Genomic DNA, 115,343 nt, shown 5'->3' on the forward strand with positions numbered 1-115,343 from the left:
GAAATTCAAATCCAGCCTGGTCTAGTTGCATGGCCATGCTTTCCACAACGTGGAAAGGACTGGCTCCATCATAAATAAAATCAATCAGTTCATTGGCCAATTTATGCGCTCTGTCCATAATAATTTCTCTTTATTTTATCCAAAAATAGCATTAATGCCTCGATTTTTCAATGATAGATGATTGATTGGGACGCTTTCTTTCTTTTTTTTTGAAAAAGAAAGAAAAATCAGTACCTAAGTTTAATGCCAATCTCTCGATTTTTTATTAAATTTGTTTTTTGATATGCAATCAGAAAAAAACATCGGAAAAGTTCACTTTTTACAGAGCACCTTAATGAATAACGAGGGTGTTTTTCTACATTATTTTCCTATATTTATTACTAAATTCATTATTCACGATATTTACCCAATCGTTTCGATTGGGTATTTTTTTGATGTTTCCCAATCGTCAACCTCATTAAGTAATCTTTCATGAAGAACAAAAGCTTAGTCTCCATCAGTGATTACACCAGAGACGAAATACTTCGGATTCTGGAATTGGCTGCATTTTATGAAGCCAATCCCAATCAGCCGGAATTAAAAGAAAAGGTGGTTGCCAGTCTCTTTTTTGAACCATCCACCCGAACCAGGCTGAGTTTTGAAACGGCTATAAACCGTTTGGGTGCCCGGGTTATTGGTTTTACCGACTCATCGTCATCATCCACCACCAAAGGAGAAACGCTTAAGGATACCATAAAAATGGTCAGCAATTATGCCGATTTAATTGTCATGCGTCATCCTCTTGAAGGAAGTGCACGTTATGCTTCGGAACAATCGCGGGTGCCAATCATTAATGCCGGTGATGGTGCCAATCAACATCCCACCCAAACGCTTTTGGATTTATATTCAATTCAAAAAACGCAGGGAACACTGGAAAATCTGACTGTATTCATGGTTGGAGATTTAAAGTATGGCCGTACGGTTCACTCTCTTTTGATGGCATTGTCGCATTTTAATCCTGTTTTTCATTTCGTGGCACCAAAGGAGCTTGAAATGCCTTGCGAATACAAGGCTTTTCTGCGCGAACGCGGAATCGAGTTTTACGAGCAAAAGGAGATGAACAATCTTGAGCAGGCTGATATTCTTTATATGACCCGTGTTCAAAAGGAGCGTTTTTCAGACCCCATGGAGTACGAACGTGTTAAGAATGCTTATGTGTTGCGTAATGCCATGCTTGAGAAAACCAAAGAAAATATGAAGGTGTTGCACCCCCTTCCGCGTGTAAACGAAATTCACACCGATGTTGACAGCAGTGAGAAGGCTTACTATTTTCAACAGGCCGAAAATGGGGTGTATACACGGATGGCAATTATTTCTGCCATTATGGGAATAAAGTAGATGATTAGAGGTTTAGATTGTTTTGGACAATCAGGAGATTGCGATAATAGAGAGTTGTGTATGGTGATAGCAATATGAGTAAGCATAGCTCTTGAGGCTACTCTAGTTGATGCGAAAGGAGCCCAAAATTCCTTGGGACTACCCAGATGACGTGCAATCCGTGATGGGCTGCCAAAATAATAATAGAACGAAAAAATATGACCTATAATCCGCCAAAGCATCATCGCCGCAGTATTCGCCTGAAAGGATATGATTATTCGCAGGCAGGATTGTATTTTATAACCATTTGTTGTCAGGATAGGATTTGCAGGTTTGGCCATATAGAAACCGGTAAAATGTATTTAAATGAATTGGGATTGGTGGCATATAATGAATGGGCAAAATTGCCCCAACGATTTCCCAGTTTCGAATTGGATGTGTTTCAAATTATGCCCAACCATATCCATGGTATTATTGTTTTGAATGAATTTCCCGTAGGGGCAGGGTTCACCCCTGCCCAGAATAACCACGTCACCCCTGCCCAGAATAACCACGTTACCCCTGCCCAGAATGCCATGGAAAATATGGCAATTCATATTAGGGCAACCGCAAGGGTTGTCCCTACGGTATCCGACATTGTGGGGGCATACAAATCGTTGGTGGCAAATGGATGTTTGAAATTATTTAAAAAAAATAATGATACCATGGGAAAATTATGGCAACGTAATTACCATGAACACATTATTCGCAATGAACAATCGTACATGAATATTTCGAATTATATTATAACCAATCCTGCAAATTGGGACAACGATTCATTAAAATAGGCGCAATAATTAATGAAATCATGATAAATATTCATGGATTGGAGATGTACAAAAAAATCGCATGTCTGAACTTGAAACAAATATGATAAGGTAAAAAACATCTATAAATTATTTGAACAAACGGAAGTGCGTTTTCTATAGACTGCCCGTCATCAAGCCGCCAAACGTTGACAATTACGCAGCTCTAATTGTGCCTAATTACAAACGTTGGGGGAGATGATGAAAGAACCATTGATGTTTAATTTATTGTTTTCATTATATTGTTTCAAAATTTCTATTAATTATAAAAATCATTACTTTAACATAAACAATTGACCAACAGTTAAAACAGTGAGTCATGTCAAAGCAAAAACAACTCCAGGTAAGTGCCATTGAAAATGGCACTGTAATAGACCATATACCGGCCGAATCTCTATTTGATGTCATTAACATCCTTGGCCTCGACCAAATCACTAATCTGATAACTTTCGGAACCAATCTCGACAGCGATAAATTAGGTAAAAAAGCCATCATTAAGGTCGAAGGTAAGTTTTTTGAGGACAATGAAATCAATAAGATTTCATTGGTTGCTCCACACGTAAAACTCAACATCATAAGAGATTACGAAGTGGTGGAAAAACGTGATGTGGAAATACCCGATGAAGTAGTCGGGATTGTGAAATGCTTTAATCCCAAATGTATTACCAATAATGAAGTCATTAAAACGCACTTTAAGGTGATGGACAAAACCGACCTGGCTCTTAAATGCCATTATTGTGAAAAAAATACCACCAGGGACGAGTTGAAAATGAATTAATTATGCCAAAAGTTGATTGGAAACCCGGAAATATGCTCTATCCGCTTCCGGCTGTCATGGTTTCGCTTGGCGAAACCCCGGAAGAATTCAATATCATCACCATTGCGTGGACAGGAACCATATGTTCTGACCCGCCGATGTGCTATATCTCGGTTCGTCCCGGTAGACATTCGTACGACATTTTAGCCCGAACCAGGGAGTTTGTTATCAATCTGACAACGCGAGACCTGGCTTACGCTACCGATTGGTGCGGTGTACGCTCCGGCAGGCATCACCAAAAGTTTGACAGCATGAACCTCACCCCCGGGAAAGCTTCGGTGGTAAATGCTCCGATTATTGAGGAATCGCCCGTTAATATTGAGTGTAAAGTGACTGAAATTTTGCCGCTGGGAACTCATCATATGTTTTTGGCTGAAGTGGTGAATGTCAAGGTCGAAGATAAGTATCTGGATTCAGAAACTGGTGCCTTCTCACTTAAGAAAGCACGTCCGATTGCTTATTCGCATGGCAACTATTTCGGATTGGGAAAAAAACTCGGGAAATTTGGGTTTTCGGTAGAGAAAAAGAAAACAAGACGTAAGCGTCACGAAAAACAAATGAAAAACAGAAAGGGTGGGGAAGAGGCTGTTTAAAACAGCCTTCCCTGTTGGTCGGTTTCATTTATTTCGTTTAAATGGGGATACCAGATATATCCTTTTACTTTCGAATATCCCATCTCTTTAACAAGTAAAATATAATCCTGAACCTGTTTTTGATGGGATGGATGTTTTCCTTGCCCAAATTTGTAATCCACAACAATCACTTCGTCGTCCTTTATCATCACCCGGTCGGGACGTTTTATTGTCCCGGATAAAATGGCGGCTTCGTTTTTAACCTGATATGTGCCATCAAACCAATGTTTTACTTTGGGATGAAGAAGCCATTTTTCCACCTGCTTTTTTAAGTTTTCAGACTCAGCCTCAGTAATGATTCCTTTAAAACGTAACGTTTTAAAGGCTTTTTCAACATCGTTTGTGGTTGAAATAAGCTCAAACAAACTATGCATCACTTTACCATAATTCACCTGAAGATTTTCGCCATCTTCGGTAAAATAGTTCTCACTTTCCAAGTGAATTTTTAGTCTATTTCCAGGTGAAATGTGGATAAATCCACTCAGATTAAGCGTTTCTTCTTCCCTTATTTTTGTCTCCTTCTTTACCGATTGGTTTCGCTCACTGTTATTGGCCCGGTTTAAAGAAAAGAGCCGGTCATTTTCCGTTTCTCCATTTTCAAAAACCTGATTATACAACCCGGTTGCAATCTGGCTATGAATTAATTGTCCAATGGTGCTGATGCTCTTGTAATCGGTTTGGTTGAGATGTGCAAAAACCGATAAACTGCGTCGGGCACGTGTAAATGCCACGTAAGTGATGTTGAGGTTGTCAACATACTGGTTCAGGACTTCCTGTAAATAGTCGGCCGCAAACCACGAATCTCCCAACAATTTTACCCCTTTAACCGGAACCAGCGGTATGGCGTTGAAAGGTTCTTTGTTTGGTTTAAACCATAGCAAATTCCCATGTCGCAGGGTATTTAATTCCCACGAGGCAAATGGTACTACCACCGCTTTAAATTCAAGGCCTTTTGATTTGTGGATGGTCATAACACGAATGGCTTCCTGATTTTCAGGAATTGAGAGTGAATGTTTACACCCTTTGTTGTACCAAAACTGTAAAAACCGATTTAAATCGGCCGACTCCTGATTTATATGACTCAGTAAAAGGCTCTGAAATGCTTCCACGTAAACAGAGTGTTGTTTTACCAACTCCTCAGGCAGAAGCTGAATAATGGCTTCTGTAAGCTCATAAAGCGGCTTTTTTTGAATATCGGTTATTTTTTCTTTGTGCGATTGCCACAATTTTCCTAACGAAAATTGATGAAATGCCTCCGTGGTATCAAATTCAATCTGTTCAGGCTTCAGATAGCTGTTTTTATATAAATATTGAAGTATGAACGATTCCGTTTGAAGGTTTTCGGGGTTTTGAATAAGCTCCAGATGCGCGATTATAAGCCGGATAAGCTCTGAATTGGCAATCACCAGTGATTCGTTGCTGATGACCGGCAATGGTTTTGATTCGGGGTGGAAGTGACCCGATAAAAGTGCATCGGTAATCAAAACGGCTTCGTTGTTGTTTCTTACTAGTACCGATATTTCCGATAGTTTAAACTCTTCACAAAGGGTGTGAATGTGTTTTATGCTTTGCTCAATGGCTGCCTGTTGGAAATCTTCTTTTTTTTCGCCTTCAATCAGTTCAAAATGGAGTCGTCCACCACTGTTCACAGCCGATTTAGAGGTGTTCTGTTTGATGTCGCTGTAGGCTTTTGTTATTTTTTCGGACAGATGCTGAAATATTTCACCCTGAGCCAAATCGTCGGGTATCATGCTGTTGAATTGCTGCTGAATGGATTCAGCAGCAGAACTGAAAAAGGCGTTGTTGAATTTAATTATCTCTTCATCGCTTCGCCAGTTGGTGTCGAGTGTTATGGCATTCATGCCATAACTATCAAAATCTCGCTCCACATGCTCGGCCAGCAAATTCCAGTCGGAATTGCGCCATCGGTAAATGGCCTGTTTTACATCACCAACCAGTAGGGATGTTTTTTCTGATGCCAGGGAATCTCTAATAAGCGGTAAAAAATTTGCGTACTGCAACGAAGAGGTGTCCTGAAACTCATCAATCATGTAATGAATGTAACGGGTTCCGGTTTTTTCGTAAATAAACGGGGTCTCGTTGTTTTCAATGATGCGGGTTAAGAGGTGGTTGGTTCCGGAAATAAGAAAAATGTTCTCTTCCCGGCACAATTCCATCAATTTGTTGTTCACATCATTGAGCATGCCCAAGGCATTGAGGTTGGGTAGTATAAGTTTTGCTGTGTGATAATCTCTTACATTTTTTGAGATGATTTCTACCGCCTGTGTAACCAATTCAAGCAATCCTCCATTATAAGCTGCCAGTACATCCAGATTGCGATTTTCCTGTTTTTCGTTTTTTGTCCACTCTTCACTGCCGGAAAGTAAAACGATGTATTTTTCCACCTCCAGATGGCCACTCAGATTGGCCATCTTTTCAAAACACTTTACCTTGGTTCTGGATTTTCCTTTAAAATCGTTATTGATGTCTAGGTTGTGTTGTTTTATGATTTCCAGCGCTTTTTTGCCAATGGTTTGGATTTGAGAGTCCAGATTATTGACAATCTCTTCCAATGCTTTTTTATAGGTATTCAGAAATTCCTTGTTGTTTATATGCTTGGCCAACGCCAACGCATTGGCCTGATACTTTTCTGAGAAAATCTCTTTGCTGATGGTCAGTATTTCGTTTGAAATGTTCCAGCCTTTATCTTCTTCCATCCGTTCACGTGCAAACTGAATCAACCACGATTTTAGCTCCTTGTGCTGTGGTGAGTCCATTTCAAGAATCAGCTGGTCAACTGCCATTTGTAAAATGCGTTCGGTTTCCATTTCCAGCCTGAAACCTACCGGAAGTCCCATCTCGCGTGCAAAGGAGCGTGTTACTTTCTGGAAAAAACTATCGATGGTGCTTACCGAAAAATTGGCATAGTCGTGCAGCAGTTGGCGAAGAAGTTTCAATGCAAGGCGGCGCACTTCATTTTCAGGTAAACTGCTTGCTTCTTCAAGGTCGCTCATATATTCGTGCCTTTTACCTGAGTGGCTTGCAATATCATACAGGGTGGACAAGATTCGCGAACGCATTTCGGTCGTGGCTTTGTTGGTAAAAGTAACAGCCAGTATCTGGCGGTAGTCGCCGGGATTTTTAAACAGCAGTTTTAAATACTCTTTGGTGAGAGTGTATGTTTTTCCTGAACCTGCTGAAGCACGGTAAACCTGTATTTTGGACATGCATTTCTTATTTCGGTTTCTAAAACTAATAAAAAACGGAGATATCTCAAAGGTTTAGTCTCTAACGGGACTGTGCAGTTAGGTGCAGAATATCGGTAGCGAAAAAATAAGTCTCATTTTTCCGTGTCCTTTAGGGACACTACAATTAGGAAGTAGTATAGCATCCTGCCTGGAAATTTTCCAGACAGTATTGAAAGCCTTTAAAAGTCCAAATTTCTATCCAAAAACTATCGGGTCTACGCTCTATGGTCTTTTATATATGGCAATAAAATAGTAGTTTTGTGTTTCGTTCAAAACACTTGTGGTGTAAGAGTTAAAATGAACTTGGCCTCACTGTTTTGAAATTCATCGCATAAGATTCAATAATGAAATATATCGTAGTTTTGGCCGATGGAATGGCCGATGAACCAATTGAAGCATTTAATGGATTAACCCCCGCCATGGCCGCACATAAGCCGGTTATGGATGCCATGTGCAAGCAAGCTGCCACCGGCTTGGTTCATACTGTACCTCAGGGATTTCACCCCGGAAGCGAAATTGCCAATATGAATATTCTCGGTTACCAGCCTTCAAAATATTTTGAGGGTAGGGGAGTGTTGGAAGCTGCTGCACTGGGAATTGAATCTGAGCCTGATGAACTGGTCTTCAGATGCAACCTTGTTTCTGTGGAGGAGAATATTCTCATCAATCATTCGGCCGGGCATATCTCAACAGCTGAAGCTGACGAAATAATTCAGACCCTGAATAGTGAGTTGGGAAGTGAAAAAATAAAATTTTACACAGGTACAAGTTACCGTCATATTCTGGTTATTAAGGGAGCCAATAAAAATGTGAAGTGCACACCGCCTCACGACCATCCCGGGAAACCTGCCCATCCGCTCTTTCCAACGGCAGAATCACCAGACGCCGACGATACCGCTAAGTTGTTGTCGGAACTCATGGATAAATCATTAAAAATTTTGGCCAACCATCCGGTAAATGTGAAACGACGTGCTGACGGAAAAAAATGTGCTGATTCCATCTGGCCATGGTCGCCTGGATACAGACCGGCATTTCCTTCTTTTAAGGAGCGGTTTGGCATGGATTCTGGAGCAGTTATATCTGCCGTGGATTTAATACATGGAATTGGAAAGCTGGCAGGATTGGAATCTGTATTTGTGGAAGGTGCCACTGGTTTACATGATACCAATTACGAAGGGAAGGCTGCAGGAGCCTTGGATGCTCTTCAAAAACATCCGTTTGTGTTTTTGCATGTGGAGGCCATGGACGAAGCCGGTCATGAAGGCGATTACCAACTAAAAAAGCGGGTCATTGAAGATTTTGACAGCAGATTGCTTAAACCCCTTTGGGATGGCTTGAATAAAATGGGTGAACCTTTCACCTTTCTGTTGTTACCCGACCATCCAACGCCTTGTAATTTGCGTACACATACAATGGAGCCTGTTCCGTTTTTTATGATAAAACCCGGTTTAGATGCTGACTCTGTTGATTCCTTTAACGAAGAAACGGTTAAAAATGGCAGTCTAGGTGAGATTTTAGGTGAGAATATTTTAGATATGTTTTTTAAATAGGTCATTCAAATGAAATATATAAGTTTAGGCAACCGCCAGGAGAAATATAACCTTAAAGAGGTATTGTTTAGAGGTTTGGCGCCTGATGGCAATCTTTTTATGCCGGAATCGATTCCTACGTTGGATGCTTCTTTTTTTAAAGAATTGCCACACATGGATTTACCGGAAATGGGTTTTCATGTTTTGTCGCAATTCATGAGCGAGGATTTAAGCGACGATGTATTAAAACAGATTACCAAAGAGACTTTTTCATTTGATATTCCATTGAAAAAAGTGGAGGAGGGGGTTTATGTTTTGGAACTGTTTCACGGGCCCACTCAGGCTTTTAAGGATGTTGGCGCCAGATGTTTGTCAAGATTGTTGGGGCATTTTAATAAGGGGGAAAGCAGAAAATTAATGGTGTTAACTGCCACCTCAGGTGATACCGGAGGTGCTGTGGCACACGGTTTTCACCGTGTACCTGGTGTTGAAGTAGTGGTTCTATATCCATACGGAAAGGTAAGCCCATACCAGGAGTATCAGATTACCGGACCAGGTGACAATGTTCACGCCATTGCTGTGGATGGCAGTTTCGACGATTGCCAGCGACTTGTTAAGGAGGCATTTAACGACCAGGTTTTGCGGGAGCAGATTTACATGACCTCGGCCAACTCCATAAATATTGGCAGGTTGGTTCCGCAATCGGTTTATTATTTTCAGGTAATTTCTCAGCTACGTCGCATGGGAATTGAAGATGCTCCGGTGATAACAGTTCCCAGTGGTAATTTCGGAAATATTACAGCAGCCATGTTGGCTACCAGAATGGGATTGCCGGTTAAGCGGTTCATAGCAGCTACCAATGCCAATGATGTAGTCCCTCGCTTTCTGAAATCAGGCAAGTACGATCCACAGGCCACCATTCCAACCGTTGCAAATGCAATGGATGTAGGTGATCCGAGTAATTTTAGCCGTATGTTCGATCTTTTCCGCAATGATATTGATGACCTTCGAAAAAACCTTATTTCCTCACCGGTTTCAGATGATGAGATAAAATCAACCATTGTGGAAGTGTACAAAAGCAAAGGGTATTTAATGGATCCGCATACCGCTTCGGCTTATGCCGTGGTTAAAAAGGAGCGAAAAGATGATGAAACAGCAGTTTTTGTTTCAACAGCTCATCCTTTTAAGTTCAACGAGGTGATAGATCAAATTTTACCCGGAGAATTGAATAAATCAGGTTACAGTATTGATTTTGAGATTGGAAAGAATGTTGGAAAGGATATTATGCCGGCTTTTTACAAGGAATTTAGGAGTAGGATAGAAAAAATGGCATGATCATTGAATGATTTTTTATAATTTTAATATTTAAAAATGTTTTTTCTGATTTTTAAAAAAATGTTATTTTTACGCATCCTAAAAAATCAGGCAATTTTGAACTTAATATAAAAGAAACAATAAAAACGAAGGATTATGAAGTATTTAGCAGTTGTAGGATTGATGTTTTTTTCACTGGTTGTTTTTGCGCAGGATGGAACTTCGCACATTGAATTACAGAATCAGGGAAATGATGCACTAAGAGAGAATAATTTCGCAGAAGCTCTTGAGTTGTATGAAGCCGCTTTAGCAGTATGGCCTGAAGATGAGGAGGTAAATTCAGCAATGATTTTTAACATGGCAACTTGCGCACGCCGCTCTGATAACCACGAAAAGGCTCTTGAATATTATCAAAAGTCTGTTGATCTTGGGTACCGTGCAGACTTCTCAACTTTTTATGTAGCAACAGCGCTAAACAATCTGGAGCGTCATGATGAAATGGAAGAGGTGTTGCTTCAGGCACTTGTAGATTTTCGCTCTAGTTCTGTTTTTGGACATATGCGTCGCCTTTTAACCAATTACTATTTGCGTCAGGGAGCCGAGCCATACAACAGGGCATCGCAAATACTTGCAACGGCTCAGGATGCAGATCCATCTGAATTCGATGAAATTACTGCTCGTGCAAATGTTGAGTTTGAAAAAGCCAAACCTTGGTTTGAGAAAGTAATTGAAATTGATCCAGACAATTCAAATGCTCAGGCATCATTGAGAGAGATCAATACTCGTCTTAACTAATTCAGGGTATATTAAGCACAAAAAAAGAGGACATCCAATGGATGTCCTCTTTTTTTGTGCTGTTTTAATAATTAATTATTAGACTCTTTGCCATGCTTGCTGGCTGCTTTCTTTGTTGCATCTTTATCACCCTCTAATGCCACAATTTTAGTAGTGATTTTTTCTTCTTTATCATCAAAATCAACCTCTATGGCATCTCCTTCCGATATGGAAGCCTGAATGATAACCTCGGCCATTTCATCTTCAAGATATTTCTGAATGGCTCGTTTTAACGGACGTGCACCATATTGAATATCAAATCCTTTAGATGCAATAAAATTCTTTGCTTTGTCGGTTAGTTGAAGTTTGTATCCCAAACTTTCTACCCTTGAAAAAAGACCTTTTAATTCGATATCGATGATACTGTAAATGTCTGCCTCCGTTAGGTTGTTAAAGATAATTACATCGTCAATCCTGTTGAGGAACTCAGGTGCGAAGGCTTTTTTTAGTGCTTTTTCAATTACCCCTTTGGCAAATTCATTATCGCTTTTTGCTCCGGATGGGACAAACCCGACACCCCTCCCAAAATCTTTAAGTTCACGCGTTCCTATGTTGGATGTCATGATGATGATGGTGTTTTTGAAATCAACCCTGCGTCCCAGGCTATCGGTCAGGCGTCCTTCGTCCAAAACCTGAAGCATCAGGTGAAATACATCGGGGTGAGCTTTCTCAATTTCATCCAGAAGGACCACTGAATATGGTCTTCTGCGTACTTTCTCAGTCAATTGTCCACCCTCTTCATAACCAATGTATCCCGGAGGTGCTCCAACCAAGCGCGACACACTGAATTTCTCCATATATTCACTCATGTCGATGCGAATGAGTGAATCGGTGGTGTCAAAAAGATATTGGGCAAGAATTTTAGCCAAATGTGTTTTTCCAACCCCTGTCGGCCCTAAAAATACAAATGAACCAATAGGCCGGTTTGGATCCTTTAATCCAGCTCTGTTGCGTTGAATGGCCTTTACAATCTTTTGAATGGCCTCTTCCTGTCCTATAACTTTACCTTTGAGCTGTTCTCCCATTTTCAGCAAACGGAAACCTTCTGCCTGTGCCACTCTTTGTACAGGAATTCCGGTCATCATGGCAACAACTTCGGCAACTTTCTCAGCGTCAACAACTTCTCTATGCTTTTGAAGCTCTTCTTCCCATTTGACCTTTGATTGCTCAAGCTCATCAAGCAGAGTCTTCTCCTTATCCCGGAAACTCGCAGCCAATTCAAAATTTTGAGCTTTTACAGCTTTGATTTTGTTCTCTTTGGTCTCTTCTATTTGGTTTTCCAGCTTAAGAATGGTTTCAGGAACCACAATGTTTGAAATATGCACCCTCGAACCTGCCTCATCCAGAGCATCAATGGCTTTATCAGGCAGATGGCGGTCAGATATGTACCTTTCGGTCAGTTTTACACAAGCATCAATGGCCTCAGGCGTATACTCAACGTTATGATGATCTTCATATTTAGGTTTGATATTATTGAGGATTTCAAAAGTCTCCTCAACACTGGTGGGCTCAATCATGATTTTTTGAAAACGACGCTCAAGAGCTCCGTCTTTTTCAATGTGCTGACGATACTCATCTAATGTGGTCGCTCCAATGCATTGAATCTCACCACGAGCCAAGGCAGGCTTGAGCATGTTGGCTGCATCCAGAGAGCCTGTAGCACCTCCTGCTCCTACAATGGTGTGAATTTCGTCAATAAAGAGTATGATTCCGGGATTTTTCGACAATTCATTAAGGATGGCCTTAATACGTTCTTCAAATTGTCCGCGATACTTTGTCCCTGCAACGATGGATGCAAGATCCAGTGTAACCACTCGTTTATCAAAGAGCACTCTGGAAACCTTTCTCTCTACAATTCGAAGAGCTAATCCTTCAGCAATGGCTGATTTTCCAACTCCGGGTTCCCCAATTAGTATGGGGTTATTCTTTTTTCGACGGCTTAATATTTGTGCCAGTCGTTCGATTTCCCTCTCACGGCCAACGATGGGATCCAATCGTCCTTCTTCTGCAGCCTTGGTAATATCAATGCCGAAATTATCCAGTACAGGCGTTTCACTGGCCGTTTTGGCTCCGGTTGGTTTAGACCCTTCAGGATTGCCTCCTCCTGACCCAAAAGGATTATCATGATCGTCATCATCCGGCATTTGAGAACGCATGTTTGCGCTACCTCTAGTCAGTTGATGTTTTAATTGGTTATATTTTACGTTGTATTCTTCCATGATTTCAGAAATTGTACCGTTAGAATCTCTTAATAGAGCCAACAAAAGGTGCAAGGTTGTGATTTTTTCACTTTTCAAAGATCTTGCTTCTAGGTGCACCAATTTTAAAATTTGCTCTGTTGACTTTAAAAGGGGTAAATGCTCCATTTTGTTCAATGGCTTATTCCCTTTTATTTTGTTTTCTATGGTTTCTCGTAGTTGACTAAAATCTACTTTAAGCCTTTCCAGTAATCTACATGCTTTTCCCTCCGGTTGTAACAAAATTCCCAGTAATAAATGTTCCGGAGCAATAAACAGATTGCCCAATCTTAATGCTTCTTCTTTGCTGGAAGTAATTACGTCCCGCACACGTGATGAATAATTCAAATCCATAGCTTACTCTCTCAATTCTTAATTATGGTTTGGTGAAAAAGGCTTGTCTGATGCCTGATCACGAAACCGGTTTCGGTTTAGGTTTCGGGGTAGGTTTTTCTTAATCAGAAAAAAATCCCCGTTTTCTTCAGTTCTGAGTATTTTTTTTACCTGTAATTAATTCTCAAAAATAGTATATTTTATGCAAATATCACACGTTGATTCAATGTTAATAAAAAGCGAGGCTACATATTTTCTTATTCCATGAATAATGTTTAATTTAGAGCGGTGAAAAAAAGGTCTTATAGACAGACCTTTTTTTGTGTTCCAGACTCATCTAAAGATAGATTTAAATGATTGAAGGAGATAGAATAATAAAGATTAACATTGAAGAGGAAATGAAGTCGGCTTACATCGATTATTCGATGTCGGTAATTGTTTCCAGGGCACTTCCCGACGTAAGGGATGGCCTTAAACCGGTACACCGCAGGGTTCTGTTCGGAATGAATGAACTGGGTGTTAATGCCGGAAAACCGTATAAGAAATCAGCTCGTATTGTGGGTGAAGTGTTGGGTAAATACCACCCGCATGGTGATTCATCGGTTTATTATGCCATGGTTCGTATGGCACAAACCTGGTCGATGCGATATCCATTGGTTGACGGACAAGGTAACTTTGGTTCTGTGGATGGTGATAGTCCGGCAGCCATGCGTTATACTGAAGCTCGTCTGAACAAGCTTTCTGAAGAGGCTTTAATGGATATTGATAAAAATACGGTTGATTTTCAGCTGAATTTTGATGACTCCTTAAAGGAGCCTACGGTCTTACCCACCCGGGCTCCATTGCTTCTTGTGAATGGAGCTTCGGGTATTGCTGTGGGGATGGCCACCAATATGGCACCACATAATTTGTCTGATACCATAGATGCAATTGTGGCATACGTGGACGATCCGGAAGTTGAGATCGACCGTTTGGTTGAAATTATTAAAGCCCCGGACTTTCCAACCGGTGGAACCATTTACGGTTATCAAGGTGTCAAAGATGGTTATGCCACAGGTCGCGGCAGGGTTGTTATAAGAGCAAAATCTGATGTGGAAACCACACCCAATGGCAGAGAAAAAATCATTATCTCGGAGATTCCTTATTTGGTTAATAAGGCAGAACTGATCATGAAAATTGCCGATCTGGTAAACGATAAAAAAATAGATGGCATTTCAAATGTAAATGATGAGTCAGACCGTGACGGAATGCGCATTGTTATCGATCTTAAGAAAGATGCAATCGCAAACGTGGTTCTGAATCATCTGTACAAATATACCGCGCTGCAATCTTCCTTTGGTATTAATAACATTGCCCTTGTTAAAGGACGTCCCAGACTACTTAATTTAAAAGAGATCATCAGTTGTTTTGTGGAGCATCGTCACGATGTTGTTACCCGTAGAACCCAGTTTGAACTGGATCAGGCAGAAAAACGTGCCCACATTCTTGAAGGGCTAATCATTGCCAGCGATAACATTGATGAGGTTATTAAAATTATCAGAGCAGCACAAACTCCTGATCAGGCTAGGGAAGACCTGATTAATCGCTTTGAGTTGACAGAAATACAGGCTCGTGCAATTGTTGAGATGCGATTGAGACAACTAACAGGTCTTGAGCAGGATAAGCTTCGTCAGGAATATGAAGATCTTCTGAAAGAAATTGCGAGTTTAAAGAATATTCTGGAGCATGTGCATTTAAGGATGGAAATTATTAGGAATGAACTGCTTGAAATCAAAGGGAAATATAAAGATGAACGACGTACAGATATTGTTTATTCATCTGAAGAATTTAACCCTGAAGATTTTTATGCCGATGATGAAATGATTATCACCATTTCGCATATGGGATATATTAAGCGAACTCCTTTGAGTGAGTTTAAAACTCAACACCGGGGAGGTGTTGGTTCAAAAGGAACAACCATGCGGGATGAGGATTTTATAGAGCACATTTATCCGGCATCTATGCACAATACCCTGATGTTTTTCACGAAAAAAGGAAAGTGTTTCTGGTTAAAGGTTTATGAAATTCCTGAAGGCCTTAAAAATACTAAAGGCCGCGCTATACAAAACCTACTTAACATTGATCCTGACGATACGGTGAAAGCTTTTATCAGGGTTAAAAGATTAAATGAGGATGTTGAGTTTACCAAATCACATTATATTGTGATGGGTACCAAAAAGGGTGTGATCAAGAAATCCTTACTGGCTGATTATTCAAGACCTCGCCAAAATGGTGTCAATGCGATTACTATTAAAGAGGATGATGAATTGATTCAGGCTCGTTTAACCAATGGCCGAAATGAAGTTTTAATGGCAACTCGATCAGGAAGAGCTATCCGATTTAACGAATCTGCGGTTCGTTGTATCGGTCGTACTGGTCAGGGCGTCAAGGGTATAACCCTTGCCTCTGCCAACGACGAGGTGGTTGGCATGGTTTGTGTGAAGAATATGGATGAGGATATCCTTGTTATGTCTGAAAAAGGTTTTGGAAAACGTTCCAAAATTGAAGATTATCGGGTAACCAATAGGGGAGGGAAAGGTGTTAAAACCATGAGAATCACCGATAAAACCGGAGATCTTATTACCATTAAAAGTGTGAGCGACGATAATGACCTGATGATTATTAATAAATCAGGAATCACTATCAGGGTTTCAGTTTCGAATGTGCGCATAACCGGTAGAGCCACTCAAGGTGTGAGGTTTATTAATCTTACAAAGAAGCAGGATGAAATTGCTTCTGTAACCAAGGTGCTTGCTGAACAGATTGAGGTTAGCATACTTGAAACAGGAACTGTAAATCCCGAAACGGAGATTAATGAAGACGATAATGCTCCGGAATAATTGATTTTTTCGAATTATTTGTTATAATTTTGATTGCAACAACAAACAAAAACAGACCACAATGAAAAGATTATTTTTAGTTTTAATTTCAATCTTAGCCGTATCAGCTATATATGCCCAAAGAGGTAGGGTTGCAGCTGCTTCTGCTTTTTTGGATAACGGCGATATAGAGTCTGCACGTTCAAGACTTCAAGATGCATTCGAGCACGACAGAACACGGGAATGGCCACGAACATACATCGTTGCTGCACGTCTTGCTACCGAAGAGTATAATAGAACGAATGACAAAGCTAAGATTTTACAAGCAGTCGAGCATTATAAATATGCGGCTGATCTTGATCAAAGAGATGAACAAGGTGGGAGACGAGCCAGACCTGGTAGGTTTGAGCGCGATCTTAAAGTGGCATTAACCTTTTTTGTACCTGAATTGCAAAATGCTGGTATTGACGCTTTCAATGAGGAAGATTTTACAACTGCGATGAAGATTTTTCGCAGTGTTGTGAATCTGAATAACCTACCAGTCTTTGAAGCGGATGACTTGCCAGCGGACTCTGTTTTTATTTATTACACAGGACTTGCAGCCAGCAGAAGCCAGAATTGGGATGTTGCTGAAGAATTCTTTAAAAAGACCCTGGATTTGAGATATGGGGAGGGAGATCCAATTCTTTTGCTTCATGAGGTTTATGAACAGACAGGCGATTCTGCTAAAATGGGACCAAATCTAAAAAGAGGTTTTGAACTGTTTCCTGATGATGATAGGATTTTGACGTCCTTAATTAATTTTTACTTGCTTTCAGAACAGAATGAGCAAGCTCTTGAATATTTGAATACTGCCATTGAGGGTGACCCTGATAACTTCTCTTTCTATAATGCACGTGGTGTATTATATGACATGAGCGGTGAATATGAACTTGCTGAAGTGGAATATAGAAAAGCCATTGAGCTTAACCCCGAGTTTTTCGATCCGTTACTGAACTTGGGTGTTATATATTTTAATCGTGCGATTGATATGATGAGGGAAGCCAATGAAATAGCAGATTTTGCTAAATTTGAAGTTGCCCGTAAAGAAGCTCTGGATGTTTTCCGTAAGTCATTACCTTATATGGAAAGAGCTCATGAGATTAGACCAGAAGAAAGGATGGTTTTAGAGACTTTGAGAAATCTCTATTATCGTTTTGAAATGATGGACAAATATGATGAAGTTGAGCAGAAACTTAAAGCTTTACAAGAGTAGATTAAAATACCGGGTAATACCCGGTATTTTAATATATATGCAAATTAACATAATGTCAATTATAAGACTCAGGTATTGGCTGATTTCCTTTGATCAATTCCAACCTGAAACATAAGGAATAATTAATGTTTTTTTCGTAAAGAAAACCGTGTTGATTGAGCGTATCGAGTTTACGGTTTTTAGAAACGAGTCATTATTACAACTTGAATCTTTAGTATGAAAATAGATTATGAAGAGTTCAACCGAATGCAATTTGTATCAATTGTGACAATAAGGTTAATCATGAAAACAATTACATGGAGATGAAATAAAAGACTAATTGTAAAAAGAGAAATGTTTAAGTCTGGCTTGAAATGCCCATGCTTAGCCAAGTTTATTAGCTTATTAATTATGCGAAGCAGTCTATATGTCTCTATATAGACGAGTCAATAGGTCAAAGCCAAGTCAAAACGGATATACAGTTAAAGATAACTAATTTGTTGATTGAGCGTATCGAGTTTACGGTTTTTAGAAACGAGTCATTATTACAACTTGAATCTTTAGTATGAAAATAGATTACGAAGAGTTCAACCGAATGCAATTTGTATCAATTGTGACAATAAGGTTAATCACGAAAACAATTACATGGAGATGAAATAAAAGACTAATTGTAAAAAGAGAAATGTTTAAGTCTGGCTTGAAATGCACATGCTTTAGCCAAGTTTATTAGCTTATTAATTATGCGAAGCAGTCTATATGTCTCTATATAGACGAGTCAATAGGACAAAGCGCAGTCCAAACGGATATACAGTTAAAGATAACTAATTTATGGAATTTGCAATTAAAGACTCGATATCGGAATTTGAAGCGATTTGAAACAGATCATATTCCGGCCATTCATCTACGCGGGAAATAACTCTATCCATTAATTGACGAATATCTGTTGCCAGCATTGGACCTTTCCAAGTGTTGCTATTAAATAATAAAACATAAGATATGCCATCATCTCTACGAACCATTAATGTGGATGTCCCTGATAATGTGCCTGTTCTGAACCATTGGCGACTATTGGCTCCTCTCCATCCAAGTGGTTGAAAACCAACAGATACAGGTGTTGTCATGATTTCAATGCTCTCTTTGGTTAAAATATCTTCAGGATAAGGCATCCCATCTATTACCAAAAGAAATTGCAGTATGTCGGTTGCAGATCCAATCCACCCTCCTGCTGCACCTAAAGTCTCGATGTCGTTTCCTCCATATGAACGTGGTACCTGGGTCTCAAACCCCATGAAATCGTCCACCAAAGGCGTGTTTTCAGGTTCATAATATTTCACCTCCAAATCCGCCCTTTCTTCTAGAAAACTGCCCCCAATTCGCATATCATAAACGCCTATTGGATATAATATGTTATGATTAATGAACGATTCGTAAGTTTCACCACTGACAGTTTCTATGACTTTACCAAGAATTGCATATCCCAGGTTTGAGTAAGCCGACATGGTGCCTGGCCGAAAATGCAATGGTCTTGCAAGCATAAATGTAATGATATCCTCATCATTCACAGGGAGATCTTTCCCCAATCTTCTGGCTACTACTTGTGGCATAAACATCGGGTCACCCCATCGGTTTGTCCAGCCTCCGGAATGATTTAACAGATGAATAACCTGTATTCTTTCTACATTTCTATCTCTGTATTGATCGTACGGTGCATAATTAAGAATTCCCTCTTCTCCAAAAACGTAATCATCTAAACTAATCACGCCTTCCTCTACCAGTTTCATGATTCCTGCTGCAGTAATTAATTTAGAAATGCTAGCTGTACGAAAAAGATGATAAGGTTCAACCGGAATTTCATTCTCAGCGTCTGAATAACCAAAACCCCTGGCATATACAACCTGTCCGTCCTTCGCAATGGCCACTGAAGCTCCCATTAATTCCCAACGATTCATGAATCTACTCATTTGCTGCTCTACGTGCATAAAAGCAGAATCGTTTGATAATGTATTCGGTATTCGAATAGAATTGATCATTGGTGAAGGTGGAATATGATCCGTACCAAAAGTTTTTATTGATGGCCCGGTTGTATATTTAATTCCAAAACCTGTGATGATTCCGATCAATAAATATAGTAGAGTTCTTTTAATATGCATTTCTTTGTTTTTGCTCGTGAAATCCTGTGCAAAATTACGTAATTTAAATGAAAAGGTTTTAAAAAAGCCTGTATAAAGTACGTTTTTGTACTTTATAAAGGCTTTTAATATTTTTGTTTCGGTAGCGAGATGCTTTATTGGTTATCTCATGCTCTCTTTTTTAACAGGCTGTCTTTTACTCTCTGAATTTAATTGTACAGCCAATGGCACGGGTTTCTGTAACCTTAGGTTTCTGACCTGCCAGAAGAGCATCAATGGCTTGTGCCACATACTTCTCTTTAACATCGGAAGCATCCTGAGGATTATCGTCAATGGCGCCAATGTATGCCACGGTAAAATGGTCACCTTCGTTTTTCAATAAATATACGTGTGGAGTTCTTGTTGCTCCAAATTTTTTGAATAGTTGCTTGTCATCTAACAAATATGGGAAGTTAAAACCTTTCTCTGCTGCATTGGTAATCATATAAGAGAAACCATCGGCAGGAACTATTGTGGAATCGTTTGGGTTAATGGCAATCAATGGAAATTTTTTGGGTTCATATTTTTTCTGCAACTCTATCATACGTGACTCATACAAAACCACATAAGGACAGTGGTTACAGGAGAATACAACAATTACCCCTTTTTGATCTTTATAATCGTCAAGCGATACCCATTGGTGATCTATGTTTTTTAATTTAAAACCAGGAGCTTTATCTCCAACTTTTAATTGTGCACCAGCTGTAAAGGTAACTAAAGCTAGTGTCATCATCATTACGTACTTGAATGTTTTCATAATTGTTAATGTTTTGGTGAAAAATGTAAATGGTTAAATCTGTTCTGATCTTATATTTGTTAGTTTTATTCTCCAGAAACTTCCCCTATCATCTCCATTAGCCGCTCATAGTTAATTTCTCCTTCATAGAAAGATCTTCTGTCCCGGTTAATAATAAGTGTAGCCGGTATGGCTCCTGTCCAGGCATTGTCAACCCTAGATATCCATTCTCCACCTCTGGGTGTTACTGTAAGAATGACATCATGTGTTACAGTGTGGTTTTCAAGAAATGGTAAAACGCGGCTCTCCTTTTGATTAGGGAAATCAAGACTTGCCATGATAACTTGAACAGGTTGCCCTTGGTATGATTTCTCTATTCGGTTGAATTCCGGAATTTCTTTTACGCAAGGTAAACACCATGTTGCCCAAAAGTTTACAACATAAATGGTGTCTGATGGAGTCTCTATTCTCTTTAATAATTGACTAATCTCAACATCAGGAACCTCTCTGGTTTCTCCCATTGCAGTTAAAGAGATGGATATTGCTAAGAGTGATAATAATATAATTCGCATAATAATACATTTTATACTGAAACAGCAGTATAGCAATAAATGTTCACTGTAATAGCATTTCACGTTCATTTTTCAGATTAGGTATTAATCATTCTTTTTAAGAGGACCTGGTTTTACCCTCGCTACCATCAGGAGTCTTATAATCAAAACCAGCCATACAGGAACAAGCGATGCAGGAATATATTGCGGAATAAATGAGAATCCGGTTAATAATACGACCAGCGCAACTAATACCAGGAGATTTATGTAACGATTGAATCTGTTGTTATACCAGGCAGCTCGTATTACGAACAGATGCAGGGGGTTTGCCCAAAGCAAATGCCAGTTTGGACCGGTAACCGAGTGTTCAGTAAAGAACCATAAAAAACAAATTAATAAACCAAGTATTGATGTAAAGCCGAAGATAACTACATTGACCCATTTTAAGAATATTTTTCGTTTATACTCCCACGCTGTGACAGCAATAATTATTAATGAAATAGTCCACAATACAAGCATTGGTGAAAGAAAAGGGTATTGGGCATCTTGTTGAAACTCCAACACGGTTTGGATTTCAAGTGCTACTGGTTGATTGTTGTCATTCCGGGTAGCAGTTTCAAACTGCCACATAAGATAGTCTGGTAAAAACTGTATGGATGATTTATCTACAAGATCATCAGTTGGTTGCCCCAACAGAATATCCAAGCCCAGTTTGGTCCACGGGCGATGCTGCAGATAATAAGCAATGGCATCTCTAAATGTCATATTCTCCAAATAATCAGGAATTTCAAAGTTTACACCTTGGGGAATAAACTCAATGGCCATGTCGCGTACTCTTGTTGCACAATTATCAAAGAAGAAGTGATACTGGTAATAGCGATTTTCGGGTTCTGCGTTAATGATTAATGCCCGGAAAAGTTGTTGTTTTTCGTTTTGGGTTAAGTCCAACGTTTGTTCCCAAACACTCCTTCCAGAAAACTGATATTCATAAAGAAAATGTTGGTAAGAGGTAACCGACAACATATAATTTAATTGCCCCCTCATGAACTTGAGGTAGAAATTAGGGGTATTAAAATTGAACGTGCCATAATTAAAAACATAATCGGTTTCAGTGGCAGGATCTTTTACTCTGATTGCTGTATGTCCGAATAAACTGTATAGCTCATCTCCTGGTGCACAGGTTAAAATACTAATAGAAGCGTCAGGTGAAAGTTGAGATTTTATTGGGATAAAACTATTTAACAGTATGAAAAAGATAAGAATCCAATATTTGAAAAGGCTTTTATCATATCTAGTTGTTTTTAAAAACTCCTTTGAGATATTGTTATGTCTCATATTGCAATGAATTGGCAATTTGCCTTCATATCCGCCGAAATTGCTGCTTTTTTCATTGCTTACATCCTTTATTATTTTACAATTAGCTTGCATCATTTTTAGCTCAATTTGAATTCTAATTAAATATTTTTTGGGTTAAAAAGGCATGGATGTGATGTTTTATTATTTTCCACTAATATAATTAAAAAAGAGAAACCATCATGAGAATGGATTATTTAGTACCCGTCGTGACATATACAGATGTAAACCATTTTTTCATCTAAACACTTACGATACTTATCTGAGAATACACATATGTAAACCCCTTTGTGATTACATATGTATCATCTCTTTTTATGTGAGAGAGCATTAATAAAATGAGAATACAATACAATACGGAGGAATTCTAATGCAACTGGATGTTCTCCCGCAATCAAAATGCTTAATAACTCACTTATCTATAAACAGAATCATAGAATTTCTAGTATCGTTTTATATTCATTCGAATTAAACACTTTATTTCCTATTTAAATATATTGTAGATTAGAACTTATAGATCTAAATAATTGTTTCTGGGGATGCGAATTAAGTACTTAAGTTGTCATTATGTGGCTTAAATGTTTGCTTAAGAATTAACTTAAGTATATTTTTACGGTAAATTAATACATAATAGTTCGTTAATCTTTTTTATTTAATTATCAAAATTATACTAACTGATAGTTGTATTATTCAATCATCTGATATTTAGAAGCTTACTCGCATCTAACATCTAACCCTGAATATCACGGGAAAAGTCTAACAATCAATTGAATACCAAATAATGATACAATTCACATCTATTCCGGAAAGACCTTTGAACTGTAGGGAGGCTCTCATGCAGGTATGGGCTGATATTTTTCCGGGAATAGATCGTGTAGTACTGTTATATAATCATCTCAATGGAGATTTAGGTGGAGAGGAACTCATTCTGGTCGACAAGCAATACCGACGCCGGAATGTGATCGGAAGTGATCGTTTGTTGCGAAAAGATGCTTTTTTCGATGCACAGCCAGGATACAACTGGATACACAAAGACCAACTTCCTTTTGAAGGGGAACAACAAATGCCTGGTCAATTGAAGATATTTTCAGAATTTCAGCATGTTGTACTGCACATTAAAATGCGTTTTGAAGATGGAATTGATCACTATTTCCTGTTTTTCCGTGAGGATCAAAGCAATTTTGGTATTCATCGCATTCAGGGAGCTTTAGATACAGGTAGAAAAGCCTTAATTGGCTCGATAGTTTACCGCTTTGTGAGAACGTTTTACCAGACAAAGAGTCGTGACATCCAATACATAAAGCAGTTTACAGATGTAGTCAAGTCAGTTTTGAATGGAAAAGACGATTGCAATGTGTCAAATGAGGACGAGAAAAGGTTGTGGGTCTCGCAATGGGCTGAAGATTTTTTGGTCTCTCTTTCTGATAAGCATTCTGTGAATCTTCAAATATCAAAGAGTGCTCTGGAAAAGTTAATCTCTTGCGGAAGTTTCAAAAAAGCTAAAGAGGCGTTGATTAAAGCTGCTGGATTGGTTATCATGCTTAATACATCTGCCAATGATGATAAAGATTATATCATTCATTCCCAATACCTAAATTTGGGCGAGCATCGGGAGCACACCCCTAATACTAGTAGTGAAAACTTCAAACCCAAAGGTCGGTTGGCACGGACTAAATCACTGCTGGACAACCTCGAACAGGCTGCTGCGGAGCTTTATAGCCGTGGTGATGATATCACCGGTGCATCCGTCGGACAAATGCTTAAACGACCGGTCTCCGCTCCTGCCATTACCGATGCGCTTCGAAAAAACAGTGAGCGAATTTTACGATTATTAAACAAATACCCTGATCAATGGCCATTAATCAGAGAACAATTCCGTCCGTTGGTGAATCTGGTGGAAAAGTCTGTTAATATGCGTGGTGTTGGGTAACTAAAGTAAATCAGCCTGTAATTAATGCGCCTGTGAGTTGTTTTACATCATCCATCTGATTTCTTTCCAAATACTCTCTGATCCCGTTAATGACTTTGATGGTGATGGTTGGATCGATAAAATTGGCGGTGCCAATTTGGATTGCAGAAGCACCAGCCAGTAAAAACTCTATGGCATCTTCCGCCGAGGCAATACCACCCATTCCAACAACTGGCACATTTACAGCTTGTGATACCTGCCATACCATGCGCAAAGCCACCGGTTTAACACACGGCCCGGATAGGCCGCCGGTTATGGTTGATAACACAGGTTTACGGCTGTTAACATCGATGGCCATACCCAAGAGTGTATTGATCAGTGATACTGAATCAGCACCTGACCCCTCTACTCCTTTAGCAATTTCAGTGATATCGGTTACATTTGGAGAGAGTTTAACCATGAGATGTTTTTTGTAAACCTTTCGTACTGCATTGGTAACTGCAATGGCAGATGGGCAGCTGGTTCCGAATGCCATGCCACCTTCTTTTACATTGGGGCAGGATATGTTGAGTTCAATGCCGGGAATGGCATCCAGTTCGTTTATCTTTTCAGCCGTTTCAACATACTCTTCAACAGTTGAACCAGAAACGTTTACAAGAATATTTGTCTTGAAGTTTTTAATTCTTGGATATATGTCATTGATAAAACCATCTACACCCTTGTTTTGAAGTCCAACGGCATTCAACATGCCTTTTGGTGTTTCAGCCATTCTTGGGTAAGCATTTCCTTCCCGGGCGTGCAGGGTTGTTCCTTTAACAACGATGCCGCCTAGGGCATTTATATCGATAAAATCGGCATATTCTTCACCATACCCGAAGGTACCTGAAGCTGTCATCACTGGGTTAGATAATGACAGTTCTCCCAATTGTACTTTTAAATTTCCCATTTTAAATATTTTGAGTCAAATACTGGTCCATCCACACAGGTACATTTATGTCCGTCAACTGTGGGGGTTACACAACACAAACAGGCACCAAAACCACATGCCATGTGATTTTCCAACGAAACCTGACATGTTATTCCCCGACTGCCGGCGTATTTGGCCAACACTTTCATCATGGCATCGGGGCCACAAGTGTATATGTGGTCAAATTCAGGCGTTTCTGTTTTCATTATTGGATGGTGTATTACAAATCCTTTATGACCGGCAGAACCATCTTCGGTGGTCACGTACACATCGCCCAACTGTTCGTAAGCATCAAGGCGAATGAGTGTGGCTGCTGTTCGGCCACCGATAAGAAATTTAGGTCTGATGCCATTCTCTACAAAATGCCGACCCAAAAAAAGCAACGGTGCAACGCCACATCCTCCACCTACCAACAAAACCCGATTGGATTTTGGAAGGGAGTATCCGGTTCCTAAGGGATAAACAAGATTTAACTGATCTCCGGATTTTAATTTGGCCAGCACGCGGGTTCCTTCTCCAACTTCCTGAATTAGAAGTTTAATGGTATTATTGCTATAATCCACATCATGTATCGACAAAGGACGACGAAGAAATGCATTTTCAGCTCCATCGACTCGCACTTCTGCAAACTGTCCCGGAACCATGGAAGGGAGTTCTCCGGGATGTTGCAGTGTTAATACAACAAATTCATCAGTCTCTCGCTGGTTGGTTATAATTGTAAAATCAGTGATGTGTTTCATTCGGTTATTATATTTTGATTTACATAGTTCAGTTCTCAATAGATGTAGAACATCTAAAATGTAAAGTTGGTTTGATCTATTTACATATGTAATTTAAACTGAATGTAATTTTTAATTCTCTGCAAAGATAGTTATTTCATTGAAATAAATTTGGGTTTTTAATCGCAGAATTGATAGCATAATGGTGTGATATGTATAAATCAAATGAAGACTTGAAGGCGATACCCATAACCTGATAGTTATGAATAGGCATTACCTTTGGTGATTTATATATGTTAGATTTAATTATCAGTTGGCTTATATTCCTTGAATGTTCCGTTGGCGTAAAAAACAACAATTCGTTCAACATTTTGATTGGTTTCAACAGATAAGTTCTCTTTCTTCTGCGATTGATTATCAGGCTTTTCATTTTCATCTTTTTCCGCACTACCCGCATTGGTTACATATGTAATCCCGGGCTCTTCTTTTATTGTGTCAAACAGACCCGTAGGTTTATTGGATGGTGGTTTAACCTTAACCTCCTGATCAGCACGATAGATTTCGCCATTACCGGTAATTAACCAATCGCTGGATATATGGGGGAAGTTTTTTAATATTTTCTGAATAACCTCCAGACTGGGATTGTTTCTTCCTGATAAAATATGGCTTACTGCTGACCGTTGTACGCCGACTATTTCAGAGAACTTCACTGGACTCAGGTTTTCTTTCTTTAAAAGTATCTGCAGGCGCTCTTTCATGTTGCTGGTTTTATTTCTCTTTTAACCTATGATGTTTTGGATTTTATAATCCTTTGGGTTTTGCTATTTAGCAAATAACTCTAAAACAATAATGATTACAAACGTAATCACTTTCGAATGAGATTCTATTTTAGTTACATGTTTACAAAATTAATAAATAGTTGGAATTTTCCAATTGATATTGTAATAATCATGACAAACGTAAACACCATTCCTGATCATTTCATTAATTTCAATAACTGCTCAATTACAATATTACCTAATAATTTAAATGGGTTTTGTAAGTTGTATTATGTCAGTAACATAAGAATAGAATCCTAACAGTTTAATCAGTTAAATATGTTGCCTTTTTCCTATTATTTCTCTCTGTGTTTTGATTGTCTCTATGGTTGTCTGTTCTGGAATTCAGTAGGTTGTCTTTTATGATTAAGTTTTAGTTCAGGAAGAATGTTTAAGTAACTGGTTATTAAAGATAAATGAGTTGATTTTATAGATGGTCAGCTACTTAATGAATAAATATGCGCAAACATGCTTGGTCGGATTTAATTAATGGTTTATATAGATGTCATAAGACTCTGGAAAAGTGATTAATAATAATTGAATATCCTGCTTTTGTATATCGCTAAACAACCATTTTTGTGCTGTTTACTTCTGTATTTAATGCTTTTCCCCTTCCCTACTCTTTTGTTTTTGATTTGAGAATTATAATTCACCATCATTATTATTGTGAATTGCGGTAAACTTAATAACTACATTATATGGTCATAAATATGTCTGAATTCAAAAGCTGCTAAATATATAATTCTATGGTATGTTTCTGTAGAATTTGAAGTATGTAACTTCTAATGAAGATCTGGAAGGTATAACCTGTGAGTAGTTGTTCTTTTCAATGGATAGATCCGTAGGTGTTCCCTGAATTTGAAATGGCCTGAAATGCTGAAGTTTGATGTTTTGGGAATAGTTTATTATAGGCACACAGCAGATTCTTGCGAAGTTAATTATGTTAATAACATTTTGAATGGATAAAAAAAAGGTGAATCCGGGAGGATTCACCTTTATAAGGAAAAACTCAATAAAACAGCTCTATTTTAAATCAAACTCTTTTTTAAGATCAGTACACCAGTTTTTGATGCGTTCATCCGTTAATGCAGCCTGATTTTCTATATCAATGGCCAAACCAACAAATTTGTCGCCTCGCTGTGCTCGTGATGACTCGTAAGTATATCCATCAGCGGAAGTGAATCCTACAACTTTGCCATTGCGCTCTTCAATAAACTCAGCCATAATACCAACTCCGTCGATGAAATTTTCGGGATAGTTCTTCTGGTCTCCCCCTCCAAAAATGGCAAATTTCTTTCCTTTAAAGGACTCATCTTCAATAGCCGGTAAATACTCGTCCCAATAATTGGGAAGCTCACCATCAAACCAGGTCGGTACAGCAAGAATATAATTTTTGTATTTCTTAAAGTCATCAAGGGTTGCAACATCTGCATCCACATCTTCACAATTCTTTTCTCCCAATGCCTTTTTGATTTTCTTTACCTGCTGCTGTGTTTTAACCGATCTGAAACTATAAAATATTCCAATCTTTTCCATATTCTTTTATTTGTTTCGGTCTGTTCTTTTAACTTGTTAAAAACTAGAACTCTAATAACTCCTTAACTGCTTTTATAACCTTATCTGTATTGGGCAAAATGGCAGCTTCCAGAGTACGGTTAAACCCTACAGGTGTAAACGTGGAGCCTACCCGTTTTATAGGAGCATCCAGATAATGGAATGCCAAATCCGAAATAGTTGCAGCCACTTCACCGCCAAACCCTGCAAACACTTTATCCTCGTGCACTATTAGTGCTTTAGATGTCTTTTTTACAGAGTTAATGATGGTTTCTTCATCCAATGGGAGCAGACTTCTTAAATCCACTACCTCCACTTCGCCGAAGCCTTCTTTAGAAAGTTTTTCAGCTGCCTCCAGACAAAAATGGGTGGTGTTTCCATAGGTGAAAATGGTCAAATCCTTACCTTCGCGGCGTATTCTTGCTTTACCAAAAGGTACTTCAAAATCATCGGGTACCGGTGTGGCAGCTTTGGGAGCATTATAAAGTGCCTTAGGCTCCATAAACACTGTCATCCCTTCCGAACGAATGGCTGTACGCAGTAAACCTGCTGCATCGTCGGCAAATGAAGGATAAACAACTCTGACACCCGGGAATGTTGTCAATGCTCCCTCAATGGTTTGCGAGTGATAAAGTCCTCCTCCGATATAGCCACCAGAGGCCAGTCTCACTGTGATATTGGGAGAATATTGTCCCTTGGTTCTCCAGTACTCATGTGTGGTCTCCACAAACTGCTCCATGGCAGGCCAAAAATAATCGGCAAACTCAGCACCCTCAACTACCACTCGCATCTCTTTTTTATATCGGGACATTCCATTGGCTGTACCCATGATGAAATCCTCGGCAATAGGCGCGTTAAAAACCCGGGTTTTACCAAATTCCTGCTGCATCCCTTTGGATACATTAAAAATTCCCCCTTTGTCTTTATTGGCTATGTCCTGACCCCACAAATAAGTATCCGGGTTATTTCGGAACTCAGCTTTTAATGTTTCATTTAATGCTGTAATCAACTTAATGGGTTCACCATTATGCTCATGAACCCCTTCGGGATATTTGGAAGCGGGATAAGCTTCCCCTATCACAAAATCATGCACCGATTCGGGTGTTGGATGCGGAGCAGCCAACCCTTTTTTATGCGCATCTTTAACTTCAGCAGCGACTGCATCTTCAATCTCCTTCAACTCCTCCTCAGTAGCTCTCTCGTATCTTAACAACAAGCGACGATACTTAGCAAGCGGATCATACTCCTTCACATAGCTGAGTTCATTTTCGTCGCGATACAGTTCATGTCGGTCACTGTTGCTGTGTGAGCCTATGCGAACACAGTTTGCATGTACTATTACCGGTTTCTGTTCTTTTTTAGCCCATTCAACCGCCTCGGTCATGGCATTCATCGAATCAAACACATCTTTTCCATTACAATAAATGATGCGCAGGTGCTTGAATCCTTCAAAATTTCGTGCCACTTTACGGTTGGCTGTCTGATCCTCTTTTGGAACCGAAATTCCATAACCATTATCCTGAAACACAAACACAACGGGCAACTGTTCATTGGAGGCACCATTGATGGCTTCATAAACATAACCTTCGGAAACAGAACTTTCACCCTGACTGCTGATTACAACAGCATCCTTCTCTTTATAGGTTTTAAGAGCCCGTCCCATTCCGGTGGCATGAAGTGTATGGTTACCGGTACAGCTGCTTGAGTTATGGATGTTCCATGCAGGTTTGGCAAAATGGTTCGACATGTGTCGGCCACCACCTGCCACATCAGCGTCTTTCGAAATCCCGTTATAGATGACCTCTTCAGCTGTTAAACCCGCTGATACACATGTTTGCAGGTCGCGGTAATAGGGAAAAAGATGATCTTTGTTTTTACGGAACACCTGTCCGATGGCCAGTTGAATGCCATCGTGACCCGCTGCGGGAGCGTGATACGACCATCCAATGGCCTGTTTCAGGTAATTCGGTGCACGCTCGTCGAGCGTGCGTCCCAAAAACAACAGATGGTACCACTTCAACAAGGTCTCCTTATCTGTTTTTTTTATACTGTAAATGGTTTTTACGTTACTCTTCATCGTATCTCTGTTTTTATTTTCCTTAGATGTGAAGGGTATCTAAGGGAAATCTCTTAAGTTATTGAGAAATAAGTTTATTCTTATTAATGTTGTTTGCTCTAAAAAGCGTATCGCTTAAAGGCGATACGCTTTTATTTAATGTATTAAATGGCCTCATCAATTTTCCATTCCTCCAGGTAATCTGCAACCCTGCGAAGGAAATATCCTCCCAAAGCGCCATCCACCACCCTGTGGTCGTAGGAAAGCGACAGGAACATTTTATGACGAATGGCAATTACATCGCCGGTTGGAGTTTCAATTACCGCGGGTTTCTTTTCAATGGTACCCGTTGCCAGAATGGCTACTTGCGGTTGATTGATGATGGGCGTTCCAATGGTATTTTTAAAAGAACCAAAGTTGGTGATGGTAAAGGTTCCCCCTTGAATATCATCGGAAGAAAGCTTGTTGTCACGCGCTTTGGCTGCAAGTGAGTTGATATCGGAAGCCAAACCAACCAGATTTTTCTGGTCAGCCTGCTTAATTACCGGAACAATCAGGTTGCCGGACGGCAAGGCCACGGCAATGCCAACGTTTACATTTTTACGTATTATAATGTTGGTTCCGCTGACTGATGCGTTAATTCCCGGATAATCGCGAAGTGCCTTGGCCACCGCATGGGTAAATACCGGCATAAAGGTCAGTTTTTCGCCATATTTTTTCTGGAATGCATCTTTATTGTTGTTCCGCCAAAGAACCAGGTTGGTAACATCCGCTTCCACCATGCTGGTAACGTGAGGCGATACCTGTTTAGACATCACCATGTGTTCAGCGATGATTTTCCTCATTCTGTCCATCTCCACAATCTCATCGCCTTCAGAAGCTTTTACTTCAGGAGCTTTGGCAGCGGCTTGTTTGGTTTCTGCGGATTGTGTTGCTTTAGCAGGCTCTTCTGCTTTGGCTGTCTGTTTAGCAGAACCGCTCCCCCTGTTTTCAAGGTAGCTGAGAATATCTGCTTTTGTCACTCGTCCCTCCTTGCCGGTGCCTTCAATTTTGTCTAACTCTTCAAGCGAGATGTTCTCCTCTTTGGCAATGCTTTTTACCAATGGCGAATAAAAACGATTGCTGTTGGAGTAATCCTCCTTGGATTCTAATTCCTTTGTTTCAGATTGGGAAGGTTTTTCTTCCTTATCTGTTGATTTCTTAGTTTTGCTTTCTGTTTCTTCCTTTTCTTCGTCAGGTGCTCCGGCTTCTTCCGAACCATCTGCATCCATATCAATGATGGCTACAACCTGACCAACCGGCACCAATGCATCGGTTTCAAATTTTATCTCTTTTATCACCCCGGCCACAGGCGATGGGATTTCAGAGTCCACTTTATCGGTGGCTATTTCCAATAATACCTGGTCTTCTTCCACTACATCACCTTGTTTTACAAACCATTTGGTAATGGTGGCTTCTTCAACGCTCTCACCCATTTTGGGCATTAGGATCTCAAATGTAGACATGTTAATCTGAGTTTATTAAACTTGTTATTATTGTTCATGATTTTAATCGCGCGGCGAATGTAAAAATTTTTCTTATTTAAAACAAGACTAAATAAGAATTGCCTGCAAAAGTGATCATGGCTATTTTTGTTATCTATCCTATTAACACCGATATTATATTTTTGTTTGTACTTGTGTATTGAATTTGCATAAACAGAATGGTTATAGTTTACTGAAACTGCTGAAAATATTGATGTTTGATGAGTTCTTTGTATTTTTCTCTTATTGAGATAAAAGTTAAAAAAAAGCCTGTTCAAAATCAATTTGAACAGGCAATTTTCAATTAAGCTAGATTTAGTAAATGACTAATAACTCATTAGATCATTGTGATTCGTCCCATCGTTTAGTATTACTTCTAAAGACTATCTCCGAAATCCTTTTTAAACTTAGCCACAAGTTTTTGCGGCCAATCAGATGTCGCAGCCAATCTTCCCATGAAGAAGCGGAGCACTTTTGGTTCTTCCACGAATTCGAGACCACCAATGAGTTCTCTGTTTTGGTACAACCAGTTAAGACGGTCAATAAGGAATTTCGTTTGCGAAAGCGTAAACACCCTGCGGGGGAACGCCAAACGTAAAAGTTCCATATCGGCCAATAGATCCTCTCCGTTGTCCAGACGCACGCTTGAGATGGTTCCTCTTTCCATGCCGCGGCATCCTGAAACAATAAACAGTGCAGCTGCCAAAGCTCCTGCAGGGTATTCCTTCTGCGGAACATGATCTAAAAATTGCATAGCATCAACATGGGCTCCCAAGGCTCCGGCAGGTGTTATCACCGGTATTCCTAATTTATCAAGTTCATTCACAGCGTATTCAATAAAACCGGGTGATTGACTTATAACGGTATCATCTGTGGTTTCCATTAATCCAACCGCCATGGCTTCAATCTCCCGAACCGACATACCTCCGTAGGTAAGGAATCCTTCATATAATGGCACCAGATCGCGCATTTTCATGAACAATTTTTTGTCATTGGTGCAAATACCGCCACCTCTGGTTGAACTTACTTTCCGGCTTGAGAAATAGATGATTTCACACAAATCGCACATGGTGCGTAAAATGTCGCGTATGCTGCTATTGGCAAATTCTTTCTCTCTTTGCTTTATAAACCAAGCATTTTCACCAATTAAACTGGCATCAAGTACCATCATGATGCCATGTTCATCGGCAACTTTGCGTACTTCCCGCATGTTTTCAATGGAAAACGGCTGACCACCTATTAGGTTGGTTGATGCTTCAAGACGAATGAATGGAACATTTTCTACTCCATATTTGGTAATCAGTTTCTTAAGCTTATCTATGTCAATATTTCCTTTAAATGGATGACTACTTTTAATCTTAAGCGCTTCATCGGTATATATTTCGTAAATTTTACCTCCATTGATCTCCATATGAGCCTTGGTGGTGGTAAAATGGTAGTTCATTGGAATAACATGTCCCGGACGAATAAATGTTTGGGAAATGATATTTTCTGCAGCCCTTCCCTGATGCACCGGTAATATAAGTTCCTTGCCAAAAACATCCTGAAGAGCTTTTTCCATGCGATAGAAACTTTGAGAACCTGCATAGGCGTCATCAGCCTGATGCATGGATGCCAACTGGTTATCGCTCATAGCGTTGGTTCCGCTATCGGTCAGCATATCGAGAAATACATCCTCAGTATTCAACAAGAATGTGTTATACCCTCCCTTTTCTATTGCCTTCAAACGGTCGTCTATCGGTTTTAGGTTTAATTTCTGTACAATTCTTACCTTATGCAACTCGACAGGAACCTGCTCTCCACTGAAAAAATTAATTTTCGTTGAATTTTTTGAACTCATTGTGATTTGATTAATTTAAAGTTATTAATAGCTTGATTAATTTTCATTTTTACGTTGCGTAAAATAGTTAAATTTCGTTGATAATTATCATGTATTGTTTAAAATCTGTCGCAGAATGGTGCTATTTGGTTTTAATTTAAATTAGGATGTATATTTTGTATTGCATGAACCAAATAAATGTTGTTTTTTTGCTCGTTAAAATATCAAATATGATGAGATTAGTTGCAGGGTACATATTTACCCCTGTTTATTACGCGGCATTTGGCCTTTTACTGGTTATTTTTCATCCGGTACAAATGATAGCGAGAAGATTAGGTGGATACGAAGCTCATCTCAAAAGCGTGATTGCGCTTAATGGGTTGATAATGATGTCGATGAGAATAATTGGAGCAAAGGTTCGTTACCACGGTTTGGAGAAGTTGCCTGATGATCGCCCGTTGATTGTTGCATCAAATCATCAGAGCATGTTCGACATTCCGGCATTTATTTATGGATTTCACAAATTTCATCCGAAGTTTGTTTCCAAGATTGAGTTGGCAAGCGGCATACCCAGTATCTCGTATAATCTCAAACACAGCGGATCAGCTTTAATAGACCGTAAAAGCGGAAGTCAGGCAATTAAAGAGATCATCAGGCTTGGAAGAATGATTGAAAAGAATAAATACGCGGTATGCATTTTTCCTGAAGGCACACGAAGCAGAACCGGAGAGTTGAGACCGTTTCAACCGGCAGGTGTTAAATCTTTGCTTAAAGCAGCACCTTCTTCCCTATTGATTCCTTTTGCTATAGATGGTCACTCAGAGTTGATGGAGAAGGGATATTTTCCATTAAAATATGGAGTTAAAATTAATTATTCGGTGCTTGACCCCATTGAGCCCGGAAACTTAGATGCTGAAGTATTGGTGGAAAAATGCAGGGAGGCCATTGAAGAATGCCTCAGTAAATCATGACTTTATTGACTTAGTGAAGTGAAGTTATTAAAAAACCACATAGTCACAAACTATTTACATTCGCTGTGACCCATGTGGTTTCTTTTTATGTGTATCCGCCCCCTATTTCGCCATTTTAATGTCTAAATGGGATTTAATGGCTGCCATAAATCCTTCGGTGGTCAGATAATGCTCATCTTTCAGATCTTTTCCGTGAATAGTCAGCGCAAGGTCTTTGGTCATTTGTCCACTTTCAACAGTCTCAACGCACACAGCTTCCAAAGTGTTTGCAAATTCAATAAGAGCTTGATTGTTATCCAGTTTGCCTCTGAAAGCTAAACCTCTTGTCCATGCAAAAATAGATGCAATTGGGTTGGTTGATGTGGGTTTTCCCTGTTGATGCATGCGGTAGTGACGTGTTACAGTACCATGAGCTGCTTCAGCTTCCATGGTTTTCCCATCGGGTGTTACCAATGTAGAGGTCATCAGCCCCAACGAACCAAATCCCTGTGCAAGCGTATCCGACTGAACATCACCATCATAGTTTTTACAAGCCCATACAAAATTACCGTTCCATTTAAGAGCTGCAGCCACCATATCGTCAATCAAGCGATGTTCGTATGTTATACCAAGTTCCTCAAACTTCTGCTTGTAATCATTGTCGTAAATCTCCTGAAAAATATCTTTGAATCTACCATCATATTTCTTCAGGATGGTATTTTTGGTGGAGAGATACAAAGGCCACTTTTTATTGATGGCCTGGTTGAAACAACTGTGAGCAAAACCTCTGATACTTTCGTCGGTATTATACATGGCTAAAGCTACGCCATCGCCTTCAAAGTCATAAACATCATAGGACTGAACCTCTCCGCCATCTTCGGGAGTGAAAGTGATGGTAAGTTTACCTTTCCCCTTCACCAGAAAATCTGTTGCACGGTACTGGTCTCCAAAGGCATGACGGCCAATGCAGATGGGATACTCCCACCCGGGAACCAGTCGTGGTAAATTTTTAATGATGATGGGTTCGCGGAAAACAGTCCCTCCCAAGATGTTACGAATGGTACCATTGGGTGACTTCCACATTTTCTTCAATCCAAACTCCTCTACACGGTTTTCGTCTGGTGTAATGGTGGCACATTTAATTCCCACATTGTATTTACGAATGGCATCGGCGGCATCTATTGTTATTTGATCATCAGTTGCGTCGCGGCTTTCCATTCCCAAGTCAAAATATTTAATATCAAGATCGAGATAAGGAAGAATCAGCTCTTCTTTAATCATTTTCCAAATGATGCGTGTCATTTCATCTCCATCCAGTTCAACCACCGGATTGATTACTTTTATTTTACTCATAGTTTAAATATTTATTAATTTCGGTTTAGAAATAAAATTAATTTTATACTGAAAATTCAACAAACAATCCATATGATTGTTTGTCGGAGCTCTATATATCTAATCCAAATCAAGGTTGAATTGTTGCTTTAGCATAGCCAAAGCAGGATTCTTCTCCATCATGACCTTCAACTTGTCAGCAGCTGTGAATACTTTTTCCTGAGGGGATGCCTGATCTTCTGCAACTTTCACCTTCAAACTTAACAAGCTGTTATGCAACTCCTTTTTTAAGAAAAGCATAATCGAATCTCTGTTCTTTTCAATTTCAACTTCCTGAACCGGACTTGATAATTCCAAATGAATGGTGTGATCCTTTTCTATTTGAGGTAAATGATTGTTCAGAATGGTAAACAAACGAACATTCTCTTTTTCAATTTCAGTGGCAAAACGCTTCCAGGCGTTTTGTAAATCCTGTATGGTGACAAGTTTGTTTAATTCTTCTGCAATAGACTCTTGTGCAATGTTATTTGATGTTTTAATTTCTGCATTTCCTGAGGATTGATTATTAGAAATAACCTTATTGATAGAAAAGGATGTGATTCCCGGAGCCTGTTTATTGATGCCTGAGCCTATATTTGCTGTCGATTGGTTGTTTGACTTAATCTGAGCGGGATTATTTTTTCGCTTTTTTGCTAATTCAACTGCTTTTTTTTTTCTGTCACAATGCGTGACAGGCTAATCAGCGCGAATTCGACGTGCAGTCGCTTATTGCGTGCAATTCTGTAATTTAGCTCACTGTTCGTTACAATTTTTAAAGCTTCAAACAGAAACTCTGCATCGCATTTTTGAGCCTGTTCCAAGTACCTTTGTTTAATGGATGCACCTACCTCCAGCAGGTTCACGGTTTGCGAGTCCTTACACATCAGAAGGTCACGAAGGTGACTGCTGAGTCCGTTCAGGAAGTGACTGCCATCAAATCCATGATTTAATATATCATTGAATATCAACAGGCTATTGGTGGTATCTTCAACTAAAAATGCATCTGTAATTCTAAAATAGTAGTCATAATCCAATACATTGAGATTGGCAATGACTTGCTGGTAAGTGATGTTTCGCCCGGAGAATGCCACAATCTGGTCGAAAATAGAAAGTGCATCACGCATTGCACCATCAGCTTTGGTGGCTATCACATTCAATGCTTCGTCTTCATAGGCAATCTGCTCTTTTTCGGCCACGTATTTCAGGTGCTGAACCGCTGTTTCAACCGTTATGCGGTTAAAATCAAAGGTCTGACAACGAGATAAAATGGTTGGCAGAATTTTGTGCTTTTCGGTGGTGGCAAGAATGAAAATGGCATGATTCGGTGGCTCTTCCAGTGTTTTAAGAAACGCGTTAAAAGCAGCCTGCGACAACATGTGTACCTCGTCGATGATGTATACGCTGTATTTTCCCATTTGAGGTGGTACACGAACCTTATCAATCAAGAGGCGGATGTCGTCTACCGAGTTGTTGCTGGCGGCATCCAATTCGTGAATGTTGTAAGAACGTTGCTCGTTAAAGGATTTACATGAAGCACATTCGTTACAGGCTTCAAAATCGCTTGTAATTGCCTGGCAATTTATTGTTTTTGCGAAAATACGAGCACAGGTTGTTTTTCCTACACCACGTGGACCACAAAACAGGTAGGCATGTGCCAATTGATTGTTTTTGATGGCATTTTTAAGGGTGGCGGTGATGTTCTCCTGCCCTTCAACTGTGGCAAATGTAGATGGACGATATTTTCGTGCCGAAACAATGTATTCCATAGTGTTGATAACCGCGTTTTTTTAGCAGCACTACAAAGATAAAAAAATCAAGCACTGATACAAACAGGTATGCGTTTTTGACCGAGGCATTTTTTCAATTTATCGCAGGTTGACAATAACATTGAATCAGTAAAATGTTTAAATTATTCCAATTCTTCGGACATGAAAACCAATCTTCCAAAGTTGGTGGCTCTGCTGTTGATGATGCGCAGCAGATTGAGCAATTCCATATGCATTTTACTGGATTCCAGTGATAAGGTATTTGGAGAAAGTAGTCGTTTGTAATGGCGTCTTTCCAGGTCAAATGCCATCAACGCATATTTGCGGTATTTTCGCTTCATTTTAAGCGCCTGGTTCTGATCCCAATTGTGCATTAATATCAAAGCTCTTTCAAGCTGTTTCAGGCATCGCTGATGGTAATTTTCAAGTTCTTTTTTTCCATCCGGGGAAAAATCTATGCGATTGTGCAGCCATTTTTCGCCTTGTCGAATAATATTTACCGAAACAATATCGGCAACCTGTTCCAGCTCATTTACTACGTGCATGAGCCGGAAAACCTCTTCAGACCAGGTTTCCATGGGCTTTGACTCATTTAGTTTCACCAGAAACTGATTGATCTCTTCACGATAAAAATCGGTTTTCTCTTCCCATGTTCGTATTTGTTTTATGGCTTTTTCATCACGATGAAAAAAAGGATCCATACAACGCTCTACCATTTTGTAAACCAAATTGCCCATATCTTCTATCTCTTTTTGTAAAAAGGGCATTGAGAGTTCAGGTGACGATAAGAGGTCTTTATTTAGATGTTGCAGAGCGTGAACCGGTTTCTCCTTGGGAACGGGAACAAGTTTCTCGGCCAGCTTTCCAATCAGACCGGTTGCCGGTAGCATAGTAAAAGCCATGAGGAAATTGAATATGGTATGCGCATTTGCCAATAGACGTGCGTTAGAAGCTGCTTGTCCGGAAATTGCAGCAGTTAAACTTGCCCAAGGTGTTAATAGCCAGATAAAGATCAGAGCACCAATTAAACGGAAAAGCGCATTGGCAACTGCCAGTTTTCTACCCGGGTAGGATGCCGTCATGGCGGCCAAAAGAGCAGTTACGGTTGTTCCGATGTTGGTACCTAGAATCAGAGGCAGTGATGCCTCAAATGAAAGAAGTCCGCTGTTGCAAAGTGTGATCAATATTCCGATAAAAGCGGCACTGCTCTGGATGAGTGCTGTAAACATCATTCCTGCAGCCATTCCGGCCAATGGATTTTCCAGATAAAGAAGTGCATTAATAAATTGATCATTGTCACGCAAAGGCTCCATGCCGTCCGACATCAGTTTCATACCAAAAAAGAGTACACCAAAACCCAGTATGATCTGTCCACCATGCTTCCATCCTCCTTTTGCGAAGTTACGAATGAAGAATCCAAGTCCGACAAACAAAAGCGCAAAATTACCTACATTGAATGAGATCAACTGAGTTGTAATGGTGGTTCCTATTCCGGTGCCTAAAAGCACCGGAAGGGTTTGTTTGAAAGTAATGAGAGATGCATCCACAAATCCCACTAAAACAACAGAAGCAGCACTGCTGCTTTGAAAAAGCAATGTAAGGATGACGCCGAAACCAACTCCTCCGGCCTTATTCTTTAGAAATGAATCGAGTAATTGCCTGAGCCGCGCCCCTGCCAGACTTTTTGTCCCAGAGCTCAGAAGATCCATTCCTAATAGAAAAATTCCTAATCCCCCAAATACGGCAATAAAAGTGATAAACTCCTCCATGTCAATGATAAATTCATGATTGGATTAAGTAACTATTTCAACTTTGTTTCTAAAGAATTTTGTAGATTATAGATTTGTATCCCGAAACTCTCGGGATTAGACAGATAGAATTTGTCTTGTCTATCGGTCTATAAATCTAATATCTAAAAATCTTTTTAATCTTTGGCACGCTTTTCCCAGATATTAGTTGATTAATTGTTTGTTGCTTGTCGAATCACTAAAATAATTCAAAAATATGAGAAATAAAGCGGTATATGCCATTATATTAACACTGGCTCTTTCGTCATGTGCCACACTTCAGCGGCACCAAACTGAGTCACAGCCTGATATTTTAAGCGGAAGTTGGGAAATGCGACAATGGATGCATAGTGATGATCTGGAGAGCGATTTTCCACGGGGAGTTCCTGTATTGGAGATCAACAGCAATAGAAATGAAGTAAGTGGATTCAACGGTTGTAACAGGCTGAACGGGCGATTCAGGTTCGATCGTGATGCATCATCCTTACAGTTTTTTGCCTTGCAGACCACGAAAATGTTCTGTTTGTCGGTGGCCGAAAACGATTTTTCCCGCATTATGACACTGGTTGACCGTTATCGTGTTACGGATAAAGAACTATACCTGTTGCAAGGTGATGAGTTGTTAATGGTTTTTCAACGAAAAACCATTAACGGTGGCCCACAATAATTTTTGCAACTTTAAATCCGGCAGAAGTCTCGGCATGCAGTAAATACAAGCCGGAAGGCAAATCGCTTACAGATATTCTAACAGCACTGTGAGCAGGTTTATCTGAATAAATCAGCTGACCACTTGATGAGTAAAGCGACAACTGATTGATGATGATGTCGTCCGGCATTTTAATGTGAACTGCATTGTAAGCCGGGTTTGGATAAACATATAGATCATTGATGACCAGATCTCGCTGGTTTAATGAGAGATCTTTTAAAACAATGTCCACGATGGTGTTAAATGGATCAAGATTGTGATCAATGGATGCTGACTCATGCCCCATTGCATTAACAGTTATGGAGTATTGTCCCTGTGCTTTTGCCGGAAAATGGTTAATGCCTGATTCATGTAAATGCCCATCAATGGAAACTGTTGCATTATTGATGATTTGGCCATTTTGATTGATGATGTTCAGGGTTAGAGGCAATAATTCCGGAACGGAAAGGTAGTGGAATCGCTTTTGGTTCAAGACCCATTGTTCAGATTCATGATCCCATGAGAAATCAGAAATGGTTTTTATCGAGTATTCATCGTTGTATTGATGAAACAACCGATAAATACCCTCCCAGTCCTCTTTTTCAGAATTCCAGATAAATCCAGTCTCCTCTTGTTCGTTGTTATCGGGATCAAAATGATTGGTTATCTGCCATCCGTCAATCCATTGACTAAGTGACTGATTCCAATTATAGTTGAACAATCCAATTAGGTTGCCTCTTGCATCATATTCATTTTCAACCTTCCACCAATTAATCCAAATATCAAAATCTCTATCCCACCGCAGAGCTTCCCACCCGGATTGTCTGCCATTGATGGTATAATAAAACTCCTTTTTTAAACTGCTGACCCATTTTCCTTCAACCGCATCCCAAAACATCGAAAGCTCACTTTCGAGCTGGCTCTTATCATTATAGATGTAAATGATTCTGTTATTTCCGATCCAGACCTCTTCAGTCAGATTTTTGTAATAAGAGGTTTTTGATATAATTTGGTTGGCATTGTTGTAAGTTATATCTTTTCGGGTAGTGATAAGCCATTGGTTTACATTACTATCCCACTTGAATTGCTCGGATTTAGTAACATTACCGTGCGAGTCGTACTGATGATTAATTCTCCAGTTGCCTTTCCAGGTTTCAGATCCTGAACTTTGAGTATAGTCGGCAATTTCAGAGGGGTGACGACCATCGCCAACGTATTTAAATTCTCGTTTTTCCCGATTCTCCCACTTTAAGTTGTTGAGATCAAATTCCCGTTTCAGGAATTGAGTCTGTCGTTTCAACTCATCAAAAGTATAGATATATGATTTATAATCATACCACTTCGAATCATCTTCACCAGCTTTTTGAAATACAATCTCCAGAACATTATTGTTTAAGTTGTACTTGTAGCTTGTTTTTTTATACTTTAAAGAATCAGAACTGGTATAGTTATTAAATATCAAAATGCTATCTGTGAGCGAAAAAGGGGTATTATGTATGGAAGAAAATAATTGTTGCTGTGAAATAATTGATTGTCCCTGTTCCTCAGCTGGAAGTGAGAAAGAGGTGATTCCATTTTGATGTGCAAAAAGATCGTCTGTAACAACATTTGTTGTTATTAGTAGTATGGATAATTTGAAAAGGAAACAGAGTAGATTTTTTTGCATTTTTTTTTGTTGATTATGTAAGTGTTTTAACGGTTTAAAGTAAAAAAAGTTGCTTACTGCATAAATAATTATTCTACCTCTCCATAAAGATCATGATCCTCTGCTAAGGTAATTTTTACTACGTAAAAATTACCTGTTTCCAATGGTTTTGATGCTGTTACCAAAACTTCGGGATCGACTTCGGGACTGTCAAACTCACTTCTGCCTATGTAATATCCTCCCTCCTCACGATCTATAATGACCTTGAGTTCTTTTCCTATTTTTGTTTCGTTGATTTCGCGACTGATGTTGCTTTGGAGCTCCATGATGGCATTGGCACGTTCTTGTTTAAGATCAGAGGGAACGTCATCCTTATAATTCAAATAGGCATATGTATCCTCCTCATGCGAATAAGGGAACACGCCCAATCTTTCAAAGCGCGTTTCTTCAACAAAATCCATCAGCTCCTGAAAATCCTGCTCAGTTTCGCCGGGGTGACCGGTTATCATGGTGGTTCGTAAATGAATGTCGGGAACTTTTTTTCTTATTTTTTCGATAAGATCAATGGTTTGCTTTTTGGTAATTTTTCGTTGCATGGCACTCAGCATGGGATCGGAAATGTGCTGCAAAGCAATGTCGAGATAGCGGCAAATCTTAGGATTATCTGCCATCACATCGAGGATATCCATCGGGAACCCTGCCGGATAGGCGTAATGGAGACGAATCCATTCAATTCCGTTAATTTTTGAAAGCTTCTCAATTAATGGAGCAAGCATCTGCTTTTTATGAGTATCGAGTCCATACCAGGATAAATCCTGTGCGATCAACTGTAGTTCTTTTACCCCTTTTTGTGCCAGTTTTTGAGATTCGTCTATCAGGCTCTCAATGGATCTGGATTGATGCTTTCCGGTGATGATGGGGATGGCACAATAGGAACAGGATCGGTTACAGCCTTCGGAAATTTTGAGGTATGCATAATGATCTGGAGTCGTAAGTGATCTTTCGTTCATAAGATCTGCACGGTATGTCATGCCCAAGTCCCTAATGAGATTTTTCCAGTCAAATTTTCCATAATACTTGTCAACTTCAGGGATTTCCTCTCCAAGTTGATCAATGTAACGCTCAGATAAACATCCCATGACGTAAAGCTGGCGAATTTGTCCCTTTTGCCGGGCTTCGGCAAAACTGAGGATGGTCTCAATGGACTCTTCCTTGGCATCACCAATAAAACCGCAAGTATTTATAACCACTATTTCACCACTTGGATTGGGAGAATCATGTTCAACCTCGAATCCTCCAGCCTGAAACTGTTTAATCAACAACTCAGAATCCACCAGGTTTTTACTGCAACCCAGTGTTATAACATCAACACGTTTCTTACTCATTCAGGTACTTAATTTCCAAACAGGGAGCCCACAAATGCTTCCCGGTTAAATGGTTGTAAATCATCCATTCCTTCACCAATCCCAATATATTTTACAGGCACTTTAAACTGGTCAGATACTCCAATAACTACACCACCTTTGGCAGTACCATCCAGTTTTGTGATGGCCAAGGCATTGACTTCGGTGGCAAGGGTAAATTGTTTGGCTTGTTCAAATGCATTTTGTCCTGTAGAGCCATCCAAAACCAAAAGTATTTCATGAGGTGCATCCGGCAAAACTTTTTGCATCACATTTTTGATTTTGGTCAATTCATTCATCAGGTTGATTTTATTGTGCAAACGGCCGGCTGTATCGATGATGACCACATCGGCATCGGTTGCTTTAGCAGAGGATAGAGCATCGTAGGCCACGGAAGCCGGGTCTGATCCCATTTTTTGTTTAATAAGAGGAACATCCACCCTTTTAGCCCATATTTCCAACTGATCGATGGCAGCAGCGCGAAAGGTATCGCCGGCTCCCAAAACAACCTTTTTGCCGGCGCTTTTGAATTTATGAGCCAGTTTGCCAATGGTGGTGGTTTTACCCACCCCGTTTACACCAACAACCATGATCACATATGGCTTGGATTGTTGGGGAATCTCAAAATCCGCGGAACTATTCACCGAGTTTTCAGCCAGCAGAGCCGTGATCTCTTCCTTTAGAATTTTATCAAGCTCTGAGGCATTGATAAACTTATCTTTGGCTACTCTATTTTCAATGCGCTCAATAATTTTAAGGGTGGTATCCACACCAACGTCGGAAGTGATAAGAACCTCCTCCAATTGGTCAAGTACATCTTCATCAACCTTTGATTTTCCTACAACAACTCGGGTAAGCTTTTTTAATACACTCTCTTTGGTTTTGGATAAACCCTGATCGAGCCGTTCTTTTTTGGCACGGTTAAAACTTCCAAATAGTCCCATTATTATAATTGATTATGTCTATGATTGGCTAATTTATAAAACCTTGCAAATATAATGATTAAAAACAAAAAAAGGGACCTGTCTGAACGACAAGTCCCCTTTTGAATAAAATAATCCGATATTCCGGCTATTTGCTGAAAAATTCTTTCACATTGTCATTGGTCACCATTTCCGAACGGAAAGAGTAAGAACCGGTTTTAGGTGATTTCACCATTTTAATGACACGGGTATGTCCTTTACCTTCGCCTTTTTTCTGCAGGGTTGCTACTACTTTCTTTGCCATGACTTAAAATTTACTTGATTTCACGATGTACAGTCATCCTTCTCAAAATGGGATTGTATTTTTTCAATTCCATTCTGTCGGGTGTATTTTTTCTGTTTTTAACGGTAATATACCTGGAAGTTCCGGGTTGGCCGCTTTCTTTGTGCTCAGTGCATTCAAGTATTACCTGGATGCGATTTCCTTTAGCTTTCTTTGCCATTTTATCTACCCTCCCTTATTATAATTTTGTACTTAAAAGTCCATTATCCTGCGCTCTTTTTATCGCAGCCTGCACACCAATTTTATTAATCAAACGAAGGCCGGAAGCCGATACTCTCAACTTAACCCAACGTTTCTCTTCAGGCAAATAGAAATTTTTGTAAAACAGATTTACATCAAATTTTCTTTTGGTGCGTCTTTTTGAATGGGAAACGTTGTTTCCTACCATTGCCTTTTTACCAGTTATTTCACAAACTTTTGACATCTCTCAAATGTTTTTTGTATCTACGTTTTTCAAACAGAGCGCAAAATACGTGATTTTCTTTTAAAATTGCAAATAGTTCGCGCTTTTATTTCTGTTAATTGTTGTTTTTTCTTTAAATTTATGGTTGCTGTTCGCTTTTCATCATCTGAAATTTTCAATTAATCAGAAAGTTCATGAAATTATCTGACTAATCAATTCCCGCTCAAAAATCTAAATCTCTATAGGTCTAAGAATCTATTCTTCAATTACAACGTCCCTCTTTCCAATAGTTGTTTCATGATAATGATTCCTGCTTCCGCTGTTCTGAGAATATTCCGTTCCCGGTTATTGCCAAAATTAAATGAGCGGCTGATTACTTTTTCTCCATCGGACCATGCCAACCAAACTGTTCCAACTGGCTTTTCATCGGTGCCTCCCGATGGCCCTGCAATTCCTGAACTGGCAATGGCATAATCGCTTCCTAATCGCTTGCATGCACCTTTGGCCATTTGTTCAACAACTTCACGACTCACTGCTCCATATTTTTCAATGGAGGTGGAATCTACTCCCAAAAGGTTGTATTTTAAGTTGTTGCTGTAGGCAACAACGCCTCCCATAAAGGCGTTGGATGCTCCGGCAACGGATGTGATTAAATGCGACATAAGTCCACCTGAACAGCTTTCAGCACAGCTTATTGTCTTATCTTTACTAAATAGTAAGTTCAATAGTGATGATTCGGGTTTTTCATCATCAAATCCAAAGATGTTTTCTTTGACTAATGGGTATAACAACTTAATAGCATTTTCAATGGCCGATTCGATTTGTTGGGCGTTTTCGCCTTTTCCGCTGATTCGTAACCTTAATTTTCCGGGTGATGGAAGATAGGCCACTTTTAAAAATGCAGGAATCTGATCTTCCCAATCGGACAGCATTTCAGCCAAAACAGCTTCAGGTATGTTGAAGATGTGAACAGTTCGATGGCGAACAATGCCGTTGGTAAATTTTGCTTTTAAACGAGGTATCACCTCATTTTCCATGGCATGTTTCATCTCTGTTGGAACTCCCGGCATGGATACAACAATTAATCCGCTTTCTTCAAACCACATAATTGGTGCTGTTCCAACGGGGTTTCGGATGATGTCACATTTTTCCGGAACAAGTGCCTGATCCTTGTTGAGTTGATTGATGTGGCCAACCCGATGCTTCAGAAATGTCTCAACATCATCCATTATTTGCTGGTTAAAAACCAGTTGGGTTTTAAAGTACTTACATAAGGCGGCTTTGGTTATATCGTCTCGTGTTGGTCCCAGTCCCCCGGTAAGAAGAACGATTGTTGATCGGCTGGCAGCTTCCCTAATGGCATTTAGTATTTCCTCTTCCCCATCACTTACAGATGTAATCCTGTTGATGAACATGCCGGCCTTATTCAGCTCCCTGGCCATCCATGCCGAGTTGGTGTCCACCACCTGACCAATCAGAAGTTCGTCACCTATGGTTATGATTTCTACCTGCATTACTTTTTTATAAAGTGCTTAAAATTAATTATTAACAATTACTTACTTGAATTTTTATTGCTCTTTAGTGTCAAATATGAATTACCTCCCTCGCTCACGTCTAAGCCAAGGGGGAACACCAAACGCACTGGGTTAACCCGTCATTTTATGGTTGGCTTGACACTTGTAAAACTATCCAGAGCTTCCAGTCGCTTCAACAGCGGAGGATGCGAATAATTAAAAAAGACAAACCATGGATGTGGTGTGGGATTGTTGAGTGCCGTTGCAGATATTTTCTTGAGTGCCGATTGCAAGGCTGAAGCATTTGCATATTTTGCTGCAAAGGCATCGGCCTGATATTCCTGTCGTCTCGATAAAATGGTCATTCCCAAACCGGCCATAGCACTGATAGGACTGTACAACAAGCCAAAACCCAGTAATGCCACATGGAAAACGGGACTTGCAACTCCCAAAGCTTGGGAAATACCGGGATGGTTAATAAACCAACCCAATAAGAACAAAGTGATTCCTGTTTGCAAAATCCCCAATATGGTTCCCCTGATGGTGTGTTTTAACCGATAATGACCGATCTCATGAGCCAATACGGCCACAATTTCATCTTTGTCCAGATCATTTATCAGAGTATCAAACAGGACAATGCGTTTGTTTTCCCCAAATCCGCTAAAAAAGGCATTGGCTTTGGTACTTCGTTTTGACCCATCCATCACATAAACATTCTCCAACGAGAATCCTGCTTTGCGGCTCATGGATTCAATGGCCGACTTCAGCTCCCCTTCTTCGAGGGGAGTTAGTTTATTGAACAGCGGAAGAATGAGCGTGGTGTAAAATTTACTGAAAAAGATCATGAACAAGGATAATCCACCCCAGGCATAAAGCCAGAATAATGATCCGGCAGTATGATAGAACCAAACCACCAGCCATAGCAGCAACCCACCAATTAAGGCTCCCAGAAGCAATGATTTAATCAGGTCTGTGATAAAGGTGGACTTCGTGGTGCGGTTGAATCCAAAGCGTTCTTCTATAACAAAAGTGCTGTATATGGAAAAAGGCAAGGAGAGAATCATTGAACCAAGTCCGATTGCCCCAAAATATACCAATGGTTGTAAGTATTTGTGTCCAATAAAGTTTTCAACGGTGTAATGCAGCCATCCAAAACCTTGATACCATAACACCATCAATATGAGGATGGTTGAAACAGCTGAAGAGAACAGGCCAAAACGATAATTGGCGATCCGGTATTCTTTCTGTTTTTGGAATTTATCTTGCGGGTAAACATCTTCTAAACGTTTTGGAACTTTGTCGCTCCAGCTTTTTCGATTGAGTTCGCCCAGAAAAAAATCCCACAATGCCTCAAAAATAATGATGGCGAATATAATATAGAGTAATGGATGCATGTTTTGCAGTTTTTATTCATACAAATGCAGAGTTCTCTTAAGTGTTAACCGATAAGAACTCTGCATGTTTATAAATGGTAGAAACCTACTTCTTTCTTTTTTGTTTTCCGGTTATGGCTGTATCAATGAGTGGTTTTTTAAACGACTGGTAAATAAGCACTCCCGCCAGTATAACAAAAGGAATACTTAAAATTTGCCCCATGTTCAGTGTCATGGTCTCTTCAAAAGCTTCCTGGTTTTCTTTCACAAACTCGATTAAAATCCGGGTTGCAAAAATACCAATCAAAAACACTCCAAAAATAAGGCCCTGACGCTTAGCAGCATTGGTTTTCCAATACATGAAGATTAACACGATAAACGTGATCAGATAACTGATGGCTTCGTAAAGCTGAGCCGGGTGTCGTGGTATTTCTGGGTTATGAACATGAGCTTTCTCAAAAACAAAAGCCCATGGTACGGTTGTGGGACTACCAATGATTTCTGAGTTCATGAGGTTTCCCAGGCGAATAAATACGGCTGCCAATGCTACAGCAATCACCAATTTGTCCATAGTCCACAACATCGATCTCTTTGTCACCAGTTTTGAATATAGCCAAATAGCCACAAGAATGCCAATGGCACCTCCATGGCTGGCCAGTCCTCCCCGCCAAACCATCAGGATTTCTCCGGGATTTTGGGAGTAATAATCCCATCCATAAAAGAAGACATGTCCCAAACGTGCTCCTATTACAGTGGCTACCATTACGTAAATGAATAATTTTTCCATCCACTCCTCCGGCGCATTATCCCTGCGAAACATTCTGTCAACCAGGTAATAACCCAGTAAAAAGGCCATAGCAAAGAACAATCCATAATACCTAACCGACAGAGGCCCAAGTGAGAATATCTCTGGATTCGGAGCCCATGTTATATAATTTACTAACTCCATAATACAACTAATTATTTATATAGTTCATTTAAAATTTAGTTTGTTAAAATTTAGATTTTAATAATTCTATAGATTGTATATCTATACCAAGATATTCGGGATAGACAGTTAGAATAGTTTAGAAGATGATTAGACACAACTGGTTTTCTTTTTTGTCTTGTCTATCGGTCTATATGTCTAACAATCTAATTTTCTATCTTTTAAATTAATCAAGCTCCCTTGCCATGACACTGTTTGTATTTTTTTCCGCTTCCACAGGGACAGGGTTCGTTTCTTCCTACTTTCTTTTCAACCCGAACAGGTTGTGTTACCTGTGCACGTTTTTGATCCCCTCCCGGTTGTCCGTAGCCTGGTGTTCCGGCTCCAGGATCGTCTTTTTGCGTTCTAAGTCGGCTTAAATCTGTACTCCTGCGTTGCTCAGCCTGTCTCACCTGACTGGCATCTCTAATTGGTATATGAGCCTTTGATAAAGACGATGCGATGGTTCGGTTGTTTTTACCGATCATGGACTTAAACAGGTTGAACGATTCAAATTTATAAATCAAAAGCGGATCTTTTTGCTCATAGGATGCATTCTGAACCGCCTGTTTAAGATCATCCAACTCCCTTAAATGTTCTTTCCACGCTTCGTCAATGGTAATCAACATCATAGCTTTTTCAAACGAGCGGGACAGTTCCATTCCTTCCGATTCATAAGCACGCTTCAGGTTCGTGTTGATTTGAAATACGCGTTGAGCGTCAGAAATGGGTACCACGATGTTCTCGTATAATTCAGATTTTGTTTCGTAAACATTTTTAATGACCGGGAAAGCTTGTTTGGCCATTGTTTCAACCTTACGACGGTAACTTTTCCATACCTCGTCATGCATTTTATCGGTCAACTCATTAGGCTGACCTTTTAAGAATTCATCCTTTGAGAAAGGCGTATCAACAGAGAATATCCGAAGAAGATCTTCTTTGAATTGATCGAAATCAGCCGTCTGTTGATGTTCATCCACCATACCTTCGATGGTGTCGTACATCATATTTGAAATTTCAACCTGCATGCGTTCTCCAAAAAGAGCACGGCGACGTTTGGTGTAAATCACCTCCCTTTGGGAATTCATTACATCATCATACTCCAGTAATCGCTTACGTATGCCGAAGTTGTTCTCCTCCACTTTTCTTTGAGCACGTTCAATGGACTTGGTGATCATGCCGTGCTGAATCATCTCTCCTTCTTCAACACCAAGCCTGTCCATGTATTTTACCAAACGGTCAGAGCCAAACAGACGCATCAGGTCATCTTCCAGTGACACAAAGAACTGAGAAGAACCAGGGTCACCCTGACGACCGGCACGTCCGCGCAACTGACGGTCAACCCGTCGGGACTCATGCCGCTCGGTACCTACAATGGCCAAACCTCCGGCAGCCTTAACCTCCTGAGAAAGCTTGATATCGGTACCACGACCAGCCATGTTGGTGGCTATGGTAACCGTACCACTATTTCCTGCTTCGGCAACAATGTCGGCCTCTTTCTGGTGAAGCTTGGCGTTAAGCACGTTGTGCTTAATGCCTCTGATTTTAAGCATCCGGCTCAATAGTTCCGAAACCTCCACATTGGTGGTTCCCACCAACACAGGTCTTCCGGCTTTTACAAGTTCAACTATTTCATCAATTACAGCGTTGTATTTCTCTCTTTTTGTTTTGTATACCTTATCATTCATATCCTTACGCTGAATGGGTCGGTTGGTAGGAATCACCACCACATCCAGTTTATAGATATTCCACAATTCACCTGCTTCTGTTTCCGCTGTACCGGTCATACCGGCCAGTTTGTTGTACATCCGGAAATAGTTCTGAAGCGTGATGGTGGCATAGGTCTGCGTTGCAGCTTCCACCTTAACCCGCTCTTTGGCCTCAATGGCCTGGTGCAACCCATCAGAATAACGTCGGCCTTCCATGATACGGCCAGTTTGCTCATCTACAATTTTTACTTTGTTATCCATCACCACATACTCCACATCCTTTTCGAACATGGTGTAGGCTTTAAGCAGCTGGTTAATGGTATGCACCCTTTCTGATTTGATGCTGTAATTCTGCATCAGCTCATCCTTCTTAGCACGGAACTCCTCCTCAGGAAAGCCGGCCTTTTCGAGGGAGGCCATTTCGGTTCCTATATCGGGAAGAACAAAGAATTGGGGATCTTCAGAGTCCCCGGTAATCAGATCAATTCCTTTGTCGGTTAACTGAACCGAATTGGTTTTCTCCTCAATGACGAAATAGAGAGGATCGGTAACTACATGCATATTTTTGTTGTTTTCCTGCATGTAGAAATTTTCCGTTTTGAGCATTCCTGCTTTTACCCCTGGCTCACTGAGAAACTTGATCAAAGGTTTGTTTTTGGGCATTCCTTTGAATGCTCTAAGAAGCAATAAGTTCCCTTCATCCTGAGTCTTAGAGTCCGACGATTTAAGTTTTTGTTTAGCATCGGAAAGCAGCTTTGAAACCAAATTTCTTTGGGTTTCAAACAGTCGCTCAACTTTTGGTCTCATCTCTGTAAAGAGCTGATCATCGCCACGGGGAATGGGACCTGAAATGATTAGTGGTGTTCTGGCATCATCAATCAACACCGAATCCACCTCGTCAACAATGGCATAATTGTGCGACCGCTGAACCAAATCATCAGGAGAAATGGCCATGTTATCGCGTAGATAATCAAAACCAAATTCATTATTGGTACCATAGGTTATATCGGCTTTATAAGCCTTTCGGCGTTCGGCAGAGTTGGGCTGGTGCTTGTCGATACAGTCCACACTTAACCCGTGGAACATGAAAATGGGACCCATCCACTCTGAGTCACGTTTTGCCAGATAGTCATTCACCGTTACAATGTGAACACCGCGTCCGGTTAGCGCATTTAAAAAGACAGGCAAAGTCGCAACCAGCGTTTTACCTTCCCCTGTGCTCATCTCCGCAATTTTTCCCTGGTGAAGAACAGCACCACCAATGAGCTGTACATCATAGTGTACCATATCCCATTTAACCGTGTTTCCTCCGGCAATCCATGAGTTGCTAAAAATGGCTTTGTCTCCTTTAATTTCAACAAAATCATGAACTGTAGCCAGCTCGCGGTCAAAATCGGTAGCAGTAACTTCAATGGTTTCATTCTCTTTGAACCTTCTGCCAGTATCCTTTACAATTGAAAATGCTACTGGAAGAACCTCCTCAAGCACCACTTCAAGCTTAGCGGTGATTTCGTTCTCTAGTGTATCAATTTCTTCGTAAATCCGTTCTCTTTCGTCAATATCGGGATCTTCATTCTCAATGCGGGCTTTTAGTGAGTCAATTCTGTTTTGCTCTTCGGCAACCGCATCAAATATGGTTTTTCTAACTTCATCGGTACGCTTTCGTAGTTCATCGTTCGATAGGGATTCTATTTCAGAGTAAACTTCCTTGACTTTATCAACATAAGGGGCGAGAACTTTCATGTCACGTTTTGACTTGTCTCCCACAAAAACTGATAGTATTGTATTAACAATGCTCATATAATATATTATTTATTGATTTCTTGAGATTTAAAATTACACATTTTTTCCATGATTGTAACAGTTCGTTACGGAAGCACAAACTCTGAAAATAAAGGAGTAAGTATTTGTGCGGGAAATTAATGTGATGTTTGAAAGCGAATCTTTCAGCTAAAACGGGGGCCTGCACGGATGGAGTGAATAAATCCGGTGCAGGATTGCAGAAATTCCTCAAACGCAGGATGCAAATTGTCAGTAAATCTGTCTGCGACAGGAAAACCGGAATGACAAACAACGGCACTCTGACCAGAATTCAACTCATCCGAAGCCTGTTTCAAACAAATGGTGGTTGAAACGGATTTGATTTTTATTTGTGGATAAAGTGCTGCCTCAGCAAGTTGCAAAGCTGCGGAGAAGTTTTCAATGATGTTGCCTTTCAACAATCCGTGCTCGTAAATAAATACACAGGCATCGGAATTGCATGTCGTTTCATTAAAGCTGAGTGCTGATTTGAAAAAATCAGCTGATATAATCCGGATGTGGTGTTGACTGGTTGATGAAAACCGGAAAAGTCCGTTTTTATCCAGTACATCATCTTTGTACACCGAGATGACTACGGTGAGCGATAATCCAATGATGGTTAGATATGCGATATCTGGACGCTTTTTCATTTCCGGCTTAACTGTTTTTTACGACATGTAAAGATGACAAAAGATTTTCAAATCACCCTGAAAAGTTTGTTAAAATTGTGAATGTTTATGGCAGTGAGCAGAAAATAGTGCATATTTAAAAAATAATGGCGTGCTCCACCGACCGAAGAAATCAGCCATGACCACAACGGTTAGGAGGCACGCCATTAGATTTAACTATTAACAACAAGATTCAGGTTCTGGTTCACTACTTTGTTAAATATCGCTGAACATTCATAAATTGAGGAATGGTGTAATTTTCATCAGTGAGATAATCCATCATAATTTTGGCACAATATGGTGCATAAACTACTCCTTTTGAGCCCATTCCATTCATAATCATCATATTCTTGTTTTTTGTATGCGATCCCAATACCGGGATTCGGTCTTTTACGGCCGGACGCATGCCAGCTTTGTGGTCTGTTATGGTATAAGGAATTGATATTAGCTGCTCCAATTTAGTTGTTAACAGTGGCAAATTCTTCTTCTCCGGCAAACCATTGGTTTGATTATGAAGATAACTGGCACCTACTTTAAAACGTTTTTTTCCTGATGGAAGAAGAAAAACTTTATCTCTGATAATGTATTCAATATCATTTAACTCAGTTTCAATTTTTATGATTTCACCCTTATTGGGGTGAAATCCGGCATTTTTAAACCAGGGATTTTTAATGACTGCTGCTCCCTCGCAAAAAATGATGTTTTTTGCACTTATCTGATTCCCGATTTCAAAACGTTCGTTTTGATATTCCATGGATGAATAATCCAAATCCTCAATAATCATTAACTTCTTTTGATGCAATATTTTGGATATGCCATCTATCAATTGAGGAATATCGACGTATCCCGATTCAAGGATAAAACCGACTGCGGAGAATGGCTTAATACCTGAAATTTGCATTTGAGGCAAAATCTTGCCGATGTATTTTCCCGGTGGACTTTGTTGTTTACTTTGCCAGTCTGACAACTCTTCATCATTGAGCATTTTCACAGATTTCATGGGATGCAGTATTCTTTTGCCAATTGTTTTTTCGATGGCGCTATAGGTTTTGTGCATCTCAGGCCAAAGTTTATCGGTCATTCGCGCAACTCTTAAACTATTAAACATTAAAGGATTATAAAGTCCGGCCGCTACCATGGAGGATTTTGGTAAAGAAGGTGAATCCATAACATGGAAATCCATCTGATGTTCCAGCATCTGCCAGGCCAAAACTGAGCCTGCTAACCCCTGTCCTATTAAAAGGTATTTGGTGTTGATCATTCTATTGATTCATTATTTATTGCCAAGAAAATATGGGTTTCTACCCATATATTGAAAACTGTTTTTCAGTTGTCTGACTGCATATTTTCAATCTATCCTGCTTCGATGATAAGCTTGTTTACTTCTCTTTTCATAACCAAATCGGACAAACACATCCTAAATTACATTATCTTTGCAAAAAAATCAATCAAAAAAATGCAGTTACATAATAAACTCAGCAAACCAGAACTGATTGCACGACTCAATGCAGAGACATTTAAAAGGAAAACAGTCTCCTTTTATCGTTATGTAAACATCCATAACCCTGAAGAGTTCAGAGACAAACTCTATCTGGACTGGAGTAGCCTGAATTGTTTGGGTCGGATTTATGTTGCCCATGAAGGCATCAACGCGCAAATGAGCATTCCGGAACAAAATGTTTCAGCATTTTGTGATTTGCTTGACAATTCAAAAGAATTACAAAATATGCCTCTTAAATGGGCCATTGAGGATGATGGTCATTCCTTCTATAAATTAGTCATTCGGGTACGACCCAAAATTGTTGCGGATGGTCTGAGCGAGGATGTTTTTGATACCACCAACGTAGGAAATCACCTCACTCCCATTGAATTTCATGAGCTGGCTCAAAACCCGGATGTTTTCGTTGTGGACATGCGAAACAGTTACGAAAGCGAGGTTGGCCATTTTAAAAATGCCATTTGTCCAAATGTCAGCACCTTCCGTGAAGAGGTTGAAGCGGTGGTGGACATGCTGGCAGATAAAAAAGATGAGAAAATTCTACTCTATTGCACCGGTGGTGTAAGATGCGAGAAAGCCAGTGCCTGGCTAAAGCATCATGGATTCAAGGATGTGAATCAACTTCACGGTGGAATAATAGCCTATTTTCGCGAAATTCATCAGGCAGGCGAAAAATCTGCATTCATTGGCAAAAACTTTGTTTTTGACAACAGGTTGGGTGAAAGAATTACCCCAGATGTGCTTGCCAATTGCCATCAATGTGGCAAACCATGCGATAATCACACCAATTGCGCCTATCAGCCTTGTCATGATTTAATTATACAATGTGATGAATGCAAAGCGAAATATAACGGTTGTTGCAGCGACATCTGCCACGAGCATCAGCAAAAAGGAACATCGCACCACCGGTTTCATGAGCTGGTAGGGAAAGTTAATAAGCGTAAAGCAGTTAATAGATGAGTATGAATTTTTGGAAGGAAGCTAAATCACCCTTGTTTATGCTGGCACCCATGGAAGATGTTACAGAAACATCATTTCGTGAGGTGGTAATGCGGAATAGTAGCCCGGATAATCTGAATATTGTTTTCACGGAGTTTACTTCCACCGACGGTCTTTGTCACCCTAAAGGGCGTGACAAAGTATCAGAACGTCTTGTTGTTTCGTCAAGTGAGGCGGCTGTTTTGAAAAGAAAAGGCATTAAGATTGTTGCTCAGATTTGGGGAAATTCACCAGAAAAATTCTACAATGCCACTAAACATATCGATGAGCAATATCATTTCGACGGGATTGATATCAACATGGGATGTCCTGTTAAGAATGTAGTTCGCAAAGGATGCTGTTCAGCTTTGATCGGAAACCCGACACTGGCCGGTGAAATCATACAAGCTACCAAAGAAGCTACCAACTTGCCTGTCAGCGTGAAAACCAGAACCGGAGTTAAAACTGTGGTTACCGAAGAGTGGATAGGGTTTATGCTGGAGCAGCAACCCGATGCAATTATTTTGCATGGCCGAACACAGAAACAGATGTCCGATGGTACAGCCAGTTGGGATGAGATTAAAAAAGCTGCTCAACTTCGCAGTCAGATGGCTTCATCGGTTAAAATCATTGGAAATGGTGATATCACATCCATGCACGAGGCAAAGGAAAAGGTGTTAAATTATGGAATTGATGGTGCGATGATTGGTCGTGGTATTTTTGCAAACCCTTGGCTCTTTTCAAACGGGGAAAAGCCAACTGTAACCGAGCGCCTGAAAACTCTCGAAGACCATTTGCTATTGTTTCGACACAATTGGGAGGGAAAGAAAAACTACCAGATTCTGAAACGTTTTTTTAAAATATATCTTTCCGAATTCCGAGGTGCTGCTGAATTGAGAGCACGTTCAATGGAAACAAACGGATATGATCAGATGTTGGAATTGATCAAAACCGCAAAGGCGGGTTTTGATCAATATGAAACTGTTCAGACTCCTCCATCTCATCTTCATCCTCCTCATCCTCAAATGGAGGTGGAGGCTTCTGAGGTCCCTCTTTACGGTAAACAACTGCAGCCGTAATTCCGGCCATAAATCCCCATAAATGACCTTCCCACGAATGTGGCATCTGCTCGGCCAACGGAAACATTCCCCAAACCAAACTCCCGTAGAGGAAAACGACAAACAGTGTGACTGACATAAGAGGTATATGCCTGCGAATAACGCCGCTGATGAACAAAAAAGACATCAGACCATATACCACTCCGCTGGCACCTATATGCCAGGCTTCACGCCCTCCAAACCAGAGCCAGGCTCCGGCCAAAATATAAATGGTAACAAAAACTTTGTAAGCTACTCCCCTGTAGAAATAAAAAAGAGTAACGCCTAATATGAAAAAAGAGACCGAATTGTTGTACAGATGCTGCCATCCCGAATGTATCAAAGGAGATGTGATAATACCTGTCAACCCTTTTATATTTAAAGGATAAACTCCCAGAAAATGGAGATCCATATTTTCGAGCCAAGTCACCAAATGAATCGAAAACATCAATAAGATCATACATACAGGTAGAATTAAACTATGTATGAAACGGCGTTTCTCTGGTTTTTGATGATTTCCAACAATTTTGAACATCTGAAGCGTATCAGTTTGTATCTTTTTTGGCTATTTCTCTAAGTAATTTGGTAAAACCTTCAATGTCCTCGTCAGTGGTGTCAAAGGCTGTCATCCAACGTACCTCCGAACGATTTTCGTCCCAGGTATAAAAGAAATATTGCTCCTTCAACGTTTCAATCCATTGCTTTGGTATGATAGCAAAAACACCATTGGCCTCGACTTTTTGCGTAATGCTGACGCCTGGAACTTTTGATGCTTCTTTAGCCAGTTTCTGCGCCATTTTGTTGGCATGCAATGCATTTAGTCTCCACAGTTCGTTTGTAAAAAATGCGTTAAACTGGGCTGAGATGAACCGCATTTTACTATGTAACTGCGCCGATTGTTTGCGAATAAATTTTAGTCCGTTTGAAAGGTCTTTATTAAATACTACCACGGCTTCGCCGAACATCATTCCGTTTTTGGTTCCCCCAAGTGATAAAACGTCAACCCCTGCATTTGCAGAAGTTTCGGCCATTGAGCAATTCAATGCCGCTGCCGCATTAGATAACCTGGCACCATCCATATGAACCAGTAAACCTCTATCGTGAGCCCAACTGCAAAGGGCTTTTAACTCAAGCAAAGAATAGAGAGTTCCCATTTCGGTACTTTGCGTTATGGAAATGACTTTTGGTTGCACATGATGCTCCACTCCTCCTCCAGTCAGATATGGTTCAATCAATTCCGGGGTAAGTTTTCCATCAGGCGACCAGATATCGATCAGTTTGCAACCGGTCTGCTTTTCCGGAGCGCCGCACTCATCCACATTAATATGTGCCGTGTGGGCACATATGACTGCTTCATATGGTCGTGCCATGGCCTGAAGAGCTATGATATTGGCTCCTGTGCCATTATAAACAAAAAAAGTTTCGGTTTCCTCCCCAAACTCCTTTTTAAAAAGATTTAAGCAGTCTTGGGTGTAAACATCTCCTCCATAACCAACAGTATGTCCGTTGTTTACATCGTTAAGCGCTTGCATAATCAGTGGGTGTACCCCGGCATTGTTATCACTTGCAAATCCCCGTTTGTTCATCTTTTTTTATTTCAAATGTAATCAATTTTAAGTGAAAATAGCTTCATCTTATTTAGGCAGGGAGGAAAAACAGGACGATAAGAATGCATAAAAGCACACAAATTTTTTAAAAAATTTGTGTGCTTTCCGGTCAATTAATCTTCTCTAAACTCTGATCCGGTCAATTTACAAAATCATTTAAGCATGAAACACCAGCATTGGGGTATTGGTATGAAACAGCATCTTCTTGCCTATGGATGGATTAACCAATCTGGCCACAAGGTTTCTTCTTCTTGTTGTCAAACTGATGATGTCAATTTTGTTTTTCCTGATGTACCACTCCAACCCCACCCAAAAATCTTCGTTTTCAATCAAATCGCATTCAACTTTGATGTTAGGTAGTTTCTCTTCCACGTGCTTTTTAAGTCCGTCCAATTTGAGTTTGTCCCATTTGCTCTCTGAATGTGGGCCAACGTGAACAAAGAAAACTTTTACATCAAGGGGTTTTACAATTCGTTCAAGTTTATCCAATGCCTTAAAATCCGACTCTTCGAAATTGGTGGCATAAAGTACGTTTTTAATATTATCGATGCCTTGATAGTTAAAATCCTCGGGAACGGCTAATACAGGCACTTTGGCCAGTTCCATAACCTCAGCAGTAACACTTCCAATTAAATCATTGGCTTTTCGGTTGCGTCCTCTTGTGCCCATTATAATGACAGTTGGCTGATATTCTTCACTGAAATGGAGGATCTCCTCTTCGGCAACTCCGCGAAGCAGTTTGTGCTTTATGCCAATTTTCGACTGGTATTGATCCTTATTCTTCTCCTTAAATTTTTTAAGAAAAATCTTCATGTCAGCATCGGCTTTCTCCTCCATGTCTACCATCATTTCATCCAAACTGGTATCATAAACATAGGCTTCAGAAAAGGGAAGTGTGTTTATAACCGGGTTAAAATAGACATGGAGAACAGTAATTTCTGCATTCAGGCGTGATGCCCAATCAAGAGCCATATCAGAGGCTTTTTCAGAATAGTCACTGAAGTCAACCGGCAACAGAATGCGTGGCTTGGGTGGGCGCCCGGATTTTTTCTCCGTGAATTTCATGATGCCCGGCTCCTCAATGCTTTCCATTATTTTCATAGCCTTTTCAAGGTCAGACTCTCTGATCCTGATTTTAACACTGGCATTTACAGCTCCCTCAATCAAGTTGGCATTTTGAAGAAAACATTCAATACCTTCTGAGTCAAGAATATTTTGTAATACCTGTGCATGTTGAAAATTGTGTGTGGCTAAAGTGATTATCTTTTCTTCCATGATAAATGGGGTTTTAGTTCACTATTATTCTCTTAATTTAACAAAACCACATGAAAAAAACAAGTAAATATTTTTACTTTTAACCAATAAGATCGGAAATAGAAACTGGAAAAGCAGAATAGCAGAAACTCTGATTTACCAAAAAAGCCGGAGAATTCCGGCTTTTTTGGTAAGATTGGTCAGGGTTAAAAGTGAAAGATATAAAGTGGGGTTTGCGGGTGTCAATTTGATATTGTAAAATAAGCGCTAAGTGTTGAATTATCCTAGGTTTTATTTTCTATTGCGTGCATTTTAACGCATGTAGCATAGGTGAAGTGTTTTAATTACAATTACTTAAATATTGGAGATTTAACGCATGATGTTTATTGATAAAACATGTGAAATCATAAAAATCTCACTACGTCTTGAGAGTTAAATCTACTTTTTGCAGATGTTTTAAAGCAGCATCAATACTTTTTCTATCTCCGGATATTGATTGGAATACTCGCTGAGTTTCTTCCTCAGATTGGATTTGCGTACCCTCAAATTGCCCTGTGTGATTCCGATGAGTGTTGCAACCTGTTTCGAGGACATTTCGCAATAAAATAGAAATAAAATGATCTTTTCTCCGGTTGTCAGAGAAATATCTTTTGGTATATCAAAATATGAATAGAAAAGGTCTTCGTGTATGATCTCATTCAGAATAGCATTAAACTCATTTTTCATGGTTTGAAGTTCCATCTGAATGGCTTGATGCATGTCAGAATTATCTTTAATAAAGCGGTATGAAAGTTGTTCAAGCCGTTCCTGAGTCGCGACGTGTCTCAACGTAAGCTGATGATAAAGAGCCAGCAGATGCTCCTTCTGAGCCTTTTCCTTACTTATTTGTATAGTCCATGACTCCGCAACCTGACGCATTAAAATCTCTTTTTCCAGACTGGAGTTTTTTTGTTTCAGCTTCAGCCGAAATAAAAATATGATAAAAACCAGCAATAGAACAGCAAAAATGATTGTAATGAATATCTGATGAATCTGTTGTTTTCTCTGGACTTCAGCAACTTCAAGAATGGTTTGAATACATTGAGGCTGGTTCTCTTCAGCAGCCAATGGACAATTCTCAATGGCAAATTGCAGAGCTTCCAGCTCCTCCTTTTGAAAATGAGCAAAACTGATCACTGTCTCATTGGATTCAAAATTGCTCCCGGACAAATCTGAAAAAGAGAAAAATGTAACGAGAGTACTATAAAATATAAGGCATTTATATTCCTGAAGTTTATGAATCCCCTTTCTTATCTTTTTTTCAGAAAAAAGGGCGTCATTCAAAATTCTCATTACTAATAGACAGATCTTCATTTTTGAATCTTCATCAAAATTTGCAAAGTTACAATTTTGACCGGGCACATTTCCAGAGGAGGAATTCTTTATTGGTTACAATCTCAGATGTAATATATTATATCTCAGGTTGTGTTAGGCCAAAATCATGAAATTATAAATGAAGTCAGGGTAAAGTTCTTAATATGAGTGGTTTTATTTAAGATTCAGAATGTAAAAATAAAAAGTTTTTTCTACCTTATCAAAAAAAAATAATTTAATCAATTATCCAACTGCATCGATGCGTGATACCGACAAAACACCTTTAACCTCTTTTACTTTTTTAATTAACGTATTTAATATTTGATTATTATTTACGAACACAGAAACAGTGCCCTCAAATAATCCTTCTTTGGAGTCGACTGAAATTGATCGGGTTTTTAGTTTCAACTCCTTGGAAATGATTTGGGAAATGTTACTGACGATTCCAATATCGTCCTCCCCCAGAACTTTTATGGCAGCCAGATAACTGCCTCCTGCTTCACCAGTCCAACGAGCCTGAATGATACGGTAACTGAATTTAGTGTGCATTTCGTTTGCATTGGGACAATTATTTCTATGGATGCGGATTCCACCCGAAACAGAAACAAACCCAAAAATTTCATCTCCAAAAATGGGATTACAACATTTTGCCAGTTTAAAATCAACGTTGGTGAGGTTTTTGTCAATTAATAGAACATCATCGCCTTGCAGTTGACCGTCATCCTGAGGTGGAGCAACAAAGTTCTCAGCACTTCGCCCTGATTGACGGGATTCAGCATGATCCCGTTCATGATCTTTACGATCCTGCTGTTGAATAAACTCTTTTATTGCTACTACGTCCAGTTTTTCCAAGGCAATATCTCGAAAGAAATCATTTACACTTTTAAATTTAAAGTGTTTAACCATCACTCCTGTTAACTGGTCGCTGAGATCTATTTTCCAATTCTTTAAGCGTCTTACAAGGAGTTCTCTTCCAAGCTCTGATTCCTTATACTGAATATCGCGCAGCGCTTGTTTTAGCTTGGTTTTTGCCTTAGAGGTTACAACTATTTGTAACCAATCCTGTTTCGGTTCCTGATTGGAAGTGGTTTGTATATCTACCTGGTCACCATTTTGAAGAACATGTCGAATGCTCACGTTTTTATCGTTTACGCGAGCTCCTGCACATTTTTTCCCGACTTCGGAATGAATGTCAAATGCGAAATCCAACACAGTAGCTCCCTTGGGAAGCCTCCTCAGGTCGCCTTTGGGAGTAAAAACAAATACCTCCTCGTCATATAGGTTTAGCTTAAAGTCGTCAATGAAATCAACGGCATTAAGTTCTGGGTTTTCAAGTATATCACGAATGTTAGCCAGCCACATATCCAATCCCTGATCACCTTTCACTCCTTTGTATTTCCAGTGGGCAGCCAATCCTCTTTCGGCTACTTCGTCCATCCGTTTGGATCGGATTTGCACCTCCACCCATTTATTTCCGGGTCCTAATACGGTTGTATGAAGCGATTCATAACCGTTACTTTTGGGAATGGATAACCAGTCGCGCATGCGACTGGGATTGGGCTGATATTTATCGGCCACAACTGAATAAACTTTCCAGCAATCTGCTTTTTCGTGTTTTTGAGGACTGTCCAGTATAACACGGATCGCAAAAAGGTCATAAACCTGTTCAAATTCAACCTTTTGCTTCTGCATTTTGTTGAAAATGGAGTGAATGGTCTTGGTTCTACCCTTAATGTCAAACTTTAAATTATATTGCTCAAGTTCCTCTTTAATAGGGTCTATAAACTCCTTAATATATTTCTCCCGAGCGCGTTTGGTTTCATTCAGTTTTTTGGCAATAAATTTATACATATCGCGGTTTGTATATTTCATAACGAGGTCTTCCATCTCCGATTTGATGGTGTACAAACCTAAACGATGCGCCATTGGAGCATATAAATACGATATTTCAGAAGCGATCTTCAACTGTAACTCCCTATCGTATAAATCCAGAGTACGGATGGTCTGAAGTCTTTCAGCTATAATGATCAGTATTACCCGTACATCCTGAGCAAATGTGAGCAACAGTTTTCTGAAATTTTCGGATTGAATGGATACATTCCTTTGATAAAGATCGAATACCTTCACTAGTCCATCCATGATATTAGCAACCTGTGAACCAAATTGCTTTTGAATCTGATCAATGGATTGATCAGATTTCCGAACGGTATCATAGAGTAAGGCACATATAAGTGAGGTTCTGCCAAGACCAATTTCTTCCAGCGCAATGGTGGCCACTTCAAGGGAATGAACAATCGAGAGTTTACCTGATAACCGACGATCAAAACCAGCCTGTTCGAGCGACAGCTCAATTGCTTTTCTAATTTGTTTGATATCATCCCAGTTAAGAACATTACGAGAGGCTCTGAGTAACTTTTGATACGCCTGAATAATCTCTTTCCGATCTTCGGTTGATATGTTGGCTAGTCTTGTTTCCATCTTTTCTCCGGTTTAATGTCTATCTCTGACAACATGCGGTGCATGTTGGGTTGAAATTTGAAGGGTTTCTTTGTGTAAAGATAAAACAATCCGTTTAATGAATGATATGGAGTTTTTATTCCCCGAGGAATCGTAATTATGCGTTGAAATACAGTCATTTAATTTGTTTTATCAATTTTGTTGGATACCTAATGATATTGTTTTTAAAATATTATTATTTAGTTATATATAGCTTTTTTACTAAATTATAACTTTAATATTAAAATATGAAGAGCCAGAATCTGCCACAAACAGATGTTTAAATCTTTTAAGTTTTTTTACAACATCTTTTTTTGATTACTGATTGCTGGGAACAGATGGATAATTATCGATTTTTATTAACAAAGGTTAGACAGCGGCATTCCAATGGCTTCTTCAATAAATTTAATGATGGTAAAAAGAACATTATTGAGGTCAGTTGGTTTATTTATTAACCATGATTCATGAATTGCATATTTGACTTTTTGATAATTAAGTCCTATATTTATTATTACTGAAAAAGTTAGATAACACGCCGATCTTAAACGGTTATTTAATTTTAATGCAGCAACTTCGAATCAGGGCATGTTTAAATGTTCTGTTGACTGAATCAATAGTTCACATGTCCCGAATTTCACAGGGTAAAAAAGTTGGTTAAAAGTAAGTTGTCGTTTGTATAGCGTAATTCTTAAATAGATAAAAATAAAATTTTTTCAATGGTTTAACGAACTATTGATATTTACAATTAAAAATAGGGTAATAGATCCCAGTTTTATAGAATATTGAAAATCAATATATTGTTTAACCTAAAAAACATGTATTATGAGAAGTGCAGGATCATTTATAGGAGGTTTACTGGCTGGCGCAGCTTTAGGCGCAACCATTGCATTGTTATATGCACCTCAGTCGGGTGAAGATACCCGCAAGCAAATCAAGAAGAAAGTTGATGAATTGGAAGATGAGTTGGATGTTCTTAGAGGAAAACTTAAAACCAAAGGAGGTGAATTAAAGGAGGATATCAAACAAAGAATCCATGAAGTTGAAGGAAGAATTGAGAAAATGGTGAATGAATATAAAAAGCCTCAGGAAGCAAAAGCTAAATAGGTATTAAGAACCAATGCTTTTTGCAAAGCATTGCCACATTTTATCGCAATTAATCATTTTTTCAAGGATTTAAAAATCCTGCATCCGGCCATGCTCGCTTTACATCGGGTTCTGCCGGATGTTTTGTTTGAACTGTTTCCCAAATAAGATATAAGGAGAATATAACTACTACTGTAAAGAAATTTGATATATTTACATACAGTACTTACACAACCTCACTAAACCAAAATGTACTATGTTTAAAGAAGACTTTAAAGATCATTTGAATGATGTAAAAGATGAGTTTGAGAAATACGTCGATAAGCGCATAGACTTATTGAAATTGCACATTGTGGAAGAGTTGTCCAGGTTTACCGCAGGGTTTGCAGTAAAAATGGGCATTCTTTACCTGCTTTTTTTCGCTTTGATGTTTATTTCTATTGCAGGAGCCTATTTTTTGGGACATATATTAGAATCCGTAACCCTTGGATTTCTAATTATCGCGGGTTTCTATTTTTTATTAGCGTGGATGTTCTATCTGCTTCGCCGAAAAGTGGTTGAAAAACCAGTAATCAGATCATTTGTAAAGCTCTTTTTCCCAAAATTTGAGGATGATGATGAGTAGAATGTCGGCTTATAGGGTATGTCAATAAAGACATCAATTAAAATTGGATAACATTTAGAATATTAGATGTTTTTACAACTAATACTACTTAATTCAATCAATAACTTTGCGATATATTTTAATGTTTAAGTCAAAACAGTATAAAAATATTACAAAACGTATTTTCCCATGGCAAAACGAAAAATCAGTTATCATTACATCGAATCATTTCAGGAATTGGAAGAGGAGAAAACCCGACTGCTATATGAGGTTAGGCTGGCTCGCCGTAAACTGGATTTGTCTGTGATGGAGTTTAGTGCCGCTCTTAGTCCAATGCGTTTGCTATCCTCTGCCTTGGCAGAATGGATAAAACCACTTTCCGGTGCATTAAGGCAGTGGATAGAGAGTAAGATTACCGGGCAGTCGAGAAAATAGAACGCTAAATAAGAGATTGGTACTTGATTTGTTTCATAAAATTGTATTTTTGTTACTCTACAAATTACCCTTAAATTTATGGAACATCCAGGTATTCAGGAAAAAATTAAGCAGCTGCGCGATGAGTTGCACCACCATAATTTCCTCTATTATATAAAAAACAGTCCGGAAATTTCTGACAAGGAATTTGACCGGAAACTTGCGGAGCTGGCAGATCTTGAAAAACAACATCCCGAATTTCAGGATCCCAACAGCCCAACAATGAGGGTTGGAAGTGATTTAAGCCAGGATTTTAATACCGTTAAGCACAAGTACCCCATGCTTTCGTTGGGTAATACCTATTCAGAAGGTGAGTTACGCGATTTTATCAACAGGGTTGAGAAACTTGCCGGTGGATCGGTTGTTTTCGTTTGTGAACTGAAGTATGATGGCACGGCCATATCACTTTCATACGAAAATGGGCGTCTGGTGTCCGGCATAACCCGGGGAGACGGAATTGAGGGTGATGATGTAACGTCCAACATCAAGACCATAAAAAGCATACCATTGCAGCTAAAGGGCGACTTTCCCCCATCGTTCGACATCAGAGGCGAGATTTTTATATCGCGAAAAAGTTTTGAGAAACTCAATGAAGAAAGGAAAAATGAAAATCTTCAGCTATTCGCCAATCCCCGAAACGCGGCAGCCGGCTCCCTGAAACTACAAAACAGTTCTCTGGTGGCTAAGCGGCCTCTGGAGTGCTATCTATATCACATGCTGGGCGAAAATCTTCCCGGCGACAGCCATTTCGAAAATCTGAAGAAGGCCGAAACATGGGGTTTAAGAGTATCTCCCCACATGGAACTTTGCCGAAGTGTTGACGAAGTGATTGCCTTTGTCCACCATTGGGATAATGCCCGCATGGATTTGCCGTTTGAAATAGATGGCATCGTTATAAAAACTGATTCCATCTCTTTGAGGGAAAAATTAGGCTTCACCGCCAAATCTCCCCGATGGGCCATTTCATATAAATTTCAGGCCGAATCGGCATATACCCGATTGATTTCTGTGGATTTTCAGGTGGGGCGCACAGGAGCCGTTACGCCAGTTGCCAATCTGGAACCGGTTCCGCTGGCAGGTACAACAGTAAAAAGGGCTTCACTTCATAATTCAGATATCATTGCAAAACTGGATTTGCATTTGAATGATTTGGTGGCGGTGGAGAAAGGTGGAGAAATCATCCCTAAAATTACAGCCGTTGATGTGGCTCAACGTCCACCCGGGGTACCAAAAGTGGAGTTTATCAAAAATTGTCCCGAGTGTGGCACCCTATTAATTAAAAACGAAGGTGAAGCGGCGCATTATTGTCCCAACGATAGCGGTTGCTCCCCTCAGATTGTGGGGAAAATGATCCATTTCGTTAGTCGTAAAGCCTTGGATATTGATTGTTTGGGGGAAGAGACCATCGAACTTTTCTACAAAAAGGGACTGATTAAAGATATTTCTGATTTATATACCATTCCGGAAAGAAAAAGTGAATTTTTAAATCTGAAAGATTTAAAAACAACTGACGAAGCAGGCAATCCTTTTCCATCGCACATTCCGATGGAAAAGATTCTTTTTTCGCTCAAAGGTGCACCATCTCTGTCGGTTTGTAAAAAAATAGCAGATATCTTACTGCAGATCGATTCACAATCAATTCCTGAAGAGATTCAAAATCGATTACCGTCAGAGGATAAAAACCTGAAATTTTTATCCATAGGAGAAAATATCAGGTTTATTAAGCGGTTAAACCTGCAAAACCACGTGGTGGGTTTTGCAGAATTACTTAAAGCCCTGAATATTCCGGGGCTAGATGTTGCAGATTTGGAGCAGGTTGCTGATTCATTCCGATATTTCTATTTCTTACAAAATGCATTTTCACAAGAGATTGAAGAGAAAGCCGGTTTAGATTTTATCAAAGCTAATGCACTTGTAAATGGCATCAAAAGCACTCTCTCAAAACCTGATCGTACCAACCATCTGTCGTTGGTCAGCATCCAGCAAAAAACCTTTGATCGCATAACCGCCTCGCTGAAAGAATCAAAGAGACAGCCTTTTGAGCGTGTTTTGTTTGCTCTGGGCATTCGCTATGTCGGTGAAACAGTAGCTAAAAATCTCGCGAGGGCTTTTCGATCGGTGGATGCACTCAGCAGTGCCGGTTTGGACCAACTTTTGGAGGTTAAAGACATTGGGGCATCCATTGCCGGAAGTGTAATCGCGTATTTTTCTGATACAGAAAACCGACAACTGGTTGAACGCTTGAGATCCTGTGGATTGCAAATGGAAGTTTCGGAGGATGAGACAGAGGTTGTTGGTGGCGGACTAAACGGAGAGGTTTTTGTGATCACAGGAAGTTTTGCCACCCCTCAAAGGCGAAAGGAGTTGAAGGCACTGGTTGAAAAACATGGAGGAAAATCAACCGATTCGGTATCAAAAAACACCAGTTTTTTGCTGGCTGGAGAAAATGCGGGGCCAGAGAAATTGAAAAAAGCTGAAAATCTGGGTGTAAAACTCATTGATGAGTCAGAATTTTTAAAAATGATCAGCGAGCAGGATTAATATTCATAATTATTTCGGCTTTTATCCATTTACTTTTTACTTTTATGCACATATTCTAAACACAAACAAAACTGTGCAATATATAAATCATTAAAATGAAGTTATTTCGAAAAACACGAACCCGAGTTGGGGCATGGATTTTAAACAGGCAGGCAAAATCGGTCAAGCGAATTGTTAATGTAATAAGTCTTAAACAGGCCAAAAACATTGCCATTGTTTTCGATGCCGGCGATAAGGGAATTGTGGATGAAGTGAACCGTTTTATTAAATCCAGAACTGAGTTTGGCACCAATTTTACCCTTTTGGGCTATATTCCTGAACATGTAACAGAGCATAATTATATAAGTGACAAAAAGAAGACTTTCTTCACCGTTAAGGATCTTGGTTTTTTCATGTACCCACAAAGTGAATCAGTTTCGGCATTTATAGAATCTACCCCCGATTTGCTGGTGGTAATTTCCAGATATTACTATTTCCCCCTTCATTGGGTGGTAAAATTGTCTAAGGCGCGATTTAAAGCAGGAGCATCCAAACCATTTGGCGACGATCTGGATTTTATGATAGAGCTGAATGAGCAAAATGATATCTATCTAACTGATCAATTGGCTCACTATCTGGGAAGTATAAATGAAAATAAGATGGCATAAAAATTGATGATGGAAATTAACTTTAATAATAAAAATTATGAGATACATATCACTTACCCTTATTGTTGCCCTTGCCGGATTATTTATGCTTCAGGGCTGTACTTCGCGACGCGTTGAGCGTGTTGGATTAGATGAAACCATTGATCTCAGTGGACGTTGGAACGATACCGACTCGCGGTTGACTGCACAGGCCATGGTTGATCAGATTCTAGGTGGTCATTGGATAGATCATCATACCCGCAACACCGATGAAAGACCCGTAGTAATTGTGGGACTTGTTTATAATAAATCCCATGAGCACATCAGTGCAGAAACATTTATACGCGACGTTGAAAGATCATTTATAAACAGTGGCAGAGTGCGTTTGGTGCAAGCCGGTGATAAACGAGAAGAACTACGTCGGGAACGTGCAGCGCAGCAAGAATTTGCCTCGGTAGAAACCGCCAAAAGATGGGGTCAGGAATTGGGCGCAGATTATATGCTCAATGGCGATATAAACTCAATAGTTGATACTTATCGTCGCGAAAGAGTGATTTACTATCGCGTGAATTTGGAGCTAACTCACCTTGAAACCAGCGAAATCGTTTGGATTGGTGATAAACAAATACGTAAATACGTCAGAAACTAAAGTTTTTGACCAACTATTATGGAATGATTACCGTGCGGAATATTTTCCGCACGGCATTTAAACTTTTCAGAATTCAGAACAAAGTCCTCAACTCTGCAATTAAATATAACTCAATTACAATGAAGTATCTGCTGATGGTAAATATGTTGTTGATCCTGACAGGATGTGCTACATTTTACCAGCGTACGGCTGAGGTTCAAACACAAATTGCTTCCGGGGATTTTGAGCAGGCCAACCGTTCCCTGGAGCGTAACAGGCGATGGGCAGAAAGTAATAATCACAGGGTTCTGTTTTACATGAACCGCGGATTGGTTCTTTTCATGATGGGTGAACATGAAGAGAGTAACCGCTATTTTGACAAAGCGGATTTTTATATTGAGGATTACAGAAAGAACTTAGCCACCGAGGCATTGGTTCTTGTTTCCAACCCCATGGCTCGCCCCTATCCTCCTGAGGATTTTGAATCCATCATGATTCACTACTACAAAGCACTGAATTTTATTGCGCTAAACAACTATGAAGGAGCATTGGTTGAAGCGCGACGCGTAAACATCAGACTTCAGGAAATTAACGATCAATACCGGAATCATAAGAACCGTTATGCACGTGATGCTTTTGCTCACAATTTGATGGGACTGATTTACCAGGCCAGCGGTGATTACAACAATGCATTCATCGCCTATCGAAATGCATTGGAGATTTATGAAACCGATTACACCGAACTTTTTCATCTTGGCCCACCATTGCAATTAAAGAAAGATCTACTTTATTCGGCAAGTCGAATTGGTTTTAGAAACGAAGTACGTTATTATGAAGAAAAGTTTGGCATTAAAACACCGGAACCAACCAGGGAAAACGGTGATTTGGTTTATATATGGATGAATGGGTTGGGGCCTGTAAAATCTGAATGGAGCTTGAATCTTACCAACATGGGAACCCGAAACGGAATGATGATTTTTGGAAGCGATGAACTCGGAGTGACTTTTCCAATTTATCTGGGCAATCAATCTTCACAGCAAAGGGCTTCTTTGAGCAATTTATCAATCATTCGCGTGGCATTTCCAAAATATGTAGAGCGCCCTCCACTCTATCATGAAGCATCATTATTGTTCCAGGGAGAAAGACACCGACTTGAAATGGCACAAAACATTAACCGCATTGCATTTCAATCTTTACAGGATCGAATGTTGCGCGAAGTCGGAAACAACATTATGCGACTGGCTGCCAAGCAGATCATGGAAAGAACAGCTCGTAATGAAAATAGAAACCTTGGAGCTTTGGTCAGCATCATAAACGCCATAACTGAGCGTGCCGATACCCGAAATTGGCAATCACTACCCTATTCCCTATCCTATACCCGTGTTTCGTTGCCGGCAGGCGAAAATGAGTTAGTACTGGAGCAACACAGAGTTGGTGGCGGGGTTTCTTCAGAGAATGTTTCAGTGAACATACAACCCGGCGATACGAGTTTCAGGGTTTTTCATCAACTAGGGACACGCCCATAAGTTGCTCAAACCGGCTTGATAACTCCATATATTTACTCTCTCTGATTGACAATACCATTTCGCACCTGAGATTAAAATCCTGATGAACAATTGCAGGCTCCATCTCTTTGATGACTCTCATGGCATCGTTCATATTTTCATAAGCAAAATGTATGGTAAGCTGTTTGTCAATAGTTCGTTCAACTATAATACCATTGGAAATTGCATCAGCAGCTGACTCTTTGTAGGCCTGTATCAGACCGCTGGTACCAAGTTTTGTTCCGCCAAAATAGCGTACCACAACAATTAAAACATTGGTGATTTCATAGGATTTAATCTGGCCGTGTATAGGTTTTCCTGCAGTTCCCGATGGCTCACCATCATCGTTTACACGAAAGTGCATACCATCGTTTCCCAATTGCCAGGCATAGCAATGATGACGTGCATCATAATACCTGGCTTTTACCTGGTCAATGAGTTCCTTGATTTCAATTTCAGTCTCTACAGGCCAGGCAAAGGCCAAAAATTTACTCCCTTTCTCTTTGTATAAACCTTCAGCCGGCTCTGCCAGTGTTTTATAGGTATCTGATAATTCCATAAACATTCAAATATCAGAGCAAAATAACATCAAATGATGCGATTTGCATAATATATCCGTCTGTTTATTTCTCTAGAACATTGTTGAATTCTAGTTCGGGATACTTCGATAAGGCAAATTGAAGAAAATGGTCGCGCTTTGCTTCATCTGCCAGAGTAATTTGAGGATAGAAGTAGTGTCCTTTGATGGTCATGCCGCAAAAACCAAACACCTCTTCCCCCTGACTTTTTTTGAATGCGGTAATCAAATCCTTCTCTTCATACTCTTCCACCGTGTTTCCCATGGTGGTATGAATCACCACTTTCTTGTCAGTCAACAAGCCTGTTGCACCGTTGGCACCATAGTTAAAGGCAAATCCGTTGGTCAGTACCCTGTCGATGTAACCTTTAAGAATTCCCGGAAAAGAAGCCCACCAAAGTGGATAAATCACAGATATTAAATCGGCTTCTTTTATATACTCCTGTTCTGTTTTAATATCATCTGGTGTTACTCCCTGTTTTAATTGCCCCAGGTCGTCGGGGGACAAAACCGCTGGGAATTTTACGTCATAAAGATCACGTATAATGACTTTCCAGCCCTCTTCACGGTATTTATTGGCAAGTTCATTGGCCAAATATATGCTGAAACTGTTTTTGGACGGATGTGATACTATGATTAAGTGTGTCATTTTTTAATATGATTAAGTTGATAATACTCTTTTAACCTTACCAAGCTTAATTTGTTCGAATGCGTGAAGTTAATAAAGCCAAAAACTCCTGTTTCCGAATGGAAAACAGGAGTTTTTGGCTTTATGCAAACATTATAAAATACTACTGCATTTGACCAAGTCTTTCATCAATTTGTTGTCTTACAACGGGGTCGCTCTGGTAAGCAGCCATAATTCCCTGGTAAAGATCCAAATCCATACCTTCTTCCTGAATGGCCTCCATTACATCACTTTGAATCTCCATCTGAATTTGCTGAAGAGACTGCGAAATGGTTTGAAACTTGGTGATTTCAGCTTCGTCAACACCTTGCACATCTCCAGTGGTTTGAAGTTGTGTTGCTATGGCATTGAACGTTTCCAGATCCATACCCTCTTCTTCAATTTTGTCAATCATTTTTTCCTCAGCAGCTTCCTGAATGGGAATTACCTTTACCACTGTGTTTACAAACTGGTCAATTTGATCTTCTGAAAAAGATGCCTGTTCTTGTGGCATTTGCATATCAAACTGTTGCGCATTTGTTGTCATGGCAACAAATGCAAACATAAACGCACTTGCTAAAACTTTCTGAATCTGATTTCTAGTAAAACTCATAAACCTCTATTTTGATTAAATCCTGAAGAATAGTTTGAAAGCATCGGTATTCTTCAATATGGATAAATAATTTAATTAATGATTGATGCTTTCATTCAAAATTTATTGAAATTCAATTAATTAATCATTTAAAACAAAATTGGTTATTCTGATATAGAATTCAAAAGATTATTACAAAGTATATATGAGTTTAACAGATATTAACAAATACTATCTCACCGGAGTTAACTCCATTGTTTCCTGGAAAAAGATAAGCACATCATACCTGTATGCAGGTAGTGACGGTACATAGTTTCCCTGTTCGGAACGGGGATTATAGGTCACACCAATGGCTCGGTGTCCTAGAGGATCGGCAAGTAAAGGGTGTCTGCGATCCTCCTCACTAAACACTAAAAAGAATTGATCCATTGGAACCTGTCCCAGATAATAATCGAGGCTGCCGCTTTGGGCATCGGGAACATCCATTATTTGCATACGAGACCCCCATTGATTTCCGGCGTTTACCTTTCCGATGCGTGTCCCAAAACCAACAATGAGGACATTCTCCTCTCCCAGGTTGTTTCTGCTTAAGTTACCAATGTTGTACTGATTGTTTAACCCCATGGTTGTTGCCCTCGAATCACCTACATGGGTGTTATGTGCCCAGACAATTCCTCTGGAATCATCTCCATATTTCGTTAACAATCTTTGAACGGTATCCCACATGTGGTTTACCCTACTGTTCCATGAGTCCACGTTGCTCTGAACCGCCAACCTGTAAAAACTCTCTGCATTTTGCATGACCAGTGCATTTTGTTTTGCTCTGAACCATTTTATTTCATCAATTTTATCGGTTGGTTGGGAGTGCTCATTAATGATATTCACAACTCTTTGAAGATCAGTCTCACAGGATCTGTTCCCACTTGCAACAGATCTGGCATATTGCCATTCGTCTTCACTAAATGAAGCAAAACAGTTCAGTAATCGCTCAATTTCATTGTGTTGATCAGGCATAAACTCATTTGTGAAACTTAAGAGATCATCCATGGCTTCCCATTGTCCATATACATCTTTACCGTAAAACCCCACTTTTTCACTTTGGGGAAGATTTTTATTGTACTCTCTGAGCCAATCAGCAAGAATAAGAATATCGGTATTAGCCCACATCCACTCCGGCCACCTGTTAAACGAGAGCAATACCTCGCGTGCAGAGTTTAGTGCTCCGCTTTTACCCTTAACATATTTATTCAACCGGTATATGGATGCCCAATCGCCTTCAACAGCTATGAAATTGTAACCTTTCTCGGTAATCAGTCTTTTTGATATTTCAGCGCGCCAATGATAATATTCGTGGGTTCCGTGAGATGCTTCTCCAAGTAGTATTAGCTTTCGGTCAGCGGCCATATTTATAACAGGATCCAGATCTGTGGCTGAGGCAAACTTATTGGCACGTGAGCCAAAAAAACTTACCAAATCGTTGTCCGGTTCACTTTGTTGTGCGGGTTGACCCTGGCAATGAATAAAAGTAATTGATAATAGAATAAGTAATTTAAATCTCATAATAGCATATATTTATTATTGAATCTCTAATATACGAAAAAAGGACATGGGGTCAAACTCATTAATATACAGTGACATTTTGTATAAAATAATAGTCAAAAAGTGTAAATACAAAGAAAAATTAAGTATTTATATTTGATGTTAACATTATTTAATGATTTCTCATTGATAAGATCCTTCTTTTACTTCAAACGTAAAGTTAAAAGCGACTTACCTTTTTTCGTTTTCTGCCAAGTTATTAATCGGGATACAATCGGTCTTTGTTAAGACTATAATAAACTATGATCATGTTAACAAAAGTAGTTAATACAATTCAGCATTTATTAAATTATAATTCAAAATGCCATCTCAATACCTTAAATCAATCAATTATGAAATCAAAATTATTACCAAATCTTAAATTTCTATTAATCGCAGCTGCACTGTTTCTATTCGTAACTGCCGATTTATTTGCCCAAGGTTCTGTTTCGCGTTCGGGCAGTACCTGGACTGCACGTGTCAATGGAAACACGGTATACACCGGAACCCGAATGTTTGATGCAATTAATGCTGCCTGCAATAACATGGGAGCTGGAACGATTAATATTTGGAATTCTGGCTCTTCAGGTCCATCAGGAGGCAGTATTTATGCCATACGGCCAGGAGCTAATCAAACGTTAGATTTTCATGGTCATTCAATACATTGTGATGGAGGTGATTTAATCGTTGCCATTCATGCAGACAGACGTAACAACATCACGATTCGAAACCTTCATGTTACAGGAGCACCACGCTATGGAATGTGGTTCAGGGGATGTTCGGGTGTTACTTTGCATAATATCACCATGAATTTGTCGCACCCAGGAGCAGTTGGATTGGGCATAAGGGTTGATAATTCCACCGGGGCTGCTTCAAATCTCACCATAAGTGGTAATATTAACATCAATGGATCTTTGGGCCATGCCATTGAAACATATGGAGTTGATGGAATTTCGATCGGGGACGTAACAGTTACCAATACTGCAGTTGGTTGTGGAGTTATTCTGAATAATTCAAGAAACGCAACCATTGGAACCATTAATGGATTCCGCAATAATCGTGGAGGTGGCTATGCAACATTCAGGGTTGCAAACAACAATGGCCCAAACATCCGCGTTCAAAAGGTAATCTCCAGAGAGTCAGGACGTGGATTCTTTAGCGTTTCAGGTAGTTACGATTGCGTTGTTAATGAAGTGGATATTGCAAACAACACCAGTCATGGAATCTTTTTAGAAGATGCCACTGATACACATGTATTAAGCGGTACAGTGGTGAATTGTAACCCAAATACACAGATGGTAAGAACCACCAGATGTTCCATAAATCTTGGATCCGGTTCTGGTGACAATAATGCCAGAATAAACGGTCGTTATGCAGTGGTTGCAGTTCATAGCGGAAAAGCCCTTGATGTATATAATTGGGGAACATCTGATGGAACTAATATTGTTCAATGGGACTATTGGGGAGGAGGTGCACAGCAATTTAATATTTCAAGTGTTGATGGTGACTGGCACCGTATATCACCTGTAATTGCAACTTCAAAAGCACTCGATGTAGATGGTATATCTACTGCCAATGGTGCCAATATCCACATTTGGAATTATTGGGGAGGAAACGGACAGCAATTCAGGTTTCAGAATGCAGGTTCAGGAAGATATCGGATTATTGCCCGTCATAGTAATAAATGTTTAGATGTATATGGAGCTTCATCTGCAAACGGAGCCAATATAATTCAGTGGGAATGTATATCAGGTGCAACCAATCAAATGTTTGAATTAGTCAGACTAGGAAGTCTATCTAGTTCTCCTGATGAGACTAAGTATGAAATGAATGATGATTACAGAAACGTTATGGTTGGCTTAGAAGATTTAGAGAAAGTAAGTGAAGAAATTCGAGTCTTTCCAAATCCGACAAGAGGTTCATTTAAAATACATTTAGCAGCACTTTTTATAGAAGGCATCACAAATATTACTATCCTCGACATTCAGGGACGAAAGGTATATTCAGAAAGTGTTAGCCAGAAAGAGGTTGAGATTAATGAGCAACTAAATCCGGGACTTTATTTTATATATATTGAAAATGGCAATAATTCAACCATTGAAAAGATAATTGTAAAATAGATTTTCTATAACTAGTAATTGAGATGGTATAACCTGTGAGATTTTAATCTCACAGGTTTTTTTGTAATGAGATACTTGTTTTCGAACTCGCATTATATTTCTTCTTTTAGATACCTCCAATTTATTATCTTTGGAAACGAAAAATGGATAGAATTTGATTTTGATGGAGCAACTGATTGTAGTATTTACCGAAAAAAGAAACATTGGTCTGACGGCCATTCCATATATTGCAACACTTAATAATAATGAACCGATTACCCTGCATGAACATGCAACTATGTTGCATGTGGAAGAGAGTAGCGATAAGTTTTCATCACAGGAAAAGGAGATCATCAGCCTGTTGAGCAAAATCAGTGACCAGGCCTTACGAAAAAAGTTCAGTCCTCAACAAAATCTCAAAGATTTCATTGATCATCTTCCTCAACACCGGTTTTACAATACATTGATTAAAGATCACATTGACAAGATACTGTATCAGGCCATCGTATTGCTATCCAAAGGCACTACCAAAGCTTACTTTAAAAATGAAGGTTACAGTCATTTATACACATCTGATATTCTGAAAATTCCCAATTGTGCCGCTCAGCCTGTCTTTACATTCGATCTGACCAGTGAAGGGTTGATTTATACACTTAAAGTAAAGCAATGCGGCAATGATGAAAACATCAAAGAGTTTTCATTATTAAATCGTGAAGTGGAGTTTATTTGTCATCAAAGCGCAGCAATTAAAATACAAAACGATATTTGGTATTTTGATGGCATCGACAGCAATAAATTCAAGCCCTTTATCACCAAAAGCACCATTACAGTTCCTCTTCGGCAGATAGAGCCATATATGGAGGGTTTTGTCAGAAATATGGTTCGAAATTTTGATGTCACCGCAAAAGGTTTTGAAATCATTACCACAAAAGAAGAACCGGTTCCTCACCTTACCATTGAAAAGGATCTCAAACATTTTCCGGTTATAGCTCTTCATTTCAGGTATTCAAACAGAACTTTTCTGGCTGATCGTCAGTCGGGTATTTTTGTAGACCTTAAAAACGACGATGGACGATTTACCTTTACCAAATTGGAGAGAGATTTTGATTATGAGCAGAGATATGTTAACGAATTGACAAAACTGGAGCTTTTAAAATCAGGTGAAGCACTGTTTAAACCTGCTGATGCTCATTGCAATGATGATTCATCTGAGGTTTTATCATTGATTACGAATTGGTTTATAAAAAACAGAAAGAGGCTGGATGAGCTGAACTTCTCTTTTGATAGTGGCTACGAAGGCAGAGAGATTTTTGTGGGAAAAGTTTCGTTGACAATTGATACCAATGAGGATAACGATTGGTTCGAAATTAAAGCCCGGGTGCAAATTGGAGAGTATCTTATATCATTCTATAAATTCAGGAAAAACCTTTTGGAAAACAACCCGGAATACATATTGCCCAATGGGCAATTGTTTATGATACCAGTGGAGTGGTTTACCCGTTTCAGTGAACTCTTTAATTATGCCAAATCCGACAAGGAAGTTATTCGTTTGCCCCGTGCACATTTTCAGATACTGGAGCAGGTAAAACATGGTGTTTCTAATCTTGAAAATGCGCCGCAACAGCCATTGGTAATTGGCGAAACTGAGCTGCCAAAAGGAATTGAAGCCAAATTGCGTCCATACCAGATTGAGGGATATGCCTGGCTTAATTTTTTGCGTGAGAATGGTTTTGGAGGAATTCTGGCTGATGACATGGGATTGGGAAAGACTTTGCAGACCATCACCATGATTCAAAAGGTATACCAAAATGAGGAACGCAACCCTGAAGAAGCCGAACATGAAGAGGTCAATAAACAATTGGATGACTCTTCCAGTCACAAAGTACCGCAACAATTATCTATGTTTGACCCGCCTCCCAATCCGGTGTTTAATAAAAGTGGGTTATCTGCATCGTTAATTGTTATGCCCACTTCCCTGGTTCATAATTGGCAGAATGAGTTTAATAAATTTGCCCCTTCACTTAAAATATACAACTATACCGGAACAAACCGCCTCAGAAGTAAAGAAATTGGGAAGATATTCAGGCATTACCACATTGTTTTAACCAGTTACGGGGTTTTGCGTAATGATGTTGAGATGCTTAAGTTGTATCGGTTTAATTATTTTATCCTGGATGAGAGTCAATATGTTAAAAACCCCACATCCAAAGTTTATGAAGCTGTAAAAGAGATCGAAGCTTCTCATCGGTTAACCCTTACCGGAACGCCCATTGAAAATTCGCTGGTAGATTTATGGGCACAAATGAATCTGGTAAATAAAGGGTTATTGGGTTCATTGGCTTTTTTTAAACGCCACTTTATTCAGCCCATTACCAAACAAAACAATGAGGAAAAGGAGATAAAATTACAACGACTGATTCAACCGTTTTTATTAAGGCGCACCAAAGAGAAGGTGGCAAAGGATTTGCCACCGGTGATGGAGCAGGTATTATACTGCGACATGACTCCAGAGCAGGAACGATTTTATGAAAAGGAGAAATCGGGGATTCGAAACAGCATTTACAAGGTATTTGAACAGAAGACTCCTGATCAAAGTGCCATTATGGCACTTCAGGCTTTAACGAGATTAAGACAAATTGCCAATCACCCGGTTATGGTTGATGATACCTACCAAGGTTCTTCGGGTAAGTTTGAGCAGATCATTGATAATTTGGAGAGCATTGTGGCAGAAGGCCACAATGTGTTGGTTTTTTCTTCATTTGTAAAAGACCTGGAGCTTTTGGAAAAAGAACTGGTTAGCAGGAAGTTAAGGTATGCAAAACTAACTGGTGCAACCCGTGAAAGAGAAAAGGTGATCAACGAGTTCAACACAAAAGCGTCCATTTTCTTAATCTCGTTAAAAGCTGGTGGTGTGGGGTTGAATCTGACTAAAGCAGATTATGTTTTTATGCTTAACCCATGGTGGAATCCGGCTGCAGAAGCGCAGGCCATTAATCGTGCTCATCGAATTGGACAAACACGAAACGTGTTTGTCTACAGGTTTCTCTCATCTGGAACCATTGAGGAAAAGATCGCCAGATTGCAGGAAAAGAAGATGCAGTTGGCCGATATGTTCGTGAATAACAACAATCCATTGACGGATCTCTCAAAAGAGGAAATCATGGAGCTATTCAGTTAAGAGGCCAAATTATTTTTTTATTTGGCTTAATATTTGATTGCAAGGAAAGATATTAGATTCTGAATTAAAAAGTAACTAAAAAAACAGAATATGAGACAAATACTGATTTCAGCGCTATTTATTTTAATGACCTTACCCCTTGTTGCCCAGGAAGATGAAACAGCTGTTGGTGAGATAATAATTGAAACGCGTCAACTGGCACCTTTTGAAACTCTCCGTGTGGCGCGGGGAATCAATGTAACCCTTGTGGAGGGAGAAAAACCAAAAGCTGAAGTTCACATCATGAATGCCGATCCGGAAGATGTTCTAATTGAGCAATCCAACAAGGATCTGACCATTCGTATGCGTACACGCATATATCGAAACATGGCAGTAAATGTATATCTCTATTACCAAAACATAAAAGAAATTAGTGCAGGAACCGGCGGCAGTGTTTATTCCGACGATGTTATTGAGGCAAAACGGTTGGTTTTAGATGCCGGTACCGATGCCTCCATCCAATTCGAGATTGAAGTAGACCACTTGGAAGCCAGTGCATCTGCCGGACGAGTGGAAGTGATGGGTACAGCCAATTCAATTGATGTAAATTTAAGCACCGGTGGACGTTTTAACGGAGCAAACCTGGAAACCAAAAAAGCCAAGGTGCGTGCTAATACCGGTGCAGGAGCAGAAGTTTGGGTAACTGAAGAGTTGGAAGCAAGAGCAGGTTCAGGAGCCAGAATTGAATATACCGGGGATCCGCAAAAAATAGAAGTTCGAACCAGTTTTGGAGGAAGAGTACAGGAAATGGAGTAATTAGAATAATATTCTGTATATCCATGCGCGGAAATTTCAAGAAATTTCCGCGCATTTGTTTTGTTGCAAGTTAATAGGAAACCCACAACACCTTTGTAGTGACTCTTTATAAGACAACGGTTTGATGCCCAATTTCTTTTCGATGGTGTTGTTGTTGGCAACTATTTTTACTTTCATGCTACTAATCAGGTTAAGTGACAGATAATAATCAGATGATGTAAAAACTGAAACAAAAAATGCAGCAATCGGCATGGGGATTGATGGTATGGTAATTATATACCTCTTATATCCTCTGAATTCAGCATATTGCTCCAGCATTTTTTTGTAGGTAATAACACTTTCACCTCCCATGTCATAGGATTTATTAAAAGTCTCCTCCATTAATAAAATACCAGTAAGATATTCTATGACATTGATAAGCGATACCGGTTGACTTTGAGTATCTAACCATTTGGGTCCAATGATTACCGGAAGTTTTTCCATCAGGCTTCGGATGATTTCAAACGAAGCACTTCCACAACCGACTATAATTCCGGCCTTAAGAGTCGTAACCGGAACAGCGCTACTTCTGAGTATGGTTTCAACATTTTTTCTTGATGACAGGTGTCGTGAAAGATTGTCTTCATTTGTAATGCCTCCAAGATATATGATTTGTTTGATTGATGTTTTACTAACTGCGCTCAGAAAATGATATGCAGCCTTCTCCTCCATCTCCTCAAACCCCTTTGAAAAACCTGTCATGGAGTGAATCAAATAATAAGCAACATCAATATCAATGATTGAATCAGGTGGAGTTTGGTCTTTCAAAAAGTCAAATTCAATAACTGAAACATTATTATGGGAATAGATCTCGGATGAGGGTAGCTTCGATACATTACGCACACAGCAAATTACCTGATGTCCTTCTTTAATCAAAGCAGGCAAAAGTTTTTTCCCAATGTAGCCATTGGCGCCGGTGAGTAAAATTTTCATATACTCTAATCTGTTTTAGGTCATATGAAACGAGACACAGTATATCATCTCTCAGGTTGGGAATACAGTATTATGGTTCGATTCATAAGCCAGGTTATCAGTAGATCTATTGTAAATATGCAAAAAATCTGCCATTTTTGAAAGATTAATCGACTTAAAGCGTTCTCAATCAAAACAAATTTGATAACTATGAATTTCTGCATGGTATTGTTATAGGTGCTACAATGCCACTAATATCTGACTAAGGATTATAATAAGTACCAGGGAAATTGGATATACAGTTGTGTAAGCCTCTTGTGGCGCACTGGTTTTACTCACCGACTCAACAGCACTAAGAGCAGGTGAACTGGTCATGCTACCCGAAAGTACCCCCAGAACGCTCAGGTAATTAATCTTCAAAATCCTACTACCAAAAAAGACCGCAGAAATCATTGGAACCAGAGAGATCAAAGCGCCCATCCAGATCATGCTGAAACCATACTCGGCAACAGTGGTTCCAAGTGTTTTACCTGCTTCGGTGCCAATATAGGCCATGAAGAAAAGCAGTCCCAGTTTTCGCAAAAACTGATTGGTGGTGTGGCTGATGCTCCAGACAACTGGACCGGTTTTACCAATTTTACTCAATAGCAGAGCAACAATCAGCACTCCACCTGTTAAACCCAGGCTGAACTCTACGTCTGGACGAATGGGAAACCGCAATTGTCCGAGAAATACGCCCAACAAGACACCAACAGCAATGGGGAGAAAGTCCAGGTGATCCAGCTCTGCCCGACTGTCGCCCAACATTTTGCTCAATTCAGGTATGTTCTCAACCGGAGCACTTATGGTTACTTTATCTCCCAAGCGCAAATATGTTCCTGCATCCGGGATTAAATCAACACCAGCTCTTCTGATGGCAGTTACAGTAGCGTTTAAATTTTGCAGAAAATGTGAATCTGCAATGGTTTTTTCAACGTTTTTGCGATTGGAAATCAAAAACCTGCGAACAATGTATTTCTGACTTTCAGGAATTTCAATATCTGTTGCCGGTCCAATGAAATACGAAAGGGTGTTTAGGTCTTTGGATGTGCCTGAGGCTCGAATAATATCATTTCTTTCGAGTGTTGTATTTCCGGTTGGGGTAATGGCGGTTTTATCTCTTAATATCTTGAAAATGTTGGTATGGGTCACACCTCTGATGTTGAGTTCAGACAGCGTTTTACCAATAACATTGGGGTTTTCAACCACAAAGTTGCGTTGCTCTGGTTCGGGGTGATGCATTAAAACATCTTCACGATGTTTTAATTCTTCCTTTTGAATATCAATTCTTAAAAAAGAGGCCGACAACCTGACAAAGAGAATGATGCTGATGATTCCAAAGGGATAAGCCAATCCAAACCCGATGGCAATCAAATGGGGATCCCCTATTTCGGCTGCAGCAGCGAGTCCTGATGCACTGGTGATGGCTCCTGTAAAGATTCCGGTTGCCATGGCACTGTCCACATTAAAAAAATAGATGATGGAAATGGTAGTAATCAGTGCCGATGCAATAATGATACCTGAGAGTTTTAATAATTTAATTCCGGTGGTACTAAAGGCTCCGAAAAATCCGGGTCCGGCTTGTATTCCCACACTAAACATGAAGAAAATCAAACCCACCTGTTGAAAAATAGGTGGAAGGCTCACTCCATAGTGGCCAAAAGCCATGGCTACAAAAATTATGGCCGACGCATCTAATGAGAGTCCTTTAATGCGGACGCTTCCGAGAATTATCCCCAATGCGACAATGGTAAAAAATGCAACGTAGTCTGTGGTAAAAATCTCCATTTATTTTATATCTGATATGGCCTTACACAAATATAGAAAAATACAGGATAAGTTGTCAGACATTTTTTTTCACACCTACCAAAAATTGTAAAGCAAATATCACAATCTCGTCAAATCTCTAAAATTCTTTTAATGGTTTAATAAAACATAAAATCTGCTTGGGGTGTGGTTTTGATATCTTATACGAGATAGTAATGTTTATTTATGAATTATTTCAATGCTTGCAACAGCAAATAGATCTGATCTATGGCGGTTATTGGAGTGTCAATGTTTTATTGGAAAGTTATACAAAATAATTCAAAAAATTAAACATAATCAAATATATCTGAATGCTTAAATCAAATATCTAATATTGAAAAACAATTTTATTTAATGTGTTGTATTTTTAAAATTTGAAAAGCAATGTTAAATATGTCTATGTAAAGTGTTTTGTTATATGACTAGCTCAAAACGGTTTAATGTATTGTTGTAAAGTTATATATATAACTATTAGAGTCATTTTTAATCAGGATATTGTAAGCAAGTAACAAAATATTGCAACATATATTAACTCTGATCTCCCCGCCCCGAAATAGAAAATATGTCTACTAAATTTAGCAATAGGAATAATATTACAGAAGCATTTTATAATGTATAATCTAATTTGAGATTAGAGGAAGAGTTGTTGGATGATTTTTTGTTGAAGTTGGTTTCTCTAACAATTTTAAGACAGGAAAATATGTATGCATTTATATCATTCTAATTGTTTAACAACTTAAAAATCCAATTATGAAAAGAACATTATTTTATGCAGCAGCATTTCTTTTTATGCTGTCTGGTTGTTCAGAGGATATCATTGATGTAGAATTGATTGCAGATGAGGAAATAAATGATGCTTATCTAAAATCATATGAGTCGGGAACTCATGATGGTTATTTTTGGGCCTTGTGGACTGATGATAGACCAGGATGGGTAAATTATCAAAACGGACCTGGTGGAAATTACACTGTATCATGGGATTACTCAGGTAATTTCACTGCAGGAAAAGGTTGGAATTCCGGAACGGTAAATAGAATAGTTGGTTATAACATAGGTGTGCATAACCACAGCGGTGGAGGAGTTTTCGGCTATTATGGCTGGACTAGAAATCCATTAATCGAATATTATGTAAATGAGAGATGGGGTAATGCAAGGCCAACGGGTGAGCACAGAGGCACTGTAACCAGTGATGGAGCTACCTATGATATTTATACAGCAATGCGAGTTAATGCACCTTCGATTGATGGAACTCAGACTTTTCGTCAAGTTTGGAGTACACGTAGAACTCAGGCGCCAACAGGTCAGAATCGTACCATCACATTTGCCAACCATGTAAATGCTTGGGCTAGTGTTGGTTTAGGACTTGGAAGTGACTGGACACCAGCTGCCATATTGTTAACAGAAGCCTATGGTGGAAATAGTCAGGGCTCTGTGAATGCTACTGTATGGAGTGCAGGAGAAAGTAGTGGCGGAGGCGGAGGAAGTGGTGCAACCTACTACAGAATCCAAAACAGAGCGACCGGATTATTTCTGGATGGAATGGGGCGTATTTCTGATGGTTCCAACCTTGGACAATATGCTCACACCAATCATCAAAATGCTCATTGGGTTCGAGAAGCTTCTGGAGGATTTGAAAGATTTAGAAATCGGGGTACCGGTTTGTATATTGACGGAATGGGACGAACATCGAATGGTGCTGATGCCGGTCAATGGGCAAATACCAATCATAACAATGCACAATGGAGTCTTGAATCTGCTGGTGATGGATACTTCCGCTTAAGAAACCGTGGTACCGGATTGTATCTGGATGGAATGGGTAGAACATCCAATGGTGCAGATGTTGGTCAATGGGCCAATACCAATCATCAGAATGCACATTGGAGATTTGTACCTGTGCAATAAAATAAATAATATTTAATATAGCATCAATTAGAAATAATTCAATGCATACATTTTTATCTGCCCGGCACTTAAGTGCCGGGCAGAGTTTTAAATGAGATGCTGTATATCGAAAGCATACGCATGTTAATATCATCTTTAATTCAAAATGTCTTCATACTAATTTTGCTGCAAGTTCCTGATTTTTTTATCGCCTTTGTATTCGTAATTACCATCTCATCTTACCAACATGCTTAGTTGCGATGGGAGATTTTACCAAAAAAGGATATTGTAATCATTAGGTTTCGTTTTGAATCTCTAAACGGAGTGAAACACCACTGTCTGGTGAATTATTGATTAGAATAGTAATGAGTAAATGGCTTTACTGTCAGCCGAATAAGTTGAGTTTAAGTTAGAAATGTGTTATATTAGAGATATAAACACAGTCAGTTATAAAACTAGCTCTGTCCAATGCTCCAAAGCACAGGGGATGATTATTGATGAGTTCTCCCGAGAACTTGGGATCAACTGAAAATCAAATTGTAAACACATGAAAACAGCAAAAAGAATGTCTGGATCTTTCTTTTTCATCACGATGCTTTTCATTAACCCTCTCTTTTTTACAACTGCATTATGCAGTTGTGGAGCCGGAAAAACCTCTGAAAGTGCAACGATTAAAGGAAGATTAAATACAATTATTGAATTACCAAACCCGGTTACAGATGGCGAAGTAAGCCTGGAACGCACATTGTCGTTGAGGCGTTCCGTGCGTAATTATTCCGATCCCCCCTTAAACCTGAAGGAAATTGGGCAAATGCTTTGGGCGGCTCAAGGTGTAACTGAAAACCGACGTGGATTCAGAACTGCACCAAGTGCAGGTGCTGCATTTCCTCTCAATGTATATATAATGGTGAATGATGTTGAAGGCTTAAATGCTGGCATTTACCTTTATCATCCCGCTGGACATCAATTGGAGTTTAAAAAAACGGGTGAATTGTCATCAGATTTGGCTGGTGCAGCATTGGGGCAATCAATGTTTGAAGAGGCTTCAGCCATATTTATTATCGGCGCAGTTTTTGAAAACACCACACAGCGGTATGGTGAAAGAGGCATCCGGTATGTTTACAACGAAGTTGGCCATGCTGCTCAAAACCTTTTGCTACAGGCAGTAGCACTGGATGTTGGTGCTGTGGTAGTAGGTGCTTTTAATGATGAGGCTGTAAACAGCTTATTAGAATTGCCGGAGGGAGAAAGCGTGATATACCTCCTCCCTGCCGGAAAATTAACAGATTAAAAGCGGATTCCGGCTCTGATTCCGGAAGATGAATTGGTTCCGAACTGGAAACTGTTTCCCCCCTTTAATAAGATATCACGTTCCCTTTTAATGTCTGAATTACTTATGTAATTCAGCCCAGGATTAAATTCAACTCCAAGATAAAAACCACCTCCAATGTTGTAATCAAGTCCTAATATTGCATTTACTCCAATACCAGTATAGCCCCCCGTCAAATTGAGTGAATTGAAATTGCTTTCAGCTTCGTATCTTTCTGAGTATATTGTTATGGGAAGTTCTGCTCCGTAGTAAACTCTTACTTTCCCATTTGATAAAGGTTTCTCAAAGCCTGGTGCAAAACTAAAAAAGACTGCTGAACCTTTTTCATACTCATTTCCCTCTGCATCTTCATATATTTTCTCAGTTTCAATATTAAAACCAGCATTGACTCTATAGGCACTTCCATCTGTCTGAAATACTCTAAATCTTATTTGTGGCATGGTAAACATACTACCAGAGGAAGCATCAAAAATTGCACTGGGATCAAAATCTACATCAAAAGAGTATCGACCTTGTTGCTGATGTTCCGAAGTTCCTTGAACATCCTCAGCATTTGTGCCAATCAACAAAATAAAAACCATACAGGCTAACAAAATACCTTCTTTCATCTAATAATCGTTTAAAATTGATTGGATAAAGGCCGCATGATGAAATTTTATCCTTATTTGGGTTAACGAATCATGCTCGTTTTTAATTATATTTTAATGAGTTAAGAGACTGTTTTTAAGCGAATAAGTAAATTTTATATTTAAATTCAAAGCAAATATAATTTTAATTTTCATTTTATTGCATATATAAAGAAGCCGTTGTTGCAAATTGCAACAACGGCTTCTTTGATAGGCTGTTTTTTTAATCAGCTAGTTTTTAATAAGTTTAATGATTTCAAGTTCATTACCTCCCATAATGCGTAAAAAATATATGCCGGCTGTTAACAATTCTGTTGAAATGGTTTTATGACTATTTATCAAGCCCTCAACCAATACTTGTCCGTTAATATTTAGTATTTCGTAATAACTGGATCCTGAAGTATCTGCAACATCAACAAACAGTTTATCGCTAAAGGGGTTTGGATAGACATTGATATTACCTTCTTTATTCATCATATTTGGCAAGCTAGTTGACGAATCGGTTACATCCATCATACTGACATTATCAATATAAACGCAAGCTGAATTACCACCTAAATAAAATTTGAGAGCAGCTATAGGATCAGCAACTGAGGAAGTAAAACTAACCGTAAACTCTTGTGGTTCTGTCGTAAGGTTTACCTGTTGTTGAAAATGAGTATTAAAACTCTGTCCATCCTGCTGAACAGCAACGTCAATGTTTCTGATTTCGTCGGCCTTAGCCATAAAGGTAATAGTATAGGAATGACCATTCAAAATGGGGGTTTGCTGACGTATTTGAATGTGCCAACTTGCAGTTCCTGCATTATCAGGACAAATACGCAATGCATAATATCCTGACATTCCCGCATCATTCACGACTTCCATTGAACTTGAAGCTCCTGCGTTATTCTGAACATTCCATCCCGACGTTCCCAAATTGAACTCGCCGTTATACACCATATTTTCTTCATTAACCATATCCTCTCCATCGAAAGGAAAACCTACATCAGGCTGATCTCTCATGTATTGCTCCAACCAGATGAGTGCGTCCCTTTTAGTTCCGTCAGCATTGATGATGCCCGATCCTGTCCACCAGGTTGCTCCTTCTACGTATCCCCATAAAGTTATACCAGCAACAGCCGGATGTTCCCAGTAAACGGGAAAAATGTTCTGGTACGAGCGCAGTTGATTGGCTTCAGAAGCTTCCGGTGCTCCAATTAAATCTAATTCCGTAACATATACCGGCACACCACTTGAAGCCATCATGTCAATACGTTGTCTTAAAAGCCCCGGGTTGTTCCAGAATCCATCCACATTGAAAGTGTGAGCCTGGGTTCCAAAGCCGTCAATCAAACCTCTGTCTCGTAAAACTTTTACAACATCCAGCATCTCGTTAATACCGTCAGGATTGTTTTCCAATTCAAAATCGTTCATTACAAGCTTTGAATTGGGGAAATATTCACGAGCCTTCTCAAATAACCATATTACCCAATCATAACCGGTTTCACCGGGTCCACCTAATCCGGCACGAAAATATGGTGTTCCTGCGGCATGTTCCCTTCCATTATAGGTATTCAAATACAAATTTTCATTTAGCACATCAATTTGATCCATATATGGATATCTGGCCGCCATTTCTGCCATGTACTCTTCTATTTCTGCCTGAAACTCTTCCGGTTCAAGATCTTCAAGCCAGGTTGGATATTGACTTCCCCAGGCTATGGCATGATAACGGAACACCAGGTTGTTATCTGCTGCAAAATTGTAAATATTATCACCCGTTGTCCAGTTCATTACGTCCCTTTCACCTTCTATGCTGCCCCATTTATGAGCATTTTCAGCGGTGACCCCATTCCACAATTGCAAATAGTCTGCACGAACGGACGATGAACCCATAACATTTCCAAGATATTTTCCCTTTCCGGCACTGATTCCTTTTTTAATCACCGGTGCTTCTCCTACTTTTAAAATAACTCCTGCAGATGTAAATGAATCTCCGTCATTATCTGTCGCTCTTGCTGTAATCCTATATTCACCAGCCTGCACATCTTCCCAAATGTAGGTATAGGTATGATCCTGATGAACGCTTGTTTCATAGATTTTTTCATCATCAACAAAGAACTCTACATTCTCTACAGTTCCATTGGGGAAAGTACCTCCAAAATCGGTTGAATAAACTCGAATGACAATGTTAGATCCTTCCTGATAATAAGCGTTGCTGTGCGGATAAGTTATCACAGCCGACGGTGGTGTGTTTGTGATTTCTGCTGAAATAAATGTGCATCCGACTATTATAAAAACAGCCATACAAAAAATGTTTTTTAATCTCTCTTTCATAGTGATAAGTTATAATTAAAAATGATAAGGCGAGCACTAAAGATGACGAGTAATTCTTATATATATTATCTGTTCTGTGCTTCTAACATAACCAGAACAGAACAGATGATGTTATTTACAAATATAACATAATTTTAACAAAACAAAAAAAGCTCACTTATCGTGAGCTTTTAAATATCTGTTATCTATTAGCCATTCAGCTACTTACAGAAGCTTTCAGCGTGTTCAATAGCAGAGAAACTATAGTCATGGGGCCAACTCCACCGGGAACAGGGGTAATATAACTGCATTTTGGAGAAACAGCCGTAAAATCAACATCTCCCTTTAAACGCCATCCACTTTTGGTTTCATTACTAGGCACACGGGTTGTTCCCACATCAATAACTACAGCCCCTTCTTTTACCATATCCGCTTTTAAAAATTCCGGAATTCCTAACGCAGCAATGATGATATCAGCTTGAAGGCAAATTTCTTTCAAATTTGCTGTTCGGCTATGGCACACCGTCACAGTTGCATCGCCGGGCGTACCTTTAAGAGACAGCAAAATGCTCATGGGGCGACCAACAATGTTGCTACGACCAATAACCACAGCATGTTTTCCCTTGGTATCAATCTTATAACGTTTCAGCAGCTCCATAATTCCTTGAGGAGTGGCAGAAACAAAAGCATCACCGCCGGTAATCATTCTCCCAAGGTTTTGCGGATGAAACCCATCCACATCCTTACCCGGATGAATGGCTTCGGTTACTTTTTCTTCAGAAATGTGTTTAGGCAAAGGCAATTGAACAATGAAACCATCAATATCCGGGTCGCTATTCAGTTTCTCAACTGCATTTAGAAGTTCCTGTTCGGTTACGTTCTCATCGTAGCGAATCAGAGATGAATTGAATCCAACCTCTTCGCAAGCTTTAATTTTGGCCGCTACGTAGGTTTCACTTCCTCCGTCGTTACCAACAAGAACTGCAGCAAGGTGAGGTTTCTTTTTCCCGGCTGCCATCATGGCCTTTACCTTTTGAGCAATTTCCTGCTTTACAGCCTGTGAGGTTAATTTTCCGTCGATTAATTGCATGGTATAATTAGGTTTATTTGGTTTAGCGTCCTCCCATTGGCAGGTTGGCCATCATTTTGGAAAGGTTTTTTCCTTTACTCATCATTTTCATCACCTTACGGGTATCTTCAAACTGCTTGATGAGGCGATTTACCTCCTGTATTGAACTGCCACTACCGGAGGCGATTCTTTTGCGGCGGCTGCCATTTAAAATGGCTGGATTCTCACGCTCATCAGGGGTCATGGAGTAGATGATGGCTTCTACTTCCTTAAATGCATCATCGTCAAAATCCATATCTTTTATGGCCTTTCCCATTCCGGGGATCATCCCTGCTAGGTCTTTCAGACTACCCATTTTCTTAATTTGCTGAATCTGGCTCAGAAAATCATTGAAACTGAATTGGTTTTTCGCAATTTTCTTCTGTAGCTTTTGAGCCTCCTCGGCATCAAATTGCTCCTGAGCACGCTCCACCAGAGAGACAATGTCACCCATACCCAAAATTCGGTCGGCCATACGATTGGGGTGAAACACATCGAGTGCATCCATCTTTTCGCCTGTACCAACAAACTTAATGGGCTTGTTCACCACACTTCGAATAGAGAGAGCAGCACCGCCCCGGGTATCACCATCGAGTTTCGTTAAGACAACCCCGTCAAAGTCGAGCCTGTTGTTAAACTCTTTGGCAGTGTTAACAGCATCCTGACCAGTCATGGAGTCAACCACAAAAAGAATTTCATGGGGCTTTACTGCGTTTTTAATGGCAGTAATCTCCTTCATCATCTCCTCGTCAACGGCCAATCGACCAGCGGTATCAACTATTACAAGATCATTACCGTTTTGCTTGGCTTGTTTGATGGCGTCTTTGGCTATTTTAACCGGGTCTTTGCTGCCTTCTTCGGTATATACGGGAACTCCAATTTGCTCGCCCAAAACCTGGAGCTGATTAATCGCAGCGGGACGATAAACGTCACCTGCCACCAACAATGGGTTTTTTGAGCGCTTGCTTTTTAGTAAATTGGCCAGTTTTCCGGTGAAAGTTGTTTTTCCCGACCCTTGCAGACCGGCAATCAAAATAACAGCCGGTTTTCCATCAAGATTGATGTCGGTGGATGACCCTCCCATCAGTTTGGTCAGCTCATCATGAACAATTTTAACCATCATCTGCTGAGGCTTGACAGCCGTCAGCACGTTTTGACCCAACGCTTCATCTTTTACCGTTTCGGTGAAAGTCTTGGCAGTTTTAAAATTTACGTCGGCATCCAATAATGCCCGACGAATATCTTTGAGTGTTTCAGCAACATTTATTTCTGTAATGGTACCCTGCCCTTTAAGTATCTTAAAAGAGCGTTCCAGTCTTTCCGATAGATTTTCAAACATCGTGTTTATATACTTTAAATTTGGCGCAAAAATAGCAATTTTTTGCCAATATTTCTAATATTAACCATATACAATTTGCTCCATTACCCAATTGGTGCGGGAGGCTGTTATGCCGGTACTTACGCATGTTCTTTTATACTGAATGGCTTCAACCACTTCTTTGATCAGGTTGTATTGAATATTCTCAGGATTTAGATATGGAAACTCCAATTTGCCCGATTCCTTCTCCAAAACTATCGGGTTATGTCCAAAACCCGAGAAAACAATTTTTCCTTCGGTGCCGATGATTTCCATTTTGTCCTCTCGGGACGACTCGCCTGTAACAAAACTCCAAATACCAGAACCAATCACGCCATTCTCAAATTTTAAGGATGCCACAATGGTGTCCTCAGCGGCGTATAATCCTGCTCTGTTTTCGGCAGTCCCCTCCGCTTGAGTAACTGGACCAAATAAAAAGTCCATGAAATCAAGTTGATGAGAGGCCAGATCATAAAAAACTCCTCCTCCGGCAATTTTAGGATCAACTCTCCAAGCAGGAGCGATTGCATCGGCCTCCTGCGACAACGGCGGCCGCATTAAACGAATTGAGGTCACTAAAGGTCGGCCAATCTGTCCCTCTTCAATTAGTTCCTTTACTTTTAAAAAGCCGGGCAAGGTACGTCGATAGTATGCAACAAATAATGGAACGCCGGTCTCCTCTGAAACCTGCATCATTTCCTGACATTCAGCATAGGTGGCAGCCATCGGTTTTTCAACATAAACAGGCTTTCCTGCTTTCATGGCTTCTATGGCGTAAACCGCATGTGATGAAGGAGGCGTGGCAACATATATTGCATTAACACCTGGATCGTTGATTAATTCCGAAGCATTTGAATACCATCGTGATACTTCGTGTCTTTTGGCATAATCGGCAGCCAATGATTCATTACGGCGCATGACTGCCACTAAAAGGGATTTCTCAATTTTATTAAACGCCGGTCCGCTTTTTTTCTCAGTAACATCACCACAACCAATGATTCCCCAATTCACTTGTTTTACAGCCATTTGAATATTTTTTGAATTATTTTTACACTCTGTTTGATGCTAAATTGCATATTTTTTAGCAAATTTCAGTACTAAAGAAAGAATATGAAAAGATATCTGCATAAATTATTTAACAAATTAATAAAACGACGACAATTTACAGCCAAACAAAATAACCCCGATGACAACTACGACATAATTGGCGATGTGCATGGTTATTGTGCCGAACTGGAATCATTGTTGCAAGTAATGGGATATACGCAGATTGATGGATTATGGCAGCACCCGGAACGCAAAGTAATCTTTGCAGGTGATTTTATCAGTCGCGGTCCCGATACCAAAGGAGTTCTTTCACTTGTGCGCAACATGGTTGAAAACAAAACGGGCTTTGCCGTTTTGGGTAATCATGAATTGAATGCCATCGGATATTTCACATACAATAAGAAAGGGAAACCAATTTTTCAACCTCCATCATCCAATAAACTACAGATGGAGAAAATAAAAGAACAGTACAAAAACAGTGAGAGCGAACTAACTGACTCCATAAAATGGCTACGAACCCTTCCTTTTTTTATTGAAATCGGCCCTTTCCGTGTGGTGCATGCCTACTGGAGTGATAAGCATGTGCAGATAATAGATAAAAATATAACGAAAGGCAAACTAACCAAAAGGTTAATTAAGGAGATTGTTCGCAATGAAACACCATTTGCCAAAGCGGTGAGACAAACAACACGTGGAATTGAATTGAATTTGCCTAAGGACCTTATTATAAAAGACAGTAAAAACGTAAGGCGAACCAATTTCAGAGTAAAATGGTGGAATTCGCCTATACAAAAAACATTCAGAGAACTTAGTTTTGGAAACCGGTTCAAATTACCGGAATACACTGTTCCTGAGCAGCTGCTATTTCCGTTCGAAGTTTATGATGAGCTTGCTCCGCCGGTGTTTTTTGGCCATTACTGCATTAAAGATATGCCATTAATTGTTTCTTCAAATGCCTGTTGTGTTGATAATTGTCTGGCCGGAGGCGGGCAATTAGCAGCCTACTGCTGGAATGGTGAATCAACGCTTAATGAATTAAACTTTATTTATCAACCACGTCTCAGCTAGTTTTTGATTCATAAAAAGGAACATTACATTTGCAAAGTGATGTAATATGCAGAAACGGAAAACCTCAAAGATTTGACCGTATAAATCATCCTCTGATTTTTCACAATTTTTTCTAATTGGGTAGTCTATTGATATGATAAAAAAGATACTTCTCATACTACTGATAATAACATCAATCCCATTAACAGGTGGAGAATTGGTGACCGTTGTGGTCACCAATAATGCATCATCTGACGGGTCGGTATTTGTAGCACAATTTAACCTGCAAAATAGCATTGACATTGAAGAGCATATTTTTTTTAAACGAAAACAGACCTCTCCTAATTCAGTAAAAGAGATTTTTTCTTCCCAAACAGGTGGGAAAATAGGAGAAATACCGGAGAAAAATGGGACACTTCAAATTTTGGCCAATACAAATGAACACCAATTAACCATTATTGGTCATCGCTTTTCAGCCAAAGAAGAGTTACGGAATCAAAAAGGTATGCTTGACGGTGAAAACCTGAAAAGGATTGCACTACAGCGTTCAACAAGTGCACATGATGCCATCAATACCATTGCTGCACTTGCCGAAAAACATGGCTATAATGGTAATGGATACCGTTTTTTCATCGCAGACCCATCTGAAGTGTGGATGATGGAAATGACCGGTAAAGGTGCTATGAACCGGGGGGCGGTATGGGTGGCCCGATTGATTCCGGATGGCAGAATGGCGGTTCATGGCATAGAACCATCTATTGGCAGCTTTCCCATTAGCAGCCGTAACAATGATGTACTCTACTCACAGGATGTTATTTCGTTTGCTCGGGAAATGGGTTTTTTTGATGGAAGGAACCGTGATTTTAATTTTAAAAATGCATATACCGACCCTCAGTCCAATGATGAAAATAGTGGAATTGTTCGTGAAACGGCCGGTTTGTTTAATGCATCCATTCATCAGAGAAGCGATTCGGTTTCCTTGCCTTTGTTTTTTCAGCCGTCGCAAAAAGTTAGTTTGCGCTCGGTAAAAGAGCTGACCAAAAAACTCCATCATGGAGAAGAGACGGACTCGGTTAATACCGATAAAACCGTTTCCACCTTTATTGTGCAGTTGCGAAACTGGTTGCCCCGACCCATTGGAGGGGTTGTATGGTTGTGGGTTGGCGGTGATTCCATCGGTAATTTTCAGCCTTTTTACATTGGAATAGATGAGTTCCCACCATCTTTCAGGGAAAAGCATGATATTATTGGGGAAATCAACAGAATATGCGCGAATCGAACCGATTCGGCAATTTTGGATGAATGCATGAGAATACGACATGAACTGGAAGAGAAATATCTCCGTTTTGCTCCGGCTGTGGAGCAAACAGCCAGAGCTTTATTTGTCAGCAATCCGGCACTGGCCGTTGAATACCTTACCGATTATTGTTTTAGCCAAAGCCTTATAGCAAAAAGGAGGTGGAGAGAATATCTTGAAGAGTTACAAAACATGGAAAATATAAATCATTAAAAAAGCATGTATCTTTCAGAAATAGGCGAATTTGGTTTTATAGAGCGGTTTGCACACCGCTTTAAGGATTTACTTTGTCCCAATTCCATGGGAATTGGGGATGACTGCGCCGTTTTACCTTGCGATGAAAATCACGATTTGGTCATTACCACAGATATGCTGGTGGAGGACATTCATTTTATTCGCAACAAAATATCACCCTACGACCTGGGCTACAAATCATTGGCCGTAAACCTAAGCGATGTAGCGGCCATGGGTGCACGTCCTGTTGGCTCTTTTTTATCTGTAGCCATTCCCGAAAATATTGAAGTTGAATGCCTTGACGAACTGATGGATGGGTATCATGCGCTGAGTGACAAATTCCGGTTACCCTTAATGGGCGGCGACACAACAAAATCGCCTGATAAATTGATTATAAACATCAGTGTGATTGGAAAAATAGAGAAGGGAAAAGCCAGATTGCGCTCAATGGCTCAATCTGGTGATGTCATCGCTGTTACCGACACGCTTGGTGATTCAGCTACTGGTTTGCAGTTAATATTAAGAGAGTTAAACAGCAGCCTGGAAGCAGATTGGCTCATTAACAGACACAATCGTCCGGAAGCTGATGTGGAAGAGGGCATCTGGCTGGCACAGCAATCGGGTGTAAATGCCATGATGGATGTTTCAGACGGCATCGCGTCTGACTTAAACCACATTTTAAAAGCCTCAAAAAAAGGAGCTGAAATTGATTTGAAACGACTACCCCTCTCCCATCAGTTATTAAACATTGCTGAAAAACATCAGTTTAATCCCATTGAATTGGCTACTTCCGGTGGTGAAGATTATTGCCTTTTGTTAACCATCAGCCCTGAAGAGTTTCCACATATATCCGACTCTTTCGAAAATAAATTTGGCAAAAAGCTGTTTAATATAGGAAGGATAAACGGAGAATCGGCTAAGCTTAAATGGTTCTCGGGCAACCGGGAGGTTGTCATTTCAAAGGGAGGTTTTAATCACTTTGAGTAGATTTAGATAACTGTAATCAATTCCTTTATCTATTTGCTGCAAACAACATCTTCATTGTTATATGAGATATGGTCAAAACAATTCTTCTATATAATAAAGGCTTTAAATGGTTCACATCTGAATCCATATCAGCTAAAGGTTATTTATTTGATTCAGAAGACAATTACTACGAAGAAGAAAAACTGATTAATTATTTTTCTAATATTGAGAATATTAATCAATTCAAACAAAAAATAGAAAATGCCAATGGAGTTTTCTCCGTTGTTGTCAGAATTAATGACATCACCTGCATTGCATGTGATAAATCAAGATTCTTTCCGCTTTACTACAGCAAGCACACCGACGGTTATGTCTTTAGCGATATTCCCTATGAATTGATGAAATTGTTGGGTGACGCCAAAGTTGATGAAGTTCAATCTGCCATTTTTAAATCAACAGGTTACACCATCGGAAGCAAAACCTTAGTTAAAGGAATAAATGAAGTTCCTGCCGCAGAATATCTGGTTATTGAAGAAAATAACGTAAAAGAGTCGGGCTCTTTTTTTTCTTATGCTTCTAAAAAAGTAAGTGATGACTTACCCTACGAAACACTTAAAGAAAAAGGAAGGAAGGCTTTTGAACAAGCTTTTATGAGATTGATGACCTCTTTGAAAGGCAGACAGGTTGCGCTGCCTCTCAGTGGTGGTTATGACTCACGCTTAATTGCAGCGATGCTAAAGAAATTTGGTTATACCGACGTGGTTTGTTTCACATATGGACGAAAGAATAATTTCGAGCTTCAAAACTCAAAAACAACAGCTGAAAGACTTGGGTATAAATGGATTTTTGTAGAATACAATCAGGAATTGATTAAAGATTATTATGACACCTCACAATTTAAAGATTATGCGTTATTTGCCGGAAAAATATCTTCCATGCCTTATATGCAGGAGTATTTTGCCGTAAAGTATTTAAAAGAAAAGAATCTGATAAAGAATAATGCCGTATTTATTCCGGGACATTCAGGAGATGTTCTCGGCGGAAGCCAATTTATTAAAGTCTTTAATAGCAATATCGAAATAGAAGAACTATCTGAGCACTATTTTAAGACGAAATTCAATTTTTCTAATATTCAAAGGAAATATAAAAAGTCTGCATTTAAAGTTATTGAAGATCGTTTTAAGCCTTATGACAGAAATGGTGGCTATGTCCCCTATTCAATTTTCGAAGATGTAGATATTAAAGAAAAGAGTGCAAAACACATAATAAATTCAGCTGCGGTTTTTGATTATTTTGGACATCAAATGCGAATTCCTTATTGGGATAATAAAATAATGGGATTTTTTAAATCAGTTCCGGCCAAGTATAAAATTGCTAAAATGCTTTTTGACGACATTTTAAAGTCTTTCTATTTTGAAGATCTTGATCTGTGTCTCGAAAAAGAATTACAACCGAAGTACTATCAAATGAAAATTCAACAATTTAAAGATTTGTTTAAAGGATTCTTGCCGAAATACTTGAGAATTAAATTGTTGATAAAAAGCGATTGGATGTATTACTACGAAATTACAAAACCAATGGGTAACGAGATCACTTTTAATTATAAAAACATATCAAGTTTTAATGCTGTAATTACAAACTGGTATGTTTCATTTATGAAAAACAGAATAAGGCAAATTATTCGTGATGGCGATAAGAAATAAGATAAAAAAAGTAATTGCAAATCAGAATTTAAAGTTTTTTCTGACATTGCTTTCCGGTTCAGCTATAGCGCAAGGAATTGTATTTCTAATCACTCCAGTTCTTAGTCGGGTTTATACTGATGAAATGTTCGGAACATTAACACTATTTTCTTCAATAACACTTACCTTAAGTACTGTAGTTGCATTACGATACGAACTTTCAATATTATTGCCTAAACGAGAAAAAGATGCTGTTAGTTTATTGATTCTCTGTTTCATCATCATAACAGTATTATCTTTGGTTACATTGTTTATAATTATACTTTATCATGAGTTCTTTAATGGACTTTTCGATAATGGCGGACTTGGAAGATTCATTTTTTTATTACCATTAGGAGTTTTTTTACATGGGATGTTTAACACTCTTACTTATTGGCTGAATCGACAAAAGAAATTTAAGAGCATCTCTTTTGTGCGGATAAATAAATCTATATCAATGAGCAGTGTACAATTAATCAACGGGTTTTCTGCGCTTCAATATTTAGGACTCATTCCAGGTTTGATTGCAGGCCAATTGATGGGATTTCTTCACACTATTTATTCAGCTTCAAAGTCAATTAGGAGAAATGCACATCATATATCAATCAACCGAATATTGTTATTGGCAAAAAGGTATCAGAAAATTCCAAAATACAATACACTATTGACATTCACGAACACCCTGTCTAATGAATTGCCGAACATTCTAATTCCAAAATATTTTGGACTGGCCATTGGAGGCCAATTTGGCCTTGCTGTAAGGTTGATAAAAACCCCCATTGGATTAATCAGTGAAGCTGTTAGCCAAATTTTTTTTAATAAAGCTTCGGAAACCTATAATAATGAACCCTCCCGATTTCATGAACTTGTTAAGCAAACCTACATTAAACTTTTTTTTCTTGCATTAACAGGATTTCCATTATTGTTTGTATCAACTTATTTTTTCGAGTATATATTGGGAAGTGAATGGACTGAAACAGGTATTTATTCTCGCCTTCTTATTCCGTGGTTGTTTCTGATGTTTTTGAACTCCCCCATATCATCACTAATTGTTATCTTAGGTAAACAGAGATCATTGGTGATATATGATCTGTTGCTTTTACTTTTGAGATTAACTGCGTTAATTCTCGGATACCATTATTTTTACAATATCATTTATGTATTGGTGCTTTATTCAATGGTAGGAATGATTTTTAATTCTTTTCTAATTTTTTATTTTATAAAACTGTCCAAACAGGCAGATCAAGAACATAAATATGGACGATAACTCATTAAATATTTCATTTACCGGGGATTTGAGTGTTACTGGAGTATTTTATCAAAAAGTATCTGATAATAAAGAGATATTTACAGAAGAGATTAAAAAACTTTTATCAAACAAGGATTATGTCGTCTGCAATCTGGAAGGTGCAGCAACTGATACCTGTCGCAATATAGTGGTGAAAAGTCCGGGAAATACCATTAATTATCTCTGTCATCGAAATATTAAAGTATTTAATCTAGCAAACAATCATATTTTCGATTGTGGAGTTAATGGATTTTCAGATACTATAAATAAAATTGAAGAAAATAAGTCCATATGTTTTGGAGCTGGAAAAAACATACATGAGGCATCAAATATTGTTTATTTAAAAAACAACTATGTAATAGTTGCTTTAATAGGTATTTGCGATCATTCCATTAAAAATGCAAGTAAAAGTTCTGAAGGAGTATTCTCATCGAGTGCTTTTTCTCTGATAAAGGATAAAGTTATTGAGGCTAAAGAAAAGGCTGATTATGTAGTCCTCAATTTTCATGGTGGAGAGGAATATACTTTATACCCTTCTCCCGAAAAGCGAAATTATTTAAAGAAATTATCAAGAATAAATGAACTTGACATTATCATAGGACATCACTCACATACATTCCAAGGGGCTGAAACAGTTAATAACACATTAATATTTTATTCCCTAGGAAATTTTGTATTTGACATTGAGAATAACCGGATATATGATTATGTCAATGAAAGCGCTATTTTAAATATGGAGTTTTCAAAGGACAAATTTTCATACTGCATTACTCCAATAAAGATAGATTATTCAAGTGGTTCCATCAAGATTCATACAGATGATTTTATAAACCATATAGATCACATTTCCCGATTTGATAAGTATTATAATAAATGGATCAAAGATGCTTACAGAGTAATATATAAAAGAAATATTACAGAACAGCAAGCAGTTGGGAAACAGTTATTGCGAAGCCAGAGTGTCTTCAGAATTTTGTTTTCTATAAAGACTTACAAAAGAATACTGACGTTATTATTGGATGAAAATCAACGTTCTGTTTTCCTCGGAGCCTTTTATTATAAGCTTATTAATTCATTCAAAAAGAATTAAGCTTCCAGAACCACCTGAAAATCATCATTCCAGGTAAGCTTTCCCTCTTTTGGGTTACCATTCGCATCTGTAAAGCCCTTTAGTTGGTTGGTTTTGCCTCTTAAAACTAAGTCCTGCACCTGCTTTTCAGTCAGTTTTTTACCCATCAATTCAAAAGGGACAAGTACTTTGCAGCCATTGCTGTATCTGTTGCAGCCATAAGCCGAACGGCCTTTAATAATAAGCCCTTCCTTACATTTTGGACATTTCCACTCCGGGGCTTCATCCTTATCCAACTGTAACTGATAATTTTCATCCAGAGTTAAAATGCCGTCCACCTTTTCACCGTTAACATCGAACCCTTTGATTAGGGGTGTCTTGCCCTTTTTAAAGAGTGTTTCCATCTGGTTTGGAGTGAGTTGTTTTCCCATAAAAACAAAAGGCACCACAGTTTGACATCCCTCTTTGTATCGGGAACATCCCCACGCCTGCTTCCCTTTAAGCATAGTTCCTTCACCACATCGTGGACACTTACCGTCATCAGATTTTTCATCTGTAGCAGTTTCCTTCCTGCTGTTTCTGCCATCCTCCTCCTGGACTACCTCTATTCTATTTATGGTAGGCTCACGACGAACCGTATGAACAATGTCTGAAACCATTTGCTTTAGTTCATTCATAAATTCACCTGCATCGTATTTACCATGTTCAATGTCTCTCAGCTTTTTTTCCCACTGTCCGGTAAGTTCTGCCGATTTCACCGATTCATTGCGAATGGTATCTATCAACTGCATACCGGTAATAGTTGGTGCGAGGCTTTTTCTGTTTTTGATGATGTATTTTCGTTTAAAGAGCGTTTCTATAATGGCTGCCCTCGTAGAGGGCCGGCCAATACCGTTCTCCTTCATCACATCGCGCAACTCTTCGTCATCCACCTGTTTTCCGGCAGTTTCCATGGCTCTTAGCAATGTCGCTTCGGTGAAGGGCTTTGGAGGTTGGGTCTCTTTCTCCTGCAAATCGGGTTCATGTGGACCCTTCTCCCCTTTTGTAAATTCAGGCAAAATGGAGTCGTCACTTTTACCTGAACCTGCCTGTTTCAATACTACCCTCCAGCCTGGTTCAATAATCTGTTTGCCCGTTGCCTTAAAATTAACAGTTTCAACTTTCCCTTCCACTGTTGTGGTATTGATAACAGCATCAGGATAAAATGCTGCAATAAATCGGCGCGTGACCATATCAAACACGAGTTTTTCATCTCTGCTTAGTGATGAGGAGGGATTTTGTCCGGTGGGTATGATGGCGTGGTGGTCCGTGACTTTATTATCGTCGAATACTTTCTTCGATTTTGGGATTTTCTTCTCCAGTAAAGGAGTGGTTAAAGCCTCATAGGGCTTTAACCCTTTCAAAATACCACCTATTTTCGGATACATATCGTTGCTCAAAAAAGTGGTATCCACTCTGGGATAGGTGGTCAATTTCTTTTCGTATAGCAGTTGGATGGTTTTTAGTGTTTCATCGGCCGAAAGGCCAAATTTACGGTTACACTCCACCTGCAGCGACGTTAAATCAAATAACCGGGGTGGTGATTCCTTTCCCTTTTTACGCCCAAAACCGGTAATTTCAAACTCTTTACCCCGGATGGTTTCAATGGCTTTTTCAGCTTCATCTTTATTGGTAAATCGTCCTTCGGAATTATTAAAGGTCACCTCCTTATAGACTGTTTTCAGTTCCCAATAAGGTTGCGGGGTGAAATTGTCAATCTCCTTTTGGCGTTCCACAATCAACGCCAAAGTTGGGGTTTGTACCCGTCCAATGGATAGAACCTGCCCCTGCTGACCGTATTTCAGGGTATATAAACGAGTGGCATTGATTCCCAAAAGCCAGTCGCCAATGGCTCTTGCACTTCCAGCGGCATATAAAGCGTCGAATTGTTCTCCTGCATGCAGTTTTTCAAAACCTTCGCGGATAGCCTCCTCTGTTAAAGAGGATATCCACAATCGCTTAACCGGACACTTGCATTCAGCCTTTTGCAAAACCCAACGCTGAATCACCTCCCCTTCTTGTCCGGCATCACCACAATTAATAACCATTTCGGCATTTTTAACCAGCTGTTCAATAGCTTTAAATTGTTTAATGACTCCCTGGTCGTTAAGCAATTTTATGCCAAAACGAGACGGAATAATGGGAAGTGTTCCAAGAGACCAACGTTTCCAATCGGGTAAGTAATCGTGTGGTTCTTTAAGCGTACATAAATGGCCAAAGGTCCACGTTACCTGATAACCATTTCCTTCAAAATAGCCATCCTTACGTGATGTAGCACCTAAAATGCGAGCCAGTTCTTTAGCAACACTGGGTTTTTCGGCTATGCAGACCTTCATTGGTAGTTTTTCATTTGGATTTGATGCACGAATATAACCAAATTAAGCGAAGCAATGAAATAGAGTTTTTAACAATATGTACCTGCAATAATAAAGCAGATTTTGCAAAAGCACCAACAAACTTCACGCGGCGCTGCCGCTACATCAAAAACCCTGTGGTGCAGCGCACCGTGATGTTGGCATGTCATTATCTTTAAACATTAAACACCAATCCATCATAGGCTAATTCCACTCCGGCAGGCAAGGTTTTGTTTACTTCATCGTGCAAACCCAATTGGTGACTGATGTGTGTGATAAAAGCCCCTTGTGGTTTAATCCGGGCAATTACTTCCAAAGCTTGTTGAAGGGTAAAATGAGAGATGTGGGGTTCATGTCTTAGTCCGTCTATCACCAGAATTTTGGTGCCAAAAAGTTTTTCATATTCCGCTTCGGGAATATGATTGGCATCGGTAACATATGAGAAATCGCCTATTCTGAAAGCCAAAACCGGCAAGCGGTGATGCATCACGCGAATTGGAATCACCGGAACTGATTCAACAATAAACGGCTTTTCGTCAATGCTATTAAGCACAATTTCCGGCAGTCCCGGATATTTTGATTCGGAAAATGCGTATGCAAACTCCTATTTAATACTTTCAATGACTGGTGGTTCGGCATACACATTGGCATGTGTATTATTAATCCAGTTAAAGGCACGCACATCGTCCAATCCGGCAGTGTGGTCTTTGTGAGCGTGTGTTATTAGAATGGCATCAAGATGGGGTATTTGGCAACTGAGCATTTGTTGGCGAAAATCGGGGCCTGCATCGATGACAATATTTTTATCATTGGTTTGAATCAGAACCGAAGAACGCAATCGCTTATCTTTGGGATTGCTGGAGCGACACACTTTACATTTGCAGGCTATCATGGGTACCCCAAGGGAAGTTCCAGAACCAAGAATGGTGATGGTCATTGATATGATTATTTACTTCTGTTAATTCGAATTTTAAATTATTTAACTCTGCGTCATTGCGTCTCTGCGTTAATTCTTTTTTTATTACACTATTCAAAATCCTTCACCCTTGCCTTCACAACTTCAAAACGATTTCGTTTTTTGTTATCTGAGGCAAATTCCATCGGTACAAAATAATCATTATACCCCGAAGCCACACCATCTTTCCATTTCTCAACCAGAATGCGTTGCTCTGTATTATCAAAAGGCGCCCGATAAGCGGCAGTCAACTCCTCTGCCAACTCGTGCATTCGTTTACTGCGTTCTGTTTTAACCTTATCGGGAATGTGATTTGGCATGCGTTCTGCTCTGGTACCTTGTCGCACAGAATATTTAAAGATGTGCATGTGTCCGAAACCCACTTCACGTGCAATGCTCATGGTCTCTTCAAACTCCTCCTCTGTTTCACCCGGAAAGCCGACGATAATGTCGGTTGTGAAATTAGATGCCGGGTCAACTTTCCGAACCCTCTCTACAATATTTAAATAATCCTTTACAGTATACATCCTGCGCATTTGAAGCAAAATTCGCTCAGAACCACTTTGTAAGCAAAGATGCAGGTGTGGCGCCAATTTTGGGTGACCTATTAAAGTAAAAAAATGGTCATCGAAACGGTCCGGTTCGATGGAACTGATGCGTACCCTAAAATCACCTTCAAGATTCAGAATTTTATCTACCAAACCCGAAAACTTCACCCCTTCGTATTCATAACGGCTGATATTTACACCGGTAAGCACAATCTCTTTCGCTCCTTTTGCCACAACATCGCGTACATTTTCTAATACCTGTTCAACAGGACGGCTGATGGCTCTTCCGCGGACAAATGGAATGATGCAAAATGTACAGAAATTATCGCAGCCATCCTGAATTTTAATCAAACTGCGGGTATGAAACATTTCAGTGAACGACTGGTAACTGAATAGGTCATAATCCTCACCGGATAGTTCGGCATTCCCGGTTTTTACCAACGAGTCAACGCTATGAAAAATTCCACTTTTCCCTTTGTTGTTGATGACGGTTGCTTGTGGAAATTTCTTTTGAAGCTGATTGGCATGGCTCTCAGCCATGCAGCCTGTTATCACCATTTTTGCATCAGGGTTGATGCGTCCGGCATGACTGATAACGTATCTTGATTTCTGGTTGCTCTGGTTGGTAACCGTGCAAGTGTTTACCACCACCACATCGGCTCCCTCTTCCTTTTCTGACACCTCGTAACCATTACCTTTAAACTGTGCCGCAAGGGCATCAGTTTCATACTGGTTTAATCTGCAACCTAATGTTTTAAATGCAACCTTCATATTATTGTTTAAACGCAGAGACGCAAGATATAAAATTCTTTGCGCCACTGCGTCTTTGCGTTTATTTATATTTCAACCTCTGCCTTTACCAGTTGCCCTTCGGCACTAAACGGCCTCACCGATTCAATTTTAACATCAACAAACGAGCCAATGAGCGAATCGTCGTCCGATGCAAAACGGACTGTGATTTTTCCTTCAGTATGTCCGCTCAAAAAGTCATCTTTTCTATCTTTTCCACGAACAAGAACCCTCACGGTCTCTCCCTCTAATTTTTGGGTGTGTTCAATGGCTACCGCTTCCAAATCGGAAGTTAAAATGGCATAACGCCGTTTTTTTTCCGCATGCGGGACATCATCCTGCCATGCATAAGCTGCTGCGCCGGGACGTGGCGAATACATGGCGATATACGCCATGTTATATTTGAATTCTCTAACTGCCGCTCGCGTGTTTTCGAACTGCTCTTCTGTTTCACCGGTAAAACCGACAATGATATCGGTAAACAACGTGGCGGAAGGAATCAATTCATGAATCCAGCCCACCACTTCGCGGTAACGCTCCATGCTGTGTTTACGGTTCATACGAATGAGCACTTTATCGTCGCCGGATTGAACCGGCAAATGAATCTGCTTGCCCAGCGAGTGATGGCGGGCAATGGCCTCAATCACATCGCGCGACATATCGCGCGGATGGGGTGAAGTGAAATATATCCAGACTTCATTGCCGGAATCGTCGGCCATTCTGCCTAATTCATCCAACAATTGAGCAAAAGATAACTCCTCCCCTTTTTTATCCAGGCCATAAGAGTTCACATTTTGCCCCAACAGGGTAATACTTTTATACCCCTTTTCAATCAAATTGCGTGTTTCTTCGATGATATCGGCTGAAGGACGACTCACTTCACGTCCACGCGTGTATGGAACGGCACAAAACGTGCAGAACTTGTTGCACCCGTTCTGAATGGGAATAAAAGCCTCAAAACTGCTGTTATAAACAGGTTCAACTTCCCATGTTTGAGGAGCTGCAGCCACTTTAGATGCAGGCTTTAAACCGGAAAAACCCAATTTTTCGGCGGTTGAAGCGGGTGTAGCAGCTTTAATGAGTTCATCATCGTTAATTCGGCCAAAATTGGAAACAGGCGTTGTTACTCCATATTGACTGAGCATGGCAGGAAAAGTGGCCAACTCTTTCATATCAAAAACCAAATCAAAAAGCTTCAGGAATTTTTCATGGTCATCCGGTAATATACATCCCGACACAAAGGTGATTAAATTCCTTTTGTTCTTCCATTTGTTCCACTTGGCAATTTTGGAATAGACCTTATCAATGGCCTTTTGCCTCACCGAACAGGCAATGATGCCAATCACATTGGCATCTTCTTCCTTTTCCGTTGCTTCATACCCCATCTTTGCCATCACTGCCTGAACACGCTCCGCATCGGCCTGATTCATCTGGCATCCCAATATTACTAAATGATACTTCATATAAATTATATTAACGCAGAGACGCAAAAACGCTGAGTTTTTTTAGTTTTTCTTTGCGACTTAGCGCCTTTGCGTTTAAAAAATCAAAAATAAACTTCTGTAAATATATCCGATGACTTTACCCCTTGTTTTTCAAGGATATCATAAACATCGTAAATCATATCACAATTTCCGCAAAGATAACACAAAGTATCGGAATTAACAGGATTTTGTTCCAGCCAACCGGTTACCCGGCCATGGAAATCGCCTCCTTCATCCTGCGATGTGCAAGCCGCGTAGCGACTTGGTTTATAGGCCTCTTTTTCGTAGGCTTCCTCGGCAAATTTGATGCCATGAATCAACCTGTAATCGAGTCCGGGATAGGATTTTACGAAACTATGAAAAGGTGATATTCCTGTCCCGCTGGCAACAAAAAGAAATGTTTTTTTCTGCTTAACAGCTTCCTCTATGGTGAAATAGCCCACTGCATCGTTAATAACCACCGAATCGCCTGCTACCAGTTTTTTTAAAGCCGGGGTTACCAGACCGTTTTCCACTTCTCTCACCAATATTTCCAAATAATCATCCGAAGGTGCATTATATATTGAATACTCCCTTGTGTGGATGCCATTGGGCGGTCCAACCTGAATGTGTTGTCCGGGAAGAAACTCCAACCCGTTTCGCTCCATTCGTAACACAAATGTCGAGTCGGTTAAATCTCTTTTGTCTGTGATTTTATGTAAGTTAAAACTTCTTTTTTGCATGCTATGTTATTTTAGACTGCAAAAATGCGAAAATATGTACTGAGTTCAAATCTTTAAGAGATATTTATGTCTTTATATCTGATTGAATTAAACAATTAGATCATTAGTCCGCATTCATTCGGGAAAGATAATTACGGCTCTAGTTTATAATAGCGTTTTTATTTTCAGAAGGTGTGACAAGGGCAACCTTATGGGACAGGTATTAACACCCCGGTCTAAACTATAAGAACAAGGAATTAATCTGCCCTTCACAGGGCGAATATGAAATACATCGCATCAGCCCAAGGCGTTGCCTTGGGCTGAATTAATTTAGGCTTTCAGCCTGTTGGAAGACATAATCTCTGTACGCAGTATTGTTTTAGGTTGTATTAAATAAGGCTTTCAGCATTGGAAATACTTTTGGCATTGATGTAGCGCACAGATAAAGTATCTTGCTTATTGCAACGCCACGTAGTGGCAGATTATTTCAACCCAACGGCAACGCCTTGGGAGTAAGCGTAATGAGAATTTGCGTCCTGAAAGGACAGATTAATTTATAAAAATAATATTATAGTTTTGAAAGGAGGAAAGAGGAACTCAAGAATACGACCCAAATCAATTGGCTTTATGAAAATAACATTGCAAATTTAAACTAGAGCCATAATTACATCTAAATCATTGTTGTCAGGCAAATTAAACATAACGAACCAACTGTAACAAGAGATCCCTCACTCCGCTACGCTACGTTTGGGATGACAGGTGTTTACGTTAGCGGACAACAAACAATACATCTAAATTCCTATCTATTCTTTGCATTTTAGTGGGCAACAAAAAAATATTAGTAAAAACCACGAATTTCAAAGGGAAAGTAAATAATTAGTTGTAAAATACTTTATGTTCTATGTGTCTTAATGGGCAACAAAATTTCTATCTTTGTCAACTAAATTAAAAACTATGCCCGGAAAACTATATCTCATTCCCAATACCCTCGGAACAAAAGAGTCTACGCACGTTATTCCTGCTGATGTAGCAAGCATTGCGGTATCGCTGCGCCATTTTATTGTAGAGGATTTACGTACTGCACGTCGTTTTTTAAGAGCATTGGACAGAGAGATGGATATTGATGGGTCTCAGTTTTATATGTTGAATAAGCGTACTACGCCGGCACAATTCGCCGAATATCTGAAACCCTTAAAAGCCGGCCAAAATGTGGGCATCATATCAGAAGCCGGTTGTCCGGGAGTTGCCGACCCGGGCGCAGAGGTGGTAAAACTGGCTCACCAGGCAGGGATAGAAGTAGTTCCAATGGTGGGACCTTCCTCTATTTTATTGGCTTTAATGGCCTCAGGAATGAATGGACAAAACTTCGCATTTGTTGGTTATATTCCCATCAAAAAAGATGAACGCATAAAAACCATTCGCCAATTGGAGAATCGCTCACGCAACGAACATCAGTCGCAAATTTTTATCGAAACCCCTTTTAGAAACAACCACCTGGCTCAGGACATTGTAAGTAACTGCAATCCCCAAACACGCCTTTGCATTGCATATAACCTGACCATGCCCGACGAGTTTGTGGTTACAAAAACCATTGGACAATGGAAAGGAAAACTGCCTGAATTGCACAAAAAACCTGCAATATTTATATTGCAGGGGTAGATTAATTCAAATGCACATACGCAAAAACGAAAAGCTTTTCTTATATTCTCTAATTTAAGCGTTTCTGTATATGGAAAATTGTCGCGTTATACTCTGCGTCATTGCGTCTCTGCGTTAATTTATATGATGATTTTATTTCTATATCGCCCAAACTCATGTTCAAAATTTGGAGTAAAAACACCTTTCCCCAAATTCTCTTCAATTTCATTAATTTGCCAAACTTTTCCGCCATCTAATTCTTGCGCGTTGGGTTGGATTTCTCCATCATGTTTTAAAACAAACACATAAACCAGTTCTCGTTCCAAATTGCTTTCCCAAACGTATTTTCCAATGGGAACAGCACCTTTAGGATTAATGCCTATCTCCTCCTCAGACTCCCGTTGCAGGGATAATTCAACCGATTCACCATAAGAGATGTGGCCACCAACAGCTGTATCCCACTTTCCCGGCTGAACCAATTTGTGGAGAGGGCGTTTTTGTAGCCAAACGCCTCCGTTTTTAACCACTTGTAAATGCACAACAGGATGCAATGGCTTATCTGTGCCGCTGTGGACCTCGGAACGTAAAGCCATGCCAATCACTCTCCCTTGTGAATCGACAAGCGGCAGTTTTTCTTCATTTTCTGTATGATGATGAATGTTACTCACTGGGTGTAATTTGTAATCATGTAGATAATTAAACAAATGGCCACAATTGAATTAGTGGCCATGTTAATATTCAATGTATAATCAAACATCTCTTATTTATGAAGTGCCTGCAAACAGGCATTCACATTTTTCTCAATTCGGGCTTCAACATCGACTGCGTTTGCCTTTTCAAATTTATCCCCTGTAATTTTCTCAAAAAGTTCGATGTAACGTTCAGAAACACTTTTAATGAAAGAATCATCCATTTCGGGAACAATCTGACCTTCTTTCCCCTGAAAACCATTTTCAATTAACCATTGACGTACGAACTCTTTGGATAACTGGCGTTGCTGTTCTCCTTTCTGCAATCGCTCCTGGTAACCTTCCTTGTAGAAATAGCGGGAAGAATCAGGCGTGTGAATTTCATCAATCAGATAAATTTCACCATCTTTCTTTCCAAATTCATATTTTGTATCCACCAGAATTAACCCCATTTTGTCGGCCATTTTAGTGCCACGGGCAAAAAGTTCACGGGTGTATTTTTCGAGTTGAATATAATCCTGTTCCGACACAATGCCTTTTCGTAAAATATCCTCCCGTGATATGTCTTCATCGTGTCCATGCGATGCTTTGGTAGTGGGAGTAATAATAGGTTCACTGAATCTTTGATTCTCAACCATGCCATCGGGTAATGGCACACCGCACAACACGCGTTTACCCGCTTTATACTCTCTCCATGCATGGCCCGTAAGATATCCCCTAATAACCATCTCTACTTTAAATGGTTCACACATGAGGCCAATGGTAACCATCGGGTCAGGGATGGCTACTTTCCAGTTTGGAACAATATCTTCTGTTGCATCAAGAAATTTTGATGCAATTTGATTTAACACCTGTCCTTTGAAAGGAATTCCTTTTGGCAGAACCACATCAAAGGCAGAAATTCTATCCGAAACAATCATCACAAGATAATCGTCATTGATGTTATAAACATCCCGAACCTTGCCAATATAGAGATGGTTTTGTCCGGGAAATTTGAAATTGGTTTTTACAATCGCGCTTTCCATTGATTGTATATTATTTTAGTTAATGATAATTGAAAGAAATATGGCCTTTATGTCTCCTTAAGATATAAATACCACAAAAAAAATATTATTTACAAGACAAATCTATAACCTAAAAAGGCAAATATGAAATCAACTCCAATTGCTCCTACCCTGTAAACAGTTCCACGGCATTAAACCTAAAACCTTTCCCGCCATGCGGGACTCCGCTACGCTCCGAAACCTAAAACTTCAAACCTTACTCACTCCTTCTCATACGCTTCTACTATGTCCTGAACCAATCGGTGACGAACAATGTCCTTCACGGTAAATTTAATTCGTTCAATTCCTTTAATCCCTTTTAAAATGCGCATGGCCTGCACCAGACCTGATGTTTGTGGATTTGGTAAATCAATCTGCGTCACATCTCCGGTTACCACAAATTTGGCATGGTCACCCATCCGGGTTAAAAACATTTTCAGCTGATTGGTGGTGGTATTCTGTGCTTCATCCAGAATGACAAAGGCATTATTGAGTGTACGACCGCGCATATATGCCAAAGGGGCAATCTGAATGGTTCCGTTCTCCATGAACTCCTTAAGTTTTATCGGTGGAATCATATCCATCAAGGCATCGTATAATGGTTGAAGGTAAGGGTCGATTTTCTCCTTTAAATCTCCGGGAAGGAATCCCAATTTTTCACCTGCTTCAACAGCCGGCCGGCTCAAAATAATACGTTTTACAACACGTCTTTTTAGCGCTCTCACTGCTAAAGCAATGGCAGTGTATGTTTTTCCGCTTCCGGCAGGCCCCACGGCAAATAATAAATCGTTGGTATCGTATGCTTTCAGCATACGGCGCTGATTCTCCGTACGCGCTTTAATGGGTTTGCCATTTACTCCATATAAGATAGTGTCGCTGTCTTCCTTGCCTCCTCCATAGTAAGAAGCTCCCATCAATATTTCAATTACCGAAGACTCCTTAAGCACATTATATTGATGGTAATGCTCTATTAACAGATTGATTTTTTCCTCAAAATCGGCAATTTCCGCTGCATCACCAATGGCTTTTAGCCAGTTGCCGCGAGCTACAATTTTTAGTTTAGGAAAATGAGCTTTGATAATGTCCAGGTTGGCATTTTTAACACCCAGAAATTCCATTAAATCAATGGATTCAAGATAAATGAGTTTTTCTATCATATATAAGTTTGGAAATCTCTGTTTTTATCGATTACAAATTAACAACAATTTTTGCATATGGGAAGTAGATATGTTGGTTTTTGAACTTAAATTTGAAACATAGTTTCAAATTTATAACTTTGAAAGATATGAACAATGCTGGCTATGCACAGAAAAAATTTGAAGAGGGATTCAACTGCGCTGAATCTGTTCTTTTCAGTTCTGTAAGAGATAGAAATTTTGACTTACCTATGTTGTTAGCTGTCTCCAGCGGGTTTGGTGGGGGAATGGGACGCAAACAAAAAGTTTGCGGCGCCATTGCAGGTGCCGTAATGGCTATTGGCGTCCTCAAGCCTCCGTATAACGATTCAAATGTACTGGAAAATGAACATCCAGCATCTTCAATGGAAATCAAAAACAAAAACTATCAATTGGTGCATGAGTTTATCTCTCAATTTGAGAATCAATTTGGCCATATAAACTGTCTTGAGTTGTTGGACAAATGTGATTTAACCACACCACAGGGAGCTGAGTTGTTTAAATCAGGAAAATTAAAACAACAGCTTTGTTATAAGTATGTTCGTTATGCTGCGGAGTACCTTGAAAATTTAATTGAAAAAGATAATGCAATCTAAAAAAGATACCTTCCAGCGTTTGCTGGAAATTATGGATATTCTCAGAGAAAAATGTCCGTGGGACAATGTGCAGACAAACGAAACTTTACGTACACTGACCATCGAAGAGACTTATGAGCTGGCCGATGCCATTCTGGAAGGCAACGACGAAGCCATCGGCAAGGAGTTGGGGGATTTGCTGTTGCACATTGTTTTTTATGCCAAAATTGGTGAGGAGAAAGGTGCGTTTAACATTGAAACCGTTATGCAAAACCTCATAGATAAACTAATTTATCGCCACCCTCATATTTTTAGTGACACCAAAGTTGAGAATGCCAAAGAGGTTGAAGAAAACTGGGAACAACTGAAACTGAAAGAAAAAAACGGTAATAAATCGGTTCTGTCAGGAGTGCCGGATTCTTTGCCGGCCATGATAAAAGCCAACCGAATACAGGACAAAGCAAGAGGTGTAGGCTTTGACTGGGAAGAACGTTCTCAGGTGTGGGACAAGCTACAGGAGGAGTTCAGTGAATTAAAAGCAGAAGTGGAAAAGGGCAACCAGGATGGCATTGAGGATGAATTTGGCGACCTTTTCTTCTCTCTAATTAACACCGCTCGATTGTATGGCATAAACCCTGAAAATGCCTTGGAACGAACCAACCGTAAGTTTATTTCCAGATTCAACTACCTGGAAAAAGAAACCATTACAAAAGGCAGGGACTTGAAAGAGATGTCGCTGGCCGAAATGGATGAAATTTGGGAAAAAGCCAAGAAAGCACAAAAAAAGAATGCGCAGTAGTAAGGAAAGTCTTGAAAAGAGAGGTTTTATTGACGATGAAGAGAAAAATCTTCATTACCAATTATCGTTTAATGAAAAAATCAATCTTCTTAACAGCAAAACCGCCAAAGAGAGAACGCTTGCTGCCAAACTTTTGGCTACAGAAACCAAATACGTTGCAGACCAACTAATAGTGGCTCTTCGAAAAGAGAAAAAACTCTATTCAAAAATTGAAATAACCAAAGCACTTATTGCTCACAAAAAAGATTCAACACAGCTATTAACTGCCGAGTTGGGAAAAATTGGTTCCAATCAACACCAATCTGTACCCACAAAACAATTTGGAAAAAGCAACTACCCTTTGCCACGCGACATTGCGGCCAGAACCCTCGCAAGCATTGGTGAATGTGCGCTCCCCGATTTGCTGCAAGTTTTAGAACAAAACAATGTGAATCAGATAAGTGAGGCCATTGATGCCATTGGGTATATCTGTTTTTATCATCCTAATTCCCGGGTCTTCGAAAAACTGAAAAGTTGTTACGAAAAACATCTACATAACGAATTAATAAGATGGAAAATCGTTCGTGCAATGAGTGCTTTTGTGCAAAGCACTCACGTTTTAAATGCAATAAAGAATCATGAGGAATCTCCTGGAGTTATTCTGGAGGCAAACCGGAGTCTTCGGCTTATTGGAAAGCGAGTAACAAATTGTGGTGTGTGAAATATTTAGATGACAGGGCTACGCCCCTAAAGCCATTTCAAAAAAATTATATAGGTGCGATAGCTTTGGCATCTTTGAAATATATTTTGATGTTACTAAATTCTCTTGTAGTCACTAAAACAGACAAATTAAAACATCTGTTTATCTTACTTTCAATGTTTGAGGTACCAACACGATTAATATTTTCTAAAAAATATCTATTTTAGCATAAACCAATATTAATTCCATTGTATGGCCAATGCAAAAGCATCAACCAATGGTGCAGGTTTCGGAACCGCACCGGTTTTTTTCACCGCCATTTCAACCATATTAGGAGCGATTCTGTTTCTTCGATTTGGATTTGCCGTTGGCAGCCTTGGATTTTGGGGCGCCATTTTAATTGTGGTATTGGGTCACATGATAACCTTGCCTACAGCACTTGCTATCTCCGAAATATCTACCAACACTCGCGTGGAGGGTGGTGGCGAATACTTCATCATTTCCCGGTCGTTTGGATTGAAAATTGGCTCAACCATTGGCATAGCGCTGTTTTTATCGCAAGCCATCAGCGTGGCTTTTTATGTTATCGCGTTTACCGAAGCATTTGAGCCATTCTTTAACTGGTGGCACACTGCATTTGAATATGAATTACCACGTCAGGCCATCAGTATCCCCGCTCTTGGATTTTTGGCGTTACTAATACTAAAAAAAGGAGCTAATCTTGGAGTCAAAGCACTTTACGTGGTGGTTGCCATTCTTTTTGTGGCTCTTATCCTCTTTTTTGCAGGGAAACCCATTGAAGCCGAAGAGGCACTGCGACAACCCGGTAATAATTTTGGTTTCTTCAATCGTGATAATTTCTTCGTAATATTTGCCATCTGTTTCCCGGCTTTTACCGGGATGACAGCCGGTGTTGGACTCAGTGGCGACCTTAAAAACCCGGGAAAATCAATACCTTTGGGAACCCTTGGAGGAACGGTTGCCGGAATGTTGGTCTACATGTTTATCGTATGGAAAATGTCGGTATCTGCTTCTCAGGCTGACTTACTGGAGCACCAGCTAATTATGTCGCATATTGCATTCGGGGGAGCTATTATTATTCCTTTGGGACTGGCAGCTTCTACCATTTCATCGGCATTGGGGTCTGTCATGGTAGCACCACGAACTTTGCAGGCACTGGCATACGATAAAATATTCCCCTTTAGACGAGTCAATCTTCTAATGGCCAAAGGAAAAGGGAAAACCAGAGAACCGTTTAATGCCGGTATCGTTTCATTTATAATTGCCTTTATATTTGTCGCTTTGGGCGATGTGGACGTGGTGGCTGAAATCATCTCCATGTTCTTTTTAATAACCTATGGTTCACTCTGCCTTATATCTTTCCTGAATCATTTTGGGGCTCCTCCATCCTATCGTCCCAGATTTCGCTCACGCTGGTATTTTTCTTTGGCCGGGTTTATACTTTCAGTTTGGGTTATGTTTATGATTAACCCTTTCTATACCATCATGGCCTATATTATCATCGTTATTCTTTATCTAGTAATTGAGCATTATAACAAAGACCAGAAAGGGTTGGTCAATATTTTTAAAGGGGCACTATTCCAGCTAAACCGCAAGATTCAGGTATACATGCAAAAAAACCAGTCGGAAACCGATGCCGATGAATGGCGGCCTGCCGTGGTTTGTATCTCACCTAATTCTCTTGAACGGGAAAAAGTATTGGACTTAATGAAATGGATAAGCTATAAACATGGCTTTGGAACTTATTTCCACTATCTCGAAGGATATTATAGCAAGCAGACATATTCAGAGTCGCGGGAAATT

89 protein-coding genes and 2 pseudogenes (2 of these 91 running past the window's edge) are annotated in these 115,343 nt (G+C 39.6%); 37 read left to right on the forward strand and 54 right to left on the reverse strand.

All coding sequences use genetic code 11. From position 1 onward, the window contains the following. Positions 1-118, reverse strand: the beginning of a protein-coding gene (locus B5X70_RS05120; protein WP_079556808.1) for a M18 family aminopeptidase. 1,184 nt of this gene lie to the left of the window's left edge; the window shows 118 of its 1,302 coding nt (coding positions 1-118); the start codon lies at positions 116-118; its stop codon lies beyond the left edge, outside the window. A gap of 353 nt (positions 119-471) precedes the next feature. Here B5X70_RS05120 and pyrB point away from each other — a divergent pair, with 353 nt between their 5' ends. The 4 genes from pyrB (at position 472) to B5X70_RS05145 (ending at position 3,611) form a co-directional block, all read left to right on the forward strand. Next, entirely contained in the window at positions 472-1,377 is a 906-nt protein-coding gene (pyrB, locus tag B5X70_RS05130) for an aspartate carbamoyltransferase (RefSeq protein WP_079556810.1), read from the forward strand. 197 nt (positions 1,378-1,574) lie between these two features. Further along, positions 1,575-2,183, forward strand: a complete 609-nt coding sequence (locus B5X70_RS05135) for a transposase (protein ID WP_079556811.1) — start codon at positions 1,575-1,577, stop codon at positions 2,181-2,183. A gap of 337 nt (positions 2,184-2,520) precedes the next feature. Further along, entirely contained in the window at positions 2,521-2,979 is a 459-nt protein-coding gene (gene pyrI / locus B5X70_RS05140) for an aspartate carbamoyltransferase regulatory subunit (protein ID WP_079556812.1), read from the forward strand. A 2-nt stretch (positions 2,980-2,981) separates the two neighbouring features. Further along, positions 2,982-3,611 carry a flavin reductase family protein gene (locus B5X70_RS05145; RefSeq protein WP_079556813.1) on the forward strand — a complete coding sequence of 210 codons (630 nt, stop codon included), beginning with the start codon at positions 2,982-2,984 and terminating at the stop codon, positions 3,609-3,611. Here the strand turns inward: B5X70_RS05145 and B5X70_RS05150 are convergent. Further along, complete coding sequence (locus tag B5X70_RS05150) at positions 3,608-6,877, reverse strand: UvrD-helicase domain-containing protein (RefSeq protein ID WP_079556814.1); 3,270 nt, start codon at positions 6,875-6,877, stop codon at positions 3,608-3,610. The two genes, B5X70_RS05145 and B5X70_RS05150, sit on opposite strands and share 4 nt — an antisense overlap. A 365-nt stretch (positions 6,878-7,242) precedes the next feature. Between B5X70_RS05150 and B5X70_RS05155 the strand changes: the two genes are divergently transcribed. From B5X70_RS05155 to B5X70_RS05165, 3 genes are all read left to right on the forward strand, one after another. Continuing rightward, complete coding sequence (locus tag B5X70_RS05155) at positions 7,243-8,448, forward strand: cofactor-independent phosphoglycerate mutase (RefSeq protein ID WP_079556815.1); 1,206 nt, start codon at positions 7,243-7,245, stop codon at positions 8,446-8,448. 9 nt (positions 8,449-8,457) lie between these two features. After that, the gene (gene thrC / locus B5X70_RS05160) at positions 8,458-9,762 is read left to right on the forward strand and encodes a threonine synthase (protein WP_079556816.1); all 1,305 of its coding nucleotides are present in this window, start codon (positions 8,458-8,460) and stop codon (positions 9,760-9,762) included. A 135-nt stretch (positions 9,763-9,897) separates the two neighbouring features. After that, positions 9,898-10,536, forward strand: a complete 639-nt coding sequence (locus B5X70_RS05165; protein ID WP_079556817.1) for a tetratricopeptide repeat protein — start codon at positions 9,898-9,900, stop codon at positions 10,534-10,536. 71 nt (positions 10,537-10,607) lie between these two features. Here the strand turns inward: B5X70_RS05165 and B5X70_RS05170 are convergent, their stop codons facing one another. Then, complete coding sequence (locus B5X70_RS05170) at positions 10,608-13,166, reverse strand: ATP-dependent Clp protease ATP-binding subunit (RefSeq protein ID WP_079556818.1); 2,559 nt, start codon at positions 13,164-13,166, stop codon at positions 10,608-10,610. A gap of 332 nt (positions 13,167-13,498) precedes the next feature. On the opposite strand from B5X70_RS05170, the gene gyrA reads away from it, so the two are divergent. Both gyrA and B5X70_RS05180 read left to right on the forward strand, forming a co-directional pair. After that, a complete protein-coding gene (gyrA, locus tag B5X70_RS05175; RefSeq protein WP_079556819.1) occupies positions 13,499-16,024 on the forward strand; it encodes a DNA gyrase subunit A in 2,526 nt (841 codons plus the stop codon). Positions 16,025-16,085: 61 nt separating this feature from the next. Then, positions 16,086-17,258 (forward strand): tetratricopeptide repeat protein, encoded by a 1,173-nt coding sequence (locus B5X70_RS05180; protein WP_079556820.1) that lies wholly within the window; start codon positions 16,086-16,088, stop codon positions 17,256-17,258. A gap of 800 nt (positions 17,259-18,058) precedes the next feature. Here B5X70_RS05180 and B5X70_RS05185 read toward each other — a convergent pair. The 4 genes from B5X70_RS05185 to B5X70_RS05200 all read right to left on the reverse strand — a co-directional run bounded on the left by B5X70_RS05185 (position 18,059) and on the right by B5X70_RS05200 (position 22,123). Next, complete coding sequence (locus B5X70_RS05185) at positions 18,059-19,387, reverse strand: serine hydrolase domain-containing protein (protein WP_079556821.1); 1,329 nt, start codon at positions 19,385-19,387, stop codon at positions 18,059-18,061. Between the two features lie 175 nt (positions 19,388-19,562). Next, positions 19,563-20,162 (reverse strand): thioredoxin family protein, encoded by a 600-nt coding sequence (locus B5X70_RS05190; RefSeq protein ID WP_079556822.1) that lies wholly within the window; start codon positions 20,160-20,162, stop codon positions 19,563-19,565. A gap of 65 nt (positions 20,163-20,227) precedes the next feature. After that, entirely contained in the window at positions 20,228-20,713 is a 486-nt protein-coding gene (locus B5X70_RS05195; RefSeq protein WP_157666538.1) for a TlpA disulfide reductase family protein, read from the reverse strand. 84 nt (positions 20,714-20,797) lie between these two features. Next, the gene (locus B5X70_RS05200; protein ID WP_079556824.1) at positions 20,798-22,123 is read right to left on the reverse strand and encodes an Lnb N-terminal periplasmic domain-containing protein; all 1,326 of its coding nucleotides are present in this window, start codon (positions 22,121-22,123) and stop codon (positions 20,798-20,800) included. Between the two features lie 703 nt (positions 22,124-22,826). Here B5X70_RS05200 and B5X70_RS05205 point away from each other — a divergent pair. Beyond that, on the forward strand, positions 22,827-23,975 hold the full coding sequence (locus B5X70_RS05205; protein WP_079556825.1) for a hypothetical protein: 1,149 nt from the start codon (positions 22,827-22,829) through the stop codon (positions 23,973-23,975). 10 nt (positions 23,976-23,985) lie between these two features. Here B5X70_RS05205 and B5X70_RS05210 read toward each other — a convergent pair whose 3' ends face one another. From B5X70_RS05210 to B5X70_RS05245, 7 genes are all read right to left on the reverse strand, one after another. Further along, positions 23,986-24,900 carry a dihydroorotate dehydrogenase gene (locus tag B5X70_RS05210; protein WP_079556826.1) on the reverse strand — a complete coding sequence of 305 codons (915 nt, stop codon included), beginning with the start codon at positions 24,898-24,900 and terminating at the stop codon, positions 23,986-23,988. Next, positions 24,888-25,661, reverse strand: a complete 774-nt coding sequence (locus B5X70_RS05215) for a dihydroorotate dehydrogenase electron transfer subunit (RefSeq protein ID WP_079556827.1) — start codon at positions 25,659-25,661, stop codon at positions 24,888-24,890. Before B5X70_RS05215 ends, B5X70_RS05210 begins: the two co-directional genes overlap by 13 nt. Before the next feature lie 281 nt (positions 25,662-25,942). Continuing rightward, a complete protein-coding gene (locus tag B5X70_RS05220) occupies positions 25,943-26,398 on the reverse strand; it encodes a helix-turn-helix domain-containing protein (RefSeq protein ID WP_079556828.1) in 456 nt (151 codons plus the stop codon). Positions 26,399-27,481: 1,083 nt separating this feature from the next. After that, complete coding sequence (locus B5X70_RS05230) at positions 27,482-27,994, reverse strand: flavodoxin (RefSeq protein ID WP_079556830.1); 513 nt, start codon at positions 27,992-27,994, stop codon at positions 27,482-27,484. A gap of 43 nt (positions 27,995-28,037) precedes the next feature. Next, positions 28,038-30,089: an alpha-ketoacid dehydrogenase subunit alpha/beta gene (locus B5X70_RS05235; protein WP_079556831.1), complete on the reverse strand. Its 2,052-nt coding sequence runs from the start codon at positions 30,087-30,089 to the stop codon at positions 28,038-28,040. 143 nt (positions 30,090-30,232) lie between these two features. Beyond that, complete coding sequence (locus B5X70_RS05240; protein ID WP_079556832.1) at positions 30,233-31,573, reverse strand: dihydrolipoamide acetyltransferase family protein; 1,341 nt, start codon at positions 31,571-31,573, stop codon at positions 30,233-30,235. A 394-nt stretch (positions 31,574-31,967) separates the two neighbouring features. Next, a complete protein-coding gene (locus tag B5X70_RS05245; RefSeq protein ID WP_079556833.1) occupies positions 31,968-33,431 on the reverse strand; it encodes a tryptophanase in 1,464 nt (487 codons plus the stop codon). Positions 33,432-33,640: 209 nt separating this feature from the next. Between B5X70_RS05245 and B5X70_RS05250 the strand changes: the two genes are divergently transcribed. Continuing rightward, on the forward strand, positions 33,641-34,381 hold the full coding sequence (locus B5X70_RS05250; protein ID WP_157666539.1) for a lysophospholipid acyltransferase family protein: 741 nt from the start codon (positions 33,641-33,643) through the stop codon (positions 34,379-34,381). A 102-nt stretch (positions 34,382-34,483) separates the two neighbouring features. Here the strand turns inward: B5X70_RS05250 and B5X70_RS05255 are convergent, their stop codons facing one another. From B5X70_RS05255 to B5X70_RS05270, 4 genes are all read right to left on the reverse strand, one after another. Further along, entirely contained in the window at positions 34,484-35,713 is a 1,230-nt protein-coding gene (locus tag B5X70_RS05255) for an isocitrate dehydrogenase (NADP(+)) (protein WP_079556835.1), read from the reverse strand. A gap of 99 nt (positions 35,714-35,812) precedes the next feature. Then, positions 35,813-36,106, reverse strand: a complete 294-nt coding sequence (locus B5X70_RS05260; protein WP_079556836.1) for a hypothetical protein — start codon at positions 36,104-36,106, stop codon at positions 35,813-35,815. A 278-nt stretch (positions 36,107-36,384) separates the two neighbouring features. Next, positions 36,385-37,497 (reverse strand): DNA polymerase III subunit gamma/tau, encoded by a 1,113-nt coding sequence (locus B5X70_RS05265; protein WP_079556837.1) that lies wholly within the window; start codon positions 37,495-37,497, stop codon positions 36,385-36,387. A 143-nt stretch (positions 37,498-37,640) separates the two neighbouring features. After that, on the reverse strand, positions 37,641-39,266 hold the full coding sequence (locus B5X70_RS05270; RefSeq protein WP_079556838.1) for a Na/Pi cotransporter family protein: 1,626 nt from the start codon (positions 39,264-39,266) through the stop codon (positions 37,641-37,643). Between the two features lie 235 nt (positions 39,267-39,501). Here B5X70_RS05270 and B5X70_RS05275 point away from each other — a divergent pair, with 235 nt between their 5' ends. Further along, entirely contained in the window at positions 39,502-39,951 is a 450-nt protein-coding gene (locus B5X70_RS05275; RefSeq protein WP_079556839.1) for an META domain-containing protein, read from the forward strand. Here the strand turns inward: B5X70_RS05275 and B5X70_RS05280 are convergent. From B5X70_RS05280 to B5X70_RS05335, 12 genes are all read right to left on the reverse strand, one after another. Continuing rightward, positions 39,932-41,635 carry a T9SS type A sorting domain-containing protein gene (locus B5X70_RS05280; RefSeq protein WP_079556840.1) on the reverse strand — a complete coding sequence of 568 codons (1,704 nt, stop codon included), beginning with the start codon at positions 41,633-41,635 and terminating at the stop codon, positions 39,932-39,934. The genes B5X70_RS05275 and B5X70_RS05280 overlap by 20 nt on opposite strands. Before the next feature lie 68 nt (positions 41,636-41,703). After that, positions 41,704-42,999, reverse strand: coding sequence for a 30S ribosomal protein S12 methylthiotransferase RimO (gene rimO / locus B5X70_RS05285; protein WP_079556841.1), 1,296 nt, complete (start codon positions 42,997-42,999; stop codon positions 41,704-41,706). An 8-nt stretch (positions 43,000-43,007) separates the two neighbouring features. Continuing rightward, positions 43,008-43,961 carry a signal recognition particle-docking protein FtsY gene (gene ftsY, locus B5X70_RS05290; protein WP_079556842.1) on the reverse strand — a complete coding sequence of 318 codons (954 nt, stop codon included), beginning with the start codon at positions 43,959-43,961 and terminating at the stop codon, positions 43,008-43,010. Positions 43,962-44,088: 127 nt separating this feature from the next. Beyond that, positions 44,089-44,244, reverse strand: coding sequence for a DUF4295 domain-containing protein (locus B5X70_RS05295; protein ID WP_079556843.1), 156 nt, complete (start codon positions 44,242-44,244; stop codon positions 44,089-44,091). Between the two features lie 10 nt (positions 44,245-44,254). Beyond that, complete coding sequence (rpmG, locus tag B5X70_RS05300) at positions 44,255-44,443, reverse strand: 50S ribosomal protein L33 (protein WP_079556844.1); 189 nt, start codon at positions 44,441-44,443, stop codon at positions 44,255-44,257. Positions 44,444-44,461: 18 nt separating this feature from the next. Next, a complete protein-coding gene (gene rpmB, locus B5X70_RS05305) occupies positions 44,462-44,707 on the reverse strand; it encodes a 50S ribosomal protein L28 (RefSeq protein ID WP_079556845.1) in 246 nt (81 codons plus the stop codon). 245 nt (positions 44,708-44,952) lie between these two features. Then, positions 44,953-46,200: a competence/damage-inducible protein A gene (locus tag B5X70_RS05310; protein WP_079556846.1), complete on the reverse strand. Its 1,248-nt coding sequence runs from the start codon at positions 46,198-46,200 to the stop codon at positions 44,953-44,955. Positions 46,201-46,340: 140 nt separating this feature from the next. After that, a complete protein-coding gene (locus B5X70_RS05315) occupies positions 46,341-47,594 on the reverse strand; it encodes a M48 family metallopeptidase (protein ID WP_079556847.1) in 1,254 nt (417 codons plus the stop codon). 85 nt (positions 47,595-47,679) lie between these two features. Beyond that, complete coding sequence (gene lgt / locus B5X70_RS05320; protein WP_079556848.1) at positions 47,680-48,522, reverse strand: prolipoprotein diacylglyceryl transferase; 843 nt, start codon at positions 48,520-48,522, stop codon at positions 47,680-47,682. Positions 48,523-48,731: 209 nt separating this feature from the next. After that, entirely contained in the window at positions 48,732-52,049 is a 3,318-nt protein-coding gene (secA, locus tag B5X70_RS05325; protein WP_079556849.1) for a preprotein translocase subunit SecA, read from the reverse strand. A 146-nt stretch (positions 52,050-52,195) separates the two neighbouring features. Then, a complete protein-coding gene (locus tag B5X70_RS05330; RefSeq protein ID WP_079556850.1) occupies positions 52,196-52,699 on the reverse strand; it encodes a hypothetical protein in 504 nt (167 codons plus the stop codon). Between the two features lie 226 nt (positions 52,700-52,925). Further along, on the reverse strand, positions 52,926-53,978 hold the full coding sequence (locus tag B5X70_RS05335) for an NAD(P)/FAD-dependent oxidoreductase (protein WP_079556851.1): 1,053 nt from the start codon (positions 53,976-53,978) through the stop codon (positions 52,926-52,928). Between the two features lie 195 nt (positions 53,979-54,173). On the opposite strand from B5X70_RS05335, the gene trhO reads away from it, so the two are divergent. Next, positions 54,174-55,175, forward strand: a complete 1,002-nt coding sequence (gene trhO, locus B5X70_RS05340; protein WP_079556911.1) for an oxygen-dependent tRNA uridine(34) hydroxylase TrhO — start codon at positions 54,174-54,176, stop codon at positions 55,173-55,175. 50 nt (positions 55,176-55,225) lie between these two features. Next, positions 55,226-56,128 (forward strand): annotated as a pseudogene (locus B5X70_RS05345) (tRNA dihydrouridine synthase); the annotation flags it as partial. A 10-nt stretch (positions 56,129-56,138) separates the two neighbouring features. Here B5X70_RS05345 and B5X70_RS18280 read toward each other — a convergent pair. The 5 genes from B5X70_RS18280 to B5X70_RS05370 all read right to left on the reverse strand — a co-directional run bounded on the left by B5X70_RS18280 (position 56,139) and on the right by B5X70_RS05370 (position 62,982). Next, positions 56,139-56,825, reverse strand: a complete 687-nt coding sequence (locus tag B5X70_RS18280) for a rhomboid family intramembrane serine protease (protein ID WP_088328800.1) — start codon at positions 56,823-56,825, stop codon at positions 56,139-56,141. 10 nt (positions 56,826-56,835) lie between these two features. Then, positions 56,836-57,876, reverse strand: a complete 1,041-nt coding sequence (locus B5X70_RS05355; protein ID WP_079556853.1) for a threonine aldolase family protein — start codon at positions 57,874-57,876, stop codon at positions 56,836-56,838. A gap of 177 nt (positions 57,877-58,053) precedes the next feature. After that, entirely contained in the window at positions 58,054-59,172 is a 1,119-nt protein-coding gene (locus B5X70_RS05360; protein ID WP_232468336.1) for a universal stress protein, read from the reverse strand. Positions 59,173-59,607: 435 nt separating this feature from the next. After that, positions 59,608-60,504: a sigma-70 RNA polymerase sigma factor region 4 domain-containing protein gene (locus B5X70_RS05365; RefSeq protein WP_143255029.1), complete on the reverse strand. Its 897-nt coding sequence runs from the start codon at positions 60,502-60,504 to the stop codon at positions 59,608-59,610. A gap of 243 nt (positions 60,505-60,747) precedes the next feature. After that, on the reverse strand, positions 60,748-62,982 hold the full coding sequence (locus tag B5X70_RS05370; RefSeq protein WP_079556856.1) for a RelA/SpoT family protein: 2,235 nt from the start codon (positions 62,980-62,982) through the stop codon (positions 60,748-60,750). An 840-nt stretch (positions 62,983-63,822) separates the two neighbouring features. Between B5X70_RS05370 and B5X70_RS05375 the strand changes: the two genes are divergently transcribed. The 7 genes from B5X70_RS05375 to B5X70_RS05405 all read left to right on the forward strand — a co-directional run bounded on the left by B5X70_RS05375 (position 63,823) and on the right by B5X70_RS05405 (position 70,482). After that, positions 63,823-64,104, forward strand: a complete 282-nt coding sequence (locus B5X70_RS05375) for a YtxH domain-containing protein (protein ID WP_079556857.1) — start codon at positions 63,823-63,825, stop codon at positions 64,102-64,104. A gap of 235 nt (positions 64,105-64,339) precedes the next feature. Further along, complete coding sequence (locus tag B5X70_RS05380) at positions 64,340-64,708, forward strand: phage holin family protein (protein WP_079556858.1); 369 nt, start codon at positions 64,340-64,342, stop codon at positions 64,706-64,708. Between the two features lie 168 nt (positions 64,709-64,876). Then, complete coding sequence (locus tag B5X70_RS05385) at positions 64,877-65,122, forward strand: hypothetical protein (protein WP_079556859.1); 246 nt, start codon at positions 64,877-64,879, stop codon at positions 65,120-65,122. Positions 65,123-65,200: 78 nt separating this feature from the next. Continuing rightward, on the forward strand, positions 65,201-67,702 hold the full coding sequence (gene ligA / locus B5X70_RS05390) for an NAD-dependent DNA ligase LigA (RefSeq protein WP_079556860.1): 2,502 nt from the start codon (positions 65,201-65,203) through the stop codon (positions 67,700-67,702). A gap of 95 nt (positions 67,703-67,797) precedes the next feature. Next, positions 67,798-68,349: a DUF6913 domain-containing protein gene (locus tag B5X70_RS05395; protein ID WP_079556861.1), complete on the forward strand. Its 552-nt coding sequence runs from the start codon at positions 67,798-67,800 to the stop codon at positions 68,347-68,349. Between the two features lie 37 nt (positions 68,350-68,386). Beyond that, positions 68,387-68,977, forward strand: a complete 591-nt coding sequence (locus tag B5X70_RS05400) for a penicillin-binding protein activator LpoB (RefSeq protein ID WP_079556862.1) — start codon at positions 68,387-68,389, stop codon at positions 68,975-68,977. Between the two features lie 5 nt (positions 68,978-68,982). Further along, positions 68,983-70,482, forward strand: a complete 1,500-nt coding sequence (locus B5X70_RS05405) for a COG3014 family protein (RefSeq protein ID WP_234995074.1) — start codon at positions 68,983-68,985, stop codon at positions 70,480-70,482. Here B5X70_RS05405 and B5X70_RS05410 read toward each other — a convergent pair. The 4 genes from B5X70_RS05410 to B5X70_RS05425 form a co-directional block, all read right to left on the reverse strand. After that, entirely contained in the window at positions 70,448-71,059 is a 612-nt protein-coding gene (locus B5X70_RS05410; RefSeq protein WP_079556863.1) for an IMPACT family protein, read from the reverse strand. The two genes, B5X70_RS05405 and B5X70_RS05410, sit on opposite strands and share 35 nt — an antisense overlap. Positions 71,060-71,123: 64 nt before the next feature. Beyond that, the gene (locus tag B5X70_RS05415; protein WP_079556864.1) at positions 71,124-71,726 is read right to left on the reverse strand and encodes an NAD(P)H-dependent oxidoreductase; all 603 of its coding nucleotides are present in this window, start codon (positions 71,724-71,726) and stop codon (positions 71,124-71,126) included. Between the two features lie 142 nt (positions 71,727-71,868). Next, positions 71,869-72,357 carry a DUF4168 domain-containing protein gene (locus tag B5X70_RS05420; RefSeq protein WP_079556865.1) on the reverse strand — a complete coding sequence of 163 codons (489 nt, stop codon included), beginning with the start codon at positions 72,355-72,357 and terminating at the stop codon, positions 71,869-71,871. 210 nt (positions 72,358-72,567) lie between these two features. After that, positions 72,568-73,896: an erythromycin esterase family protein gene (locus tag B5X70_RS05425; protein ID WP_079556866.1), complete on the reverse strand. Its 1,329-nt coding sequence runs from the start codon at positions 73,894-73,896 to the stop codon at positions 72,568-72,570. A 371-nt stretch (positions 73,897-74,267) separates the two neighbouring features. Between B5X70_RS05425 and B5X70_RS05430 the strand changes: the two genes are divergently transcribed. From B5X70_RS05430 to B5X70_RS05440, 3 genes are all read left to right on the forward strand, one after another. Next, complete coding sequence (locus B5X70_RS05430; RefSeq protein WP_159449985.1) at positions 74,268-76,034, forward strand: RICIN domain-containing protein; 1,767 nt, start codon at positions 74,268-74,270, stop codon at positions 76,032-76,034. A gap of 163 nt (positions 76,035-76,197) precedes the next feature. Then, positions 76,198-79,191 carry a DEAD/DEAH box helicase gene (locus tag B5X70_RS05435; protein WP_079556868.1) on the forward strand — a complete coding sequence of 998 codons (2,994 nt, stop codon included), beginning with the start codon at positions 76,198-76,200 and terminating at the stop codon, positions 79,189-79,191. A gap of 90 nt (positions 79,192-79,281) precedes the next feature. After that, positions 79,282-79,986, forward strand: coding sequence for a head GIN domain-containing protein (locus tag B5X70_RS05440; protein ID WP_079556869.1), 705 nt, complete (start codon positions 79,282-79,284; stop codon positions 79,984-79,986). A gap of 36 nt (positions 79,987-80,022) precedes the next feature. Here the strand turns inward: B5X70_RS05440 and B5X70_RS05445 are convergent, their stop codons facing one another. Together B5X70_RS05445 and B5X70_RS05450 are read right to left on the reverse strand one after the other, a co-directional pair. After that, positions 80,023-80,958, reverse strand: a complete 936-nt coding sequence (locus B5X70_RS05445; RefSeq protein ID WP_079556870.1) for an NAD(P)H-binding protein — start codon at positions 80,956-80,958, stop codon at positions 80,023-80,025. A gap of 219 nt (positions 80,959-81,177) precedes the next feature. Further along, positions 81,178-82,764: an aspartate:alanine exchanger family transporter gene (locus tag B5X70_RS05450; protein WP_079556871.1), complete on the reverse strand. Its 1,587-nt coding sequence runs from the start codon at positions 82,762-82,764 to the stop codon at positions 81,178-81,180. Positions 82,765-83,532: 768 nt separating this feature from the next. On the opposite strand from B5X70_RS05450, the gene B5X70_RS05455 reads away from it, so the two are divergent. Both B5X70_RS05455 and B5X70_RS05460 read left to right on the forward strand, forming a co-directional pair. Further along, the gene (locus B5X70_RS05455) at positions 83,533-84,684 is read left to right on the forward strand and encodes a glycoside hydrolase family 11 protein (protein WP_079556872.1); all 1,152 of its coding nucleotides are present in this window, start codon (positions 83,533-83,535) and stop codon (positions 84,682-84,684) included. Between the two features lie 526 nt (positions 84,685-85,210). After that, a complete protein-coding gene (locus B5X70_RS05460) occupies positions 85,211-85,954 on the forward strand; it encodes a SagB/ThcOx family dehydrogenase (RefSeq protein ID WP_198314193.1) in 744 nt (247 codons plus the stop codon). Here the strand turns inward: B5X70_RS05460 and B5X70_RS05465 are convergent. From B5X70_RS05465 to B5X70_RS05485, 5 genes are all read right to left on the reverse strand, one after another. Further along, entirely contained in the window at positions 85,951-86,601 is a 651-nt protein-coding gene (locus B5X70_RS05465) for a hypothetical protein (RefSeq protein ID WP_079556873.1), read from the reverse strand. The two genes, B5X70_RS05460 and B5X70_RS05465, sit on opposite strands and share 4 nt — an antisense overlap. A gap of 249 nt (positions 86,602-86,850) precedes the next feature. After that, a complete protein-coding gene (locus B5X70_RS05470; protein ID WP_159449986.1) occupies positions 86,851-88,908 on the reverse strand; it encodes an endo-1,4-beta-xylanase in 2,058 nt (685 codons plus the stop codon). 226 nt (positions 88,909-89,134) lie between these two features. Beyond that, entirely contained in the window at positions 89,135-90,007 is an 873-nt protein-coding gene (locus B5X70_RS05475) for a bifunctional 5,10-methylenetetrahydrofolate dehydrogenase/5,10-methenyltetrahydrofolate cyclohydrolase (protein ID WP_079556875.1), read from the reverse strand. A 22-nt stretch (positions 90,008-90,029) separates the two neighbouring features. Beyond that, positions 90,030-91,364: a signal recognition particle protein gene (ffh, locus tag B5X70_RS05480; RefSeq protein WP_079556876.1), complete on the reverse strand. Its 1,335-nt coding sequence runs from the start codon at positions 91,362-91,364 to the stop codon at positions 90,030-90,032. A 60-nt stretch (positions 91,365-91,424) separates the two neighbouring features. Further along, positions 91,425-92,408: a Gfo/Idh/MocA family protein gene (locus tag B5X70_RS05485; protein WP_079556877.1), complete on the reverse strand. Its 984-nt coding sequence runs from the start codon at positions 92,406-92,408 to the stop codon at positions 91,425-91,427. 84 nt (positions 92,409-92,492) lie between these two features. On the opposite strand from B5X70_RS05485, the gene B5X70_RS05490 reads away from it, so the two are divergent. From B5X70_RS05490 to B5X70_RS05515, 6 genes are all read left to right on the forward strand, one after another. Then, entirely contained in the window at positions 92,493-93,497 is a 1,005-nt protein-coding gene (locus B5X70_RS05490) for a metallophosphoesterase (protein ID WP_079556878.1), read from the forward strand. Between the two features lie 133 nt (positions 93,498-93,630). Then, positions 93,631-94,986 carry a C69 family dipeptidase gene (locus B5X70_RS05495; RefSeq protein ID WP_079556879.1) on the forward strand — a complete coding sequence of 452 codons (1,356 nt, stop codon included), beginning with the start codon at positions 93,631-93,633 and terminating at the stop codon, positions 94,984-94,986. A gap of 6 nt (positions 94,987-94,992) precedes the next feature. Continuing rightward, positions 94,993-95,994, forward strand: a complete 1,002-nt coding sequence (gene thiL, locus B5X70_RS05500) for a thiamine-phosphate kinase (RefSeq protein WP_079556880.1) — start codon at positions 94,993-94,995, stop codon at positions 95,992-95,994. A 68-nt stretch (positions 95,995-96,062) separates the two neighbouring features. Next, positions 96,063-97,676, forward strand: a complete 1,614-nt coding sequence (locus B5X70_RS05505) for an asparagine synthase C-terminal domain-containing protein (RefSeq protein ID WP_079556881.1) — start codon at positions 96,063-96,065, stop codon at positions 97,674-97,676. Next, positions 97,660-98,961 (forward strand): lipopolysaccharide biosynthesis protein, encoded by a 1,302-nt coding sequence (locus tag B5X70_RS05510; RefSeq protein ID WP_079556882.1) that lies wholly within the window; start codon positions 97,660-97,662, stop codon positions 98,959-98,961. Before B5X70_RS05505 ends, B5X70_RS05510 begins: the two co-directional genes overlap by 17 nt. Beyond that, the gene (locus tag B5X70_RS05515) at positions 98,951-100,072 is read left to right on the forward strand and encodes a CapA family protein (protein WP_079556883.1); all 1,122 of its coding nucleotides are present in this window, start codon (positions 98,951-98,953) and stop codon (positions 100,070-100,072) included. The genes B5X70_RS05510 and B5X70_RS05515 overlap by 11 nt, the downstream gene beginning before the upstream one ends. On the opposite strand, the gene B5X70_RS05520 is transcribed toward B5X70_RS05515, so the two are convergent. The 5 genes and pseudogenes from B5X70_RS05520 to B5X70_RS05540 all read right to left on the reverse strand — a co-directional run bounded on the left by B5X70_RS05520 (position 100,069) and on the right by B5X70_RS05540 (position 106,942). Beyond that, positions 100,069-102,426: a type IA DNA topoisomerase gene (locus tag B5X70_RS05520; RefSeq protein WP_079556884.1), complete on the reverse strand. Its 2,358-nt coding sequence runs from the start codon at positions 102,424-102,426 to the stop codon at positions 100,069-100,071. The genes B5X70_RS05515 and B5X70_RS05520 overlap by 4 nt on opposite strands. A gap of 193 nt (positions 102,427-102,619) precedes the next feature. Then, positions 102,620-103,381 (reverse strand): annotated as a pseudogene (locus tag B5X70_RS05525) (MBL fold metallo-hydrolase). A gap of 89 nt (positions 103,382-103,470) precedes the next feature. Beyond that, entirely contained in the window at positions 103,471-104,718 is a 1,248-nt protein-coding gene (gene mtaB, locus B5X70_RS05530) for a tRNA (N(6)-L-threonylcarbamoyladenosine(37)-C(2))-methylthiotransferase MtaB (RefSeq protein WP_079556885.1), read from the reverse strand. Between the two features lie 65 nt (positions 104,719-104,783). Continuing rightward, entirely contained in the window at positions 104,784-106,199 is a 1,416-nt protein-coding gene (locus B5X70_RS05535; RefSeq protein WP_079556886.1) for a MiaB/RimO family radical SAM methylthiotransferase, read from the reverse strand. 83 nt (positions 106,200-106,282) lie between these two features. Further along, a complete protein-coding gene (locus B5X70_RS05540; protein WP_079556887.1) occupies positions 106,283-106,942 on the reverse strand; it encodes a ferredoxin--NADP reductase in 660 nt (219 codons plus the stop codon). Between the two features lie 933 nt (positions 106,943-107,875). On the opposite strand from B5X70_RS05540, the gene B5X70_RS05545 reads away from it, so the two are divergent. Continuing rightward, positions 107,876-108,580 carry an SAM-dependent methyltransferase gene (locus B5X70_RS05545; RefSeq protein ID WP_079556888.1) on the forward strand — a complete coding sequence of 235 codons (705 nt, stop codon included), beginning with the start codon at positions 107,876-107,878 and terminating at the stop codon, positions 108,578-108,580. Between the two features lie 119 nt (positions 108,581-108,699). Here B5X70_RS05545 and B5X70_RS05550 read toward each other — a convergent pair whose 3' ends face one another. From B5X70_RS05550 to B5X70_RS05560, 3 genes are all read right to left on the reverse strand, one after another. After that, positions 108,700-109,227: an NUDIX hydrolase gene (locus B5X70_RS05550; protein WP_232468337.1), complete on the reverse strand. Its 528-nt coding sequence runs from the start codon at positions 109,225-109,227 to the stop codon at positions 108,700-108,702. A gap of 92 nt (positions 109,228-109,319) precedes the next feature. Beyond that, positions 109,320-110,273, reverse strand: a complete 954-nt coding sequence (locus B5X70_RS05555) for a phosphoribosylaminoimidazolesuccinocarboxamide synthase (RefSeq protein ID WP_079556889.1) — start codon at positions 110,271-110,273, stop codon at positions 109,320-109,322. 239 nt (positions 110,274-110,512) lie between these two features. Continuing rightward, entirely contained in the window at positions 110,513-111,448 is a 936-nt protein-coding gene (locus tag B5X70_RS05560) for a PhoH family protein (protein ID WP_079556890.1), read from the reverse strand. 128 nt (positions 111,449-111,576) lie between these two features. On the opposite strand from B5X70_RS05560, the gene B5X70_RS05565 reads away from it, so the two are divergent. From B5X70_RS05565 to B5X70_RS05585, 4 genes are all read left to right on the forward strand, one after another. After that, entirely contained in the window at positions 111,577-112,062 is a 486-nt protein-coding gene (locus B5X70_RS05565) for a C-GCAxxG-C-C family protein (protein WP_079556891.1), read from the forward strand. Beyond that, positions 112,052-112,840, forward strand: coding sequence for a nucleoside triphosphate pyrophosphohydrolase (gene mazG / locus B5X70_RS05570; RefSeq protein ID WP_079556892.1), 789 nt, complete (start codon positions 112,052-112,054; stop codon positions 112,838-112,840). The genes B5X70_RS05565 and mazG overlap by 11 nt, the downstream gene beginning before the upstream one ends. Then, positions 112,830-113,540 (forward strand): HEAT repeat domain-containing protein, encoded by a 711-nt coding sequence (locus B5X70_RS05575; RefSeq protein WP_079556893.1) that lies wholly within the window; start codon positions 112,830-112,832, stop codon positions 113,538-113,540. The genes mazG and B5X70_RS05575 overlap by 11 nt, the downstream gene beginning before the upstream one ends. A 231-nt stretch (positions 113,541-113,771) precedes the next feature. Next, on the forward strand, positions 113,772-115,343 hold the 5' portion of the coding sequence (locus tag B5X70_RS05585; protein WP_079556895.1) for an amino acid permease. It continues 666 nt past the right edge of the window; only the first 1,572 of its 2,238 coding nucleotides appear in the window; the start codon lies at positions 113,772-113,774; its stop codon lies beyond the right edge, outside the window.

It is taken from the genome of Alkalitalea saponilacus, assembly GCF_900168165.1.
In the GTDB taxonomy this organism is placed as follows: Bacteria; Bacteroidota; Bacteroidia; order Bacteroidales; family Marinilabiliaceae; genus Natronoflexus; species Natronoflexus saponilacus.

Bases quoted from the DNA above. Each gene is read 5' to 3' on its own strand.
- pyrB (WP_079556810.1), top strand. From the start codon at position 472: ATGAAGAACAAAAGCTTAGTCTCCATCAGTGATTACACCAGAGACGAA.
- B5X70_RS05135 (WP_079556811.1), top strand. From the start codon at position 1,575: ATGACCTATAATCCGCCAAAGCATCATCGCCGCAGTATTCGCCTGAAA.
- pyrI (WP_079556812.1), top strand. From the start codon at position 2,521: ATGTCAAAGCAAAAACAACTCCAGGTAAGTGCCATTGAAAATGGCACT.
- B5X70_RS05145 (WP_079556813.1), top strand. From the start codon at position 2,982: ATGCCAAAAGTTGATTGGAAACCCGGAAATATGCTCTATCCGCTTCCG.
- B5X70_RS05150 (WP_079556814.1), bottom strand. From the start codon at position 6,877: ATGTCCAAAATACAGGTTTACCGTGCTTCAGCAGGTTCAGGAAAAACA.
- B5X70_RS05155 (WP_079556815.1), top strand. From the start codon at position 7,243: ATGAAATATATCGTAGTTTTGGCCGATGGAATGGCCGATGAACCAATT.
- thrC (WP_079556816.1), top strand. From the start codon at position 8,458: ATGAAATATATAAGTTTAGGCAACCGCCAGGAGAAATATAACCTTAAA.
- B5X70_RS05165 (WP_079556817.1), top strand. From the start codon at position 9,898: ATGAAGTATTTAGCAGTTGTAGGATTGATGTTTTTTTCACTGGTTGTT.
- B5X70_RS05170 (WP_079556818.1), bottom strand. From the start codon at position 13,166: ATGGATTTGAATTATTCATCACGTGTGCGGGACGTAATTACTTCCAGC.
- gyrA (WP_079556819.1), top strand. From the start codon at position 13,499: ATGATTGAAGGAGATAGAATAATAAAGATTAACATTGAAGAGGAAATG.
- B5X70_RS05180 (WP_079556820.1), top strand. From the start codon at position 16,086: ATGAAAAGATTATTTTTAGTTTTAATTTCAATCTTAGCCGTATCAGCT.
- B5X70_RS05185 (WP_079556821.1), bottom strand. From the start codon at position 19,387: ATGCATATTAAAAGAACTCTACTATATTTATTGATCGGAATCATCACA.
- B5X70_RS05190 (WP_079556822.1), bottom strand. From the start codon at position 20,162: ATGAAAACATTCAAGTACGTAATGATGATGACACTAGCTTTAGTTACC.
- B5X70_RS05195 (WP_157666538.1), bottom strand. From the start codon at position 20,713: ATGCGAATTATATTATTATCACTCTTAGCAATATCCATCTCTTTAACT.
- B5X70_RS05200 (WP_079556824.1), bottom strand. From the start codon at position 22,123: ATGATGCAAGCTAATTGTAAAATAATAAAGGATGTAAGCAATGAAAAA.
- B5X70_RS05205 (WP_079556825.1), top strand. From the start codon at position 22,827: ATGATACAATTCACATCTATTCCGGAAAGACCTTTGAACTGTAGGGAG.
- B5X70_RS05210 (WP_079556826.1), bottom strand. From the start codon at position 24,900: ATGGGAAATTTAAAAGTACAATTGGGAGAACTGTCATTATCTAACCCA.
- B5X70_RS05215 (WP_079556827.1), bottom strand. From the start codon at position 25,661: ATGAAACACATCACTGATTTTACAATTATAACCAACCAGCGAGAGACT.
- B5X70_RS05220 (WP_079556828.1), bottom strand. From the start codon at position 26,398: ATGAAAGAGCGCCTGCAGATACTTTTAAAGAAAGAAAACCTGAGTCCA.
- B5X70_RS05230 (WP_079556830.1), bottom strand. From the start codon at position 27,994: ATGGAAAAGATTGGAATATTTTATAGTTTCAGATCGGTTAAAACACAG.
- B5X70_RS05235 (WP_079556831.1), bottom strand. From the start codon at position 30,089: ATGAAGAGTAACGTAAAAACCATTTACAGTATAAAAAAAACAGATAAG.
- B5X70_RS05240 (WP_079556832.1), bottom strand. From the start codon at position 31,573: ATGTCTACATTTGAGATCCTAATGCCCAAAATGGGTGAGAGCGTTGAA.
- B5X70_RS05245 (WP_079556833.1), bottom strand. From the start codon at position 33,431: ATGAGTTCAAAAAATTCAACGAAAATTAATTTTTTCAGTGGAGAGCAG.
- B5X70_RS05250 (WP_157666539.1), top strand. From the start codon at position 33,641: ATGATGAGATTAGTTGCAGGGTACATATTTACCCCTGTTTATTACGCG.
- B5X70_RS05255 (WP_079556835.1), bottom strand. From the start codon at position 35,713: ATGAGTAAAATAAAAGTAATCAATCCGGTGGTTGAACTGGATGGAGAT.
- B5X70_RS05265 (WP_079556837.1), bottom strand. From the start codon at position 37,497: ATGGAATACATTGTTTCGGCACGAAAATATCGTCCATCTACATTTGCC.
- B5X70_RS05270 (WP_079556838.1), bottom strand. From the start codon at position 39,266: ATGGAGGAGTTTATCACTTTTATTGCCGTATTTGGGGGATTAGGAATT.
- B5X70_RS05275 (WP_079556839.1), top strand. From the start codon at position 39,502: ATGAGAAATAAAGCGGTATATGCCATTATATTAACACTGGCTCTTTCG.
- B5X70_RS05280 (WP_079556840.1), bottom strand. From the start codon at position 41,635: ATGCAAAAAAATCTACTCTGTTTCCTTTTCAAATTATCCATACTACTA.
- rimO (WP_079556841.1), bottom strand. From the start codon at position 42,999: ATGAGTAAGAAACGTGTTGATGTTATAACACTGGGTTGCAGTAAAAAC.
- ftsY (WP_079556842.1), bottom strand. From the start codon at position 43,961: ATGGGACTATTTGGAAGTTTTAACCGTGCCAAAAAAGAACGGCTCGAT.
- B5X70_RS05295 (WP_079556843.1), bottom strand. From the start codon at position 44,244: ATGGCAAAGAAAGTAGTAGCAACCCTGCAGAAAAAAGGCGAAGGTAAA.
- rpmG (WP_079556844.1), bottom strand. From the start codon at position 44,443: ATGGCAAAGAAAGCTAAAGGAAATCGCATCCAGGTAATACTTGAATGC.
- rpmB (WP_079556845.1), bottom strand. From the start codon at position 44,707: ATGTCAAAAGTTTGTGAAATAACTGGTAAAAAGGCAATGGTAGGAAAC.
- B5X70_RS05310 (WP_079556846.1), bottom strand. From the start codon at position 46,200: ATGCAGGTAGAAATCATAACCATAGGTGACGAACTTCTGATTGGTCAG.
- B5X70_RS05315 (WP_079556847.1), bottom strand. From the start codon at position 47,594: ATGCATCCATTACTCTATATTATATTCGCCATCATTATTTTTGAGGCA.
- lgt (WP_079556848.1), bottom strand. From the start codon at position 48,522: ATGGAGTTAGTAAATTATATAACATGGGCTCCGAATCCAGAGATATTC.
- secA (WP_079556849.1), bottom strand. From the start codon at position 52,049: ATGAGCATTGTTAATACAATACTATCAGTTTTTGTGGGAGACAAGTCA.
- B5X70_RS05330 (WP_079556850.1), bottom strand. From the start codon at position 52,699: ATGAAAAAGCGTCCAGATATCGCATATCTAACCATCATTGGATTATCG.
- B5X70_RS05335 (WP_079556851.1), bottom strand. From the start codon at position 53,978: ATGATCAACACCAAATACCTTTTAATAGGACAGGGGTTAGCAGGCTCA.
- trhO (WP_079556911.1), top strand. From the start codon at position 54,174: ATGCAGTTACATAATAAACTCAGCAAACCAGAACTGATTGCACGACTC.
- B5X70_RS18280 (WP_088328800.1), bottom strand. From the start codon at position 56,825: ATGTTCAAAATTGTTGGAAATCATCAAAAACCAGAGAAACGCCGTTTC.
- B5X70_RS05355 (WP_079556853.1), bottom strand. From the start codon at position 57,876: ATGAACAAACGGGGATTTGCAAGTGATAACAATGCCGGGGTACACCCA.
- B5X70_RS05360 (WP_232468336.1), bottom strand. From the start codon at position 59,172: ATGGAAGAAAAGATAATCACTTTAGCCACACACAATTTTCAACATGCA.
- B5X70_RS05365 (WP_143255029.1), bottom strand. From the start codon at position 60,504: ATGAAGATCTGTCTATTAGTAATGAGAATTTTGAATGACGCCCTTTTT.
- B5X70_RS05370 (WP_079556856.1), bottom strand. From the start codon at position 62,982: ATGGAAACAAGACTAGCCAACATATCAACCGAAGATCGGAAAGAGATT.
- B5X70_RS05375 (WP_079556857.1), top strand. From the start codon at position 63,823: ATGAGAAGTGCAGGATCATTTATAGGAGGTTTACTGGCTGGCGCAGCT.
- B5X70_RS05380 (WP_079556858.1), top strand. From the start codon at position 64,340: ATGTTTAAAGAAGACTTTAAAGATCATTTGAATGATGTAAAAGATGAG.
- B5X70_RS05385 (WP_079556859.1), top strand. From the start codon at position 64,877: ATGGCAAAACGAAAAATCAGTTATCATTACATCGAATCATTTCAGGAA.
- ligA (WP_079556860.1), top strand. From the start codon at position 65,201: ATGGAACATCCAGGTATTCAGGAAAAAATTAAGCAGCTGCGCGATGAG.
- B5X70_RS05395 (WP_079556861.1), top strand. From the start codon at position 67,798: ATGAAGTTATTTCGAAAAACACGAACCCGAGTTGGGGCATGGATTTTA.
- B5X70_RS05400 (WP_079556862.1), top strand. From the start codon at position 68,387: ATGAGATACATATCACTTACCCTTATTGTTGCCCTTGCCGGATTATTT.
- B5X70_RS05410 (WP_079556863.1), bottom strand. From the start codon at position 71,059: ATGGAATTATCAGATACCTATAAAACACTGGCAGAGCCGGCTGAAGGT.
- B5X70_RS05415 (WP_079556864.1), bottom strand. From the start codon at position 71,726: ATGACACACTTAATCATAGTATCACATCCGTCCAAAAACAGTTTCAGC.
- B5X70_RS05420 (WP_079556865.1), bottom strand. From the start codon at position 72,357: ATGAGTTTTACTAGAAATCAGATTCAGAAAGTTTTAGCAAGTGCGTTT.
- B5X70_RS05425 (WP_079556866.1), bottom strand. From the start codon at position 73,896: ATGAGATTTAAATTACTTATTCTATTATCAATTACTTTTATTCATTGC.
- B5X70_RS05430 (WP_159449985.1), top strand. From the start codon at position 74,268: ATGAAATCAAAATTATTACCAAATCTTAAATTTCTATTAATCGCAGCT.
- B5X70_RS05435 (WP_079556868.1), top strand. From the start codon at position 76,198: ATGGAGCAACTGATTGTAGTATTTACCGAAAAAAGAAACATTGGTCTG.
- B5X70_RS05440 (WP_079556869.1), top strand. From the start codon at position 79,282: ATGAGACAAATACTGATTTCAGCGCTATTTATTTTAATGACCTTACCC.
- B5X70_RS05445 (WP_079556870.1), bottom strand. From the start codon at position 80,958: ATGAAAATTTTACTCACCGGCGCCAATGGCTACATTGGGAAAAAACTT.
- B5X70_RS05450 (WP_079556871.1), bottom strand. From the start codon at position 82,764: ATGGAGATTTTTACCACAGACTACGTTGCATTTTTTACCATTGTCGCA.
- B5X70_RS05455 (WP_079556872.1), top strand. From the start codon at position 83,533: ATGAAAAGAACATTATTTTATGCAGCAGCATTTCTTTTTATGCTGTCT.
- B5X70_RS05460 (WP_198314193.1), top strand. From the start codon at position 85,211: ATGAAAACAGCAAAAAGAATGTCTGGATCTTTCTTTTTCATCACGATG.
- B5X70_RS05465 (WP_079556873.1), bottom strand. From the start codon at position 86,601: ATGAAAGAAGGTATTTTGTTAGCCTGTATGGTTTTTATTTTGTTGATT.
- B5X70_RS05470 (WP_159449986.1), bottom strand. From the start codon at position 88,908: ATGGCTGTTTTTATAATAGTCGGATGCACATTTATTTCAGCAGAAATC.
- B5X70_RS05475 (WP_079556875.1), bottom strand. From the start codon at position 90,007: ATGCAATTAATCGACGGAAAATTAACCTCACAGGCTGTAAAGCAGGAA.
- ffh (WP_079556876.1), bottom strand. From the start codon at position 91,364: ATGTTTGAAAATCTATCGGAAAGACTGGAACGCTCTTTTAAGATACTT.
- B5X70_RS05485 (WP_079556877.1), bottom strand. From the start codon at position 92,408: ATGGCTGTAAAACAAGTGAATTGGGGAATCATTGGTTGTGGTGATGTT.
- B5X70_RS05490 (WP_079556878.1), top strand. From the start codon at position 92,493: ATGAAAAGATATCTGCATAAATTATTTAACAAATTAATAAAACGACGA.
- B5X70_RS05495 (WP_079556879.1), top strand. From the start codon at position 93,631: ATGATAAAAAAGATACTTCTCATACTACTGATAATAACATCAATCCCA.
- thiL (WP_079556880.1), top strand. From the start codon at position 94,993: ATGTATCTTTCAGAAATAGGCGAATTTGGTTTTATAGAGCGGTTTGCA.
- B5X70_RS05505 (WP_079556881.1), top strand. From the start codon at position 96,063: ATGGTCAAAACAATTCTTCTATATAATAAAGGCTTTAAATGGTTCACA.
- B5X70_RS05510 (WP_079556882.1), top strand. From the start codon at position 97,660: ATGGCGATAAGAAATAAGATAAAAAAAGTAATTGCAAATCAGAATTTA.
- B5X70_RS05515 (WP_079556883.1), top strand. From the start codon at position 98,951: ATGGACGATAACTCATTAAATATTTCATTTACCGGGGATTTGAGTGTT.
- B5X70_RS05520 (WP_079556884.1), bottom strand. From the start codon at position 102,426: ATGAAGGTCTGCATAGCCGAAAAACCCAGTGTTGCTAAAGAACTGGCT.
- mtaB (WP_079556885.1), bottom strand. From the start codon at position 104,718: ATGAAGGTTGCATTTAAAACATTAGGTTGCAGATTAAACCAGTATGAA.
- B5X70_RS05535 (WP_079556886.1), bottom strand. From the start codon at position 106,199: ATGAAGTATCATTTAGTAATATTGGGATGCCAGATGAATCAGGCCGAT.
- B5X70_RS05540 (WP_079556887.1), bottom strand. From the start codon at position 106,942: ATGCAAAAAAGAAGTTTTAACTTACATAAAATCACAGACAAAAGAGAT.
- B5X70_RS05545 (WP_079556888.1), top strand. From the start codon at position 107,876: ATGCCCGGAAAACTATATCTCATTCCCAATACCCTCGGAACAAAAGAG.
- B5X70_RS05555 (WP_079556889.1), bottom strand. From the start codon at position 110,273: ATGGAAAGCGCGATTGTAAAAACCAATTTCAAATTTCCCGGACAAAAC.
- B5X70_RS05560 (WP_079556890.1), bottom strand. From the start codon at position 111,448: ATGATAGAAAAACTCATTTATCTTGAATCCATTGATTTAATGGAATTT.
- B5X70_RS05565 (WP_079556891.1), top strand. From the start codon at position 111,577: ATGAACAATGCTGGCTATGCACAGAAAAAATTTGAAGAGGGATTCAAC.
- mazG (WP_079556892.1), top strand. From the start codon at position 112,052: ATGCAATCTAAAAAAGATACCTTCCAGCGTTTGCTGGAAATTATGGAT.
- B5X70_RS05575 (WP_079556893.1), top strand. From the start codon at position 112,830: ATGCGCAGTAGTAAGGAAAGTCTTGAAAAGAGAGGTTTTATTGACGAT.